Annotated in this window: 93 protein-coding genes and 1 tRNA gene (2 of these 94 only partly in view); 43 read left to right on the top strand and 51 right to left on the bottom strand. The window is 63.6% G+C overall.

The annotated features are described in order from the left end of the window. The 3 genes from gatB to J8F10_RS26015 form a co-directional block, all read right to left on the bottom strand. Positions 1 to 1,003, bottom strand: the 5' portion of a protein-coding gene (gene gatB, locus J8F10_RS26025; protein WP_210658964.1) for an Asp-tRNA(Asn)/Glu-tRNA(Gln) amidotransferase subunit GatB. It extends 500 nt beyond the left edge of the window; only the first 1,003 of its 1,503 coding nucleotides appear in the window; it begins with the start codon at positions 1,001 to 1,003; the stop codon falls past the left edge of the window. Between the two features lie 174 nt (positions 1,004 to 1,177). After that, complete coding sequence (locus J8F10_RS26020; protein WP_210658961.1) at positions 1,178 to 1,534, bottom strand: hypothetical protein; 357 nt, start codon at positions 1,532 to 1,534, stop codon at positions 1,178 to 1,180. Further along, positions 1,531 to 2,484: a pseudouridine-5'-phosphate glycosidase gene (locus tag J8F10_RS26015; RefSeq protein WP_246523590.1), complete on the bottom strand. Its 954-nt coding sequence runs from the start codon at positions 2,482 to 2,484 to the stop codon at positions 1,531 to 1,533. The genes J8F10_RS26020 and J8F10_RS26015 overlap by 4 nt, the downstream gene beginning before the upstream one ends. Before the next feature lie 62 nt (positions 2,485 to 2,546). On the opposite strand from J8F10_RS26015, the gene J8F10_RS26010 reads away from it, so the two are divergent. After that, positions 2,547 to 4,220, top strand: a complete 1,674-nt coding sequence (locus tag J8F10_RS26010; RefSeq protein WP_210658957.1) for a rhomboid family intramembrane serine protease — start codon at positions 2,547 to 2,549, stop codon at positions 4,218 to 4,220. 43 nt (positions 4,221 to 4,263) lie between these two features. On the opposite strand, the gene J8F10_RS26005 is transcribed toward J8F10_RS26010, so the two are convergent. The 3 genes from J8F10_RS26005 to J8F10_RS25995 all read right to left on the bottom strand — a co-directional run bounded on the left by J8F10_RS26005 (position 4,264) and on the right by J8F10_RS25995 (position 7,909). Next, positions 4,264 to 5,106: a DUF1559 family PulG-like putative transporter gene (locus tag J8F10_RS26005; protein WP_210658955.1), complete on the bottom strand. Its 843-nt coding sequence runs from the start codon at positions 5,104 to 5,106 to the stop codon at positions 4,264 to 4,266. A gap of 123 nt (positions 5,107 to 5,229) precedes the next feature. Continuing rightward, on the bottom strand, positions 5,230 to 6,162 hold the full coding sequence (locus J8F10_RS26000) for a serine/threonine-protein kinase (protein ID WP_210658953.1): 933 nt from the start codon (positions 6,160 to 6,162) through the stop codon (positions 5,230 to 5,232). A 229-nt stretch (positions 6,163 to 6,391) separates the two neighbouring features. Continuing rightward, positions 6,392 to 7,909, bottom strand: a complete 1,518-nt coding sequence (locus J8F10_RS25995) for a carboxypeptidase M32 (RefSeq protein WP_210658951.1) — start codon at positions 7,907 to 7,909, stop codon at positions 6,392 to 6,394. A gap of 79 nt (positions 7,910 to 7,988) precedes the next feature. On the opposite strand from J8F10_RS25995, the gene J8F10_RS25990 reads away from it, so the two are divergent. After that, complete coding sequence (locus J8F10_RS25990) at positions 7,989 to 8,573, top strand: putative signal transducing protein (protein ID WP_210658949.1); 585 nt, start codon at positions 7,989 to 7,991, stop codon at positions 8,571 to 8,573. A 359-nt stretch (positions 8,574 to 8,932) separates the two neighbouring features. Further along, complete coding sequence (locus J8F10_RS25985) at positions 8,933 to 10,087, top strand: tRNA modification GTPase (protein WP_210658947.1); 1,155 nt, start codon at positions 8,933 to 8,935, stop codon at positions 10,085 to 10,087. Between the two features lie 96 nt (positions 10,088 to 10,183). Here J8F10_RS25985 and J8F10_RS25980 read toward each other — a convergent pair. Continuing rightward, positions 10,184 to 10,257 (bottom strand) — tRNA-Arg (locus J8F10_RS25980). 112 nt (positions 10,258 to 10,369) lie between these two features. On the opposite strand from J8F10_RS25980, the gene J8F10_RS40405 reads away from it, so the two are divergent. The 5 genes from J8F10_RS40405 to J8F10_RS25955 all read left to right on the top strand — a co-directional run bounded on the left by J8F10_RS40405 (position 10,370) and on the right by J8F10_RS25955 (position 15,348). After that, a complete protein-coding gene (locus tag J8F10_RS40405; protein WP_210658945.1) occupies positions 10,370 to 11,572 on the top strand; it encodes a tyrosine-type recombinase/integrase in 1,203 nt (400 codons plus the stop codon). Between the two features lie 85 nt (positions 11,573 to 11,657). Next, complete coding sequence (locus J8F10_RS25970) at positions 11,658 to 12,587, top strand: hypothetical protein (RefSeq protein WP_210658942.1); 930 nt, start codon at positions 11,658 to 11,660, stop codon at positions 12,585 to 12,587. Between the two features lie 302 nt (positions 12,588 to 12,889). Beyond that, positions 12,890 to 13,141 carry a helix-turn-helix domain-containing protein gene (locus J8F10_RS40950; RefSeq protein WP_210658940.1) on the top strand — a complete coding sequence of 84 codons (252 nt, stop codon included), beginning with the start codon at positions 12,890 to 12,892 and terminating at the stop codon, positions 13,139 to 13,141. A gap of 85 nt (positions 13,142 to 13,226) precedes the next feature. Next, positions 13,227 to 14,588 carry an AAA family ATPase gene (locus J8F10_RS25960; protein ID WP_210658937.1) on the top strand — a complete coding sequence of 454 codons (1,362 nt, stop codon included), beginning with the start codon at positions 13,227 to 13,229 and terminating at the stop codon, positions 14,586 to 14,588. 235 nt (positions 14,589 to 14,823) lie between these two features. Beyond that, entirely contained in the window at positions 14,824 to 15,348 is a 525-nt protein-coding gene (locus J8F10_RS25955; protein WP_210658935.1) for a phage terminase small subunit P27 family, read from the top strand. A 609-nt stretch (positions 15,349 to 15,957) separates the two neighbouring features. On the opposite strand, the gene J8F10_RS25950 is transcribed toward J8F10_RS25955, so the two are convergent. Continuing rightward, positions 15,958 to 16,971 carry a trypsin-like peptidase domain-containing protein gene (locus tag J8F10_RS25950; protein ID WP_246524471.1) on the bottom strand — a complete coding sequence of 338 codons (1,014 nt, stop codon included), beginning with the start codon at positions 16,969 to 16,971 and terminating at the stop codon, positions 15,958 to 15,960. Between the two features lie 601 nt (positions 16,972 to 17,572). Between J8F10_RS25950 and J8F10_RS25945 the strand changes: the two genes are divergently transcribed. From J8F10_RS25945 to J8F10_RS25930, 4 genes are all read left to right on the top strand, one after another. Further along, entirely contained in the window at positions 17,573 to 19,153 is a 1,581-nt protein-coding gene (locus J8F10_RS25945; protein WP_210658931.1) for a S8/S53 family peptidase, read from the top strand. 68 nt (positions 19,154 to 19,221) lie between these two features. Then, positions 19,222 to 20,391: a VMAP-C domain-containing protein gene (locus J8F10_RS25940; protein ID WP_210658929.1), complete on the top strand. Its 1,170-nt coding sequence runs from the start codon at positions 19,222 to 19,224 to the stop codon at positions 20,389 to 20,391. A gap of 95 nt (positions 20,392 to 20,486) precedes the next feature. Further along, positions 20,487 to 21,398: an AAA family ATPase gene (locus J8F10_RS25935; protein WP_210658926.1), complete on the top strand. Its 912-nt coding sequence runs from the start codon at positions 20,487 to 20,489 to the stop codon at positions 21,396 to 21,398. Further along, positions 21,391 to 24,468: an SAV_2336 N-terminal domain-related protein gene (locus J8F10_RS25930; RefSeq protein WP_210658924.1), complete on the top strand. Its 3,078-nt coding sequence runs from the start codon at positions 21,391 to 21,393 to the stop codon at positions 24,466 to 24,468. The genes J8F10_RS25935 and J8F10_RS25930 overlap by 8 nt, the downstream gene beginning before the upstream one ends. Before the next feature lie 215 nt (positions 24,469 to 24,683). Here the strand turns inward: J8F10_RS25930 and J8F10_RS25925 are convergent, their stop codons facing one another. From J8F10_RS25925 to J8F10_RS25910, 4 genes are all read right to left on the bottom strand, one after another. Next, complete coding sequence (locus J8F10_RS25925; protein WP_210658922.1) at positions 24,684 to 25,109, bottom strand: hypothetical protein; 426 nt, start codon at positions 25,107 to 25,109, stop codon at positions 24,684 to 24,686. A gap of 861 nt (positions 25,110 to 25,970) precedes the next feature. Further along, entirely contained in the window at positions 25,971 to 26,330 is a 360-nt protein-coding gene (locus J8F10_RS25920; protein WP_390891153.1) for an FKBP-type peptidyl-prolyl cis-trans isomerase, read from the bottom strand. 198 nt (positions 26,331 to 26,528) lie between these two features. Then, the gene (locus J8F10_RS25915; protein WP_390891152.1) at positions 26,529 to 26,960 is read right to left on the bottom strand and encodes an FKBP-type peptidyl-prolyl cis-trans isomerase; all 432 of its coding nucleotides are present in this window, start codon (positions 26,958 to 26,960) and stop codon (positions 26,529 to 26,531) included. Positions 26,961 to 26,993: 33 nt separating this feature from the next. Continuing rightward, positions 26,994 to 28,241, bottom strand: a complete 1,248-nt coding sequence (locus J8F10_RS25910; RefSeq protein ID WP_210658917.1) for a TIGR02996 domain-containing protein — start codon at positions 28,239 to 28,241, stop codon at positions 26,994 to 26,996. A 489-nt stretch (positions 28,242 to 28,730) separates the two neighbouring features. Here J8F10_RS25910 and J8F10_RS25905 point away from each other — a divergent pair, with 489 nt between their 5' ends. Continuing rightward, entirely contained in the window at positions 28,731 to 29,792 is a 1,062-nt protein-coding gene (locus tag J8F10_RS25905; protein ID WP_210658915.1) for a hypothetical protein, read from the top strand. Positions 29,793 to 29,907: 115 nt separating this feature from the next. Here J8F10_RS25905 and J8F10_RS25900 read toward each other — a convergent pair whose 3' ends face one another. After that, complete coding sequence (locus J8F10_RS25900) at positions 29,908 to 30,900, bottom strand: alpha/beta hydrolase family protein (protein ID WP_210658913.1); 993 nt, start codon at positions 30,898 to 30,900, stop codon at positions 29,908 to 29,910. A gap of 23 nt (positions 30,901 to 30,923) precedes the next feature. Further along, positions 30,924 to 31,796 (bottom strand): DUF6585 family protein, encoded by an 873-nt coding sequence (locus J8F10_RS25895; RefSeq protein WP_210658911.1) that lies wholly within the window; start codon positions 31,794 to 31,796, stop codon positions 30,924 to 30,926. A 96-nt stretch (positions 31,797 to 31,892) separates the two neighbouring features. Between J8F10_RS25895 and J8F10_RS25890 the strand changes: the two genes are divergently transcribed. From J8F10_RS25890 to J8F10_RS25875, 4 genes are all read left to right on the top strand, one after another. Further along, complete coding sequence (locus tag J8F10_RS25890) at positions 31,893 to 32,750, top strand: OB-fold protein (RefSeq protein ID WP_210658909.1); 858 nt, start codon at positions 31,893 to 31,895, stop codon at positions 32,748 to 32,750. Positions 32,751 to 32,812: 62 nt separating this feature from the next. After that, positions 32,813 to 33,826 carry a 3-deoxy-7-phosphoheptulonate synthase gene (gene aroF / locus J8F10_RS25885; RefSeq protein ID WP_210658907.1) on the top strand — a complete coding sequence of 338 codons (1,014 nt, stop codon included), beginning with the start codon at positions 32,813 to 32,815 and terminating at the stop codon, positions 33,824 to 33,826. A gap of 163 nt (positions 33,827 to 33,989) precedes the next feature. Next, on the top strand, positions 33,990 to 34,760 hold the full coding sequence (locus tag J8F10_RS25880; protein WP_210658905.1) for a 3-keto-disaccharide hydrolase: 771 nt from the start codon (positions 33,990 to 33,992) through the stop codon (positions 34,758 to 34,760). A 227-nt stretch (positions 34,761 to 34,987) separates the two neighbouring features. Next, positions 34,988 to 35,752 carry a TraR/DksA family transcriptional regulator gene (locus J8F10_RS25875; protein WP_210658902.1) on the top strand — a complete coding sequence of 255 codons (765 nt, stop codon included), beginning with the start codon at positions 34,988 to 34,990 and terminating at the stop codon, positions 35,750 to 35,752. A 152-nt stretch (positions 35,753 to 35,904) separates the two neighbouring features. Here the strand turns inward: J8F10_RS25875 and J8F10_RS39275 are convergent, their stop codons facing one another. Further along, positions 35,905 to 39,768 carry a PAS domain S-box protein gene (locus J8F10_RS39275; RefSeq protein WP_246523586.1) on the bottom strand — a complete coding sequence of 1,288 codons (3,864 nt, stop codon included), beginning with the start codon at positions 39,766 to 39,768 and terminating at the stop codon, positions 35,905 to 35,907. 191 nt (positions 39,769 to 39,959) lie between these two features. After that, entirely contained in the window at positions 39,960 to 40,448 is a 489-nt protein-coding gene (locus J8F10_RS25855) for a gluconokinase (protein ID WP_210658899.1), read from the bottom strand. A gap of 461 nt (positions 40,449 to 40,909) precedes the next feature. Here J8F10_RS25855 and nusA point away from each other — a divergent pair, with 461 nt between their 5' ends. The 8 genes from nusA (at position 40,910) to J8F10_RS25820 (ending at position 50,477) form a co-directional block, all read left to right on the top strand. Further along, positions 40,910 to 42,400, top strand: coding sequence for a transcription termination factor NusA (nusA, locus tag J8F10_RS25850; protein WP_210658897.1), 1,491 nt, complete (start codon positions 40,910 to 40,912; stop codon positions 42,398 to 42,400). 241 nt (positions 42,401 to 42,641) lie between these two features. After that, positions 42,642 to 44,306, top strand: a complete 1,665-nt coding sequence (locus tag J8F10_RS39270; protein ID WP_246523585.1) for a hypothetical protein — start codon at positions 42,642 to 42,644, stop codon at positions 44,304 to 44,306. Further along, complete coding sequence (gene infB, locus J8F10_RS25845; RefSeq protein ID WP_246524470.1) at positions 44,222 to 46,153, top strand: translation initiation factor IF-2; 1,932 nt, start codon at positions 44,222 to 44,224, stop codon at positions 46,151 to 46,153. Before J8F10_RS39270 ends, infB begins: the two co-directional genes overlap by 85 nt. 89 nt (positions 46,154 to 46,242) lie before the next feature. Continuing rightward, positions 46,243 to 46,536: a DUF503 domain-containing protein gene (locus J8F10_RS25840; RefSeq protein WP_210658895.1), complete on the top strand. Its 294-nt coding sequence runs from the start codon at positions 46,243 to 46,245 to the stop codon at positions 46,534 to 46,536. Positions 46,537 to 46,649: 113 nt separating this feature from the next. Further along, positions 46,650 to 47,162, top strand: coding sequence for a 30S ribosome-binding factor RbfA (gene rbfA, locus J8F10_RS25835; protein ID WP_246523583.1), 513 nt, complete (start codon positions 46,650 to 46,652; stop codon positions 47,160 to 47,162). 40 nt (positions 47,163 to 47,202) lie between these two features. Continuing rightward, entirely contained in the window at positions 47,203 to 48,006 is an 804-nt protein-coding gene (locus tag J8F10_RS25830) for an endonuclease III domain-containing protein (protein ID WP_210658891.1), read from the top strand. Between the two features lie 435 nt (positions 48,007 to 48,441). Further along, positions 48,442 to 49,704, top strand: coding sequence for an aminotransferase class I/II-fold pyridoxal phosphate-dependent enzyme (locus J8F10_RS25825; RefSeq protein WP_210658889.1), 1,263 nt, complete (start codon positions 48,442 to 48,444; stop codon positions 49,702 to 49,704). A 446-nt stretch (positions 49,705 to 50,150) separates the two neighbouring features. Beyond that, positions 50,151 to 50,477 (top strand): DMT family transporter, encoded by a 327-nt coding sequence (locus tag J8F10_RS25820; protein ID WP_210658886.1) that lies wholly within the window; start codon positions 50,151 to 50,153, stop codon positions 50,475 to 50,477. Between the two features lie 42 nt (positions 50,478 to 50,519). On the opposite strand, the gene J8F10_RS25815 is transcribed toward J8F10_RS25820, so the two are convergent. From J8F10_RS25815 to J8F10_RS25790, 6 genes are all read right to left on the bottom strand, one after another. Further along, entirely contained in the window at positions 50,520 to 51,371 is an 852-nt protein-coding gene (locus J8F10_RS25815) for an ABC transporter permease (protein ID WP_210658884.1), read from the bottom strand. After that, a complete protein-coding gene (locus tag J8F10_RS25810; RefSeq protein WP_210658882.1) occupies positions 51,368 to 52,294 on the bottom strand; it encodes an ABC transporter ATP-binding protein in 927 nt (308 codons plus the stop codon). The genes J8F10_RS25815 and J8F10_RS25810 overlap by 4 nt, the downstream gene beginning before the upstream one ends. Then, positions 52,291 to 53,580 (bottom strand): ABC transporter permease, encoded by a 1,290-nt coding sequence (locus J8F10_RS25805; protein ID WP_210658880.1) that lies wholly within the window; start codon positions 53,578 to 53,580, stop codon positions 52,291 to 52,293. Before J8F10_RS25805 ends, J8F10_RS25810 begins: the two co-directional genes overlap by 4 nt. A gap of 2 nt (positions 53,581 to 53,582) precedes the next feature. Next, positions 53,583 to 54,488 carry an ABC transporter ATP-binding protein gene (locus J8F10_RS25800; protein WP_210658878.1) on the bottom strand — a complete coding sequence of 302 codons (906 nt, stop codon included), beginning with the start codon at positions 54,486 to 54,488 and terminating at the stop codon, positions 53,583 to 53,585. A 237-nt stretch (positions 54,489 to 54,725) separates the two neighbouring features. After that, the gene (locus J8F10_RS25795; RefSeq protein WP_210658876.1) at positions 54,726 to 55,382 is read right to left on the bottom strand and encodes a methyltransferase family protein; all 657 of its coding nucleotides are present in this window, start codon (positions 55,380 to 55,382) and stop codon (positions 54,726 to 54,728) included. 37 nt (positions 55,383 to 55,419) lie between these two features. Next, complete coding sequence (locus J8F10_RS25790) at positions 55,420 to 56,853, bottom strand: Nramp family divalent metal transporter (protein WP_210658874.1); 1,434 nt, start codon at positions 56,851 to 56,853, stop codon at positions 55,420 to 55,422. 183 nt (positions 56,854 to 57,036) lie between these two features. Between J8F10_RS25790 and purD the strand changes: the two genes are divergently transcribed. Continuing rightward, a complete protein-coding gene (gene purD, locus J8F10_RS25785) occupies positions 57,037 to 58,416 on the top strand; it encodes a phosphoribosylamine--glycine ligase (RefSeq protein ID WP_246523580.1) in 1,380 nt (459 codons plus the stop codon). 144 nt (positions 58,417 to 58,560) lie between these two features. On the opposite strand, the gene purN is transcribed toward purD, so the two are convergent. Further along, on the bottom strand, positions 58,561 to 59,181 hold the full coding sequence (gene purN / locus J8F10_RS25780; RefSeq protein WP_210658872.1) for a phosphoribosylglycinamide formyltransferase: 621 nt from the start codon (positions 59,179 to 59,181) through the stop codon (positions 58,561 to 58,563). Between the two features lie 92 nt (positions 59,182 to 59,273). Between purN and J8F10_RS25775 the strand changes: the two genes are divergently transcribed. Continuing rightward, on the top strand, positions 59,274 to 61,019 hold the full coding sequence (locus J8F10_RS25775) for an arylsulfatase (RefSeq protein ID WP_210658870.1): 1,746 nt from the start codon (positions 59,274 to 59,276) through the stop codon (positions 61,017 to 61,019). 432 nt (positions 61,020 to 61,451) lie between these two features. Here the strand turns inward: J8F10_RS25775 and J8F10_RS40400 are convergent, their stop codons facing one another. Beyond that, positions 61,452 to 61,940: a PH domain-containing protein gene (locus tag J8F10_RS40400; RefSeq protein WP_210658868.1), complete on the bottom strand. Its 489-nt coding sequence runs from the start codon at positions 61,938 to 61,940 to the stop codon at positions 61,452 to 61,454. Between the two features lie 273 nt (positions 61,941 to 62,213). Between J8F10_RS40400 and J8F10_RS25765 the strand changes: the two genes are divergently transcribed. The 4 genes from J8F10_RS25765 to J8F10_RS25750 all read left to right on the top strand — a co-directional run bounded on the left by J8F10_RS25765 (position 62,214) and on the right by J8F10_RS25750 (position 66,239). Further along, on the top strand, positions 62,214 to 63,362 hold the full coding sequence (locus J8F10_RS25765; RefSeq protein WP_210658867.1) for a M24 family metallopeptidase: 1,149 nt from the start codon (positions 62,214 to 62,216) through the stop codon (positions 63,360 to 63,362). Between the two features lie 180 nt (positions 63,363 to 63,542). After that, on the top strand, positions 63,543 to 64,067 hold the full coding sequence (gene accB, locus J8F10_RS25760; RefSeq protein WP_315854164.1) for an acetyl-CoA carboxylase biotin carboxyl carrier protein: 525 nt from the start codon (positions 63,543 to 63,545) through the stop codon (positions 64,065 to 64,067). Between the two features lie 89 nt (positions 64,068 to 64,156). Further along, a complete protein-coding gene (gene accC, locus J8F10_RS25755; protein WP_210658863.1) occupies positions 64,157 to 65,509 on the top strand; it encodes an acetyl-CoA carboxylase biotin carboxylase subunit in 1,353 nt (450 codons plus the stop codon). 211 nt (positions 65,510 to 65,720) lie between these two features. Next, on the top strand, positions 65,721 to 66,239 hold the full coding sequence (locus tag J8F10_RS25750) for a general stress protein (RefSeq protein ID WP_210658861.1): 519 nt from the start codon (positions 65,721 to 65,723) through the stop codon (positions 66,237 to 66,239). An 82-nt stretch (positions 66,240 to 66,321) separates the two neighbouring features. Here the strand turns inward: J8F10_RS25750 and J8F10_RS25745 are convergent, their stop codons facing one another. The 9 genes from J8F10_RS25745 to J8F10_RS25705 all read right to left on the bottom strand — a co-directional run bounded on the left by J8F10_RS25745 (position 66,322) and on the right by J8F10_RS25705 (position 75,931). Further along, the gene (locus J8F10_RS25745) at positions 66,322 to 67,518 is read right to left on the bottom strand and encodes a M20/M25/M40 family metallo-hydrolase (protein WP_390891151.1); all 1,197 of its coding nucleotides are present in this window, start codon (positions 67,516 to 67,518) and stop codon (positions 66,322 to 66,324) included. A gap of 241 nt (positions 67,519 to 67,759) precedes the next feature. Then, the gene (locus tag J8F10_RS25740) at positions 67,760 to 69,454 is read right to left on the bottom strand and encodes a GH3 auxin-responsive promoter family protein (protein WP_210658859.1); all 1,695 of its coding nucleotides are present in this window, start codon (positions 69,452 to 69,454) and stop codon (positions 67,760 to 67,762) included. 135 nt (positions 69,455 to 69,589) lie between these two features. Next, complete coding sequence (locus tag J8F10_RS25735) at positions 69,590 to 70,585, bottom strand: alpha/beta hydrolase (protein ID WP_210658857.1); 996 nt, start codon at positions 70,583 to 70,585, stop codon at positions 69,590 to 69,592. A 116-nt stretch (positions 70,586 to 70,701) separates the two neighbouring features. Further along, positions 70,702 to 71,991, bottom strand: a complete 1,290-nt coding sequence (locus J8F10_RS25730; RefSeq protein ID WP_210658854.1) for a beta-ketoacyl-[acyl-carrier-protein] synthase family protein — start codon at positions 71,989 to 71,991, stop codon at positions 70,702 to 70,704. Between the two features lie 122 nt (positions 71,992 to 72,113). Beyond that, complete coding sequence (locus tag J8F10_RS25725; RefSeq protein WP_210658852.1) at positions 72,114 to 73,385, bottom strand: beta-ketoacyl-[acyl-carrier-protein] synthase family protein; 1,272 nt, start codon at positions 73,383 to 73,385, stop codon at positions 72,114 to 72,116. 228 nt (positions 73,386 to 73,613) lie between these two features. Further along, positions 73,614 to 74,102 carry a beta-hydroxyacyl-ACP dehydratase gene (locus J8F10_RS25720; protein WP_210658850.1) on the bottom strand — a complete coding sequence of 163 codons (489 nt, stop codon included), beginning with the start codon at positions 74,100 to 74,102 and terminating at the stop codon, positions 73,614 to 73,616. Positions 74,103 to 74,191: 89 nt separating this feature from the next. Then, positions 74,192 to 74,584: an acyl carrier protein gene (locus tag J8F10_RS25715; protein WP_210658848.1), complete on the bottom strand. Its 393-nt coding sequence runs from the start codon at positions 74,582 to 74,584 to the stop codon at positions 74,192 to 74,194. Positions 74,585 to 74,607: 23 nt separating this feature from the next. Next, on the bottom strand, positions 74,608 to 75,372 hold the full coding sequence (locus J8F10_RS25710; protein WP_210658845.1) for a 3-oxoacyl-ACP reductase family protein: 765 nt from the start codon (positions 75,370 to 75,372) through the stop codon (positions 74,608 to 74,610). A gap of 67 nt (positions 75,373 to 75,439) precedes the next feature. Beyond that, positions 75,440 to 75,931: a hydroxymyristoyl-ACP dehydratase gene (locus tag J8F10_RS25705; protein WP_210658843.1), complete on the bottom strand. Its 492-nt coding sequence runs from the start codon at positions 75,929 to 75,931 to the stop codon at positions 75,440 to 75,442. Positions 75,932 to 76,506: 575 nt separating this feature from the next. Here J8F10_RS25705 and J8F10_RS25700 point away from each other — a divergent pair. Further along, positions 76,507 to 77,856 carry a patatin-like phospholipase family protein gene (locus J8F10_RS25700; RefSeq protein WP_210658842.1) on the top strand — a complete coding sequence of 450 codons (1,350 nt, stop codon included), beginning with the start codon at positions 76,507 to 76,509 and terminating at the stop codon, positions 77,854 to 77,856. 140 nt (positions 77,857 to 77,996) lie between these two features. Next, positions 77,997 to 78,158 carry a hypothetical protein gene (locus tag J8F10_RS25695; protein WP_210658840.1) on the top strand — a complete coding sequence of 54 codons (162 nt, stop codon included), beginning with the start codon at positions 77,997 to 77,999 and terminating at the stop codon, positions 78,156 to 78,158. Positions 78,159 to 78,161: 3 nt separating this feature from the next. Here J8F10_RS25695 and J8F10_RS25690 read toward each other — a convergent pair whose 3' ends face one another. Continuing rightward, complete coding sequence (locus J8F10_RS25690; protein ID WP_210658838.1) at positions 78,162 to 78,902, bottom strand: SDR family NAD(P)-dependent oxidoreductase; 741 nt, start codon at positions 78,900 to 78,902, stop codon at positions 78,162 to 78,164. A gap of 123 nt (positions 78,903 to 79,025) precedes the next feature. Between J8F10_RS25690 and J8F10_RS25685 the strand changes: the two genes are divergently transcribed. The 4 genes from J8F10_RS25685 to J8F10_RS25670 all read left to right on the top strand — a co-directional run bounded on the left by J8F10_RS25685 (position 79,026) and on the right by J8F10_RS25670 (position 81,024). Further along, positions 79,026 to 79,403, top strand: a complete 378-nt coding sequence (locus tag J8F10_RS25685) for a hypothetical protein (protein WP_210658836.1) — start codon at positions 79,026 to 79,028, stop codon at positions 79,401 to 79,403. Between the two features lie 61 nt (positions 79,404 to 79,464). Then, complete coding sequence (locus tag J8F10_RS25680) at positions 79,465 to 80,037, top strand: CDP-alcohol phosphatidyltransferase family protein (RefSeq protein WP_210658835.1); 573 nt, start codon at positions 79,465 to 79,467, stop codon at positions 80,035 to 80,037. A gap of 30 nt (positions 80,038 to 80,067) precedes the next feature. Further along, positions 80,068 to 80,595, top strand: a complete 528-nt coding sequence (locus J8F10_RS25675) for a DUF6428 family protein (protein WP_246523576.1) — start codon at positions 80,068 to 80,070, stop codon at positions 80,593 to 80,595. Positions 80,596 to 80,643: 48 nt separating this feature from the next. Next, complete coding sequence (locus J8F10_RS25670; RefSeq protein ID WP_210658833.1) at positions 80,644 to 81,024, top strand: hypothetical protein; 381 nt, start codon at positions 80,644 to 80,646, stop codon at positions 81,022 to 81,024. A 5-nt stretch (positions 81,025 to 81,029) separates the two neighbouring features. Here J8F10_RS25670 and hemF read toward each other — a convergent pair whose 3' ends face one another. Continuing rightward, complete coding sequence (gene hemF / locus J8F10_RS25665; RefSeq protein WP_210658831.1) at positions 81,030 to 81,914, bottom strand: oxygen-dependent coproporphyrinogen oxidase; 885 nt, start codon at positions 81,912 to 81,914, stop codon at positions 81,030 to 81,032. A gap of 151 nt (positions 81,915 to 82,065) precedes the next feature. On the opposite strand from hemF, the gene J8F10_RS25660 reads away from it, so the two are divergent. Together J8F10_RS25660 and J8F10_RS25655 are read left to right on the top strand one after the other, a co-directional pair. Then, positions 82,066 to 83,715, top strand: a complete 1,650-nt coding sequence (locus J8F10_RS25660; protein ID WP_210658830.1) for a hypothetical protein — start codon at positions 82,066 to 82,068, stop codon at positions 83,713 to 83,715. A gap of 147 nt (positions 83,716 to 83,862) precedes the next feature. Continuing rightward, positions 83,863 to 84,339 (top strand): hypothetical protein, encoded by a 477-nt coding sequence (locus J8F10_RS25655; protein WP_210658827.1) that lies wholly within the window; start codon positions 83,863 to 83,865, stop codon positions 84,337 to 84,339. 42 nt (positions 84,340 to 84,381) lie between these two features. Here J8F10_RS25655 and J8F10_RS25650 read toward each other — a convergent pair whose 3' ends face one another. From J8F10_RS25650 to J8F10_RS25585, 14 genes are all read right to left on the bottom strand, one after another. Then, the gene (locus J8F10_RS25650) at positions 84,382 to 84,846 is read right to left on the bottom strand and encodes a hypothetical protein (protein ID WP_210658825.1); all 465 of its coding nucleotides are present in this window, start codon (positions 84,844 to 84,846) and stop codon (positions 84,382 to 84,384) included. A gap of 169 nt (positions 84,847 to 85,015) precedes the next feature. Further along, positions 85,016 to 85,465: a hypothetical protein gene (locus J8F10_RS25645; protein WP_210658823.1), complete on the bottom strand. Its 450-nt coding sequence runs from the start codon at positions 85,463 to 85,465 to the stop codon at positions 85,016 to 85,018. Next, positions 85,462 to 87,816, bottom strand: a complete 2,355-nt coding sequence (locus tag J8F10_RS25640) for a carbon starvation CstA family protein (RefSeq protein ID WP_210658821.1) — start codon at positions 87,814 to 87,816, stop codon at positions 85,462 to 85,464. The genes J8F10_RS25645 and J8F10_RS25640 overlap by 4 nt, the downstream gene beginning before the upstream one ends. Positions 87,817 to 87,976: 160 nt before the next feature. Beyond that, a complete protein-coding gene (locus J8F10_RS25635; protein ID WP_210658819.1) occupies positions 87,977 to 90,922 on the bottom strand; it encodes a proton/sodium-translocating pyrophosphatase in 2,946 nt (981 codons plus the stop codon). Between the two features lie 247 nt (positions 90,923 to 91,169). Continuing rightward, positions 91,170 to 92,132 carry a hypothetical protein gene (locus tag J8F10_RS25630; protein ID WP_210658817.1) on the bottom strand — a complete coding sequence of 321 codons (963 nt, stop codon included), beginning with the start codon at positions 92,130 to 92,132 and terminating at the stop codon, positions 91,170 to 91,172. Beyond that, positions 92,132 to 93,100 (bottom strand): aminotransferase class IV, encoded by a 969-nt coding sequence (locus tag J8F10_RS25625; RefSeq protein ID WP_210658815.1) that lies wholly within the window; start codon positions 93,098 to 93,100, stop codon positions 92,132 to 92,134. Before J8F10_RS25625 ends, J8F10_RS25630 begins: the two co-directional genes overlap by 1 nt. Beyond that, positions 93,097 to 93,669 (bottom strand): hypothetical protein, encoded by a 573-nt coding sequence (locus J8F10_RS25620; RefSeq protein ID WP_210658813.1) that lies wholly within the window; start codon positions 93,667 to 93,669, stop codon positions 93,097 to 93,099. Before J8F10_RS25620 ends, J8F10_RS25625 begins: the two co-directional genes overlap by 4 nt. Next, a complete protein-coding gene (locus J8F10_RS25615; protein WP_210658811.1) occupies positions 93,666 to 94,445 on the bottom strand; it encodes a hypothetical protein in 780 nt (259 codons plus the stop codon). The genes J8F10_RS25620 and J8F10_RS25615 overlap by 4 nt, the downstream gene beginning before the upstream one ends. 3 nt (positions 94,446 to 94,448) lie before the next feature. Further along, positions 94,449 to 94,946 (bottom strand): protein-tyrosine phosphatase family protein, encoded by a 498-nt coding sequence (locus J8F10_RS25610; protein WP_210658810.1) that lies wholly within the window; start codon positions 94,944 to 94,946, stop codon positions 94,449 to 94,451. A gap of 3 nt (positions 94,947 to 94,949) precedes the next feature. Next, entirely contained in the window at positions 94,950 to 95,576 is a 627-nt protein-coding gene (locus J8F10_RS25605) for a PP2C family serine/threonine-protein phosphatase (protein WP_210658807.1), read from the bottom strand. 42 nt (positions 95,577 to 95,618) lie between these two features. After that, a complete protein-coding gene (locus J8F10_RS39260; protein WP_246523574.1) occupies positions 95,619 to 97,163 on the bottom strand; it encodes a 3-deoxy-D-manno-octulosonic acid transferase in 1,545 nt (514 codons plus the stop codon). Positions 97,164 to 97,255: 92 nt separating this feature from the next. Further along, complete coding sequence (secA, locus tag J8F10_RS25595; RefSeq protein ID WP_210658805.1) at positions 97,256 to 101,158, bottom strand: preprotein translocase subunit SecA; 3,903 nt, start codon at positions 101,156 to 101,158, stop codon at positions 97,256 to 97,258. Positions 101,159 to 101,385: 227 nt separating this feature from the next. Beyond that, a complete protein-coding gene (locus J8F10_RS25590) occupies positions 101,386 to 101,643 on the bottom strand; it encodes a hypothetical protein (RefSeq protein ID WP_210658803.1) in 258 nt (85 codons plus the stop codon). A 496-nt stretch (positions 101,644 to 102,139) separates the two neighbouring features. Next, entirely contained in the window at positions 102,140 to 103,366 is a 1,227-nt protein-coding gene (locus J8F10_RS25585; RefSeq protein ID WP_246523572.1) for a serine hydrolase domain-containing protein, read from the bottom strand. 684 nt (positions 103,367 to 104,050) lie between these two features. Between J8F10_RS25585 and rho the strand changes: the two genes are divergently transcribed. From rho to J8F10_RS25570, 3 genes are all read left to right on the top strand, one after another. Then, positions 104,051 to 105,208, top strand: a complete 1,158-nt coding sequence (gene rho, locus J8F10_RS25580; protein ID WP_210658798.1) for a transcription termination factor Rho — start codon at positions 104,051 to 104,053, stop codon at positions 105,206 to 105,208. Positions 105,209 to 105,885: 677 nt separating this feature from the next. Next, positions 105,886 to 110,043, top strand: coding sequence for a serine/threonine-protein kinase (locus J8F10_RS25575; protein ID WP_210658796.1), 4,158 nt, complete (start codon positions 105,886 to 105,888; stop codon positions 110,041 to 110,043). A 597-nt stretch (positions 110,044 to 110,640) separates the two neighbouring features. Further along, positions 110,641 to 111,078 (top strand): acyl-CoA thioesterase, encoded by a 438-nt coding sequence (locus tag J8F10_RS25570; RefSeq protein WP_210658794.1) that lies wholly within the window; start codon positions 110,641 to 110,643, stop codon positions 111,076 to 111,078. Between the two features lie 6 nt (positions 111,079 to 111,084). On the opposite strand, the gene J8F10_RS25565 is transcribed toward J8F10_RS25570, so the two are convergent. Continuing rightward, positions 111,085 to 112,020, bottom strand: coding sequence for a UDP-glucuronic acid decarboxylase family protein (locus J8F10_RS25565; protein ID WP_210658791.1), 936 nt, complete (start codon positions 112,018 to 112,020; stop codon positions 111,085 to 111,087). A gap of 220 nt (positions 112,021 to 112,240) precedes the next feature. Between J8F10_RS25565 and J8F10_RS25560 the strand changes: the two genes are divergently transcribed. Beyond that, positions 112,241 to 114,655: a WD40 repeat domain-containing protein gene (locus J8F10_RS25560; protein WP_210658789.1), complete on the top strand. Its 2,415-nt coding sequence runs from the start codon at positions 112,241 to 112,243 to the stop codon at positions 114,653 to 114,655. A gap of 8 nt (positions 114,656 to 114,663) precedes the next feature. On the opposite strand, the gene J8F10_RS25555 is transcribed toward J8F10_RS25560, so the two are convergent. Then, positions 114,664 to 115,343, bottom strand: the final stretch of a protein-coding gene (locus tag J8F10_RS25555; RefSeq protein ID WP_315854163.1) for a chromosomal replication initiator protein DnaA. It continues 922 nt past the right edge of the window; the window shows 680 of its 1,602 coding nt (coding positions 923–1,602); the start codon falls outside the window, past its right edge; it ends in the stop codon at positions 114,664 to 114,666.

The raw sequence follows: 115,343 nt of genomic DNA, 5'->3' as shown, positions 1-115,343 counted from the left end.
GATCGGCGAGGCGCTTGCGCTGGGCTTGCGGGAGCTCCCCCATCGCGGCCCGCGCTTCGGCGATTTGAGCTTCGTTCACCACGACGGGAACGAGGTCCGGTTCCGGGAAGTACCGGTAGTCCGCGGCTTCTTCCTTGTGGCGCTGGACGACGGTGACGCCCTTCGCGTCGTCCCAGCCCGCGGTCGTCTTCAGCATCCGGCCGAAGCGGAACCTTCCCTGCGTGTCCTTCTGGTACTCCTCGTAGTGCCGCTTCGCTTCGTAATCGATGGCCTTACCCACAGCGCGGAAGCTGTTCAGGTTCTTGATCTCGACGAGCTGGGTCGCGTGGTAGTCCTGGCCGGTCTCGGCGTGCTCCTTACCGATCACGGGAACGTGGATGTTCACGTTCGCGTCGCACCGCAGCGAGCCCTCTTGCATCTCGCAATCGGAAGCGCCGATCTCGCGGAGCATGAGCCGGATTTCTTCGAGGAACGCGATCGCTTCCTGGGCCGAAGTCATGTCGGGGTGCGACACGATTTCGAGCAGCGGCGTACCGGTGCGGTTGAGGTCCACGAGCGTGTCCGCGCCCTTGCCGCTTTCGTCGTGCAGGTTCTTCCCCGCGTCCTCTTCGAGGTGCGCCCGGATGATGCCGATCTTCTTCGCGACGAACTCCTTCTTGGTGTCCTTCGCGATGTTAATTTCGAGCCATCCGTCGTGGCTGAACGGCAGGTCGTACTGCGAGATCTGGTAGTTCTTCGGCAGGTCGGGGTAGTAGTAGTTCTTGCGGTCCCACTTGGTGAACCCGGCGATCTGGCAATTGAGCGCCAGCGCCGCACGCATCGCGAGCTTGAACGCGCGTTCGTTCATGACGGGCAGCGACCCCGGCAGCCCGAGACACACGGGGCACGTCGCGGTGTTCGGCGCCTGCCCGAACTTGTTGAGGCACCCGCAGAACAGCTTGGTTTTGGTGAGGAGCTGGACGTGAACTTCCAGCCCGATGACGATCTTGTACGGCTCGGCCATGAACTGCTCCAACGGTCTCGGTTCGCGGTGACTCGCAGTTGAGCGCGAAGCATATGCGAGAAGAATAGCAATTCTACGGGGGTGCTACGAATAGGAGAACAGACCGCACTCGTGGGTTCACGGCTGACCGGGCGGCGAAAACGAGGACCGCGCTTCATTCACGAGCGACACAGTTCACTCGTTCTCGCGGTCGCGGAGCTTCTGGCCGACCCAGTTGAGCGCCCGCTCGCCGAAGACCGCCCCCGCGACCAGCCCGGCCAGTGTCGCGAAGATGACCGGCGTGAAATCGCGTGCGAAGAACGGCAATCGCGTGACGATGACGAACGACAAGCCGAACGCGAACACCGCGCACGCTCCGCCGTAAATGAGCGTTTCGAGCAGCCAGTCCGTCAGCGAACGACTTTTGCTCGATCCGCCCGAGCGGTACGGTACCCGCGCCCGCCGACCGCACCCGCACTCGAAGCGCTCGCCCGCCTGCTCGTTTGGTTTCCAATAGCCGCGGTTGCAGAACCAGCACCGAAATTGAATCATGACGTCGTTGTAGGGTCGGCTCTAAAGCCCGCGAGAGCCCCGGCGACTTCCGCCGCGAGTCGCGCATTCGCCACGATGAGCGCGCGATTCGCTGCGAGCGTGCGGCCAGCGCTCAACTCCGCGATTCGCGCGAGCAAGAACGGCGTCACCTTCGCGCCGGTGACGTTCGCGGCAATTGCGGCCTTCTCCGCTTCGCTCCGCCACGCATCGAACTCCGCGGCCGGTACCGCGACATCAACCGGGCACGGTTGCGCGAGCACCGCACCGGCCCCGCCCATTCGCACGTGTGCAGCAAACAGTGCTGCGGTTTCGTGTGGGGATTCGACTCGCACGGAGACGGGGAGCGGCGGAACGTGATCTCGCACGTAGAAGGTCGAGAACGCATCCGTGCGGTACCCCACGACCGGCACACCGAACGTTTCAAGGATTTCCAGCGTTCGCGGAAGGTGCAAGATGCTCTTCGCGCCCGCACACACCACCAACACCGGCGTGCGAGCGAGTTCGGCGAGATCAGCAGAAATGTCGAACGGTTCCCCTTCGCGGTGCGCGCCACCGAGTCCTCCCGTCGCGAACACGCGGATGCCGGCCGCGTGCGCGAGGGTCATCGTTGCCGAAACCGTCGTTGCCGCGTGTTGCTTCAGCGCGACCACCGCACCGAGATCGCGCCGACTCGCCTTCCGCACGTTCGGCAGCCGCGCGAGGTCTTCGAGCTGCGCGTCCGAAAGACCCACGAGCGGCACACCGTTCAGGACCGCGATTGTTGCCGGGACCGCACCGGCAGAACGCACCGCGGTTTCCGATTCGCGCGCGGTCTCCACGTTCACCGGCCACGGCAAGCCGTGTGCGATGAGCGTCGATTCCAGTGCAACGACCGGGCGCCCCGCGGCCAGCGCGGTTCGCACTTCCTCGGAGATCACTAACCATTCAGGCTTCTCTTGTGTCGTGTTCAACTTTTGTCCACCTGAACGAAAACAAAACGTCCGCATCGACAGGTCGCACGCAGACATCCATAATGCCAGTTATGGAACCGGGACACGAAACTGAATCACCCGCGTGCGCGGACGAAACACCCCTACCCATTCAGGTCAATGGTTTGGAGCTCTCATCCGCCCCCGCAGCGCCTCCCGCTCCGGTCCCGAGCGCGCCGACGGCCGCGTCGGTGCTGCTCTGGATCGCCGCTTCGGAAGGTGCCTGGTTCCCGTCGCGCTTCGCGACCGAGAGTGGAACCTCTCGGGATAGTTTAGACGACCCACTGGCCGAACTGCGTCTCGCGGGCCTAATAGCGGCCACGGACTGGCTCCGGGGGGAGGGACAGGGCTACACCCTAACGCCCGCGGGCACGAGCGCAACCACAACGCCCGCCGTGCTCGAATTGCTAAAACAAGGCCGCCCCGCGGCCCACATCGCCGCGCTCATCGCACCCCCGGAACAGGACGCCCCCCCCGCGGGATCGCGAGCGAGCGAAACCGAAGACGAAAGTGATGCCGACCGCGACGTGGCGCGTTCGCTCCGCCCGCCCCTGGTCGTGCCCATCCTTTTGATGGCGAACGCGCTCTGGTTCTTCATCTGTGTCGTTTGGGGCATCCGCTGGGGGCTGCCCCTCTCACGGAGCCTCTGGGCCGGGCACTCGGAAATCCTGCACCGCTTCGGCGCGGTGACCGGCCTCGATCTGATTCACGGAGAGTGGTGGCGCCTGATTACGTGCTGCTTCGTCCACATCGGTGCGGTTCACCTGATTCTGAATATGTTCGCGCTGGCCATGATGGGACCACTGGCGGAGCTGCTCTGGGGGCGCCGGCGGCTACTAATTATCTATCTCGTTTCCGGCCTCGGAGGGAGCGCGCTGGCGATGGCCTTGCGCCCCGATGTGCTCCTCGCCGGAGCGTCGGGAGCCATCTGGGGCATCCAGATGTCCCTGTTCGCGTGGCTGTTCACGTTCCGCCGACAACTGCCCCCGCACGTCGCGGCCGACTGGCTCCGGCGCCTCACCATCGTGTTCCTGTTGAACGCGGGCGGGAGCTTCCTACCGAACGTGAGTTGGGAAGGGCACCTCGGGGGCGGCGTGGTCGGGTTCGCTGCGGCAGGTCTCCTGAACGCGGTGCGCTTCGGTGACCGCCAACGGCGCTTGGCGGCACGGGTGCTCCTGGTACTGTTGCCCCTGTTCTGTTTGGCCGGACTCGCGAGCGCGATGGGCGCGCGGGGGACACCCAAGTGGCAGCAAATCCACCAGCGCCTCGCCGCGATCGAGCAACAGAACCGGGTGCGCGCGCTGGTGCAACAATTCGACGACGAGGTCGCCCCTCGACTCGTCCGCCTCACCGGTGAGGGCGGACCGAAGAGAGAGGCTCGCATCAACGTGACGCCGGGCGAATTGAACGCACTGTTGATTCTGAAAGACACCAAACGGGTGCCGGAAAAGCTCGCGCGAACAAGGGAGAAGGTTGAGGAACTCAAGAAGACGGCCGAGGAGGTGGCGGAGCTAACCGCGGGCACCTCGACCGGTGTACTCCCGCTCGACCAGCACCGGGGCCGCGTTCACCAATTCGCGCTCGCCCGTGCGAAGTCGCTCGAGTTATTGCTCGCACTGCTCGATTCCGCGACCCCGCCGCCGCGCGCCGCGTGGGACGCCTGGCAAGCCGCCCGACTCGATGCCGACCGCCTTTGGGAAGAAACCAAGACGAGGTGAGCGCGCGGGCGAGCGCATCACGATGCACTCGCCCCTGAGTGTTTCAGTTGTCGAGATCGAGGATTTGACCGTCGTTGATCTGAATCGCCAGTGCGAGCTTCTGCGGGCTCATGCCACTACGAACAAATTTCACCGAAGCGTCGGCCAAACCCACCACAATTCCGCTCTCGAACACACCACCGAGTTTCGGCACGTTGTTCGGCGCAAACAACATCTCGTCCGGCTTGGTCCAGATCACCGCGTTGCCCGCGTCGGCTACCAGGAACGTGTTCGAGGTACCGTCTGAGAATTGCGAGAGTTTGGTTCCGTACAGCAGTTGACCCGGCGCTCCCGTACCCTGCTGTGGCGGGAGCCATGTGTTCATCCCGGTGAACCCGCGCGCGAATGTGTACCCGTTCGTGCTCGTGTTCGGCGGAGCGAACATCGTCGGCATCTTGTCGATGAGCTTCTTGTTGTGATCGCTGTCCCAGGGCTCGTCGAGTTTGAACTGCCTGAACAAGCCGTCTTGCTCGATGAACGGCAAGATCGCGACGCGCCAGCTCAGTCCCGGCTTACCGGTCTTGTCCGCGTACCCGGCGGGGAGCGCCCCGTGGGCGCTCTCAAAATTGTGTACCCCCAGGACGATCTGCTTCATGTTCCGCTCGGCCGCGAGGCGCGCCGCGGCGGTCAGCGGGCTTTGCGTGCGGAAGATCGGCCCCTTCGGTGCTGCCGGGTCGCCTCCACCGGCGCTCGGGCCGGGTGAGGGGATGCCGGGGCCGGGGGGCGGAGTTGGCGTGGACGAATCGGGTACGGTGGGCTTGCTCTTCTTACACGCGGGCAGGCCGACGAGACCGACCGACAGCGCGAGCGCGAGGGCCGGCGCCGAACGGGTGAAATGAAAGGGCATCCGTGTTCGCTCCTGTGTGGGGAAGTGGTACCCGACAAGGTACACACTCGCTGCTGGTGCGAACAGCAAAAGCGAACCGGCCGGGAACTTACTCCCGGCCGGTTCGCGCGTTCGATTCTTCGCTCAGCGTGCGACGCCGATCACGGTGTCGAGTGCCTGGCGCAGTTCCTGGTAATTCTGCGGCCGGTCGTCGGGGTTCTTCGAGAGCATCCACAGGCACAAATCGGACACGAGCGGCGGTAACCCGTCGACGCGCTCCGATGGCGGCACGGGGGTCGCATTGAGGTGTTGGAAAATCACCTGTACGCGGTTCCGTCCCTCGAACGGGAGCCGCCCGACGAGAGCTTCGTAAAGCGTTACACCGAGAGAATAGATGTCGGCCCGGTGGTCCACCGTGCTCGCGTCCTTCGCTTGCTCCGGGGCGAGGTACGCCGCGGTGCCGGCCAGTTCCGGGCCGGTGCGTGCGCGCGCGGCCAGCACATCGGCTTTCGCCAACCCGAAGTCGATTAACTTCGCGTTGCCGTTCGGACCCACCAGAATGTTGTCCGGCTTGATGTCGCGGTGAACCACCCCGGCCTGCCAGACCGCGCCCAGCGCGTCGGCCATTTGCGAGATGAGGAACAAGCACCACTCCGGCGGAAGTGATCCGCCGGCGCGGAGCAATTCGCCGAGCGGCCGGCCCTCGAAGAACTCGGTAACCAGGTACGGCCAGCGCGGATCGAAGCCGAAATCGATGAACCGGACGACCTTCGGGTGCTTGACGCGGGCCAGCGTCGCCGCTTCCATCCGAAGCTGCTTCATGGCAGCGGCGCGGTCGTACACGTTGGCCCAGTTGAGGATCTTCAGTGCAACCGGCGCCGAGCGGGTTTGGTCCCACCCCCGGAACACGTGACACGACACCCCTTCGCCGAGCTTTTCTTTCAGCTCGAACGGCCCGACGATGGTGCCCACGTCGGGAGGTGGAGTGGACTGCGAGAACGTGTCCGCGGGTGCCTCCCGGCGCGGGTACGGGTGCGCGTGCGTGTCCCCAGCGTTCGTGGCCGCTGTTTCGGTCACGGATGCGGGAGAAATCGGTTCAGCGCTGTTCGAGGGAGGCATTTTCGCAGGCGTTTCGGCGTTCGAGTTTGGGGCGAACGAGGGGCGGCGAATCCGTACCTCGTTCACATTGGCACATTTCGTGCCGCCGGCACAGCCCGACATTGAGGCGCGAGCCGAAGCTTCGCGCGAGGGTGGAACGAATGTACCGAAAGGGGCTGAGTGTGCCGGCGCTGTGAGGTAGAGAACTCTAGCACACCCCATAGAACGCCCCGAACTTTTCGCTCAGGTACGACAGGAATGGTTTGGGCGAAAGCGGCGCACCGGTCGCGCGCTGACACAATTCCCCGGCCCGGTAGCGCTGTCCGTGGCGGTGAATGTGCTGGTTCAGCCAGCCTTTGAGTCGCGTGAAGTCACCGTGACGGAAATCGTCTTCGATCCCGGCTCCAAATTCGCGCCGAACCGCATCCATCAGTTGAGCCGCGTACAGGTTGCCGAGCGTGTACGTGGGGAAATATCCGATGCCACCAAAACTCCAGTGGATGTCCTGGAGGCATCCGCGGGCGTCATCAGGAATTTTTAATCCCAACAGCGCTTCAACCCGCTCGGCCCACGCGCCCGGAAGGTCGCCAGTTGTCAGATCGCCGGACAGGAGCGCGAGCTCCAACTCGAACCGGAGCGCAATGTGCAAGTTGTAAGTCGCCTCGTCCGCCTCAACGCGAATAAGTGACGGCCGAACGTCGTTGATTGCGAAGTAGAACGCATCTTTCGACACGTCCGTGAGAGCCGCGGGGAACGTCTGTTGAAGTCGCGGGTAAAAATGCTCCCAGAATGGGCGCCCGCGGCCGACCTGGTTCTCCCACAAGCGCGACTGTGATTCGTGGATACCGAACGAACACGCGACGCCGAGTGGCGTGCCGAAATGTTCGGCCGGGAGGTTCTGTTCATACATGGCGTGCCCGGTTTCGTGGAGCACGCCGAAGAAGGCTTCGTTGAAGAACCGCGGATTGTATCGCGTCGTGATGCGGCAATCTCCGGGACCGAAGCCGGAGCAAAAGGGGTGCGCGGTGGTGTCGAGGCGCCCGGAATGGAAGTCGAACCCGATGGCGACCGCGGCGGCCTCTGCGAACACCTTCTGCCGATCGATGGGGAACTCGCGCTCCAGCACGCTCTTATCGGGCTGCTTCGGAGATGCGACGATCTTCCGTACTAGCGGCGCGAGTTCGGCCGTTAACCCCGCGAACAGTGTTTTCAGTTCCGCAACCGTTGTTCCCGGTTCGTATTCTTCGATGAGCGCGTTGTACGGGTGCTCCTTGAAGCCGACCGCGTTCGCCTCTTCGCGCTTGAGTTTGACGACCTGCTCCAACAGCGGGCGGAAGCTCGCGTAATCGTTTTTCTTCCTGGCCTGTTCCCAAACCTGTTGCGCCTGCGTGGTGACGCGCGCGAGTTCTTCGACGAGGGCTTGCGGGATCTTGGTCGCGCGATCGTACCCGCGCCGCAACTCGCGCACGTTCGCGCCGGCATCGGATTCGGGATCGCGCACGAGGTCTGACGCTTCGACCGCACCGAGAAGGTCGCCGACCTTGGGGTCCGTAAACTTCTGGTGCGAGAGACTGGCGAGAAACGCCATCTGTTCGCCGCGCAGCGCGCCGCCGTTGCGCGGCATGTACGTCTGGTGGTCCCAGTTCAGCACGGCGGCACACGAATTGAGCACGCCGAGTTCTTTGGACCGGCGGACCAATTCGGCATAGGCTTCAGAGGCGGTCATTTATCGGCTCCTGTACGAACCTCGATCGTTCGGCTATTGTCGGTGTACGAAGCGAAACGAGAAGAACAGGGGACACACAATGGCGGGACGCCTCGTCACGATCGCGACGTTCGATGAGTTGATAGATGCCCACACCGCGAAAGGTGCTCTGGAAGCGGCCGGCATTCAAATGCACCTCGACAATGAACAAGCCTCGTCACTATTTGGGCAGGTAATGCTGCCGATCGGTATCCGGTTGGTCGTGCGCGAAGAAGATGAGCCGCAGGCCGTAAAGGTGTTGGACGAAACGTTCGGAACCCACGAACCCGTTGACGAAGCGGACTTGGCGGTGCAAGCCGAAGCGACACTTGCGGAAGACGCCGCTGATGCGGCCGAGCCAGCATCTGCTGCCAATCCAACTGCGGACTCTGTTGCCCGCGAAAAGGATGCGCGGTTGGCGTTTCAAGCGGCCGTGATCGGGAATCTCATGCCGCTCGTTGCGCTATTCGCTCTTCGGATGATCCGGCGAGCGTCTACTGGACCCGGCGAACTGAGTCCGCGCGGAAGGTGGAATCTTCGCGCCGCGATCTTGCTTTCGATCTGGCCGCTCTTCTTGGTGGGTATTGGCGGCCTCTCTGTGTTGGTTGTGGCAATTTTCATGCTTCTCTCTCCGTTGTTGGGCTAATGAGCCTTACTGCGACTACTGCGCCTCACCCAGAAGACACCATCGTAGCCGTATCGTCGGCGAACGGGTTCGCTGCACGCGCGATCGTTCGCGTCAGCGGGCCGAATACGCGCACGGTAATTGAGGCGGTGTTCGCGGCGGGGGAACCTACCCCCCCGTCCCCCCTCCCTGAAGGGAAGGGGGAGCTGGCGCGCGAGCCCGCAGTGCTTGAGACAACGTTTGCCGACAATTCTTTCTCCCCCTTCCCTTCAGGGAGGGGGGCGGGGGGGGTAGGTTCGGCCAGCCACCTCACTCCTTTAGGAAGGAGGGCAGGCTCCTCTCTCCGCCGCATCATTTCCGGCTCCCTTCGGCTCAGCGGCGTGCATTCACCGCTTCCCGCGTCACTGTACTTCTTTGCCGGCCCCAAGTCGTACACCGGGCAAGACCTCGCGGAACTGCACACGATTGGCTCCCTGCCCCTCGTCGAGCGCCTCGTTGCGGACCTACTGGCAGCCGGCGCGCGGCCGGCGCGCCCGGGCGAGTTCACAATGCGAGCGTTCCTCGCGGGCAAGAAGGATCTGCCACAAGCGGAAGCGGTGCAAGCCGTAATCGAGGCCGGTACCGACGCGGACCTGACCGCGGCCCTCGCGCAGCTCGCCGGGGGCGTGTCGCAACCCCTCAACATGCTCCGCGACGACCTGCTGAACCTGCTTGCTGACATCGAAGCTGCACTCGACTTCGCGGACGAAGACATTGAATTCGTTGGAAGAGCGGAAATACTCACCCGCGTTCAAAGTGCGATCGACCAGCTCGAAATGGTGCGGAAGCAACTCGACGACCGAACCGTATCCGGGCGCCCGGTTCGCGTGGCGCTCGTGGGGCTACCGAACGCGGGAAAGAGCAGCCTATTCAACGCACTTGCGGGCGGGGCCGCCCTCGTCAGCCCGACTCCAGGAACCACACGCGACTACCTCACGAAGTCAGTCACCCTTACGGGCATAACAATCGAGTTGATCGACACCGCGGGCTGGCAAGGCTCATCCGACACGATCGAAGAACAGGCACAGCGACTCGGGAGCGAGCAAACGACGCGCGCGGACGTCATCGTTTGGTGCGACGAACACGGCACTTTCAGCACCGCGGACGAATCGCGATTGCTCGCGGTCGGCGCCACCGTCCTGAAGGTGCGAACGAAAAGCGACTTGCGAACTGAGCAACCCGCGAAAGGAAGTCACATCAGTGCATCCGCGCTCGCTCCCAATGGCCTCGACGACCTCCGCACGGCACTGAGTGACACAGTTACGTCACTCACGCGCCCGGCCCTGGCGCCGAGCCAAAGTCGGTGCCGGCACCACGTCCTCGCGTGCCTCGAGCACCTGCGCGAAGCCCGCGCGCTGGCTGCAAGCAACAACGCACCGGAACTACTCGCACTCGCGCTGCGTGGCGCAATCGAACCGCTCGGTGAGATGACGGGTGCGGTATATACCAACGATTTGCTCGATCGCATCTTTTCGCGCTTTTGCATCGGGAAGTAGAGCGCCTTCATCTCATCGACGGCACCTACCCGAAATTTGAGTCCGAGAGGGCTTACGGCACGACAGGCAGCACTGACCGGAGGTGCTACAGAAAAGTACGCCCGGTGGGAATCGAACCCACACGCTTCCGCTTAGAAGGCGGATGCTCTATCCAGTTGAGCTACGGGCGCAGAGCGCTCATTTTCGAGCCTTTTTTAACCGATCTCCCGAAACCGTTATCATGACACTACACCCGAAGCTACACCCGACAAGCCCGAACCGTCACCAAAACCGAGGGCCGCCGTGAAGAAGAAGCCCAAACCGAAGAAGCCCTACCCCGACTTCCCCCTCTTCTTACACCAGACCGGTCAGTGGGCCAAGAAGGTTCGCGGCAAGCTGCACTACTTCGGCACCGATCCCGATGCGGCTCTGTCCAAGTACCTCGACCAGCGCGACGACCTGCAAGCCGGGCGCACCCCTCGCGCGTCCAACGACGGTCTCACGGTCCGCGACCTCGCGAACCGCTTCCTCACGTCCAAGAAGACCCTTCTCGATTCGGGTGAACTGTCGCCGCGCACTTGGGCGCACTACTTCCTCACTTGCGAAAACCTCGTCGGCGCGTTCGGAAAGACCCGACTCGTACTCGACCTCACCAGCGAGGATTTCGAGAAGCTCCGCGCGACCCTGTCGAAGACGCGCGGGGCGCATGCCCTGTCGGGTGAGGTCCAGCGCGTGCGGACGCTTTTCAAGTACGCATGGGACGAGGGGCTCATCGAAAAGCCGGTTCGGTTCGGAACACTGTTCAAGAAGCCGTCGAAGAAGGCCATGCGGAAGGCGCGCCACGAGGCCGGTCCCAAAATGATCGAAGCCGACGAACTGAGGACGTTACTCGGCGCGGCAGCACAACCGATGAGGGCCATGATCCTTCTCGCGATCAACTGCGGGTACGGGCAGACCGACGTTGCGAACCTACCGCTCAAAGCCATTGACTTTAAGGGCGGGTGGATCGATTACCCGCGTCCGAAAACCGAGGTCATGCGCCGGTGCCCACTCTGGCCCGAAACGATTGCGGCGCTCCGCGAGGTCATCCCCGAGCGCCCCAAAGCCAAGAGCGCGGCCGATGCGGGATTGATGTTCGTCACCAAGTACGGGGCTCGCTGGGTGAGAACACGGGACCGCGGGGACAAACCGGCGACGACCGTTGACGCGGTGCAACTGGAGTTCGGGAAGTTACTCGTGGCGTCAGAACTGAAACGTCCCGGCGTCGGCTTCTACGCCCTGCGGCATACGTTCCGCACCGTGGCCGACGGCGCGAAGGATCAGCCCGCGATCGACCACATCATGGGCCACGCGCGTGACGACATGGCCAGTTTGTACCGCGAGCGCATCGGGGACGATCGGTTGAGAGCCATCACCGATCACGTTCGCGCGTGGCTCTGGCCTCCGTCTGAGATTGCTCACGACGGACAGACAAGCAATAATTCATTCGATCGGCCGCGGGAGTAGCTATCCGCGGGCCGGGCGGGTGTGCGGTTCTCCTCTTGTGATCGCGCATCCGCCCGGCCAACCGATTCAACAAGAGGCACATCACATGTCCGACTACGAATACATCACATCAGCATGTTCTCAACTTACTGATTTGTACAATATCGCTACCGACCGTGACATTCGCTTTCAAGAACGGCTCGAATCGCTCCCACTAAACGAAGCTGACCAAGAAGTTCGCCACACGCAAAAACTGCGCGATATCGCGGCGTCGAAGAATCGAGTTTGCAGTTTAGAAACGTTGCTGGCGGGCGGGCGCTTGCTTCGGCTGGCACGCGACTCTGGTTGCGCCGATCCCCACCGTTTTGGTGAGCCACTGTTTGAAGTTCTGGAACATATCAGAAGCCATAACTCCAAAATAGCTTGCCGTAGCCTAACGTGTTTGCCCACGATCATTGGTACGTTGATTCGGGTTCAGAAATTCTTCGCCCCGCCTATGCGAGCCATCGGAGAGGTAGGGGCCGCAAGTGAGCCTCACCAAGAGGCAAATAACGAGGCGAATAGCTCGGGCGCCGCATCACCTGAAACGAGAACAAATGTAAAGAGCGCGGATCTTGCACCCGTCTCGACCCCAGGCGTTCCCAAAGCGAAGAAGCGGAGAATACCAAAGGATGAGGCAGAAGAACTTGTAAGCGACTATCTCAAGCAGCACGCCAAAGGCCGCCCCGACGAAGTAGCGATCAGGGAAGTGTCGAAGGCAACCGGTGTGTCGCAAGGAGGTGTTTTCAACACCGCGGCATGGAAAGTATTTAATAAGAAGCGTAACTCGCTCCGCGACACACGCCGCGAGCCACGGCAGTTACCGGATAAGGTGACTGCTACTGTTCCAAACCGAGCCGCTGCGGACCCCGCCGAGATCGCCGCGCAAAACGAGCTGAAGAAACTGGAGCAAGAGCAGGCACAGGATCAGAGAGATGAGAGACGCGGCAACAAGGGACGTAGTTCACGAACGATGACAGCCGTTCATGAACGCTAAACCACGATTTTTCCCTAGTAATTCTAGCATTCCATCACTTTTTTTTGTGAACGGGCGACATGGGTAAGGGCGCAACTGTGACGCCCGATCCGTGCGGGCCTTTACCGTGTCACCGACCCCACCGCTTCACGACAGCCCGACTGTGCTGCTCGCCACGCTCTTTGCCGCGCGGCGTAGTGGCGACAGCGTGCTCGAACGACTAATGATCCGTCGCCTTAGTGTGATGGGTGTGGTTGTCCAATTCGGCTCCGACCTGACCACGGTTCCGCTGAGGCGCGCCGCGGATAGGAAGGTGCGGCACAGTGCATGATCCCGCACCACTTACCGTAAGCCAAGCGGCCGAGTGGCTCGGCATATCGGTAGCGGCCCTTCTCGCCCTCATTCACGCGGGCCGCCTCACCGCGAGCAACGTCGGACTCGGTTCCCGGCGTCCGCGCTGGCGCGTCACCCGTGATGCGCTCGAAACGTTCCTCGCCGCACATGCGACGAGCCCGAAACGAGTCGCAGTGAAGCGCCGTCGGAAGGCACTGGGGCGAACGATCGAGTTCTTCTAACCGACCCGATTTTATTCACGTTGAACAAAATCGAGCGATTCCTGCGAATGAAAGGCCCGGTCGCGATCGGGTAACGGCAAGGAACATGGTCGGGCCTAACCCAAGCACGAACGGGCACGCGATCGGGTCCACGAGGGACGAGCCGAAGCTCATTGTCGAGTCCCTCGAAGGGTTGCGCCCCAAACCGCTGAGGTGGCTCGTTCCCGGGCGCATACCCGCCGGGTTGGTAGGGTTGCTCGCGGGCGACGGGGGGCACGGAAAGTCGATGACCACACTCGAACTCGCCGCGGCGGTCACGACCGGGCGGTGCGCGTTCGGTTTGAAATACCCTGACCCGGTAAAGGGGAAGGCCCTGCTCGTGAGTTGCGAGGACGATTGGGAGCGGACCATAATCCCGCGACTCGCCGCGCTCGGTGCAGACCTGACTCGCGTCCTGCGGGTCAAGGGGGTGAAACTGAAGAGTGACGGACAAACACTCGATTTTCACTTGGGACATTACCGGGAACTGGAACGACTCTTGAAGTCGGACCCCGAAATCAAATTGGTCTCGATCGACCCGGCCGGCGCGTACATCGGCCGGAGCGGGATTAATGAGCATAAGGACGCCGAACTCCGCACCATCCTGGACCCGCTGAACGGGACCGCGAACGATACCGGCGCTACAGTCCTCCTGGTCAAGCATCTGAACAAGTCGGCGAGCGTCTCGGCCGTTCAGCGCGTGGGCGGGTCGGTGGGGTATGTAAACGCGGTCCGGTTCGCGTACCTAATCGCGCCCGATCCAGAAGACCCGGACCGAAAACTAATGATGCCGATCAAGGCGAACGTGCTCCCGGCCGGGACGCATGGGCTTGCTTTCCGAATGGAAGCGATCGAGCCGGACGAGGCCCGCGAGATGCTTACGGCCGTATGGCCGGACCTGGACCCCAACGAGACGACCGAACTCGCCAAACAGATGTTTCGGCAGCGCTGGGAGGACGGGGTAACGAACGACCCGAACGAAGTGACGGGGGCCGTTGGGAAGCGGAACGACAAGAGCAGGGTCGAGAAGTGCGCCGAATGGCTGTGCGGGTTGCTAAGGGCACGCGCGCGCCCTTCCAAAGAGATTGAGGCCGCTGCAAAGAAAGCAGGCTTCACATTTGACAATTTAAAGGAGGCAAAGGTGAAGCTGAAGGATCAAGGATTGGTAAGTTCTAACCGAAGCTGTTTTCGCGGTGTATGGTGGTCGGGGTTCGGAGACCCGGATGAGTGGAACTCTCAGCCCGAATCGTCTTCGGCTCCCTTTACTCCCTTTACCCCCCAGTCTCCCTTCTCTCCCCCCTCTCCCCACACTGGAAAAACAAGGGGAATCCAGAGTGGGGAGTCTGGGGAGAGAAGGGAGACTGGGGAGAGAGTGGAGGGTGGAGGGAGGCTCTTCGACAACCCACCAATGCCGCTACTTCCGGACTGAGGCCCAAAGAGAAGACAGCCTCGAGGAGGAAGAGAAGAAAAACTGCTCCCAGAAAAGACCAAAGCAACGGCGGCCCGCCGTCACCGCACCCGGGGCAGGACACCGGGCAGGGGGGTTATTTTGATAGGGCCGCGCGGCTGGAGACCTACCGAGCGTCCTTCGTGAATTTTTTGCCACCGGACAGACGGTTTTTGTTTCAACAGACCTGATTTTCACTTTTACAGGAGGATCAGTCATGCCACGCGGCGGCAACAACAGAATCCCGCCCTCACAGCACCTCGCGCGCGGGACGTACCGCAAGGACCGGCACAGTGAACTGCCGACCGACCCCATTACGCCCCCGCCCCTCGCCCCCGACCCGCCCACGGCACTAACTGATCGGGGCCGCGTGGTCTGGGACCGGCTCTACCCGCTCGTGACCTCGCAGGGCATCGTGACCGAATTGGATCGCTACATCTTCGCGGCTTACTGTCAGTTCGAGGCCTTCTATACCGAGGCGGCCGAACACGTCAGGGATGAGGGGTGTTTCAAGAAGCCCAAACGGGGCGAGAGCGCGGAGGGTGTGCAGCACTCGAAGTGGTACCGCCTCATGCGAGATTCACTGGCGCAGGTGAAAAGCCTTGCGGCAATGCTCGGCCTGACGCCCGTCGATCGGCACCGCGTCACAAAGGCGAAGATCGAGGGGCAGACCGAGGACGTGACCAACAAGAAGCCAGTGAGCGATCTCGATCGGATCGCGGACGTTCGCTTGCTCCGCTGAATCCGTACAAGTTGTACGGCCGTTCTGAGGCTGGCCCGTACAAGTTGTACGCTCTCACCTGGTCTTTTCTGGGGGGCGATTTTCTCTCTTCTTTCCTTCGAGGCAATCTTAATTTTGCCCCTCCCCTGTTCGGAGTTTCGCATGCGTGGTCTGGAAAATAATAACGGCACCCGGTCGGTTCCTGCCTCTGTCGCGCTACCGTAACTAACGGACGACCCAGGGTACAAGGAAGCACTGGCCATCTGTAACAAAGTGGCCGCCAACCTCAAAGCCATTCGGGGTGAGCGGGCCGATGTCGAGAAATCCCTAGCCGCGTTTGGGGGCACTCGCCCTCTCACGGACGTTCAGATCGAGGCGATGCTGATCATGTCGGACGCGCGAACACGAAACAGTAAGAGCGCCGGCACTTGGCCGAACGCGCCCGCGACTCGCGCACCGAGAGGACGTTCTCTCCGTAGCCTCCGGGTTGGCGGAAACGGTGTGCAAACGGGCCTGGTTCCAGCAACGGGACCACGCTGCCGAAGTTGAACGACGACGCAGAATAAAAAGAGCGTTCTGGAGAAAAGTAACAAAGTGACCGTGGCACTTGCCGTGTATGGGGACGCGCGCTCACTGACCTGGCCGAGGATTGAGGAGTGCCAGAACCTCGGGCTTGAGGTCATCGCGGATCGCTCGAATCGAGACACCGCGGTTGACCGCCTCGTGCCCTGCCCTCGAATGCAATGCAATGAGTTGCCAGCCACTATCGAGAACCGGCGACCCGGACGACCCTTTCTCGGTATCGACCTCATAATTCAGCCACCCCGTCTTCTCGCTCGACTTCAGCGTCCCTCCGGCCACTTTCAGTGTGCCTCCCTTTGGATGCTGGAGGATGAACAGCGCCTGATTATCGACGGGCCGGTTCGCGTCGGTCGACAGCCACCGGCGGATCGGTGCATCCTTGAAACTACCAATCGGTTCGTCACCGGTTCTAATCGCGAGGCGAACGAGCGAGTAGTCGAGGTTCGCGACCTCGCTTGACGCGACTTCCCACGGGTTAGCGAGGGCGTGCGATGTCCCGTCGTCCGTAGTGTTGTTTTCGCAAATATGGTACCCGAACCTACAGCGGATGCCCTGCGCCGGGCCGGCGTCGAGTGCTTCGAGCATGACGTGTTTGTTCGTCAGCACCAAGTCGGGCCCCAGCAGGAACCCCGTGCCGATTGGTTCGCTCTCTGGGTTCTCGATCCTGCAAATGACCGACTCGGCCCGCACCATTGCAGCCCGCCACTCCGCCGGGTCCTTGAACGGGAACTGATTTCGGGAGATTAATTTCTCAAGCAACTTCTCGATACCGGAGTCAGCCCCGATAGACATGGCGAAGGCTTTCAGGGCGAGGTTGGTGTCGTTCCCGAAGTTCGGATCGCGGAGAGCGGTGATCAATTCCTTCACCTGACTCCGGGACTCTGCCCACTCTACTACCTGCCGCAGTTGTTGTGTCCGCGGCATGGTTGTGACGATGTCGTTCAGGTTCACCTCGAGGTTCACCATCAGGGGCGTTCGCAGATCATCTGTGTTCGGGAACGCACTCTGAAGTGCGCTTAGGAGTTCACCAAACTGTTTGCCGGTCAGTCCGCGCCGGGGCATGAAGATGCTCCAAAGACGATTCTGCACTGTCCGTTGTCGGGGTAACTGAGGTGTGGATTGTCCACACACCGGCGACTGAATCAAGCCCCTCGGTGCGAAACCGTGGGTCCGCCTAGTTGGAGAGCGCTTTTGCCGATCCTTCTCACCCGATGATGAAAAACAGACGGATTGTCGTGGCAACTCCCCCAAACGTGTCATACGCTCTGACTCACCCCACGGTAACAACAGTCCGTCTTATGCAGTGTTTCGAGGGCGTTCCGAATCGCGATCCCGACGAGTGTGCATTAATCGAGCGGCCCGAGTCGGCGGGACAAGTCTTCACGGGAATGATGCACACCGCACCAACGAAGCGCAGCAAAACCGCGTCGCTTTGCGGATTCCTGTGAAAACTTGTCCGACCTAATTAGTGCCCGTTTACAGGCGCGGGGCCGTTAATCCAGTAGTGGTCCGCCGAAAAGTCGGGGAGATTTCCGGTCTGGATCAGTGCTCGCTTCGGTCTCTCAATTTCGTTAAGCAACCTCAGTCACTGCACGACGCGGAATACGGTGAGCCGACTTCAAACAACTCCGACCGAGATCTCCTTTCCCGTCTAGGGGTAATCATGTCCTTCGTTGCCTCGCGCTGGCTGCTGATCGAGCGTCCGTCACCGTCCGCATCTCCCGATCTTGAATCCCTCACCTCGTCGATACCGACGGCATGGTCTGCGGTCGCCCCCTTGTCGGGCGGGTCCATCCACCCGTGGGACCAGGCGCACCATGCGGTCCTAGCCCCGTCGGCCCTCGGGCTGGAATCCCTGGGAGCGATGTACGCGGAGCCGGACTTCGTCCAGGCGTTCCCGTTCCCGCGGCCAGAGGGCGGCGGGTTAGAGTCGCTCCGCTCATCCCCGTGTGAGGACCGAAGCCCTAACTTTTTCTGGCCGGTCGGCGTGCCCGCTCATGGGTGGCACCTGGACAAAGAACACTCCCTGTTGAAGGCCGCCCGCGACCGGGTCGGGGACCCCGGCGACGGGCGGCGGGTGCGGGTCGGCATTCTGGACACTGGGTACGACCCGCACCACATTACCCGCCCGATAAACCTGCTAACCGAACTGCAGCGGAACTTCGCCGACGGGGACGAAGGGGACGCGACCGACCCCGGCCGACACTTTCCCGGCAACCAGCCCGGACACGGGACCGCGACCCTCGCCCTCCTCGCCGGCGGGCGGGTCCAAATCCCGGACGCCGGGTTCGACGATTTCGTCGGTGGCGCGCCGTTCGCCGAAGTCGTGCCCGTCCGCATCGCCAACTCGGTGATCCATATATCGTCGAACGCGATGGCTGCCGGGATCCGGTACGCTACGCAGTTGAAGTGCCAGGTGGTGTCGATCAGCATGGGTGGGGTGCCGGCCCGGGCATGGGCGACGGCGGTGAACGAGGCGTATGAGGCGGGGGTTGCGATCTTCGCGGCGGCCGGGAACCGTTTCGGTCTGTCGCCCCCCGCGTCGATCATTTGGCCAGCCCGGTTCGGCCGAGTGGTTGCGGTGTGTGGGGTGACGGCCGACGGGACACCGTACCACAAATCGGGTTTGCATAGCAACATGCAGGGGTGCTTTGGCCCGCCGGCGAAAATGAACACGGCGATAGCGGCGTACACCCCGAACACACCGTGGGCGATCATGGGGTGCCAGGGGGCGATTGGGTTCGGGGGCGGCACGTCGTCTGCGACCCCGCAGGCCGCGGCCGCCGCGGCCCTGTGGATCCAGGCTAACCCGGCTCCTCCTGGAGTAGCCACATGGCAGCGGGTCGAGGCCGTCCGGCACGCATTGTTCTCGTCCGCTGACCGCTCGTTTGGCGAAGTCGATAAGTTCTACGGCCGAGGGGTACTGAAAGCGACGGCGGCGCTCGACCAGCCGTTCCGCACCGACCTCCCGAAGACCGCGCCGGATTCGGTCTCGTTTCCGTGGCTGAGGCTCCTTAACGTCCTCGAATCGATGCCACGCGGCCGGGAGTTGATGTTCGAGGTGGAGGCGCTGCAACTATTCCTCCAGTCGCAACGGTTACAGGAACTGGCTGGCGGCGCGGACCCGATCTCCGATAACCCGTCGCGGGCCGAGATCAAGGCCGTGTTAGATGCTATGTGGCAGTCCCCGGCGGTCTCACAGGCACTCCGCACGCACCTGTCGGGCCTTTTCAAACTAATGTGATTCTCAGGCCGCTGGGGGAACTCGAACAGCCGAGAGCGTCCCCAGACTCACTCATCGGAATTCCTGCTATGGGTATTCTGACTGGACGTCAGATTGGCTTGCTGCGTGATTGCATTGCTAAACACTTCACACTGGAAGACGTTATTGAGCTCGTGCGCGTCGAACTGAATGAGCAGCTGCGCGGGATGGTGGCCCTTGAAGGTCGCAATTTGAAATCCGTTGCGTTCGACATGATCGAGTGGCTTGAGGCACGGGAGCGGATACCAGACCTTCTCCGCGCGATCCGTCAGGATCGCGCGGGAGTATCTGATGTCGTTGAGTTTTGCGACGACCTCCTTCTCTCGCCGGGAGGGAAAAAGAGTGCATCGGGCGGGCAACAGGTAAGAGGGGAAACGTCTGAAATAGCAACCAAGTTGACGAGGCCAACAAAGAATGTCGACAAACTGCCAAAGTTCGATGCTTGGCTAACTGTTTCGATTAGCCGACCCGACCCCGCTGCGGTGGCGTACCTCATGAGGGCATGGGCCTTTCATGCCGGCGACAACCTCGGGGCGCCACTTCCCTATACGGTACCTGAATACCTCCTGAAGGGACAGATCGCCGATTGTCTTCCGACCTTTCGAGAAGCTACCACGAGGTTACTTGGTCACACTCAGTTTAACATTGAACTTGTCGTTCCTCGCGAGCTCCGTGATATCGACTTCAATTCGGCGCTCGTCGACGAGCATCCAATCACTGTCCGTTGCGTCCATCGCATCGCGAGATATGACCTCCGAAATCGACTCGAAGAGCGCTGGAAGCATGCCACAAAAAACGGCACAATACACCATGTCGCCGAACCGTCCGAGAGAGCCGGCGAGACGATTATCTGGCTGCCCGAGCGAAGCCGATGGGAAGCAGCCCTGAAGGTGGTGAACGCAGCGATTGACATCGCTGGGGTAATTTTTCCTACCGCCAGTGAAGCGACGCCTCGACGAATTGAGGAAGTGATCGCTGCCGGTGTGCCACTGCTCGTGTGGCCACGACGGGGTGATCTGCGAGTCATTCGCGCTGAACTCACCTCGATCTTCAGCACAACTCCTTGGGTCGAGTTGCCCTCGGCACTTTGGGCACGACGACACTCTACTGACTCTATAATCTGGCGTGAATTGGTGATGTTGTTCGATAACCCAAACCGGATCCCCGTCGACAGGAACCCGCTCTTCCGTTTCCAGTCTCCGACAGGTAGCCCCAAATGACGACGCCGACTGACCAGCCCACCGCACCCCCGCCGTGGTACGTCTTCCGTGGTTCGGGAGACCACAGAGAACGGCTGAAACGGCTGAGTTCTTCCGTGCCACCCTGGCGGGACTTCTCGGAATCTCTGCCAGCTTTCGATTCGCAATACCATTGCGACGATAAAGTCGCCGAAGTCGTGAATGCTGCCATCCTGCTTCGACGACCGCTGTTGGTCACAGGGCGACCAGGATCGGGCAAATCGTCTCTGGCTCGAGCGATTGCGGATGACCTACGACTCGGAGAGGTACTCACTTGGCCGATCAACTCCCGCTCGACCCTGACCGAAGGACTTTACACCTACGACGCGATCGCCCGGTTGCGGGATGCACAACTCCCGCTGAAGAAAGGGGAGGCTCACAAACCAATCGGTGAATATATCCGACTCAATGCACTCGGAACAGCTCTCTATGGCCACCCCAAAAAGGCGGCGGGGAACCCGCGGGTGTTGCTGATCGACGAGATCGACAAGAGCGACATCGACCTGCCGAATGACCTGCTCCACGTCTTTGAGCGGGGCGAATTCGAGATCCCAGAACTCGTGCGCCTCGCCGATCGGCTGGCAAGTGAGGTAGTGGAAACCGCAGATCCGCCTCCACGTGGTTCATCCCGGAGTCGCGTTCCAATTGAGGGCGGGGTGGTGAGGTGTACGAGCTTCCCGATCGTGATCATGACAAGTAACGGCGAACGGGATTTCCCTCCCGCATTCTTCCGGCGCTGCCTTCGCGTCAAACTCCCTGATCCAACGCTGGAGCACTTGACGGCAATTATCCACGCCCACTTCAGGCAGTGCAACTCAGAGGCCAAGGAATTGATCAATGAATTCCTGAAATCGCTGAGTCAGAACCGAGAATTGGCAAACGACCAACTGATGAACGCCGTGCATCTGTTGACCGTGGCGCGAATACCCGATGCCGAGCAACGAGTCAGTTTGCGCGAATTGCTCTTCAAAGGACTCACCAGTGAGTAAGCCGGCCACCAGTAACACGCTGAACGGCGTCGTTGAGCAATGCAAACTGCTTGACGGAATGAATGTCGAATACACCGCTGAAGACGTGGCCGACGCGGTGTGGCTCGCCGCACGGATGTGTGAGGTGCGTGTTCCGGAAGAGCAGGAAATTCGTGCCCCCTCAGCTGCCGAGCAAGCAGATTCGCCGCCAAGACCGGACGATTCCGTCGCGCCTGTCCGAACGTCGGTCGGCGAGAGTGCAGTCCCGATGGAGGAACGCGCCCCCGTCTACCTGCCACGAAGCGAGTCAAAGATCGGTGGCACATCTCTGCGAATCCCGCTCCCAACACCGGCGCCAGACATACCAAAGTTGGCTCACGCGCTTCGCGCGTTGATGGCTCGCCAACCGTCACGCGCCCGGAATATTCTCAACATCGACGCGACGGCGCGGAGGTTCTCAGAGGAACAGTTCCTCGATCCCGTCTACACGCCAGACTCAGTACGTGGTGTAGATCTTTCGGTCGTTCTCGATATCGGACCTTCGATGGCTGTCTGGGCACACACGCAAGCTGAGCTTCTGCAAGAGCTCGAGCGCCTGCGAGGATTCCGGCAGGTGCGGGTCGGGACGTTAGAAAGTGGAGGGGCTGCTCCAGTTGTCCGGTTCACCTCTTCCGTGTCGAATTCTCAGAAAGGGAACCCTGGTTCCAACGAAGGTTTGGGGTTGATCAGATCTTCGTATCGGAACGTGGTGCTAGTCGTCACCGATGCCGTGTCGGCAGCATGGCACAGCGCGGGAATTGGAAAGATGTTGGCCGAGTGGTCGCGGCGCGGGAGAGTCGCGATCGTCCAGGTGCTGCCGCCCCGGTTGTGGTCACGTACTGCCCTAGGGCCCCTCCCCGAGGTCGTCCTGCGGTCGCTAGGTGACATCCACGAGTTGATGCGGGACATTCACTGTCAGGGTGAACAAAACCGGCGAGACGAGCCTCTGATCCCAGTTGTCCCGCTCAGTCAGGAAGGGTTGCGGAACCTGTCGCTCCTGATTGTTGGGCGCAGAAAGGTTAGTGTCGCGGGACGGGTGTTCGTGAACAGCACGTCTGGTAGGGGGCAACTTAACTCCGGCATTGCGGATCGAGACGTTCTTAGTCACTTCCGGCGGGCGGCCTCTCCACAAGCCCGCCGTCTTGCGGCGTTACTCACATCCACGAACCGAGTCAATCTGCAGGTCCTCCGATTACTCGCTGCTGTCGGCGATGAAGCTGGGAACCGACTCAGCATGGAACATGTCGCCGAAGTATGGTTGGGTAATTTGTTGACCCCACTTTCGCCCGATGTTTACACTTTCCGCGCTGGCGTTCGAGACGGTCTAGGGAACGAACTCTCGTCAACCGAAGGGCGTGAACTCGTCAAGCGCACCGCAGACACGATTAAAGCGAACCTCCACCGTCACTCGAGGTTGAGCGGGGTAGTGAGAGGAAACGACTCAGTTGGACGCTGGAGTGAATCACTCACTCAACTATCCGGAGATATCCTCCGCGAACTCTGTGAGGAATGGGCACGACAACTGCCGTTCGAAGCCGGTGATTCATTGAGAGAGCCATCTTCGCGGTGTGACTCGCTCACTGCGGGAGAGGAGTCTCATTTTGAAGAGCAGATGTTACTCGGCATGGAATCCGGTCCTCTTGATCCTCGTGCCTTGCCGAAGGTTGTAACGGGGATACTCGACTTGCATCAAACAGTTCGCGAGTGGGTCGAGAAGTCGGCCAAAGTGCAGGAGCATGAGCACATAAAGCAGAACCTCGCTTATGTCGATCTGTTGTTCTCGTTCGCGCTGGGGAAACTCGGCGAATCGACACAGGCGAAAAAATTACTCGAAGATGTTTGGATGTCGCTAGATACCCCGGTCTCGATGATCAATGAATCAGCGATTATAAAGACGGAGGTGCGAAAAATTTTATTCATGGCATTCAAGTACCGAATCGAGCAGGCGATCATTGGGGGGACACATGCTGGGCCGATGTCACCGGAGGTGACGAAGGCAAGGGAGATAATCGCTGTCAAAAGCAGAAATGAGGGGATCAACAATCCGTATAAGACTATTGTGTACGCCATCGACCGGATGTTTGAAGTGTCGATGGTCTTGGAACCACATGAAAGAATCGACTCAAGTCAAGAATATTACAATCGCGCAATTAAGCTAAGAGAGGTATTCCGCGAGCTATCCGCTATGCACGATGCGCAGACGCTGGCCGATCGAATCCGTCGTTTGTACCGAGAGGGTGCGAGTGGCGAGAAGTCAACTAAGGATGAGCAGTCCTGGATATTGCGCCACACAATCCCGCTAACTCTACGAGTGAGCGCTGATTTCGCCGCCGAAATGCTCGAATACGTTGTCGAAGGCAGGCCTTTTGATTGGTCAGCAGAATACAGAGAATGGAAAGTATCACCTTGGAGGGCTGAAGGCCAACTGCTGACCCGGTCTCTTTTTGTGGCAGCTCACTTCGGCTATGACAAGATCGCTAAGAAACTGGTTACGCATTTTGCCGACCTCGTCCACAGCAGCAAGGCGGAGTCGCGTTTCAAGTTGATTTGCGAAGGTGCGGGCCAACTATTTCGAAGTCTTCAAAGACTCGGCCTAATGGACGAGGCTAAGCAGTTCCTGACGCAGTTGCAGGTCAAGGTATTGGAGGGAGCAAAGCTGGAGAAACTCCGGAAGAAGTACGCACATGAGCCTCGATCGTGGAATCGAGTGTTGCAGACATTACTGAGCCTCGCCGCAGGCTGGATGAGGTTTGGTATGAAGGACCAAGCCTTGCCAATCCTGAACGAGGCGCGGAACAATCTGCTCAACCAAAATGGTTCCGATTTGCAGTCGCTTGATTACACAAATTTAGCCACAATGTATGTGGGCGCGCTGGCTCAGGCCCCACTGGAGGTGGCGCAAGCGCAGATCACGGAATTGTTCGAAGCAATGGACCCAAGGCGGATCAGCAACACATTTACGACTGCGCCGTATTACTCGCGACTGCACTTCGTCCTCGTTGAAGCTACTATCTTATCCCTGTGCCGTATGGCATACCGCGTTGATCTGTAGCTAACCTGCCTGTACTAATTCTAATGGATCGGCAACTGCTATCCAACGTTACCCACGCGAACAGGACCTCGTGTGAGTTTCAGAGGCCGACAGTTCGCGCCCCTCTAACGGCGACGGCTTCACGATCGCCACTTCTCAAAGTTTATCGAAACCCCTTGGTACGCGCCCGGCGCATCACGTCATTGACGAGTGAGTTACCTTCGGGGTTGGTTTTCTCAACCCGAGGGCGTTTCGATGAACGAGTCCGTTTTCCCGGTCGATCCGACGAGCGCGCCCAACCGCCGGTCCGGCCACTCGATGTCTATATCTCTGACCTGACGCTCCACCCGTTCAAATTGCCTGCAGTTGAGTTCCGCAAGCAGAGTCGTGAGGTAAGCTAACTCGGTAGCCGTCAATAGTCGGGCAGCGGTAACTCCGTTAGCTACAGGCGCTCCACCAGTGAGGACCGATTCGGCTCGCGCTCCCACGCCGAACGTTGGCGACTCGGCGATCCACATAGCCCGCTCTAAGTCCTCGCTACCCGCCTGACTATCGGCGTAACGCTCAGTGATCTCGACAGCTTCGAGGCTACGAAGATCGTAGAACAGATGGCTGATTTTCCGGCACCCGGCGACGAGATAGAGGTGATATTTTCGGTCCATTCGGTCGGCACCTAAGTATCGAAGGAGTGCCATCGGGTCGGCACACGCCCCCGAATTCCGCTTCGGTCACTGGTCGCCCCCTGGAACCACTCCCGGCGTGACCGATCGTGGTCCCGGTGCCAAGTCCGCACCGAGTCGCTTCCGAAGACGGCCCCGAGAGGAAGAAGACGAGAAGACCGCTCCCAGAACAGACCCGAATTTGTTCAAGTTGAATAAAATGCTCCCCGGCCGATCAATAGCCATTGCCGATGGTTACGATCGCAATCGATAGGCAATGTCAGTCCGCTCTTGGTTTTAGGGGTGCCTTTGCTGCCTTTTCTTTCCCTTCGGAGCCGTCTTACCACGAACCCCACCAGATCGCATTAGCGTGCAACGGCGGGCCGGACGCCGCTCCAAACGAGTTGGGACCGGTTCGCGGTCGAACAGCGTTTTAGGGCACCGAATTTGGCGCGTGCCTCAAGAATTTTTGGAGCAGGTGTACTACACCCGGTGGGATCTACAATTTGGGGTTATTCGAGGTTATCACAGGTCAGCAAGAAGGCGTCTCAAACGCTGGAAAATGAAGCATATTCTGCGATTTGATGGGAATGTAAAGAAATGTCAAATATCATTTAGAAGGCGGATGCTCTATCCAGTTGAGCTACGGGCGCAGAGCGCTCATTTTCGAGCCATTCTGAGTGGTTCTGGAAATCGGTCGCGGGGCGCCACCCCAAACCTCACCTCACAAGTCCACGCCGACACCAAAACCGAGGGCCAGTAAGGGAAGTGGTGTCTCAACGCCTTTCATCTTTTTACATCAGACCGGTCGGCGGGCCAAGAAGGTTCATGGGCACTCGGCCGCAAAGATTGCGCAAACCACCGCTACTTTGACTCGAACAATTCGATCTCGAACACCAGTGTCGCGTTCGGCGGAATCGGTCCAGTGCCACGGGCACCGTATCCGAGTTCGGCCGGAACCTTGAGCCGGCGAACACCGCCCGGTTTCATACCCGGAACGCCCTCCTGCCAACCCTTGACAAGGCTGCCCAGCGGGAACTCGGCTTTCTCGCCGCGGTCCAGGCTACTATCGAATTTCGTGTTCTTCTCGTCAGTAAGCCAACCAGTGTAGTGAACCACCACGGTCGCACCGGGTTTCACTTCCTCGCCCTTACCCTCTTTCACGTCCCAGATTTCCAGGCCGGATTTCGTCTTCTTCCACTCCTTCGCGTCGAGCTTCGGCATCAGGTGTTTCGGCACCGGCGCCGCTGTGACGAACGGCGCAAGTACAAGCGCGGCAGCCAGTGTGCAGATCGTCACCGGACGCATTGGTGGTCCCTCGAAGTGGTAACGCGAAACCCATGTGACTTCGGATCGATCCAGTATCTCAGCAGCGGATCGAAGACTCAATACGCTCGGCCTTCGATCCGCAAGCAGTTCTCGTTACTTCGACTCGAACAGCTCGATCTCGAACACCAGCGTCGCGCCGCCGGGGATCTTCCCGCGCCCCTTCGGGCCGTAAGCCAGGTCCGCGGGGATCTTGAGCCGGCGCACGCCGCCCGGCTTCATGCCCGGGATGCCTTCCTGCCAGCCCTTGATGAGGTTGTCCAGCGGGAACTCGGCCTTCTCGCCGCGGTCCACGCTGCTGTCGAACTTCGTCGCGTCGTCGTCGGTGAGCCAGCCGGTGTAATGGATGACGACCGTGGCGCCCTCCTTCACCGCATCGCCTTTGCCTTCCTTCACGTCCCAGATTTCCAGGCCGGACTTCGTCTTCTTCCATTCCTTGGCGTCGAGCTTCGGGCGCTCGAGCTTCTTGTCCTCGCCCGTGGCGAACGGGGCGATCGTGAACGCGGCGGCCAGGGCGCAGATGGTCATCAGACGCATTTGACGGGTCTCCTGAAGTGAGTGTCACGCCAGAACCACGCGCGGGCCGAACCGACGGGTCAGCTCGTCGCGGCACGCGGTGCTGATCCGCGTTGCCGGCAGTTCCAGCCTTTCCAGCTTATCCGGGTCGAGGGCGTCGGCTACCGCGTGTACGCACTCGTCGGACAGGAACGGCTCGGCACCAGGTGCTTGCTGGCCCGCGTTCACGAGCATTTCGGCCACGCGCGCGACCCAGTTCGGGTCCGCGTCGAGTACCCGCAGCCGGCGCAATCGCGGGAGCACCGGCGAGCGCGAAAGAGCCACGAACGCGGGCCAGTAGTCCGGTCCGCGGATCGGTCCGGTCGGGCGCGGGTACATGTGAGCCATCTGCGCGAGAATCCCCGCGATGGCGTTACCGAGAACGCTCCAGAGGCCGCCGAGCGGTTGTGACTCCTCGACCTCGTGGACCCCGAACACCAGCTCTTCGAGATGCTCCAGGGTGCAGGATTCCGCCACCTCGCACAACGAATCGGGCGTGCTGATTCCGCTCAGCGTCAGGGATCGCAGCCCGGCCCATACTGGCTTGTGGACCAGTCCGCGAACGATGCTCGGTGACCCGAGCGGCATCACCTTGAGTGAAGTCAATCCGTTCAGGGGCGCGCGAAACAAAAGGTCCGCGATGTCCGCGGTGAGTCGATCAAGCACCAGTTCGGTGACCTTCGCGAGGTGCGGGCCGTCCAAACTGTTCCACTCGAACTCGCTCAGTTCGTTTGTGACGCGCAACCGGCAGAACGGGGCCTGGTCGAACCACAGGCCGAACTGTCCGGTGAGCGTGTCGATGGTGAACCTGTGGATCGCGAGCATCTCCGGGAAGCCGGCGTAAAACTGCGCGGTGAACTCGTGTTCGTCGGAGCGAATCGAGTACGCTTCGGGGTTCGCGATGTACGGTTCACCCGTCACACGCTTGTCGCTGCCAACGAAGCGCTTGAGCCGCGCGCGGAGCTTCGGGCTGGGCACATACGGTTCCGGTAACCCGAGTGCCACACACACCGGGCGCCACCACTCGATCCAGTGCGCCGCGAACAAACCCTGGCACTGGGCCACCAGCGCGGGGCGGCGGGGATCGTCGTCAGGCGTTCCTTCGAGGGTGACCTGCGCGCGGATGAATTCCGCCCGAGTTGCGTCACCCGGCTCACCGCTCTCGTCGAGCGCGTCCGCGAACACCAGCCGCACGGTGCGGTCGGATGGGTTGTCGACGATGGCCGCATACAGTGCGTCAAGCGTGCTCGACATTCGTGTTTATCTTTGTGCCTTGTGAATAGACATCACGATCGAATTGCCATCCATTAGGACATCGCGCGACACTAACATCTGCTAACAATTTGGGCCTTTAGGAGTGTGCGCCGAACGGAAATCGCACTATAAAGCTTGTTTTCAAGACAATTTGCATCCAAGCACGTTCGGAGAACCAGCACGGGCGACTAACATTCGCCAACATCCCCGCTGCTCTCGCCTCCATTGTCACCCTCGGAGCGGCACTCTCCAAAGCGCGTTCAGTCAGTCGGGTTCCATATTGTATCGTGGTCGCGATTGTGAACGAACGATGAGAAGGCATTTGATGGAGTAGGCCAAAACGCGAAACGCCCCCCACCTTTCTCCTTGCATCTTCATCACCGCGCCGGATGATACACTCTCACGGGGCCGACGATTAGCCCCGGTTCGCCTCCCCAATTTTGGCTCCGCTGAATGCAACTCGGCGGGGCACTCCAATCGAGGACTGTCATGCGCACCAAGCTGCTCGTGACCGCGCTGGTTTTGGCGTCGGCCGCCGTGGGGCGGGCCGACGACGGCCTGACCAAGGGCACCCCGGACGTGAAGTCGGTCACCGCTCTGGCGTTCGGCCCGAAGGGGCTGCTGTTCGTTGGCGATTCCGCCGGCGCCGCGGTCTTCGCGTTTGACACCGGAGACACCAAGCCAGCCGGCGATAAGCCGCTGAACGTCGAGAAGATCGACGCGAAAATCGCGTCCGCGCTGGGCGTGACCGAGAAGGACGTGAAGATCACGGACCTGAAGGTGAACCCGGCGTCGGGCAACGTGTACATCAGCGCGACCCGTGGAACCGGGGCCGGTGAGCCCGCGCTCCTTAAGATCGCCCGTGATGGTACCGTGAGTGCCGTTGCTCTCAAGGATCTGGCTTTCTCTAAGGTAACGCTCCCCAACCCGGCGACCGCTGCCAAGGACGCCCCGCTCGTTATCACTCAGTTGGGATTCGTGGACGGCAAGGTGATCGTGGCCGGGCTGTCGAACGAGGAATTCGCCAGCACGCTCCGCGTGATCCCGTTCCCGTTCAAGGACGCCGACAAGGGCGCCGGGATCAAGATCTTCCACGGGGCGCACGGCAAGTTGGAAACGAACGCCCCGATCCGCACGTTCGTCGCGTACAAGATCGGGCAGGACGACAACATCCTGGCCGCGTACACCTGCACCCCGCTCGTCAAGATCCCCGTTTCCGATCTGAAGGCCGGCGCGAAGGTGAACGGCACCACGATCGCGGAGCTCGGGAACCGCAACCGCCCGCTCGACATGATCGTTTACACGAAGGGTGGCAAGGACTACATCCTGATGGCAAACTCCGCCCGCGGGGTGATGAAGGTTCCGACGGAGGGCGTGGACAAGGCCGAAGCGATCACCGCGCGCCCGGCGGGCGACACGGCCGGCCTCAAGTACGAGAGCATCAAGGAACTCACGGACGTGATGCAGCTCGACAAGCTCGACGACGGCCACGCGCTGCTGCTCGTCAAGAACGGGACGCTGCACGACCTGAAGACCGTTCCGCTGCCGTAAACCGACTGGGCGAACGGCCGGCGTGAGCCGGCTGGTGAATCTGGATAGCGCTACCAAACAGGATGCTTCACCGGCCGGCTCACGCCGGCCGTTCGCCGTAATAGCTCGATCGTAATCACTTCTTCAACTCCGCCTCAATGAACTCATACGCGGTCTTGCGCGCGTCAGCGGGGAAGTCGTGTCCCGCGTCCGGGTAGAGCGCTTTTAACTTGTTCGCTGCTTTGAGCGCCTTGTACGCGGGCTCCGCGGCGGCAATCACGTCTCGCACGCCACTCACTTCAAAGTTATCGTCCTTTTCTGGCGCGACCGCGAGGAACGCACGCGGCGCGAAGCTGGTCACCACGTCCGAGAAGTCGAACGGCATTTTCTTCGGATCGTTACCGAACTCCCGCGCGATGAGCGGCATGTACCGCTCGCTCGTCCAGCCCTTCAGGTTGCCTTTGTAATACTTCGCGAAGCTGCAAAATCCGCAACTCGAAACGATCACCTTCAGCCGCTCGTCGAACGCGGCGGTGAACATGGAGTTGTGCCCGCCGAGCGAGTGCCCGATCACCCCGATGCGCTCGCCGTCCACTTCCGGTAACGATTGTAGGTAGTCCACCGCGCGCATGTTGTTCCAGACGGCCTTCATCGTGCCCGACTGGTAGTCGCCGCGCTTGAACGCCTCCTGGAAGTCGTACTTGTAGTCGCCGAAGCTCGGGTAATCGGGGGCAAGACATACGAACCCGCGCTTCACGAGGTGCAGTGCCTGAGCCTTGCTGTCCTGTTTGCCCAACCCAATGGGTTCGTCCTTCCCGATCGAGATCGTCTGGTGCAAGCAGAGCATCGCGGGGGCTTTTTTGTCGCGTGTGGCCGTGTTCGGGACCAGTAACCACGCGGGGACGCGATCGCCCTTCTCCACCGCGAACGTGATCTTCAGCCGCACGTAGCCGTCGAGCTTTTCTTCGCTGACAACTTTCGGGTCGAGCGGAACCTTGCGATCCGCGTCGGGGAGCGGCCCCATTGCGCGTTCCATTTTCTTGCGCAGGGCCGCACGATCCGGCTCATCGGCCGCACGGAGCAGCGTGGGTGCAAGCGCGAATGCGAGTGCGAGGACAAGGCGCGACATGATTGACTCCGGTGAGGAGGGGTTCACTCTTTGTCCTGTTGCCCCGCGCGGTCCGGTTTCGGTTCTCTTCGTGGCGGGGAGAACGTGTGCTGGACCTCCCCGACGAGCGCGAACAGCACGTGCGGGTTCGGCACGCTGGCCATGTCGATGAGCACCCACGGGAGCCACTTGCCGGTCTGCTTGATGGAGAGCTTGCCCTGCGCGATGACGAGTTCCTTCAGCTCGCGCCACGGGAGCAGTTTGCCGTTGTGCCGCAGCCCCGCGAAGCCGACTTCGAGTTCGCCGAACGCCAGGCGCTCGCCGGCGAAGAACTGCTCGCGGACCCGGGGCCAGAGCGCGGTGAACGTGCGCGTTTGGACCTGCTCCGCGAGCTGGTCGTAGTCCGTCAGGGCCGAGCCGAAGTGCGCTTCCACGCCGTCCTCGCGCAGCACTGTTAGCCCGGCGTCCCACAACTTGAACGTGGGCACATCGACCGGAATCCAGCACGCGGTCGGGGTGCCGTCGGTGCCGTGGGTGATTTCCGCCCCGGTCGCGCGCTGCACCTTCAGTTGAATGTGGGCGATCTCGGCCCACGGAAACGAGTCCACCTCGCCGCGCCGTAAACGCAACAGGCCCGTGGGGTAAATGAGGACGTACAGCCCGCGGTTGCGGTACATGTGCAACAGCAGCGTTGCCCCCGAGAGCGGCAAAAAGACCAGTAGCAGTAGCTCGAAGTGCCCGAACGTGGCAGGGCCGTGAACCCACCACAAATAGTTGGCCACGAGCCCGTACAGGAGCAGGAGGACGCCGAACAAGAGTTTGGTCAGGAACCGCGCCCGGCTGATGCGGAAGAACGCATCCGGCTCACCGAGCTCGGTGTGTGCCCACTGGAGGTGCTCATCGTCCGGCAAGTCCATGCGGCCCTCGGAATGGGAATGCCGTCATTCACTATAATACGGTTCCCCATTCGCGGTTGGGATCGGGAATGCCCGCATCAACTGGAGAAGTTGCCCATGTTCGCCGTAAACCACTGGCAACGGATCGCCATTCTGATTTTGTTCACGGTTGTACTTGCGGGCTGCGGCAAGAAGGACGAAGTGCCGAAGATAGAAGACAATCCAAAGTTAGCCGATCCGCCCAAAGTGGAGAAAAAGAACGGGGATATCACAACGGATGACTTGCGTCGCGCCGCGAAAGCCGCGGGCGGCGATCTGGACACCAAGAAGCCAGAGCCGACGAATGCACCCGAGTCACTCGCGAAAGTGAAACCGGACGTTGTCATCACGGCCGAAGAATGGGCCAAGCAGTCCGAGGATGCGGGTAAACCTAGCGCGCCATTCGATAAGAACGTGGGCAAAATCGTCGATCTAACGGGAGTCGTCAAAAACGTTGGTGTCTATCTCGCTTTGGAAACGACTCCCGATCGCCTGCCGCTCATTGTTCCGACAACAGAAAAAGAACCGTGGAAAAAGGTGTTTCCCGGACAGACCGTTCGACTCCGTGCGCGGATCAATGAACTCGTGCATTGGGAAATCATTGATGTGAAAGGGGCAATGCCCGACAAATTCACTGCTGAGCAGCTAGCCCGCGAAGTGGCCGCAGACAAGAAAGGGATGGAGAGCAAGTACAAAGATAAGTACATCATCGTAAGCGGGATCATCGAGAAGGCAGAAGTGAGTGAGTACGGTCACGCTTATGTAACATTGAAATCGCCGAGTGGCGGTGGCGTTGTGAAGTGCTTTTTTTCAGGTTCGCTAGGTAGTGAAAAGGCAAGGAACAAGAGCTTTCAGCCTGGTATGAAACTCGTTGCTGTGGGGGGGTATGATGGAACTTCCTTGGGCGTCTGCCAAGCAATGGAATTGGCTCCATAGAGTGTCTTGCGGCCCGTGAATTGGTGGGTTGCATCGCTTCCACTTACTTTCGGTACGTTTCTATGCTCGTTGTCATGCAGTCTCACGCCGCTCAGTCGCAGGTCGACAAAGTGGTGCAGGTGATCGAGGGCCAGGGGCTGACCCCGCACGTGATGCCCGGCGCCACCCGGACCGCGATCGGGATCACCGGGAACACCGGGGCGGTCGATAAGTCGCTCTTTGAAGTGCTGCCCGGGGTCGAGGAGGCGATTCGCGTTACCAAGCCGTACAAACTCGCCAGCCGCGAGATGAAGCGCGACGACACCACGATTCCGCTCGCGCAAGACACGATCGGCCCCAAGAACTTCACGATCATCGCCGGGCCGTGTTCGGTCGAGTCCGAAGCGATGATGATTAAGACCGCCGAATACCTCGTTTCGCGCGGGGTCAAGTTCCTGCGGGCCGGCGCGTTCAAGCCGCGGAGCAGCCCGTACAGCTTCCAAGGGTTGGGAATCGAGGGGCTGCGCATTCTCGAAAAGGCTCGTACTGAGACCGGGATCGGCATCGTCACCGAACTGATGGACACGGAGAACGCGAGCGCCGTCGAGGAGTCCGCCGACATCATTCAGATCGGCACGCGGAACATGCAGAACTTCTCGCTGCTCAAGCGCGTGGGCAAGTGCCGCAAGCCGGTGTTGCTGAAGCGCGGGATGAGCGCGACCCTCGAAGAGTGGCTGATGGCGGCCGAGTACATCATGGCCGGCGGGAACTACCAAGTTATTCTGTGCGAGCGCGGCGTTCGGACGTTCTCCGATCACAGCCGCAACACGCTCGACCTCTCGGTGATCCCGCCCGCGAAGGCTCTGTGCCATTTGCCGATCTTCGTGGACCCGAGCCACGGGACCGGCAAGCGCGCCTATGTACCGGCGATGTCACTCGCGTCACTGGCCGCAGGCGCTGACGGCCTGCTGATCGAGGTCCACCCCGAACCGGACCGCGCGATGTCCGACGGCGCCCAGTCGCTCGACTTCGCCGCCCTCGACGCGCTGCTCACACGCCTCAAGGCACTCGCGCCCGCGTTCGGCCGGACGGTGTAATTGTTCTAACCGCGCGCTGAAACTCCCGTTTCTCACAAGTGTCTGATGAACCGGGAGCATCAGCGCGCGAAGAAATCTCGTCTTGCTGTTCGCTTCTGGACAGCGCTACTCCCCGCGCGGATACTGACCCGGTCGCCCTCCACCCCTCCCCCGAGGCCCTCCGATGCGATCCGCTGCGCTCGCGCTCACGTCCCTGTTACTCGTTCCGCTCGTCGCCCTGATACCGGCCCGCGCCGAACCGCCGAAACCGGAAAAATTCGACGAAACCGGCTTCGTTTCCATCTTCGACGGCAAGTCGCTTGATGGGTGGAAGGTGTCCGCGAAGACCGGTCACAGCGGCACGACCAAGAACAAGAGCGGCGGTAAATGGGTGATCGAGAAGGGCGCCATCGTCGGCAGCCAGGACGTGCCCGGTAACGGCGGTATCGTCATCACCGAGAAGGAGTACGGAGACTTCGAGGTGGCGCTGGAGATGAACAACGATTTCGGGCCGGATAGCGGCCTCTTCCTCCGCAGCACGGATACGGGTAAGTGCTATCAGGCGATGATCGACTACCACTCCGGCGGTAACCTGATGGGGGTTTACGGCGAGGGCATTGGTGGGAAGCCGCACGTGCAGAACTTCAGCTTCAAAAAGGAAGTGACCGACATCGAGGTGAAGGAGTACAAGCCGTTTCCGAGCCCGGTGGGTGCCGAAGACTGGGCGAAGTTTTGGAAGCACGGCGAGTGGAACGAGGTGCGCGCCCGGGTCGAGGGGAACCCGCCGAAGATCACGACCTGGATCAAGGGGGTGAAGTTCATGGAGTTCCAGGACACCGAGAAGCGGCTCGCGGACAAGGGCGGCATCGCGCTCCAGGTTCACGGCGGCGGCGACTACACCAAGCAGTTCGTTCGCTACCGCAACATCCGCGTCAAGGAAATCACCAAAAAGTAAAATCGCACAAGTGCTAGATCGTGTATCGGGCGTGAATTCTTAAAAGCGCCTTTCTCAATCTGTGGCCCGGTGGAGCGCGTGTCGTTCCGCCGGGCTACAAGCATTTCTGCACCGGCGTCGGGATTCATAAGCAGCGGTTCGTACCCGGTGCGGCCCATTATTCTCGAAACGAGGCACGATTCCTGCTTCATCAAAGGCGCTCTGATGGACACCCGGTGGAGAAAGTCATGAATCAACAACAACTTGATCGATATCGGAAGGTCTTGGGAGAGTTGGTGGATCGCGTCGGGAAAACGGCGGCTTCGCTGGAAGCCGAGGTCCGCGTGCCCCTGGGCGGTGAATCCGGGGGCGGCGTGTCGAACGCCCCAATGCACCTGGCCGATCTGGGCACGGGGACGTTTTCCCAGGAACTCGATGCCACGCTCCTGGAGAACGAAACGTACATCCGCGACGAGGCCGTTGCCGCTCTGGAACGCATCGAGCGTGGCACCTACGGGCGGTGCGAGCAATGCAAGCGCGACATCGGAGCCGCGCGACTCGGCGCTCTGCCCTATGTGCGGCACTGTGTCGCGTGTGCGTCCGCGCTCCAGTCCGGGCGCGCGGTGAACGTTAACGACGGGCGCCCCGCCACGTGGCTCGGCGAACCGGGGCACGAGTCTTCCGCCGAAGCCCTTCAGCGCGTCGTCGGGCGCGATTTGGGTGCCGATCCCAGCGACACCCACGCGGCCGGCACGCCGGGCGGTGGATCGGCGATCGGTGGACTGGCTGGAACGACCGTCGGCAGCGGCGCTTTGAGCGGCGCGAACTTGCAGGCGGCGATGGGAAGTGGTCCCCTCGATGAGGACGACACTTCCGACGAGGACGAGTTCCCGGCAGAAGCTGGTCCCAGTGGCGGAGCGGTCGGCGGAACACCGGCTAACAAGCGAGCGGCCGCCAAGACGAGCAAGCAGAACTCGCCCAAGCCCAGTGCCCGGCGCCCGAAACGGGCCTAACTCGTTTCAGGATCGGTGTAGGGGATCGAATGAGCCGCGACCGCAAGGGAGCTGGGGGCCTCCCGCTCCCTTGCGGTCGCGGCTCGTTACAGGGATGCCGAAACGGGCCTGAAGTGTTGTGCCGCCGCTCGCGTTCACTGCGCGGGCGACGTTCACTTGTGCTCGTTGCGCAATGTACCGAGCAGCTTTTCGAGGTCGGACAAGTTCACGGGCTTGACCAAGTGTCCGTCGCACCCCGCATCGCGAGACCGTTCCCGGTCGCTTTCTTGCCCCCAACCAGTTAGCGCGACGATGGCCATCTCCCGCCCCCACGGGTGCGAGCGAATGCGCCTAGTGGCGTCCAGCCCGTTGAGTTTGGGCATCCCGACGTCCATTAAAATGATCTCGGGCCGGAACTCCTCGGCCGCTGTTACTGCTTCCAAGCCGTCGTGCGCGGTTCGGACTTCTCCTCCCAACAAGCCGAGCATTTCGGCCATCGATTCCGCGCCGTCGTGGTTGTCGTCCACGACGAGCACGCGCCGCGTGCGCTTCGTCGGTGCAGTGCCGGTCTCGTGGGTTTCGTGGGGCAGTTCCGTTTGGTCGACCGGGATCGGTAATCGAACGGTGAACGTGCTCCCTTTATTCGGTCCCGCGCTCTCGGCCGTCACCGTGCCGCCGTGCATCTCGACCAGCCCCTTAACCAGCGCCAGACCGATCCCGAGCCCGCCCCGGCTGCGCTCGGTCGAGCGGTCCACCTGCGAGAACATGTCGAATACGGCCGACAGCGCGTCGGCCGGGATGCCGATTCCCGTGTCCCGGACCGAGACCACCGCCTCCGCGCTATTTCGCTCGGCCGAAACGTGAATCTGCCCACCCCGCGGGGTGTATTTGGCACTGTTGGTCAGCAGGTTGCTGAAGACTTGCGCGAGGCGCGTCAGGTCCGCGTCGAGAGAAATTGGTTCGGCGGGGAGCGCGACACGCAGCTCGTGCCCCGCGTCGTCGAGGAGCGGGCGCGCCGTCTCGACCGCGCTCGCCATTACTTCGGACAGCGAGACGCGCGTCCGGCGCAGTTCCATCTTGTTGCGGCTGATCCGGGACGCATCGAGCAGATCGTCGACCAGGCGCACCATGTGCGAGAGCTGCCGGTCCATCATGACGCGGGTGCGGGCGAGGGCGCTGGTGTCGGTCCCCGCGAGGTGCAGCACTTGGAGCCCGTTGCGGATCGGGGCTAGTGGGTTGCGCAGTTCGTGGGCGAGGAGCGCGATGAACTCGTCCTTGCGCTGGTCCGCGTCCCGCAGTTCTTGCTCCATCGCTTGCCGCTCGGTCACGTCGCGGGTGGTCCCGGCGACCGCTTCGACCTCGCCCTGCGCGCCGATGACGGGGACGAAAATGTAGTCGTAGATCCGGCGCCCGTTGGTGCCGTTGAACGGCACCTCGCCGCGGATCGGTTTCTTGGTCGCTCGCACCTGGTCGATCTCGCGGTCGTGCATCTCCGCGTGCCACGGTTCGTAGCCGATCTCCAGGAACGTCTTGCCGAGCGCCCCGTCCCGGCCGCGCCCCCACATCTCGATCAGTGCGTCGTTGGCGTACAGCACCCGGTGGTCGAGGCTGAACACGTACACGAAGTCGGGCGTGTTCGACAGGACCGTTTCGTACAGGCGCCGGCGCCGTTCGGACGCGGCCGTGACGCGGGCGAGCTCGGCCTCGGCGCGCTTGTGGTCGGTCAGGTCGATGCCCTGAACGAGAACGCCGGACACGGCCCCGGTCGCGTCGCGCATCGCCTGGAAGACGAACTCCAGAACCCGCTCTTCCAGCTCCCCGTTTCCGGTTCGGAGCATCACCCGCGCGTCCTTCCCGACATACGCCTCGCCGGTCCGGTAGACCCGGTCGAGGATCTCGAAGAACCCCTGCCCGTCCACCTCGGGAACGGCCTCGCGCACCGGCCGGCCGATAAGTTCGCGCCCGCCGAGCAGTTCGGCGCAGCGGTCGTTGGCGCGCTCGAACACGAGGGCCGGCCCGCGCAGAACGGCCACGAACGAGAGCGCGTGCTGAAAGACTTCTTCCAACTGCACCCGTTCCGCAGCGACCTCCGCGTAGAGCCGCCGTTCGGCCTCCGCCGCCCGCGCGCGTTCCAGGGCCTCCCAGCACCGGTCGACCACGGTCGTAACGAGCTGAATTTCCTCGGGCGCCCAGTGCCGGGGGGTCTGTGTGTGTACGGCCATCGCTGCCGTGAACCGCCCGCCCTTGTGAAGCGGGACGCAGATCACGGCCCGAATCGCGGTGGCCTCATACGTGGGCCGGTCGTTGAACCCGATCCGCGGATCGGTGCGCGCGTCGTTAACGATGTAGGGTTCGTTCGCGCGCATCAGGCGCTCGCACTCGGGGCCGAAGGCCGCAACCGGCCAGCGCCCGACGATGCTCGGAACGCCGCGCGGGTGGTCGCCCGTGATGACGAACACCGACTCGTTTTCGATTTCTGCGTAAGCACAGCGGTCCGCGTCCAGGTACTCGGCCAGCAGCCGGGCGGTGGCCGCCATTACTTCAGCGGCCCCGGACATCGATTGGGTGGTGACGGCCAACTCCGCCAAAAACCGCTGCCGATTTTCACTCTCACGCAGCGCGGACTCGGCCGCCTTTCGCGCGGTCACGTCCTGCACCACCCCGAGCATCCGAACCAGTTCCCCGGCCTCGTCGTACACGCCGCGCCCCCGGGCCGAGACCCAAACCGGCTCCGGGCGGTCGAGCGGGTACTCGATGTCGTAATCGGCCCGCGCAGCGACGGCCCGCGCGGCCTCGTCGCGCGCCCGGTCCCGGTGGTCCGGGTGAATGACCCGGCGCATCCACTCCCGGGTGTGAGTCGGTCCCGGGTCCGTGCCGTAGATCGCGACGGCGCGGTCCGAGAGGGAGATCCGATCCGTTTTGGGGTTCCACTCCCACGTTCCGAAATCCGCGGCGCCGACGGCGAGCCGAAGGGTCTCGGCCAGGCGCTCGCGCTCGTGCTCTTCGTGCTTCCGTTCGGTGATGTCGCGGAACACGAGGACGGCCCCGCCCACGCGCCCGTCGGGGTCGCGGATCGGGGCCGCGGAATCGTCGATCGGGTACTCGGTTCCGTCTTTGGCGATCAGGATCGTGTGGTTCGCCAGCCCGACGATCGCACCGAACTTGAGCGCCCGAAGGGCCGGGTTATCGACCGGCTCGCGCGTCGATTCGTTGACGATTCGGAACACTTCGGTGAGCGGGCGCCCGACCGCGTCGTCGTTCTGCCACCCGGTGAGTGCCTCGGCGACCGAGTTGAGAAGCGTGACGTTCCCCGCGAGATCGGTCGCGATGACCGCGTCCCCGATGCTCGCGAGCGTGGTCCGCAGCCACTCGCGCTGCTCCCACACGCGGGTGGTCGCGGCGGCCCGCGCCCGGTTACTGCGCCGGAGCAGCCAGACGAACATCCCGACCGCGGTCAGCCCGAACCCGGCGGACGCGGCGCCGAAGAGCCGGGCGCTGAAGTACGCCCGCTCGGTATCGATCCCGCGCGTGTGGAGGAGCGCCCGCTCCGTGGCCTCGATCTCGTCGACGGCGCGGTCCACATCGTCCAGCAATTGCCGGCCCGTGTCCCCCGCGACGAGCTTGCGGGCCGCTTCGAGCCCGCTCGATTCGCGCACGGCGACCGTCGCGTTCAGGTGTTCGATTACCCGGTCCACGCGGGCACCGAGGGCCGCGATTCGGGACTGCTGTTCGGGGTTGTCGGTGGTGAGTTCGGCCAGTCGGGTGAGCTTCGCGCGCGTTTGGGCCTCCGCGCTCCGAAATGATGTGCGGTCCCGGTCCGCGCCGGTGAGGATGAACGTTCGCTGGGTCGCTTCGAGGTCGCGCGCGCTGGCCCGAACGGTGCCGAGCGCGGCCAGCGCTTCCTGGGTGTGCGCGACCCATCGCGCGTCGTTGCGGACCTTGCGCGTGTTCCAGTACGAGACGCCGGCGTTGACGACGACGAGGGCGGCGAGGAGCCAGATACCGGTGAGCACGCCGCGGTCGAGTTCCTTGGCCATACTGCCCTCGTGCCTCACCGGGTTCGCGCGGCCGAGCGTGTGCGGTGGACCGGGCGACGAGGCAAAACCTCAATTGAGTAAACGGAATACGACCAAACTCGAGTCTCGCGGCATCTTACGCAGTTCGCCGCGCACCGTCCGGGAGCGCGCTCGCGCAAACTCGGTACTCGCGGGGTTCGATTCCGTTGGGGTCACAAACCGAGTTTCTTTTTGACTTCGGCCGCGATCACTTCGGGCGCGGGGGTGATATCGACGCGGATCGCATCGGCGGGCGGCTCCAGTGTCTCGAACTGACTGTGGAGCAAGTTCGGGTTCATGAAGTGCCCCGTGCGGGCCGCGAGGCGCTGGCGGATGACTTCTTCCGAACCGTGGAGGTACACGTACTGTACGCACTCCGGTTCGTTGCGTTCCAGATAGTCCTGGTAGGCGTGCTTCAACGCGGAACAGGCCAGCACGACATTTTCGCCCCGCGCGCACGCCTCATCGATCCGGTTCCTGAGCACGTTGAGCCACGGGCGCCGATCCTCATCCGTTAGCGGCTCTCCCCGGCGCATCTTTTCGACGTTCGCCGCCGGGTGGTGGTCGTCGGCCTCAACGAAAGTCCACCCGAGTTGCTCGGCCAGGATCTTGCCGACGGTCGATTTACCCGAGCCCGACACGCCCATGAGGACAACGATCATAACTGGCCCCGTCCCGAGAATTCCGGTTTCGTCACCGGTGCTTGCAAACAACGAGCCGAGAACACGCTCGCGCCGTTCTTCCCTCGAACGTAGGTCTCAATGGGGTTCGGGCGAGTTGTGGGCAGCGGTTCGATCCGAAGGGCGAACGGCCGGTGCGTCCGGTCGATCACAGATGTTGGTTCTGGCGTTTGCTCGCTCTCACCGGCCGTTTGCCACAACGTATTGCAGTTCTTCCACCATTTTTTCTCAACTGCCCCTCTTGCTTCCGCGCTGTACGGGCGCAACAATACGGGTGACAACCACACCAACGATGCACCGGCTTCGGGCCGCCCGCGTCGGGGTGTCGGGCGTCGGTCCCCGTGGCTCTCGGCCGCCGGACCGCACCCGGCAACCGCGGCGTGGAGCGTAATCCCAGCCGGTTTCGGCGTTTTTTCGCCGGCACCCCGCCGAGGGCCAAGAGCATGGCGATCAAGAAAGAAAAAGAAAAGGTCGAGGACACGGGTGCCAAGATCCTCGAACTCGTGGACAAGCTCCACGAAGAGCGGAAAATCGCCAAGGACGTGATCTTCAAGGGCATTGCGTCCGCGATCCAGGTGGCCGCCGAACGGCACTTCCAGGTGGAAGAGGGCGTGTTCGTCAGCATCGACGAGGCGACCGGCCACATCGTCGCCAAGTACGGCGACCAGGAACTCGACCCGATCACGCTCGGGCGCATCGCGGCGCAGTCGGCCAAGCAGATGATTATTCAGAAGATCCGCGAGGCCGAATCGGACACGGTGTTCAACGAGTTCACCGGTAAGAAGTACGAACTGCTGGTCGGCACCGTGACCCGCGTGGACGCCGGCACCGCCATTGTCTCTCTCGGAAAGAGCGAGGCCCTGCTGCCGCGGAGCGAGCAGATCCCCGGCGAAACGCACCACGTCGGTGAGCGCGTCAAAGCGATCATCATGGAGGTCCGCAAGCAGGGCAACCGCGTGAAGATCGTGCTGTCCCGCGCGCACCCGGAGTTCGTGAAGGCGCTGTTCGAGGAAGAGATCCCCGAGATCGACGAGCGCATCATCGACATCCGCGCGGTCGCCCGCGAAGCCGGGTACCGGTCCAAAGTGGCGGTGACCTCGATCGACATGAAGGTGGACGCGGTCGGCGCGTGCGTCGGCGTTCGCGGGAGCCGCATCAAGAACGTGATCGAGGAACTGAACGGCGAGCGCATCGACATCGTGCGCTGGAACGACGCGCTCCAGGTACTCATCCCCAACGCGCTACAGCCGGCGCAGATCTCGGACGTGTTCACCTACCCGCGCCTCGGCCGGGCCATCGTGCTCGTCACCGACGACCAGTTGTCGCTGGCCATCGGGCGCCGCGGGCAGAACGTGCGGCTCGCGTCCAAGCTCGTGGGCTGGGACATCGAGATCATGACGCACGACGAGCTGGCGGAATCGCTGGAGCGTGCCGAGCGCTGGTTCGGGCAGCTCCCGAATGCGTCGCTCGAACTCACGAACGTTCTCATTGAGGAAGGGTTCCTCTCTTATAATGACATCACCATGATCGACGCGGCCGGGCTCGCCGAGTTCTCGGGGCTCCCCGAGGACCAGGCCGACGAGGTCGTCATGTACGCGGAAGAGTACGCGGACGTGATGGAGCAGAGCGTCGAGGAAGAACGGCGCCAGGCCGAGCAAGCTGCCGCGGAGCAAGCGCGGGCGGACGCGGAACAGGCCCGGGCCGATGCGGAAGCACAGTCGGCCGAAACCGCCGAGGGCGCAGAGGGTGTCGCGGCTCTGGAAGCCGGGGAAGTTTCCGGGGTTTCCGAAGTCGGTGAGGGTGCCGCGGGTTCTGAGATTGGGGAAACTTCCGAACTCTCCGAACCCGAAGAGCCTACGATCGTCTCTAATTCCAGTGAGGAGACCGGTACACCGGCGCCCGCGCCTTCCGACGCGGACAAGCCGGCCGAATGAGTCAAAAACGCGGGATTTGGTACGCGGATCGCAGAATTCGGAACGCCCAACGGCCCGGGGCCGGGCTTTCCGAATTCGCGCTCTTTCTGCCGTATTCCGCGCTCCTGCCCAGAGTCCCCTTTTCAGCGGGGGCGGCTTGATTAGAATATAACTCGTTCGGGGCGCGATCGGTCGATCCGGCATGCCCGCTGCGTGCGGGCCGGTTCGGGGGTTGTTCGGAGCACCCCCAGAGGAGTTCCGCTTGTCGAATACGACGTCGAAAGACACGAAGGATGCCAAAGAAAAGAAGGTCCGGGTTTTTACCCTGGCTAAGGAGCTGAACGTCGAGAGCAAACTGCTCCTCGACTATTGCAAGGAACTCGGTTACGCCGATATCACGAACCAGTTGAGCGGCTTGTTAACGGAACAAGCCGACGCGCTGAAGGAACGGGCCAAAAAAGGTCCGAAGCCCGGAGCCGGTCACGCCCCTACCCCCCCACCCGGCGTTCCGCCGAAGAACGTCATTCCTCCACTCGCTAAACCCATTCACGCTATTCCCAAAGCCATCCCGAAGCCGGCTCCCAAGCCCGCTGAACCGGTCGCACCCGTTGTCGCGCAGCCCGTAGCGGCTCCGCCCGTTGTCCCCGCGCCCGCGGTCGTAACTCCGCCCGCTGCGCCGGTCGCACCGGCCCCCGTACCTGTTGTTGTTGCCGAGGCCCCGGCGAAGCCGGTTGTGTCCGCGACCCCCGTGGCGCGGCCCGTTGCCCCACCCGCGCCGCCGAAGAACGTCATCCCCGCGCTCGGGGCCGGCGGGATGCGGAACCTGAACACGGGCGGGCGCCCCGCGCCCGTTGCGCCGCCGCGGTCCAACGCGCCCGTTGCCCCGACGCCGGCCGTGCCGCCGGAACCCGTGGCTCCTGCTGTGGCCGCGCCTGCCCCGGTTCCGGTCGTGACCCCTGCCGCGTCGGTCGAAGCGAAGCCGGCCGCACCCGAAACACCAACTCCGGTCGTGACGGCCGCAACTGTGGCCCCGACCCCAACTCCGGTTGTGACTCCTGTTGCGCCGGTCGAAGCGAAGCCGGCCGCACCCGCGGCTCCGGTCGTGACCGCGTCGGCTCCTGCTGCCCCTGTTACTCCGGCGCCCGCGCCGAAGCCAGCAGCGCCGACGATGCAGGCCCCGCTCCCACCGCCGGGTTCGCCGCGAAACATTATTCCGCAGAACATGGGCATGTCCTCGACGCCGTCGGTGCTGAGCCGCCGTCCAGCGCCGCCACCGCCCAAGCACATCGCCGCTCCTCGTACCGGTGGCGGGGCACCGCCGCCCGGATCGCAACGATCGTCCGGCGTCACGGGCGCGCCCGGTCAGCGTCCGTCCGGTCCCGGCGGCCCCGGTCCGGGTGGTAATTCTCCCGGTGGTCCGCGCGGTCCCGGTGGTCCCGGTGGCCGCCCCGGACCCGGTGGTCCGCCCAAGCCGGCCGGCTCGGGTCAGGCGGCATCGTCGGTCAAACTCACGCCCGAAATGATCGACCGGCTGCGCCAAGCCAGTGCGCGCGGCCAGCGGGTGTCGCTGAACGAAATCACTCGTACCCCGTCGCCGCTCCGGCGCGCCCCGCCAAACCGGGCGCACCGGCGGGTCCTGGCGGCCCGCCGCGCCCCGGCGCGGCACCGGGCTTCCCGCCCCGCCCCGGCGAGGTCGTGGACGACGAGGAAGAGAAGAAGAAGGCCGGCGTCATCGGGCGCGACGCGCGGCAGAAGGGGCGCACCGCGGGCGACCGCGGGCGCTCGACCGGCGGGCCGCGCGTCGACCGCGGATCGGTCGTCATCGGGTCCGGCGGCGTCGAGATGGTCGAGCAGCAGTGGGGGTCGCGCCGCGGCCCGCGCCAGGCGCTGCTCCGCAAGGCCATCCGCCGCGGGCAGCAGGTGGTGACGATCAAGGAAGGGAAGATCGAGATCACGCTGCCGATCACGGTCCGCAGCCTGTCCGAAGCGATCGGCATGAAGACGGGCGAGCTGTCCAAGCGGCTCCTTAAGGAAACGAGCCAGCTCTACGGCAACAACTCGCCTGTTGATTTTGAAACGGCCGCGCTGATCGCCGTCGAGAAGAACATCGAGCTGATCGTTAAGCGGCAGAAGACCGCCGAGGAACTGCTGATCGAGGACTTCGAGCGGCTGACGCGCGAAGTGGACTCCGAGAAGCTCCGCCCGCGGCCCCCGGTCGTCACGATCATGGGCCACGTGGACCACGGCAAAACGTCGCTGCTGGACAAGATCCGGCGGTCGAACGTCGCGGCCGGCGAGGTCGGCGGCATCACGCAGGTCATCCGCGCGTGGTCCGTGACGCACAAGATCGAGGACCCGGAGACCGGCGAAAAGGTCATCGAGCGGCCGATCACGTTCCTCGACACCCCGGGCCACGAAGCGTTCACCAAGATGCGCGCCCGTGGGGCCAACGTCACGGACATCGCGGTCATCGTGGTCGCGGCGACCGACGGCGTGATGCCCCAGACGGAAGAGGCCGTGGCCCACGCCCGCGCCGCGGACGTCCGCATCATCGTCGCCATCAACAAGGTGGACGCGCCGAACGCCAACGTCGATCGCACCCGGCGCCAGCTCTACAACCTGGAACTGCTCCCCGACGACATGGGCGGCGACATCCAGTTCGTCGAGACCTCCGCGCTCACCGGGCAGGGCATCGACGACCTGCTCAACGCGATCCTGATCGAAGCGGAAATCAACCTCGCCGACGACCTCCAGGCCGACCCGGACCGCCCGGCGTTCGGTACCTGCCTCGAGGCCTACATGACCTCGGACGAGGGCGTGATGGCGACCGTGCTCGTCCAACAGGGCACGCTGAAACTGGGCGACATCGTCCTGTGCGGTGCGAACTTCGGGCGCGTCCGGTCCATGCAGAACGACCTGGGCCTGTCGATCGAGGAGGCCGGGCCGAGCACCCCGGTGCTCATCACCGGGCTGGGCGGCGTACCCAACGCCGACGACCCGTTCTACGCGGTCGACGAACTGACCACCGCGGCGAAGATCGCCGAGGCCCGCGAAAAGAAGGACCGCGAGGCGTCGCTCAACCGGTTCACCGCGGTCAAAGACATCGACATGCTCTCGGCCGCCAAGAGCAAGCTCAAGATCACCGAGCTGAAGATCATCCTGAAGGCCGAGGCCCGCGGGTCGGTCGAGGCCATCCGCAAGGAACTGGAGAAGCTGACGCACGAGGAGGTGACCACCCGCGTGCTGCACGCCGGCATCGGGGCCATCACCGAGTCCGACGTGCAACTGGCGCTCACCAGCCCGCAGGACACGCTCATCGTCGGGTTCAACGTGACAGCCGACGACGCGGCCCTGAAACTGGCCGAGGGGCGCGAGATCAGCCTCCGCGAGTACCAGATCATCTACAACCTCGTCGACGACGTGAAGGCGGCCCTCGAGGGCCGGCTCAAGCCGATCGAGGAAGTGGTTCACCTGGGCCGCGCGGTGGTCCGGCAGACGTTCAAGCACGGCAAGGTGGGCACCATCGCCGGGTGCTACGTCACCAGCGGCGTGCTGGAGCGCTCGGCCCGGGTCCGCGTCATCCGCGGCGGCGTCGTGGTCTTCCCGCCGGCCGAGAAGGTGGTCGGGCTCGACTCGCTCAAGCGGTTCAAGGACGACGCCAAGGACGTCCGCGAGGGCTTCGAGTGCGGTCTGAAGATCACCGGCTTCGACGACATCAAGGTCGACGACGTGATCGAGGCGTTCAAGATCGAGATCCGGCACCGGACGCTGTAACGGGTGCGCGCGGCCGGGGGCACCCGGCCGCGTTTACAACACGTGAGTTCTTACCGGCCGGTTCACACCGGCCGTTCGCCAAAACGACTATGGTCATCGGCTCCCTGGCGGTTCGGTTGTTGGTGCGCGAGAGCCGCACGTTGAAAGACAAGCGGCAGGTCGTGCGGAGCATTCTCGACCGCATTCGCAACGGGTTCAACGTGTCCGCGACGGAAGTGGACACCCACGACGACGTAAAATTGGTGACGCTCGGCTTCGCGGCGGTCGGTTTCGAGACCGCCGCTGTTCAGGGCGTGTTGCAGAAGATCACCGAAGCGCTCCGCGGGCACCCGGTCGCGGAGTACCTGGGGGGTGAAGTGACGGTCGGCCGCGAGGTCGTTTAGCGGATTTTAACTGGGGCGCGAGCTCCAATCCAAAGGGCAGGGGTCAGAAGCCAGAGATCAAAACACTCGACGGTCTTCGGTTCTTTCCCCGGTCCTCTGTACTCTGGAACCTGATGAAATCTCACCGGATAGCGCGCGTGTCGGAAGTGATCCGCGAAACCGCGGCCAACGCCATTTTGTTCGAGCTGAAAGACCCGCGCGTTAAGAACGTTACGGTCACGCGCGCCGAGGTGTCGGGCGACCTCCAGCACGCGAAGGTGTTCGTCTCGGTCATGGGGACCGTGAAGGAACAGCAGCTCACCATGCACGGGCTGAAGAGCGCGGCCGGGTTCGTACAGACGAAGCTCGCGGACCGGCTCACGTCGCGGTACGTCCCGCACGTCACGTTCGTGATCGACGAGGGCGTGAAGAAGAGCATCGAAATCGCCCGCCTGATTCGCGAAGAAAACGACCGGCTCACCGGGGGCGCGCCGGCGCCCGAAGCCGGAGCCGAACCCGACGGCGCGGACGAACCGGACACCGGGGCCGACGAACCCGAGGCCCCGAGCGCCGCACCGAACGAGAGCGCACCCGACCACGGACCGCGAGCCGAAGCCGCCGAAGGACCGACGGACCGCCCGAACTAGCGCCAGCGGGCGAACGCCTACGGAACCGGAGTCCCACTGAATGCCGGCCATCACCAACAAACAACAGCTCCTGACCCAGGCGCAAGCGGCCCTCAAGAAGAGGTTCCCGCTCCCCGCCCTGGAGCCAGAAGTCCCGCGCCCGCTCCTGGAAGAACTGCTCTTCGCGATCTGCCGCGAGGGCAGCACCACCGAGGACGCGGAAGCCGGGTACGCGCGCCTGCGGAAAGTATTCGTGGACTGGAACGAGGTCCGCGTCAGCACGGTGCAAGAGGTCGCGGACGCGCTCCGGCCGCTCCCGAACTCCGGCCCGCGCGCCGGGTGGATCATCGGCGTCCTGCACGCGGTCTTCGAGTTGAACTATTCCTACGACCTCGGCGACATGGAGAAGAAGGGGCTGAAGCAGGCCGCCAAGCAGGTGTCGCGGTACTTCAACGACAGCGAGTTGAAGAAGCTCAACCTGAAGCAAGCGGCCAAACAGATCGGCCGGTTCAAGCAGGTGAACGACTTCGCGGTGGCCTGGGTGGTGCAACGGTCACTCGGCGGCCACGCGATCCCGCTCGACGGCCCGACGTTCCGGGTGCTTCGGCGCCTCGGCGTGGTCGAAGAGGCCGAGACCGACGATATGGAGTCGCTCCGCGGCGGCATCGAGCACGTGATCCCGAAGGCCCGCGGCCCGGAATTCACCGAGCTAATGAGCGTTCACGCGAAGGAAATCTGCGTCGAGAAGAACCCGCTCTGCGCCTCGTGCCCGCTCAAGACTGACTGCCCCACCGGGATCGAGAACCTGTCGAAGAAGGCCGACAAAGACAAGTCCGAGCCCAACAAACCAAAAAAGTCGCGGTAACGCGCCGACCCGAAACGAACACGAGCGGCCGGGCAATTGTCTCGGCCGCTCGCGTTGTTGACCGGGCTTCACCTGCCCCAATTCTCGTCTCCCAAAAATCGACTGTAAACGTTCGCCTTTTCTCACCGCGGTTGTCACCCCGAGACACCCCGAGTGACGTAAAATAGTTTGCCATGCCACATCCGGGGTGATAACTGAAACACGGCTCAGCCGATTACCGGGTTGCTTAAGTCTGTACTTTCGGCACAGCCGATTCGTTCAGTATTTGCCACTCGGTTTATCCTGCCCAAATTACCCATTCCGCAGGCGCAAGATCGCGCCATTTGCTCATACGTCTTGTGAGCCGCATCGCCCGCGGAATCGTCAACATCGACCAAACTTCTCAGCGCGCACGTCCGATATATTCGGGTGCCTGCCGCTCGACGATGAGGCTTAATGATGTCCGCGCCCCTGGACCGACTGATTGACGCGCTCGCGGATACTGGAATGACCCGGTTCTTCCGCCGCATGTTCGACGAGTACCCTGACCTGCTGATGAAGGACCAGACCGTCGAAGCGGTCCGGCCCGATCGGACGTTCAAGCTCGGCGGGCGGTGGGTCACCAACTTCGGGTCCGACAGCTTCCTCGGGCTCGACCAGGATCCGCGTGTGACGAGCGCGATCGAGCGCGGGGTGCGGGCGTGGGGGTCGCACAACGGCAGTTCGCGGGCGTTCGCGTCTGTCGAACCGAACGTGCGCGCCGAGCGGAAGATCGCCGAATGGCTCGGCACCGAGGCCGCGCTGATTTACCCGTCGGTCACGCTCGCGAACGTCGGCGCGCTGCCGGGGCTGGTCACGCGGCGCGACGTGCTCGTGGCCGACCAGTTCGCGCACAACTCGATCGACGAGGGGCTGAAACTCGCCAAGGCGCGCGGGGTGCGCACCGCGAAGTTCGCGCACAACTCGCCCGAAGCGCTCGAAGAAACGCTGCGCTCCCTGCACCCGTTCCGGCACGCGGTGATCGCCGTGGACGGTGTGTACAGCATGAGCGGCCATCTGCCGCCGCTGGCCGAATTTCAGCGCATCGCGCGCCAGCACAATGCCTGCTTGTACGTGGATGATGCGCACGCGAGCGGGGTGCTCGGGGAGCACGGGCGCGGGACCGTGCGCGAGGCACTCGGCGGCTACGACAACGTGCTGACCATCGGCTCGCTCTCGAAGGGGTTTTCGTGCCTCGGCGGGTTCGTCGGGGGTTCACAGGCCGCGATCGACGTGCTGAAATTGAAGTCGAACTCGCTCATCTTCGGCGGACCGGTTCCGCCCCCGTACCTCGAGGCCGTCTGTGCGGTGGTGGACATCCTGATGTCTGCCGAGTACCCGGTGCTGCGGGCGAAGCTCGACGCGAACGTCCGCCAACTCACCCGCGGCGCGGCCCAATTGGGTTTGGCCGTGATGGGCGGCCGGGTGCCGATCGTCTCGGTATTGGTCGGGGGAGAAGAGGCGACGCTGAAGGCCGGGAAGTTCCTGTACGACCACGGCTACTACGTGCAATCGGTGGTGTTCCCCGCGGTGCCGCACGGTGCTGGCGTGTTGCGGATGCAGGTGAACGCGAACCACGCGCCGACACAAATCGACGGCCTGCTCGACGCACTGGCGGCGCTCAAGGACGCGACCCCGATGCCGGAAGCGTCCGCCGTCGCGTCCCTGGTCGCGGCCTGATCTGTAGTAGGGTGGGTCGAGCCGGCTTTGCGGCGAAGGCCCACCACAGCCGGCGACTCCGGCCCGGTTATCGACCTCCAAACGCTGTAGTAGGGTGGGTCTGTAGTAGTAGGGTGGGTCGAGCCGGCTTTGCGGCGAAGGCCCACCACAGCCGGCGACTCCGGCCCGGTTATCGACCTCCAAACGCTGTAGTAGGGTGGGTCGAGCCGGCTTTGCGGCGAAGGCCCACCACAGCCGGCGACTCCGGCCCGGTTATCGACCTCCAAACGCCGTTGACGTGCCTTCGATGTCAACGGCTTCAGGCCAGCTTCAGTTTCCTTTAAGCGAGCTGCGACCGCAAGGGCGTGGTGGCGCCTCCCGCTCCCTTGCGGTCGCGGCTCGTGCGGTCGTAACACTGATCTCAAAACGGATTCGACCCGCGAAAGCGGTCTCAATCGCGAACACACATGCACTGGCTCTACCTCATCGCCGCGGGCTTTTTCGAGTGCGGGTTCACGACCTGCCTGAAGCTCTCCGAAGGGCTGACCAAAATCGGTTGGTCGATCGCCTTCGTGCTCCTGTCGATCATCAGCTTCGGGTTGCTCACGCTCGCGGCCCAGAAAATCTCGCTGGGTACCGCCTACGCGGTGTGGACCGGGATCGGCGCGGCGGGAACCGCGCTCATCGGGATCATCTGGTTCAAAGACCCGGCGACGTTCTGGCGGCTGTTCTTCTTGGCGGGAATCATTGGCTGTCTGATCGGACTCAAACTCGTGTCACCGGAAAAAGAGTAGCCTCGTCGCTTACTCTATTTTCTCGCGCACACCTACAGTGCCTCAATCGCTGCCCGGCGTCTTCACGCGGAACTCGCTGCGAGCGAACAACAGGGCCGACACCAGCGCAAGCACGGCGCCGAAGCCGAGAAGCCCGAGGGCACAGCCGCTCGACGACGGCAGCTTGTCCAGTTCCGTCATGCCCCAAGCGTCCTGGCACCGGCGCAACTGTTCCGCGGGCAGATCCAACCACCGGAGCGACAGCGTGCGAACGTAGTACACCACCGTCAGCGAGCGCCCCACGAAGTCGAGGTTCGCCAACACTCCCTCGATCGCCACGATGTAAGCGATTCCGCCGATCAGTGCCCGGCGCGTGACCAGGCCCAGGAACCCGAACAGCACGCAGTACCCGACTTGGGCCAGAGCCGATACCGCGATTACGCCGCCCGCGCGTGGGAGCGCTTCACTCCAGAACTGTGGCGTGCCCGCGTAGATGGACGTGTACAGCGCGAGGACCGCCGTTGTGACCAGCAACGTGGTCACACAGAGCGTCGCCAGGAGCTTCGTGAGGTACAGCTCCCAGCGCGGAATCGACCGCAACAGTAGGTACGTCAGCGTTTGTTCTTCGACCTCGTCCGACACCACCCCGGCAGCGTACAGCAGGGCCGTGAGCGGCGCCAAACCGTGCGGCAGAAGGGTGAGGACGAGTGCGAATTCCAGCGCCTCCGCCTCCGCTGGGTGCGGCAGGGAGCGGAGTAGGATCGCCAGCGCGCACGGAACCAGATACAAGAGGACGAGCACCAGCAACCGCCGGCCGTGCGTGTGCTGGCGTACTGTCAAATCGAACAGGGCCACCAGCGCAGACGCCTCGGTGGACAGTGAGCGGCGCGGGGGCCGAACTTCCGCTACGGTCATCGGTTCACCAGGTACTTGAACACGGCTTCCAGGTTGTCGTCTTCCGAGTACACTTCGCGGAGGGACAGTCCGCCGGTCGCGGCCAACTCGGGCAACCGCGCGTAGAAGGCGTCGGGCTGGCGCGTCTCGACCAATAGGCTCGATTCGCGCTCGATGAACTTGATCCCGTCCACATCGGCGCACGTGGCTAACTTGGCCGCCAGTTCGCGGTACTGTTCGCTCACCAGGACGATGCGGTGCGGGTGCTTGTCGATAAGATCGCGGATCTCGCGGACGTGCCCCTGCGCGACGAGGCGCCCCCGGTGCAGGAGCACGATGCGCGGGGTAAGAGCTTGAATCTCGTGCAGGACGTGGCTCGACACCACCACACTACACCCACTCGCGCCGAGCCCGCGCACCACGTCAATTAGGTCGCGCCGGGCCACGGGATCGGTCCCCGTGAGCGGTTCGTCGAGGAACAGCACGCGCGGGTTGTGGACCATCGCCTGGGCCAGCTTCGTGCGCTGGCGCATTCCCTTCGAGTACCCGCGCACCGCCCGGTACATGTGCTCCGTCATCCCGACGAGTTCCATTGCCCGGTTCGCGGCCTTGGTCGCCTCGCGCCGGTTCATACCACTCAGTCGGGCGCAGGTGCGAACGAAGTCGTGCCCCGTCATCCACTCGTAGAACGCATCCTGTTCCGGGCACAGTCCGATGAGGTGATTCAGACCCGGGTTGTCCCAGACGTCCTGGCCGAAGACGCGGACAGTGCCCTGGCTCGGGCGTAGTTGACCAGTAGCCAACTGCAACAGCGTCGATTTGCCGGCACCGTTGGGGCCGAGCAGCCCCGTAACGCCCGCCGGGACGTGCAGCGTCAGCTTGTTCAGACCGATGACGTTCCCGTACCACTTGGAAACGCCGTCGAACTCGATGATCGGGGTCATTTGAGCCGGTCCAGGGACTTCACGCGGCGCGACATTACGAACGCGGACACCAAGCACAAGCCGGTCAGCGTGCCGGCCGACCAGTACCAGGGGAACTGCCAGACCATGCGCTCGGCCAAGCGCCGGTCGTTGGGCGGGCCGCTCGGAATCGGCACGTTGCGGCCCTTCGCCAGTGGGCCGACCATTTGCCGCGGGCGCTCGAGCGTGCGACCCAGCAGTTCCCACGCGCCGTCCGTATCAAGCAGCCAGTCGCCCATGCGATCGAGGTTGTTGGCGAACGAGAGCGTGGGGCGCCAGTCGGTGTAGCTGCGGGCGGCACGGGCGCTTTCGGCCCGTGAGCCGGCTTCACTCATGGCGCCCGACCAGTCGCGCATCCACTGCTCTTGGGCACGTTCTTCCGGACTTAGGTCCGGGAGTTTTGGCATATCCGGGGCGACCACGCGCCGCGTCGTGGTGGACCGCGAAATCGGGTACATCCCGCGCATCTCGATGCCCGGGGGCGGCGGGTGGGCCTTGACCCACGCTTCGACGTCCTCGCGGACGATTTCGCGCCGCTCGGTGTCGTTGCGGATGCCCACGAGCGCCGAACTCAGCATGTGGCTCAGGAAGATGATCCCGGCCCAGGCGATCCCGACGTAAATCGAGCGCCGAGACAGCGACGACAGGGCCAGCATCAGCGTGCCGGACGCGACCGTGATGACCAGACCGTACAGGGCGCCCGCCCACAGCAGCCGGTGCGTGTCGCGGACAACGCCCAAATCGAGGCTGAAGGCTACTCCCATCAGGTACGCGCCGATCGCGGGGATCACGACGGTCATGGCCAGGAAGAAGCCGATGACGCCGAGCTTCCCCAGGAAGTAATCGACGCGCCGCAGCGGGCGCGAGAGGTACAGCGGGAGTGCGTTGAACCGCAGATCGCGGCTCACCAAGTTCGGCCCGACGATCAGCACCAGAAACAGTGAGCAGAGGAGTTCGGCCTTGAAGAAGTAGGAGTACGCGACCGTCCACATCGCGCCCCGGAAATCGCGCGGGCGCGCCACCATTTCCGGCGGAAGCAACCTCTGAAGGAAGCTAATGACGGACTCGGCCTGCTGTTCGAGTAGGCCCCAGAGCGTGAGCGTCGCGACCAGCGCCAGCGCCGGCATCCACGCGACAAACAGCAAGAGCCGGACGAACCGGTTTTGGAGCTGGGCGCGGACACCGTGGCGGGCCACCGCGAGCCAGCGCCAGCGGTGCCCCGAGAGTTGCCCCTGCCAGTGTTGATAGCCCTGGTCGAAGATCGGCACAGTTACCCTCCGACCGCTTCAAGGAACACGTCTTCGAGCGAGCTGCGGTGCGGGCGCAGGTGCCGAATTTGTTCACCCGTTTCCGCCGCGATCCGCCAGAGTAGATCCGGCGTTTGCCCTTCGGGTAACTCCACCCGCAGGGCGTCTTCGTAGGGCTTGGCGTCACCACCCGCGGCACGCAACCGCGCCAAGAATGCGTCCCGATCGCCCTTCACGCGCACGTCGAACGAACGCGGGTGCGCCTGCTTCATTTCCTGAATGTTGCCCTGAGCCAAGAGCGCGCCGCGCCCCATCACGATGACGTGATCGCACACGGCCTCGACGTCCGGCAGCAGGTGGCTCGAAAAGATCAGGCTCATTCCCTTGCCGTGGGAGAGGTCGCGGGCCAGCTCGATCATTTCCTGTCGGCCGGCCGGGTCCATTCCGTTCGTTGGTTCGTCGAGGATGAGCAACTTCGGATCGTGAACAATCGCGGCCGCGAGTTTGAGCCGCTGTTTCATGCCGGTGGAGTAAGACTCGACCGGTCGGTAGCGGGCTTCGTCGAGCCCGATGTAGTTGAGGACTTCGTGTGCCCGCTGCATCGCGTCGGCCGGGGCCATGCCGCACAACTCACCGGCGTAAGACACGAACCCGACTCCGGGCACGGCCGGGAACAGGCACTCGTCCTCGGGCATGAACCCGACTTGCTGGCGGATGTCCAGGCGCTGCGTGTGGATGTTCAGGCCCAGGACTTCGCCCGCACCGGAGTCGATGTTGATGAGACCGAGCAGGGTCCGGATGAGGGTGGTTTTGCCCGCACCGTTGGGACCGAGTAGTCCCACCGCGCCGGGGGCGGCCTCGACCGTCAGCCCGCGCAGCGCGGTGACCGGGCCGTAGGTTTTGGTGACGTTGCTCAACCGAAAGAGCATCGCCTCTCCTGAATGGAACAGTGGGGCACACCGGGAATACGCCCGCGACCGGGAACCATTTTGCCGCGAAGACGTTTTTCGCCCGGAAATTTCAGATCGGCGCTCCGTGCGGTCGCCAAAGTGGTGCAGGTGTGAGAATTCAAGACGTGATCCGGGCAAACAGCCGGGCCGGCTGGTGGAATCGCGCTCGCAGTAGCGCCTCGATCTCACCAACCGGCTCACGACGTTCGTTCGGCTTTAAAACACTCCGGCCACTAACCGCGATCGCACCCGCTGTGCGTACTCCGCGTAGCCCGGGAGTTTGAGTTGGAGCATGCGGTCCTCCAACAGCGTGCGGCGGAGGAACAAACCGCCCAGAACCGCGAGCGGTACCAGCGCGATCAAGGAACCGAGCGCCAGCGCGCCGGCGAACACACCGAAGAGGGTCGCGGCGTAACCGGGGTGGCGCACGAACCGGTACGGGCCGGTTTCTACCGTTCGGTGCCCGCGGTCCGCCTGCACGCGAACCACCGAGGAGTAGAACGGGTTGGTGCGCACCACCCAGAGCAGGATCACCATCGCGCCCGCGTAGCCGATTACACCCGCGAACTGCACTTCCCGCGGAACCGCACTCCACCCGAATCGCGCGTCCAACCCGGCCAGAACCCAGTGCGTGGGAAGAAGTAGCGCGCTGATGGGCCGCGTGAAGCAGTCGCAGTTACCCGGGCCGGGCTTTTGCCGCTCGTGCATCAGCCCGGAATCGGTGAACAGGGCCATTGCCAGCATCAGGGCTGCCAGCACACCGAGCACGCCCCAGACACCGGGCAGATCCACGCGCCCGGCCGATGTGAAGATGATCGCGCCCACCACCACGGGCATGATGAGCAACCGAACAGCGACTCGAAACCTGGACATTGGAACTCCTTGAAACAAAGAGCGTTCAGAAACAGCGTTATTGTTCCCCCGGTTTCCCCACGATTACCACCCACGCCTTTTGCATCGTGTCCGGCAACCCGTAAAAGTCCAGGGCGGTGATGAGCAGGCAGGACGTCCACCCAACGGTGAGCAGGAACCAGCCGTTGCGGAACTGCCCCATGCGCTTCTTCGAGCTGGTGAAGTACAAGAGCGGGAACAGCGCCAGTGGCAGTTGCATCGCCAGCACGACCTGGCTCAGCACCAGCAGATCCGTGACGCTCCCGCTCCCGCGAATTCCGATGATGATGACCGCCGGGAGGATGGCGATCAGGCGCGTGATGAGGCGCCGGACCCACGGGCGCATGCGCCAGTGCATAAACCCTTCCATTACCACTTGCCCCGCCAGTGTTCCCGTGATCGTGCTGCTTTGACCGCTGGCGAGCAGTGCCACCGCGAACAGGACGCTCGCCGACGTCGCTCCTAATAAGGGAGCGAGCGTCAGGTAGGCGACGCGAATCCAGTCCGCGTCGTCGCTGAACGGGATGATTTCTCCACTGGGCAACGCGACGCTTTCCCGACCGTAAAACGTGGTGGCCGCGAGTACCAGGATGGATGCGTTCACGAAGAACGCGAGCGACAGGGCTGCGACCGTGTCGATGGTGTTGAACTTGATTGCTCTGCGAATCGCCGATTCATCGAACCCGATTCGTCTCGTGCGTACCAGGGCCGAGTGCAGGTACAAGTTGTGGGGCATGACCGTTGCCCCAATGATGCCGATCGCCCCCACGATCATCCCTTCTTGGCGGAACCCGGGAGTGAGGAGCGCGGCCCCCATTTCCAGGAAATCGGGTGTCGTGTGCGGCAGCACGAAGATTTCGACGAAGTAGCAGCCGCCGATGGTGGCGACGAGCGTCAGGATGACGGCTTCGATGAACCGTACTCCGAACCCCTGGAGTGCGAGGATCAGTAGTACGTCGAACGCGGTAATGAGGACGGCCCAGAACAGCGGGACGTGAAAGAGGAGATTGAGCGCCACCGCGCTCCCGAGCACTTCGGCCAAATCGCACGCGCCGATCGCGATCTCGCACGCCAACCAGTTCGGCCACCGGGTCCACGCCGGGAAATAGTCGCGGCACGCTTGTGCCAAGTCCTTCCCGGTGACGATCCCCAGGCGCGCGGAGCACACCTGCATGATGATCGCCATGAAGCTCGATAGTGCAACAATCCAAAGTAAATCGAAGCGGTAGCTCGCACCCGCCTGGAGGTCCGTTCCCCAGTTTCCGGGGTCCATGTAACCGACACTCACAAGGAACGCCGGGCCGACGAACGCGCGGTACTGGCGCCAAAAACTCGCGTTCTCGGGGGGGATCTCGACCGTGCTGTTCAACCCTTCCAGAGAAAGGGTTCCCACTTCCGGTTGGGCAGGAAGTGGATTGCTCGATCCACCCTCGGGGGCACTCTCGGTACTCACTCGGACCTCCGAACGACTGACTTCGCTGTGGTAAATAGCTGAGGCTAATTACTTAATTAGGTTACACGAATTGATGCTCGAAGTCGAGAGGAAAGTGCGCTGTGCTACTCGCGCGTGGCTTTCGGGCCGGACACGGATAAAATGACTTGACGACACGAAACACGAAAACACGAAGCGCGAATCATGAACGTGATGGTGATTGGTAAGGGCGGTCGCGAGCACGCGCTGGCGTGGCGGCTGAAACAATCGCCGCGCGCGGGCACGATTTTCTGTGCTCCCGGGAACGCGGGCACGGCGAGCGACGGCATCACGAACGTGGCCATCGAGTACACCGAGACAGACAAGCTCCAGAGGTTCTGCCTGCGCGAGAAGATCGGGCTGGTGGTGATCGGCCCCGAAGACCCGCTCGCGGCCGGGCTCGCGGACTTCCTGCGCGGGAAAGGGCTCAAGGTCTTCGGACCGTCCAAGGACGCGGCGCGGATCGAGTCGAGCAAGGTGTTCGCGAAGGAGCTGATGCGCCACGCGGACGTGCCCACCGCGGAGTTCCGCGTGTTCGACCACCCGCAGCCCGCGCGCGACTACATCGAGACGCGCGACTACCCCGTGGTGGTGAAGGCCGACGGCTTGGCCGCGGGTAAGGGTGTGATGGTGTGCAAGACCGGCCCGGAAGCGGTCTCGGCCGTGCGCCGGATCATGACGGACGCGGAGTTCGGGTCGAAGGCGGGCCGGAATGTCGTGGTGGAGAAGCGGCTCGACGGTGAGGAGGTTTCCGTTCTCGCGCTCGTGAGCGGGCGCACCTTTTTGCCGCTCCCCGCGTGCCAGGACCACAAGGCGGTGGGCGACGGTGACACCGGACCGAATACCGGCGGCATGGGCGCGTACTGCCCGGCCCCGGTCGCGACCCCGGAATTGATGAAGGAATGGGAACGCACCGTCTTCTTCCCAACCATTCACGCGATGAAGCGCGGGCGCTACCCGTTCCAGGGCGTGCTGTTCGGTGGCTTCATTCTGACCAACCAGGGCACGCGGGTGCTGGAGTTCAACTGCCGCTTCGGTGACCCCGAAACGCAGGTGCTCATCATGCGCTTGAAGACGGACCTGCTCGACTTGCTCGAAGCGGTCGCCGACGAGCGCCTTCAGGAGTTCGAGGAGAAGATCGTGTGGGACACGCGCCCGGCGGTGTGCGTGGTGCTGTGCTCGGGCGGGTACCCGGGCAAGTACGACAACGGCAAACCGATCACCGGGATCGCGGACGCGGACCGGCTCCCGGACGTGAAGGTGTTCCACGCGGGCACGAAGATCGACGAGCGCGACCGCCTCGTGACGGACGGCGGGCGCGTGCTGGGTGTGACCGCACTCGGTGACACGCTCGCGGACGCGAAGGCCCGCGCCTACGAAGCGGTGAAGCTCATTAGTTTTACGGGAATGCACTACCGGTCTGACATCGCGGACAAGGCGCTGAAGGTGAAGCCGGTCGCGGCCCCGACCGAAGCGCCGAAGCTGCCGGCGAAGTTCCGCAAACCGGGCGGGCAAGACACGAACAGCGAGAAGCCGGCGAACTAGGGCAGGTTTGACGAGCCGCGACCGCAAGGGAGTGGTGCTGCGGCTCCCCGATGTGTTTCGTAACCACTGAAAGCGTGTCGTGCCTCCCGCGCCCTTGCGGTCGCGGCTCATTACGAGATTCCGCGACCGGACTTCTCGTCCACTTCAACCCGAAATCACCACTCGTCGTCCCTGCACCGTAACCCGGCCGTCCGCGATCAAGCGGATGGCCTCCGGGTACGCTTCGCACTCGGCCTGGAAGACGCGCGCGGCGAGCGTATCGGGCGTGTCACCGTCTTTGACGGGTACACACTTCTGCACCAAAATCGGACCGGTGTCATAGGTGTCGTCGGCAAAGTGAACCGTGCAGCCCGACACCCTCGCGCCGTACTTCAACACCGCTTCGTGAACGTGGTGCCCGTACATCCCCTTACCGCCGAACGCGGGCAACAGCGACGGGTGGATGTTCAGCACCTTGTGCCGGAAGTCCGCCGCGATCGGCAGTAGGTGCAGCCACCCCGCGAGGCACACGAGATCGGGCGCGAACCCGCGCACGGCATCCCACACGCGATCCGCGAACGCGGGCGACCGGCCGGGTGCCTTCTCCACGACGCTAACCGGAACCCCCGCTCGCTCCGCGCGCGTCACACCGAACACATCCGTGCGACTGGACACTACGCCCACAATCTGGGCGTTCAGCGCCCCTCGTGCGATCAGGTCGATGAGGTTCTGGAGCGTGGTGCCGCCTCCACTCACGAGGGCCGCAATTCGGATCGGGTCGGGCATGAGAGTCTGTTTCCGTGTTGATCTTGAACACCTGCTGTGTTCAGTTTAGCGGTGGCTCCGCCGGGGCCACCGCTAAACGGGAGACACAACTCATGCGCTGGCTCCTCTCCGCTCTCCTTCTTGCACTCCCTGCCTCCCTGTTCGCGACCGACACTCCACCGAACGTTCTCATCGTCATCACCGACGATCAGGGGTTCGGTGACTTCGGCGCGCACGGCAACCCGGTTCTGAAAACGCCGAACCTGGACACGTTCGCGAAGGAATCGGTGTGGCTCAAAAACTTCTACGTGTCGCCGGTGTGTTCGCCCACGCGGGCGAGCCTCCTGACCGGACTTTACAACTACCGAACTGGAGTGGTGGACACGTACCTCGGGCGCTCACTGATGCGGCCCGACGTAAAAACACTCGCACAGCATCTCAGCGCTACCGGGTACCGCACGGGGCTGTTCGGGAAATGGCACCTCGGCGACAACTATCCGCTGCGCCCGGAGGACCGCGGGTTCCAGCAAACGTTGTGGAGCGCGGGTGGCGGACTTGCGCAGCCGAGCGACCCGCCGGACGCGGACCCGAAGACCGCGTACTTCGACCCGGCGCTGAAACAGAACGGTTCGGTGGTGAAGACAAAGGGTTACTGCACCGACGTGTTCACCAGCGCCGCGTTGAAGTTCATCACGACCGAAAGCAACAAGCCGTTCTTCGCGTTCGTGGCGTTCAACGCGCCGCACGCACCGTATCAGGTACCGGAAACGTTCGCCGCGAAGTACGCGAAACTCGACCTCACCGAGAAGAGCTTCCCGAAGACCGGTCAGCCGTGGACCGTGCCAAAGCTGAACACCGACGAGATCGCGAAGGCTTACGGCATGATCGAGAACATCGACACCAACTTTGCCGCACTCATGCGGGCACTGGAGGACAAGAAACTCAAGGACAACACGATTGTCGTCTTCCTGACGGACAACGGTCCTGGTGGCGTGCGCTGGAACGCCGGGTTGCGGAATCGCAAAGGTACCGTGTACGAGGGCGGTATTCGGGTGCCGTGCTACGTCCGCTATCCGGCGAAAGTGAGAGGCGGGCAGGCCATCGATACGCCTCTCGCGCACATCGACATCACGCCGACGCTACTAGAACTGTGTGGCGCGAACTCGGGTGCTACGTTCGACGGCCGGAGCTTCGCCCGGTTGCTCACACAGGCGCCGGGGAACTGGCCGGGGCGCACGCTGTTCTTCCAGTGGCATCGCGGCGACGAACCGGAGAAGTACCGCGCGTTCGCGGCCCGCGGGCCGAAGTACAAGCTCGTGCAGTCCGCGGGCGTGGCGCCGAACGCAAAGTGGACACCGAAATACGAACTCTTCGACATTGCGGCCGACCCGTTCGAGGAGAAAGACCTCGCGGCGGACAAGCCGGAGGAAGTCGCACAGCTCAAACGTGAGTACGAGGCGTGGTTCACGGACGTGACGAAAAAGGGTTTTGAACCCGCGCGCGTCGTGATCGGTTCGGAGAAAGAGAATCCCGTTCGCTTGAGCCGTCAGGACTGGCGCGGGCCAAAGGCCGGATGGAACGCGGACAGCGAGGGCCACTGGGAAGTCGAGATCGCCCGCGCCGGTCGGTACAAGGTGACGTTTCATTCCCCCGGCAAACTGGAACGCGGAACCATGACCGTGACCGTGAGTGCGACGGAAGAATTCATCGGCCTCAACGCGGAGGGAACGGATTCGCTTTCGAGGGAAGCGAACCTGTCGGCGGGGCCGACGCGCCTCTCGGCGAACGTGACCTCCGACAAAGGCCGCCGTGCCGTGACTCACTTGACACTGGAGTACCTCGGCCCGGTGAAGAAGTGAATAGATACCCGCGCAGCAGGATGTACAATGTGCCCGACGAGCCGAATTGGTTTAGCTCGCTGTTTTACAGCAGGCTGATGTTGCGTCAGCCGAGCGCATACCGTTGCACTCGCCTCGGGGAAGGCTGTTCCAGCACCGCTTTCGCGGCGCGCCGGTTCTGGCGCCAGGCGGTCTGGATCAACCCCGCAGTTCGTGGTTCCGCCTGGCGCCAGAACCGGCGCGCCGCGGCGGTGCCGTGAGCCTTCCGCGAACCAGGACCAGAAGTAGACCGGTCCGGCTCGTCAAAGTCCCGAGCCCCACTCGCAGAAGTGAGTGGGGCTCGTTTCATTTCCGCACCCAACTATCCCCGAGCGGTTCACGGCACCCGCTCCTTGAACCACACGGTCGCGAGCGTGGTGACCACGGATCGGCGCTCGCCCCGGCGCGGGTCGATTATTTGTTTGTTGTGGTCGCGGCGCGGATGCGCTCGGCCATCTCTTCGGGTTTGCGAACGCCCGTCAGTCGCAAGAGGCGTCCCGCAGTACGAACTTCGATCCACCCCACCCCTAACGCGCGGCGGAGTACCGTTGAACCGGTGCGCACACCGGTAATTTCGGCCAGAAGCACGGGCGGAACGGGGCGGTGCCAGAAGCCGAAATCGACGATCAGCGCGCGGTCCGTGAGGCGGTACGAGTAGGTCACGGTGCGGTACAGGAACACCGCTCCCAGCACGGGCCACGGCCCCCACGCGATCGCGAACAGGGCCAGCACCCCTAATCGGTTCGCGAGTTCCGACAGGTGGTCCAGGTACCACCGCCCGGTCCACGTTATAAACGATACCACTGCGACAATCGCGATAGTCGGTGCCAGCGTTCGCGGGTGGTAGCCGAACCATATTCGGTCCGCCTGCGCGGGGTCGCTCGTTTGCTGATGTGCCGTCACGCGCTCGAACCTCCGGGCTTAACTCGAAAGCGCCCCAAAACGTCGCATGAGGGTAATTGGGACCGAGTTCAACGCCTGTATTTGTCCTACGATTCGGCTCCCGCGTGACATGCGGTAATTAATTCAGTTGGCTGTTGAATTCTCGCGCCAAACGCGATAATAACTGTCTCCAACTCTTTATTTTCCTGACACGCTGAGTTAGAGTGCCAATACGGTGGCACATCACCCAAATTTCACTTGCCCCTGTTGCCCCAGCGCAGAACCACACGTCGTATGAACTACATCCAACAACGCCGAGCTACTCTGAATCAAACACTCAAGGCGCGGGGGTTCGACGGATTCCTCGTCACCGGTGCGGCAAACGTGACGTACATGAGCGGGTTCACGGGGGAGGACAGCTTCTACGCCGTCCTGCCGAAGACCCACGTCATTATTAGTGACACGCGCTTCGAGGAGCAGATCAAGGAAGAGTGCTCGGACCTGGACGTGGTGATCCGTTCGCACAACAAAACGACGCTCGAAGCCGCCGCCGAGACGCTGACCAAGTCCGGCGCGAAAACGGTCGGCGTCGAGGGGAACCGGATCACGCTCGGCGACCTGGAGGCACTCAAGCAGTTCGCTCCGAAGATCACGTTCGTCCCGGTCGAAGGCACCGTCGAAGTGCAGCGCGCGGTAAAAGACCCGGGCGAAGTGGAAAAGATCCGCGAGGCCGTGCGCGTGGCCGAACGCGGGTTCCGCATGTTCGTCGCGACGCTCCGCGAGGCCGACACCGAAAAGGACATGGTGGACGCGCTCGAGGGCTACGTGCGGCGCGCCGGCGCCCGGAGCACGTCGTTCCCGCCGATCGTGGCCGTGGGCGAGCGCGGCGCGCTGCCCCACGCTCCCCCCACCGCCCGGCAACTCGGTGAGGGCAGCAAGTTGCTCGTCGATTGGGGCGCGGACCTGCTGTACAAGTCCGACATCACGCGGACGCTGAAGAGCCCGTTCGGTACCTCGCCGAGCCGCCGCAACAAGATGGAGCGCGTGGGCTACGACTTCGAGAAACTGTACGCGGTGGTGCTCGCGGCCCAAAACGCGGCGATGGCGACGATCCGGCACGGCGTCAAGGCGAAGGACGTGGACGCGGCCGCTCGCAAGGTGATCGCGAACGCCAAGTTCGACAAGTACCCGGACCTCAAGCTCGGCGACTTCTTCACCCACGGCCTCGGCCACGGGATCGGCCTGGAAATTCACGAAGCGCCCCGCATCCGGGCCAACTCGGAAGACGTGCTCGAGGCCGGCATGGTCGTCACCATCGAGCCGGGCATTTACCTCCCCGGTTGGGGCGGCATCCGCATCGAAGACGACGTTCTCATCACCCACGACGGGTGCAAGCTCCTCACCACGCTTTCCCGCGAACCCGTGACCCTGAACGTGGGCTGAGAGCCCCGCGTCTCCGTTGTCCTCGGACGCACGTCTGAGTCACCTGCCGTGCCCCAAATTCAGGGCCGGCAGGATATGGCCGCGGCTCAAAACATCCCCGCGCCACTGCGCCCCTCAACTCATACACTACTCCTCTCTATTCCCCGGTCTCGCCGGGGTTTCGTTATTGAGGGTTTCGTGGTGGCCGACGACAAACGGGATGCGCCCCGGCCGTTCGATGTCAAGACGGTCGAGTACCTCCTGAAGCTCATGACCGAGCACGACCTCGGTGAAGTCGATTTGACGGAGGGGGAACAGCGCATCCGGCTCCGCAAGCGCGCCGCGATGGTCGCCCCACCGGTCGCTTACGCCCCGGCTCCGGTCGCGCCCGTGGCCCCGGCGGTGGCTTATGCTCCCGCCCCCAGTGCCCCGGCCGCAGCTCCCGCGGGAACTGCGGCCCCGGCCCCATCTGCGGCGTCCAAGAACTACCTCGAGATCAAGTCGCCGATGGTCGGCACGTTCTACATCAAGCCCGACCCGAAGAAGCCCGACTTCGTGACGGTCGGCGCGAAGGTGAACGCCAAGACCGTCGTCTGCACGATCGAGGCGATGAAGACGTACAACCCCGTGACTGCCGACTGTGCCGGCACCATTGCCGAGATCTGCGTTCAGGGCGGGGATTTCGTCGAGTACGGCACCGTTCTGTTCCGGGTCGACCCTTCCTAAACACGAGTCGAAAGTCGTAAGGTCGAACGTCGTAAGTTGAAGACCTGAGCGGCTGACACCACGACTTTCGACCTTACGACTTTACGAATATGTTCAACCGGATTCTTGTCGCCAACCGCGGGGAGATCGCGCTGCGGGTGATCCGCGCGTGTCACGATCTCAACATCGAGGCGGTCGCGGTCTATTCGGAAGCCGATCGCGGCGCGCCGTGGTTGGACCACGCCGACCAGACCGTGTGCATCGGCCCGGCCGTTTCCGCCGAGAGCTACCTCAAGATCCCGCGGATCATCGCCGCGGCTGAAAAAACCGGCTCGCAGGCTATTCACCCCGGTTACGGGTTCCTCTCCGAGAACAGCCGGTTCGCGGAGCAGTGCCGCGCGTCCGGCATCGATTTCATCGGGCCGTCCGTGGACGCGATGGACCGGCTCGGGAACAAAGACAAATCAAAGACGGTGGCGAGAGCCGCGAAGGTACCCACCGTCCCCGGGAGCGACGGGTTAATCGAGTCCGAGGAGGAGGCGAAGCGGTTCGCCCGGAACGTCGGGTACCCGGTGCTGGTCAAAGCGTCCGCCGGGGGCGGGGGGCGCGGGATGCGCGTCGCCCGTGACGAGGCGGAACTCGTGACCGGGTTGGCCGCGGCGCGGGCCGAGGCCGAGGCCGCGTTCAAAGACGGCAGCGTGTTCCTGGAAAAGTACCTCGACCGCCCGCGGCACGTCGAGGTGCAACTCATCGGCGACCAGCACGGGAACGTGATTCACCTGTTCGAGCGCGACTGCTCGCTCCAGCGCCGGCACCAAAAGCTGGTGGAGGAATCACCGTCGCCGAACTTGCCGGACAAGGTGCGCCAGGAGATGTGTGCGGCGGCCGTGCGGCTCGCGAAGGAGGCCAACTATTACAACGCGGGCACCTGCGAGTTCCTCGTGGACCAGCAGAACAACTTCTACTTCATCGAGGTGAACGCCCGCGTGCAGGTGGAGCACCCGGTCACGGAACTGGTGACCGGGGTGGACATCATCCGCGAGCAGATCCGGGTGGCCGCCGGCGAGAAACTGCGCTTTACTCAGAAGGACATCCAGCAGCGCGGGTGCGCGATCGAGGTGCGCATCAACGCGGAAGACCCGGCCAACGACTTCCGCGGGAGCCCCGGCGTGGTGAAGACCTGGCGCCCGCCCGGCGGACCGGGCGTGCGGCTCGACTCTCACGTGTGCGCCGGGTACCGCGTGCCGTCCAACTACGACAGCATGGTGGCGAAGTTGCTCGTTCACCAGCCGACGCGGGCCGAGGCGTTCGCGGTGATGCGGCGCTGTCTGCGCGAGTTCGTGGTCGAGGGCATTCACACCACGATCCCGATTCTGAAGACCATTTTTGACAACCCGCAGTTCATCGAAGGGAAGGTGGACACCACCTTCATCGAGCGCGTGTTGCTCCCTCGCACCGAGTAACTGAAAGTAACCGGCGCGCACAAAGCGTGACGAGCAACGGGACGCGCACGTGTGCGCGTCCCGTTGCGTTTTCGTTTCATTTCTTCACACAAATGTCTGGTCCGCGGTTCCACAATGATTCGGCATCGCGTGTGCATCCAGCCTATCGTCTGAATCGGATCGGGGCCGCCCGACACATCGAAGCCGGCCCGGTTAAGTCAGGAGAATCATCATGAAGAAGGCAACAGCGAACGCCGTGGTCGGCGTCTTTTACACTCGTTCGGAAGCCGAGTCCGCGATCCGCGACCTGCGCGCTGCGGGGTTCGCCGACGACAGCATCGGTATGATCGCGCGCGACGCTGAAGGCAACATGGTAAACGAGCGGAACAATGAAACCCTCGCCGGCGAAGGGGCTGCGGCCGGTGCGGTTGTCGGTGCCGGGGCCGGGGCTCTCGTGGGCCTGGGCGTCCTGGCGGGCACGATTCCGGTGATCGGGCCGGTACTGGCGATCGGTACGCTGGGCACCGTGCTGCTCAACGCGGCCGGTGGCGCGGCCATTCTGGGTCTGGTCGGTGCGCTGATCGGCGTGGGCATCCCGGAAGATGATGCTCGGTACTACGAGTCCGAAGTTCACGGGGGCCGGTTCCTCGTGACCGTGGAAGCCGGGAACCGTCAGGCCGAAGCGTGGACGACACTGCACCGCGCGGGCGGTTACAACCGCACCACGCCGGCGCTCAACGCCTCGGTGTAATCGCGAAGTGAGAGCTTGGAAACGCACGAACCCGGCCTTTGGCCGGGTTCGCGTCGTTTAAGGTGGCCCCTACCCGGGTGCTTCACTCCGCAGTCGCGAGCGCCAGTGCCACGCGGCAGCCGCTCTCGAACTCGGTCAGGTCCACGAACTCTTTCACGGTGTGAATCTCGTTCTGGCCCGCGCCGAAGGTCACGGTCGGGATACCGTGTTTCACCATCCAGTTCGCGTCGAGCCCGCCATTGGTCACGCGCAAGTTCGGCTCGCGGCCCAAAGTGCGGACCGCGGACTCGGCCAACTTAATTACCGGTGCATCGGACTTCAGCCGGAACGGGACGTAATCCAGGCGGGAGGTAAACTTCAGCTTCGCGGTGCGGCCCTCGTGGTCCTTCACCTTCGACGCGGCGTTGGTGAACGCGGCCTTGAACGCGGCCGTGATCTCGCGCACGAACTTCGCGTCGTGGCTGCGGCTCTCGCCCTTCACGTGAACGAAGTCGGTGACTACGTTGGTCGCGTCGCCCGCGCTCTTGCCATCAAGCGTACCGACCGAACCCACGTTGCTCGTCCCCTCGCGCCCGTCCTTCACGACCTTGCCGAACCACCCGCCCTCGTAAACCTCGGCCATCGCCAGTGCCAGCACCATCGTCGCGGAGATGCCTTTTTCGGGGGCCACGCCCGCGTGCGCGGCCTTCCCGCGAATGTCCACGGTCCAGCGGTCCGCACCGATGGCGCCGATGATGACGTCCGCGGCGCTGCGCCCGTCGAAGTTGAAGCCCACGACCGGGCCGCCGAGGTCGGTCGGGTTCAGGTGCTTCGCGCCGAACAGCCCGCTCTCCTCGCGGACCGTGAACAGCATCGTGATCGGCGGGTGCGGGAGGTTCTGCTTGATGAGTTCGGCCGCGAGTGTAACCAGCACCGCGCACCCGGTGCGGTTGTCGCCGCCGAGGGCGGTGGTGCCTTCGAGTTCGTTCACGACGCGCTTGCCGACTACTTTCGGCTTCGCCCCGGCGCACAGCGGAACGGTGTCCATGTGCGTCATGAACAGAATCGGCTTCGCGCTCTTCTTGCCGGTGCCGGGCAACTTCACGATGAGGTTGCCGATCGGCGTCGGCTCCGGGATGCGCGTGTGGGCGTCGTCGAAGCTGATGGCCTTCGCCGGCACGCCGACTTCCTTGAGTGCCGCGACCAGCTCTTTTCCGATGGGCGCTTCGTGCCCGGTGATTGCGTTGATTCCGAGGAACCGCACGAGCCGCTGAACCGCGGCGGCGGTATCGAACTGAATCGCGGGCGGGGTGGCCGTGATGGGTGGCATGGGTTTGGCTCGGATGGGGAGCGTGAATTGAGATAAAGTATAGCGACTGCTGTGCGCGTGTCAGAAATGACAGAAAAGAGCCGCGGGCACCAGCGACCGGAAAGAGCCACGGATGACGCGGATAACACGGATCAAAACCAAGAGCGACCAAAAATTCAGTTCCCGGTCTTTATCCGTGTTATCCGCGTCATCTGCGGCTCTTCGTTCTCGCCTACACGACCTCGCGCAGCACAGTCATTGTGTCGCGGAACTTCAGGTCACCGATCAGACACGGGTGCTTGTACTGCTCCGGCGACCCGCCGGTTTGTGATAGCCGGTCGCGGTCCCACTTCGCCCACGTGCCCGCGGCAATCACCATCGCGCGCAGAGGACCGAGGCGCCCGCTCTCGCGCTTCGCCGCGTACTCCACGTTCTCGACACCGAGTTGCTTGTCGAACTCGGCCAAGAAGTGTTTGAGCACGGGCTCGTTGGCGACGTCCGGTTCTTCGAGGAAGATCGCGTAGTAGGGCTGCTTCTCGTCCCACACGGGGCTCACACTGTACGCCGTGATCGGCTGATTGATGCGCTGTGCGACCGCGTCCATCGCCTTTGTGACGTGGTACTCGCTCAGTTTCTCGCCGGTCAGGTTCGCGAACCGGTTCCCCTTGCCCAGAAACTCGACGAGCGGCGTTTTGCCCTGGAAGCCCGTCACGCGAACAAGGTCCGAAATGTGGTAGCGGTACAGCCCGTATGCGGTGGTCGGCAGGATAAAGTAGCTGCCGCCTTCTCGGAGTTCGTGCGCGCCGAGCACCGTCGGTTGGGGGGAGTCGATCTCGCCTTCGGGAATGAACTCGAAGTAGTGCGACCAGATATCGAGTACGCCACTCGCGGTGCCGCCCGAAAGCGGGATCGTGAACCGCCCCTCACTCGCGAGTAACCCCAGGTCGTGAACCGGCGGCTCGCCGTAGTATTGCGGCAGTTGCCGCAGGTACGGCCCCATGCTCCCGCCGGTCCACGTGTTGATAACGGTCGCCTCTGTGGGCCACACGTCCATCGGGTACAAGCGGCCCAGTTTCCCCGCAATCGTGCTCAGTTCATTCGCGCGGGCCGGGTTCTTCTTCGCGCGCGGAGCGAGATAGGCGCGAATCTCCGGGCTGATATCGAGATCGTCGCGGAGCGTGCCGTTGTGGAGGTCGCGCAGGAGCGATTCTTTCTCCGCGTCGAGCGTGCGGGCCAGTTGAACCAACGTGCTCGGGTTGGCGGCCATCAGTTGCGACACGTTCCGACCGATCGAGAATCGCAGGGCGACGTAATAGCGCGCCTTCGCGTCCTTGATTTTGCCGGTCACGTGCGGCACCGTGTACATCCACTTGATGAGTCGGCGCTGCACCATCGCGGTGTAGCCGGAGAGATTCCCGCACGGGATGCCCGACGGCGTGCGGAACTCTTCCGGGTCGCCGCCGAGTTGCACGATGGGGCGCATCGCGATCCGCCGACCGCGGTTGTCGCGGTACATCTTCACGCCCCACATGTTCCACCCGCGCCGGTACGCCGCGAGGTAGGCGTCCGTGACGGGAATGAGTTTGCGGCTGGCGGTGGTGCCGCTGGTGAGCGCGAACATCAACACGCGCGGGTCCGCCAGTAGCGCCCTCGTGTCACCCGTTTGGACCTTCTCGATGTAAGGCGCAACGTACTCGTAGGGGGCAACCGGGACGTTGTTGCGGTACTCGGCGACGGACGTGATCGCGCCGAACTTGTGGTCGTGCCCGAACTGCGTGTCGGCTTGGGTGCGGAGGATGTTGAAGAGGAGCGCGGCCTGGACCGCTTCGGGGTTCTCGCACGCGATTTCAAACTGCCGCAACTGCTTCCGCACCGGGTACGTCAGCAACCGGCCGAGGCGAACGAGCAAAAAGCGTTTCACTGACATGACTCACCCGCGCGCGACGAAGCCCACGGCGGACCGTGGGCTTCGGTAGGATGGCCGCGATTCGCAGGTACGAATTACGGCCCACAATCAACCGTAACAGGGTGGTCAACTTCCGGTTGGGGAAGTCTCGCCCCCTCACCCCACTGGCACCAGTTCTTGGCTCTCTTCGGCCAGGTGGCGGTCGAAGAACTCCACCACCGTGCGGTTGTACTCGTCCCCGGCAATGTGCAGTGCCTGGTTGTGTTTCGCCTTGGGTACCAACCACAGTTTCTTCGTGCCCGACGCCCGCGCGAAGAGCGACGCGGCCATTTCGGGCTTGATGTACGTGTCGCCCTCGCCGTGAATCATCAGGAGGGGCCGGTTCAACTTGGTCGCGGCCTTTTCCACGCTCGGGTACGTCACCCCGCGGTTCCGCGCCACGCGCTTCACGCCCACGGTGCCGACCATGCCGTAGAACCAGCCCGGCAGAACCTTCTGGATGCGGCGGTTGCCGCTGTAGATCTGAATCCAGCGCTGCATGTACGGCACCATCGTGGTGTGCGTCCCGTACATGCCGTCGGTCGCGACGCACTTCACCCACGGGTCGGACGCCGCGATCAGTAGACCGGTGCTCCCGCCCTTGCTGATGCCGAAGATGCCGATGCCGTTCGGGTCCGCGTCGGGGCGCGAGCGGAGGTACGAGACCGCGACCCGCATGTCGGCCACGTCCCGGTCGGTCACCCACTGGAGCGGTTCGTAGTTCGGGTCGCGCTCGCTATCGCCCTGGTTCCGTGGTTCGACCGCGAACACGTCGTAGCCCGCTCCGATGAGGGCCTGGCAGTATTGCCGGCACGCCCACCGGTTCGACCCGAATTCCAGGCCGAACAGGATCACCCCGCGGCGCTGCGATGCGGTCGTGCGGAAGTAGCAGCCGCGGAGGGCCAGTCCGTCAATGGTCGGAAGGGTGGCTTCTTCGGCGTGCGGGTCCGGCTCGCCCCGGGGAACGACGAACAGGGGCTTTTCCTGAAAGATGCGCGTCAGGAACCCCATGTACTTCCAGCGGACGTACAGATACGCCATCGCCAGTCCCAACCCCACCGCAATGAAGGGGAAGGAAAACAACGCAATGCCGATCCAGAACCAAACAACCACCCTGGACCTCCGGGTAGAATGATGCCGCATCCAATTTGCAAAGCGCTCGTCTCGACGACGAGGAACGTCCTGTTACAATTACCAACCTTTCATTATCAGAATACCGGTCCCGGTCTTCAACCCCGGAACGCGCTGGCAATCAGGGCGACGTTCTGCCCGCCGAAACCGAAACTGTTGGACAGCACGTGCTTGAATCGCACCTCGCGGGCGTGGTGCGGGACGTAATCCAGATCGCAGGCGGGATCGGGCGTTTCGAGGTTGATCGTCGGCGGGACCACGCCCTTCTGCAGTGCCATCATCGAAATAATCAGTTCGACCACGCCCGCGGCGGCGATCAGGTGGCCGAGCATGCTCTTACTGCTCGAGACCGGCAATTTATAAGCGTAATCACCGAACACCGACTTGATCGCGGCGGTTTCGGCCGAGTCGTTGGCCTGCGTGCTGGTGCCGTGTGCGTTGATGTAACCAATGTCGGTGGGGTTCAACCCGGCGTCGGTCAGCGCCTCGGCCATGCACCGAATCGCCCCGCGCCCCTCCGGGTGCGGGTCGGTCATTCGGAAGGCATCGGCCGTCGAGCCGTAACCCGTTAGCTCGGCAACAATGTTCGCACCCCGCGCCTTCGCGTGCTCCAACTCTTCGAGCACGATCAGGCCCGCGCCTTCGCCGATCACGAACCCGTCGCGCGTGAGGTCGAACGGGCGGCTCGCCGTTTTGGGGCTGTCGTTGCGCTGCGACAGCGCCGTGAGCCGGTTAAATCCGCTGATACCCGTGGGGGTAATCATGCTGTGCGAACCGCCCGCGAGCATGACATCCGCTTCGTTCGTGCGGATCATCTCCGTCGCTTCGCCGATGGCCTGTGAACTTGCCGCACACGCAGTCTGGCAGGACGCGAACGGCCCATCAAGGCCGAACGTGTCGGCGAGGTAGCCGGACGGGGCGTACATCTCGGCTTCGGCTTCCTGCGGGCCGTTGAGTCGCTTAAACAGCAGGGCCGCGGCTTCACGCAGGTTCGCAGTACGTTCGCCTTGCGGGGTCGCCTTCGACGTGCTGGTGGTGAGCGCCTCGAAGTTCTCCTGACCCTCCCCGGAGCCGAGATAAACGCCTATCCGTGAGCGATCGCCGCTCATTTCGAGAAGCCCGGCGTCCAGGAGTGCTTGTCGGCCGGCCGCGAGTGCGTACTTGGTGTTCACGCCGCAGTTGCGGAACTGGTCCGCGTTCGGCAGAAACTTCGCAAGGTCGAAGTCCGTCACTTCCGAAGCGAACGTGGTCGGGAACGTGCGGGCGTCGAAGTGCGCGATCGGCCCAACTGCTGTTCGGCCCGCAACTTGGGCCGCGAACAACTCAGCCACGCTGTGTCCCAGCGGGCTGATGACCCCCATCCCGGTGATTACCACTCGTCTGCGCATCTCTCCACCTCTTGGCGACCGGCCGATCCGTGCCGACTGGAGAGCTTCACGCAATCCGCGTCTCGCTCTCAATCTCGCTCGTGGGACCGTAAGGTATTGGGCCAGAACCTTTTACTGGTCGCCTAGTCCCACTTCTTCACAACTGCCACGGCGCACTGACCGAGGCCCGTGTAGGTCACTTTCACCACATACGGTTTGGTTACGGGGCGCGGCGCGCCGGCGTGAACCGCAATCGGACAGTCCGCGGCCGGTTTCTCGTGGTTGAGTGTGCCGGGCAACAGCCCGTGACGGAGAGCGAGCACGCTGCACGCCAGTTCCATCAATCCGGAGGCCGCGCCGAGGTTCCCGAACCGACTCAACGGCGCAAAAACCGGCACATCCCGTCCAAACACTTCACTGATACCGCGTGCCTCGAACGAATCGCCAATGGTTGTGCCGGTGCCGTGCGCGTTAACGTGGTCCACGTCTTGCGGTTGGATACCCGCCGCGGTCAAAGCGTTTCGGATGACGCGAGCCAGTCCCGGACCTTTCTTGCCGCGATCGACCCCGGCCGCCCAGCCCACCAGTTCACCCAGGATGGTCGCGTTCCGGTTGCGGGCGTGATTCAGTTCTTCGAGTGCGAAGACTGCCGAACCTTCGCCGAGCACGGTGCCGTCGCGGTCCGCGTCGAAGGGACGAACTGCGTGGCCCGGATCGTCATTTCGGCGCGACAACTGGACGAACAGGTTGTGCCGGCTCAGGGTGATCGGGTTAATGCGGGCTTCGCTCCCGCCCACCACCATTACATCGGCCGTGTTACGGCGGATGATCCGGGCGGCCTCGAACAGCGCGACCAGCCCCGATGTGTCGCCGGGGATCTGCGTGTTGCTCGGTCCCTGGATGTCGTAAAGGATCGTGGCGTGGCACGCCGGCATGTTCGGCAGGTACTTCAGCATCCACAGCGGCGTGATTTCGGGCAGCCCGGCGGAACCCCAAAGGGCGTGGCTGATCGTTTCGCCGTCCGGGGACGATACCTTGCTCGCGGCGGCCATGTCGTTCAGGTCTGTCGCGCCCATCAGCGACGCGAACTCGATGCCGATCCGGTGCGCGGGGACCGTGCCCTTCGCGATACCGGCGTTCTGGAGCCCGAGTTGTGCGCCGATGACGCCGAGTTCGACCGTCCGGGCCATCGCGTTGAGCGACCGGCGGTAGCTCTTGTCGATTAGTGCCTTCGCGGAGAACCCCTGCACCTCGCCCGCAATGTGGCAGGGGAGTTCGGAGGCGTCGAAGAGCGAAACCGTGCGCACGCCGCGGGCGCCCGAGACGAGTGCGTCCCAGAACGCTTCGGGCGTGGACCCGATCGGGTTGAGTACGCCGAACCCGGTCAGCACGGTGCGGCGAGAGTTGCTTACCATGTTGCCACTCGGTGCTGAACTCCGTGGATACTAAGCGCGAGTTACTGCGCTATATTTCAAGAGGTAGTGTATTCGCTCGGATTACTTGCGTCCGATTCGCTTCTGCCGCAAGAGTTTTTGGTTTGAAAGGTTCAGTAGCGCGGGTAAATTGGGTTATTTGGACCGTAAGGAAAAAGCTGGAAGCCCCAATTGGGGCTTCTTGCGGCCGTCAGCGGTGTTCAGTGACCCTTATTCGCTTGGCGGAGCAGGTTTACTCACCGCGGCCGCCATACGGAGCAAATGCGTGATCTGCCCACTGAAGACGAACTTGGTGTCGGGTAGTCCCGGGGGGAGCTGAGAAGGGTTCGCGTGGGCGAACATGATCTCGGCTTCGACCACGAGGTCCGCGCCGCTGTGCGCGGTGGCCGATACCCGTGCGCCCGTGTCGTTCAAATCCAACAGTGTGGTCGTGTACGTTAACTGTTCGCCGGCCATCGCGTCGTGGTGAAACTTCGCGGTCATTTTCGCGAGCACCACGTTTTCGCGGTACTGGCGCGCCTCACCCACGAGGATACCGCCGGTTTGAGCTAAACCTTCCAGGATGAGTGGGGCCGGCATCACCGGGAAGCCGGGGAAGTGATCGGCGAAGTGGTCTTCGGCCAGGCTCAGGTTCTTCACCGCCGTGGCCGACTTGCCGGACTCGAACGTCACGAACCGGTCGATCCACGTCCAGCGCATGTTGGGAGTGCTTTTATCGGACTGTACGGAGGAAACGGTGGGCCTGCGCGAGCCGGAACCCACCCCACAAAACCGCCGGGGCGGTCACTTCACTTCTTGGCGGCGACCTTCGATTCCAGGTAGCGCACGATCAGATCGACGGTGAACAGGTCTTCGACCTTGTCGATCCGCGGGTCTTTCTTGAACTCGGTGAGGTCGGCGTAGGGCATTTGCTTTTCGAGCTCGACCAGCCCGACCGGGGTCACCTTCCCGTTCGCGACGAACGTCGAGTCGCCCTGGAAGATGGATTCCGGGAACAGCTCTTCGCGCGGGATCGTGACGCCGAACTGTTTTTCCAGCCGGAACACGATGTCCAGGAAGTCGATGGACTCGGCGCCCAGGTCGCCCTTGAGTCGTGCGGTCGGCGTCACCTGATCGTCGTCGACACTGAGCGCGTCGATGAGCGTGGTACGGACCTTGCCAAAAATATCTTCGCGCGTCATGTCTCGCTTCTCCAACCGGCCGGTCAGCCGGACACCGCCCCGAGGCTGAGGCCGCCGTCCACAGTAATCACCTGCCCGGTGATGTACGCAGCGCCGGGACCGCAGAGGAAGAGAATCACGTTGGCGATGTCGTCCGGTGTGCCGAGCCGCCGCACCGGAATGAGCTTTTTAAGGTTGTCTTCGCCGGCCATGTTCCGCACGGCCTGGCTCATGTCGGTCGCAATGAAACCGGGGGCAACAGCGTTCACAAGTACGTTTCGGGCGGCCAGTTCCGCCGCGAGCACCCGCGTGAAACTGTTGATCGCGCCCTTGCTCGCCGCGTAGTTCGCCTGGCCCTTGTTCACGTGTTCGGCGGCGATGCTCGACAGGTTAATAATGCGCCCGGACCGCTGCTTGAACGCCATCGGTTGGGCAACCGCCCGGCAGAACGCGAACGTTCCGGTCAGGTTGGTGTTGATGACCGTGTTCCAGTCCTCAGCGTCCATCTTGAGGAACAATTTGTCGCGAATGACACCGGCGTTGTTCACCAGAATATCAATTCGCCCGTGTTCCGCCAGAATTGCGCCGACGACGGCCTCGGCCGCCGCGGGATCGGCCACGTCCGCCTGCACCGCTTGCGCGACGCCACCGGCCGCGGCCACTTCCTGAACGAGTTGCTGCGCCGCTTCCGCGTTCCCGCGGTAGACAAAGGAAACTTTCGCGCCTTCGCGGGCCAGGGCGAGCACGATCCCGCGCCCGATTCCCCGGCTCCCGCCCGTCACCAGCGCGATTTGATCCTTCAAAATCATTGCTTCGTCCTGTCGGTCCGCACGCTTGTCATCAATTCGGTATCGGGCGCCGGCCACTTGACCCGTCTTATTTCTTCCGCAATTCGCCGGTGAGCAGTGCCCAGCGGGTCTTCCAGTGCTCGATCAAGCGGGAGTCGGTTGCGGCCCCCGTGGACCCACGATTCGCAAGAGAGTACCCGTGAAGAACGAAGATCGCATTAACGGTCGATTCACCCGCGTCGTTGATTCCCTTGGTCTTAAACGTCGCGGTGCCGGCCGTCGCGTCGACTTTCGTCATTTCTGTAGTCACGTCCATCCGTCGCCCGGGGAGCATAAACGTGCCGTACTTCACACTCTTGAGTTCCCGGAGCACGATCACCGGGTGTGCGAAGTCGGTCGTCACGCGCCACAACCACGCCGCCGATTCCACGCACGCCTGCAGCATGAGCACGCCGGGCATGACCGGGAACTGCGGGAAGTGGTCGGCGAGGTACTCTTCCCCCAGCGCGAGGTACTTCGTCGCCGCCAGCGTTTTGCCCGGTTCCCAGCGGTCGATTCGATCGATCAGGTGGAACCGCATCCGCAGCGAACTCCGTCAGCGCCCGCAGGCCGCCCGTCTTTATAAGAGTAGAAAGTATATGGCCGCAACGGAAGGCGGACAACCCTTCCCGCCTTCTCGGATCGCGCGGAGTCCCGCAACCGCGCTCGCGTAACGCGCGGCCCGCGTTGATTGTGGGTATCGTGCCCATATGTTCGCGAGAGCGCAACTCACAGATTCCGGGTCGGCGCCAGAAGATGAGGATCGGTGCCTGGGTTGTGCTGGGGAAGTGGTGTGCAACTCTCGGTCCGATTCTGACGGCGGGGGCGATTGGGGCGAGCGGCGGGTTGGTATCGCGATCGCTACTTGTCGCTTGCCCGCTCGCGGCTTAGAATCACGACTTCCCAACGAAATACAAACTTCACTGACAATTTCTGACGGTAGGAGCGAATCATGGGTCGGCGTCGCGGCACCGGTCGGCGGAAGGTGGGTCGGAAGAAGCGCCGGATGCGCGCCCGGATTCGGCACCGCAAATAAGCCGCTTCGCGAAACCCGAAAGTACCCTCTTGCGGGTTTCGCTCTCCCACGATATCCCCCTCAAATTCTTGGGGGGAAGAATGGTCCGCACGTTCACGCGACCGGTGTCGGCTCTCGGGCTGGCACTGCTCTTGGGTGCTGTCGTGCTCGGGTGCGCTGGTCCGAGTGCCGTGGGCGATCGCCTCACGCCGCTCAAACGCTTGCGCTCACGGGACGAACGCACACCGGACGAGCTGAAGGCGTCCGTGGGGTGGCTCGACATTGAGGCTCAGGGAGCCGGCCGAAGCACCATCCGCACGGAAGACCTGCTCGCGTTCGCTGAGAAGGCGCGCACATCGACCAAGCCCCCCGTTCCGTTCCCCAAAAAGCACATTCTGGTTGTCACCGGAGGGGGCTCTTACGGAGCGTACCCCGCGGGCGTCCTCGTCGGTTGGACCGCGACCGGTACGCGCCCCGAATTTGATGTGGTGACCGGTATTAGTACCGGTGCGCTGCTCGGTGCGTTCGCGTTCCTGGGATCGTCCGAAGACGGCGAACTCCAGCGGTGCTACACCACGCTCCGCAGTTCGGATATTTACCGCAAGAACCGACTCATCCCGGCGCTGCTATCAGAATCACTCGCGGACAGTTCCCCTCTGAACAAAGTCATTCACCAAGTTGCGACGGATGCGCGCATCGCCCGGTTCGCGGAGGAGCACCGCAAGGGCCGCCGGTTCTACGTCGGCACCACCGATCTCGACGCGCGCCGGGCGGTCGTGTGGGACATGGGCGCGATCGCGGCACGCGACACGCCGGAGAGCCGCGAGTTGTTCCGCAAAGTGCTCCTCGCGTCGGCCTCGATTCCGGGATTCTTCCCGCCGGTGCGCATTCCGGTCACGGTGGAGGGCAAGCGGTTCGTCGAGCGCCACATTGACGGCGGCACCACGTCGTCGATGTTCTTCGCCCCGCCGTGGGTTCCGCACGCCGAGCACGAGAAGCTGCCGGTGGGTTGGCTCTACGGTTCCGAGGTGTACGTCCTTGTTGCGGGGAAAATGTACCCGGACCCGACGCCGGTGAAGCCGCGCACGTTCGCCATCGCGAGCAACGCCATCTCCACCATCGTCTACGACCAGACGCGCAGCGACCTGCACAAGCTTTTCTTGCTTACAACGATGACCGGGATGAACTACAACGTGTCGGTGATCCCGACGGAAGTGCAGTCCCCGCTGGCCAGCACCGATTTCGATCCGCACGAAATGTCGCGCCTGTTCAGCGCGGGCACGCAGTGGGCTGCCTCCGGTCCGAAATGGCGCATCACACCGCCGGGTTACGAACCGGGTGAGGGTGCGAAATACCGCGCTGGTACAGTTCTCACTGACATCGGCCGATCGACCGGCGGCCAACTCGGTCCGCCGAGTAGTCCGATCCCGGTAATCATCCCGGAGAAGTGACCCGCGCGCGTATTCGTGCGACCGGGGCGCACCTTGCGCTGCCGGGCTTCTGGCGCACCTTCGGTTCTCACAGATTTTTCGTTGCACGCCGCCCCCTCCAGCGGTATTCGCGCGGCTCGCCGTGCCGAGGGAACAAAATCATGCGTCGGATTTTCGCGCTCATCGTGCTCGTGGGGCTGGTCACGATGACCGGTTGCATCACGCCCGACGACAAGCGCCAGTGGCAGGAAGCGCTGAAGGATCTCCGGGGCGAAAATACGGAGATGAAGACCATCGCGCCCATCTCGAGGAAGACCGAATAGCCGTTACATCGTTCGGCCGCCATCGACGACCAAAACTTGCCCGGTCGTCAGTGTGGTGCCGGTCGCGAGGTAGACGACCGCGTCGGCGATGTCGTCGGGGTTGGCGGCGCGCCCGAGCGGAGCGTGTTCCAAGAACTTGGCGATGTGCGCCTCACGCCCTTCGAGCCAGCGTGTGAGGATCGGTCCGGGGGCGACCGCGTTCACCCGCACGTCCGGCCCGAAGGCGCGGGCGAGGGACTGCGTCATACAGTTCAGCGCGGCCTTGCTCGCGCAGTACGGGATCGAGCTTCCCAAGCCCGTCAACCCCGCGACGCTCGTCACGTTGACCACATTTCCCTGGCTCGCCTTCAGGAGCGGCATCGCGGCCCGGGTGCAGTAGAACGTGCCCATCACGTTCACTTTGAAGATGTCGTCCCACACCTGATCGGTCAGCGCATCGAGATCGGTGTGCGGGACGAAGTGCGTGGTGCCCGCGTTGTTCACGAGTACGTCGAGCCGGTCAAAGCTCGCTTCCGTGGCGGCGATCATCTCGTTCACCGCGCCCGCGTCCGCGACCGTCGTTTTGCATAACAGAGCCGGCACGCCTTCGGCCTCGACGAGAGCGAGCGTTTCCTGCGCTTCGGTTTCGGACTTCGAGTAGTTCACGACGACCGCGTAGCCGAGTTTGGCGAACCGGACGGCGCACGCGCGCCCGACGCCGGTGGCACTGCCCGTAACGAGCGCGACTTTGCGAGACGTGGACATGCGAGACTCCGGGGGTGATGGTGTCCGTTGTGGGCGAGGCGCCAACGCGGTGCCAACTTGCATACGAGTGCCGACCCCGATAGGCTTCATCAACTGCCCGCGCCCGGACCTTCGGAGAGTGAAATGACCGCCGCCGTGAGCGGACCCGAGTTCGTGGACGTGCTCTTGTTCATTGCGGTCGCGGGGCTCTTTCTCCTCTTCGCACGCGACTGGACGGTGCGCCTGGCCGGAGTCGTTCTCATGCTCCCGCGGCTGCTCGTCGCGCCGCTCACGCTGGGCGAAGTGCTCCTATTCGGTTGTACGGTCGTGGCGGCGATCAGCCGGGTCGTATACGGCTGGAGTTTCGGCCCGAGCGAACCGGAGCGTGAAGCGCCAGAAGCTCCCGATGTGCCGGAACCGGATGACGTGTCCGAACCAGCCGTGTGTGTCGCGTGCCGCGGATCGATCCCCGCCGGCGCGAACAAGTGCCCGCAGTGCGGGTGGTCGTATGCGGCCGGTTGAGCAAGTGTTTCGCACCAGCCCGTTGTTCGCCCTTACGTGAACCGCACGATCGGAATGCGACGTGATCCGAACCTTGTCGCACCTTGTTCCCAATGGCCTTTCGGGGGCGCGCCTGGTGCTCGGAGTGGCGTTCCCGTTCATTCCCGCGGAGTGGCGGCTGTGGGCCGTGATCGGCGCAGCGCTTTCGGACCTGCTCGATGGTCTCACGGCGAGGTGGATGCACGCGGAATCAAACGCCGGTCGGTTGCTCGATCCCGTCGCGGACAAGGTGTTCGTGCTGGCGCTCGTCGCTACGCTCCTGGCGGAAGGGGCGCTTCACCCGCTCTGGGCGCTGGGGCTCGCGATTCGTGACGTCACCGTGCTCGTCGGGCTGGTCTACGTCATCGCGCGCCGGCAATGGGGTGTGGGCCGGCGGATGCGCCCGTCGTTACTTGGTAAGGCGACCACTGCGGCGCAGTTCGTGGTGCTGGCGCTGCTGGTCATGTCCACCGGGGCGCCGATGTGGGTGCTCGCGGCGGTCACCTTTCTGAGCGCGCTTGCCGCCTGGGATTACGCGCGTTGGTTCTGGGGCGAACCTTCGGTCGGGTCCGCGGCACACTCCGCGCGAGAACTGACACACGAGCGGAGTCCGTGATCGTGACCCCCTCGGTGAACCGATGGTCCGATGGAACTTGGAACCCGGCGCGGCGCCGGTATCGTGAAAGAGCGCGACACCCTCACCGGAGATACGCGGATGAACGTGGCCCAATTTCGAGCCGTGCTGCTGGCCGACCCGGACGCAGCGCTGCACCTGATGCTCCCCGACGGCGACTTCGTGCCCGCGCACTTCCACGTCACCGAGATCGGGCGCGTGCAGAAGGACTTCATGGATTGCGGCGGAACGACCCGCTCCGCGGTTTCGTGTGTGCTTCAGGTGTGGGTCGCGAACGACACCGCGCACCGCCTGACCGCGGGCAAACTGGCCGGCATTCTGCGGCTCGCGGCCCCGCTGCTCGGTTCGGACGATTTGCCGGTCGAAGTGGAGTACGAGCGCGACGCGGTCTCGCAGTTCCCGGTCGCGTTCGCGGAGGCGACGCCCGCCGGCGCGCTGTTCCACCTCGGCCGCAAGCACACCGATTGTCTCGCGCCGGACAAGTGCGGCGTCAGCGGGTGCGCTCCCGCACCGAATGGCTCGGCACAGGGGTGTTGCTAATCGGGTGGTTGCACGCAGAAAACACGGCCCGGAGCGGACGCCGACGCAATGACGCACTTTGTTAGCGGCCACCTCGACCTCACTGCGGCCGAGTTCGATGAGCACTATCGCCCGGCCCTCGATGCGGCACTGGCACGCGGTGATTCGTTTGTTGTGGGCGACGCGCGCGGCGCGGGCACTCTGGCTCAGAACTATCTGTCTGGGAAGACCAGGGCTGTTGTGGTTTACCACATGTTTACCAGTCCGCGCAACAACGCGGGCTTCAAAGCGATCGGCGGCTTTGAAACCGATGACACCCGCGACGTGCAAATGACCGCGGATTCCGATGAGGATATCGCGTGGGTGCGCCCCGGGCGCGAGAAGTCCGGGACGCAGAAGAACATCGATCGCAGAAATCGGCCGCGCCTGACAGCGAAATTGACGGATTGAGGCGCTTACCCCTCCATCGCGGCCCAGTCGTTCGGCTTGAGCCAGTATTCCGTCAGTTCCGCCTCCGGCGATCCGGGCGCGGGGCGGTAGTCGTAAATGTACCGCACCACCGGCGGGAGGCTCATCAGGATGCTCTCGGTGCGGCCGTCCGTCTTCAAGCCGAACACCGTGCCGCGGTCGTACACCAGGTTGAACTCCACGTACCGCCCGCGCCGGTACTCCTGAAAGAACCGCTGATCCGGCGAGTAGCTCAACCCCTTTCGGCGCTCCACGATCGGCAAGTACGCATCGAGGAATGCGTTCCCCGCGTCGCGCACGAACGCGAACGCATCTTCGGTGGCGTCCATGTAGTCGAAGAAGATGCCGCCGACCCCGCGGGCCTCGTTGCGGTGCTTGAGGTGGAAGTAATCGTCGCAGTCCTTCTTCATCTTCGCGTGGTCCGCGACCGCCACGTGGGTGCCACACGCCTGTTTCCAGATGCGGTGGAAATGGACCACGTCTTCCCTGAGCGGGTAGTACGGCGTGAGGTCGCCGCCGCCGCCGAACCACGCCTTCGCGCCGTGCGTCAGGTAGCGGAAGTTCGCGTGTACGGTCGGGATCAGCGGGCTGCGCGGGTGCAACACGAGCGACACGCCGACGGCCGTGAACGCCAGCCCGTCGCCGGGCATTTGTTTCGCGAATTCCGGCGTGAACGCGCCGAACACTTCGGAGAAGTTCACCCCGCCCTTCTCGAACACGGTGCCGTTCTCGATCACGCGCGAGCGCCCGCCGCCGCCCCCGGGCCGCGTCCACGTGTCCTCGCGAAACGTGGCCCCGCCGTCGGCGCTTTCGAGCGCCGCACAGATGCGGTCCTGTAGTTCTCGGAAATAGGTCGAAGCGCGTTCGTGCATGTGAGGCTCTGCCGGTACCCGGAGCGCGAGCCCCGGTGTTGAATACACTCCGTTGGGCGTTCTAATTGATCGTGCCCCGGATGGCAAACGACATCTGGGGCACGTATTCTGAGGGAGCCGGTTCGGTCACATCACACGTTTGGAGAACCCCATGCGGTACGCACTGGTTCTGACCGCCGCAGCGCTCGTCGCGCCGGTCGCCCTCCCCGCAGATCCCCCGGCCCCGCCGATCACGTTCCAAACGCAGCCGGCCAATCGCGTACTCGACGACTTGCGCGCCGCGGCCGATCTCATCGGGGGTGAAAAAGCGGTCAAAGCTCTGAACGACTCGATCAAGGACCGATTCGGCGAAAAGGGGTTCAACGGGTTAGACTTAACGCGCCCGGTCGTGGGGTACGTCACGCTGGCTCCGAAGCCGGAAGACATTACGGCGGTCATCGCGTTCCCGGTCACCAACGAGAAAGATTTCCTCGCGCTGTGTGAGCGCTTCAATAGTGGGAAGCCCGAAGACTTGGGCAAGGGAATGTACCAGCTCCCGCCGCTCGACCCGCGGTACAAGGCCCGAATGCGGTTCAGTGAACGGTACGCCTATATCTCCTACGGGCTGAAACCGGAGCCTGCCCTTGATGCCAAGGTTCTCGTCCCGGCCAACACACTCTACGATCCGGCGGACCAGGCGCTCTTCGCCGGGAAATTTCACTTCGATCGGCTCACGCCCGAAGTGAAATTGGCTCTGCCGAAGTACGTCGAGGAGATCAAAAAGGAGTTCGGCGGGGGCGGTTTCGGGAACGGTCGGGGGGCCTTCGGCATCGGCGCGCAAGAGGCGATGATTTTCAAGCCGCTGGTCGAAGAATTCGAGAAGATGGTCGGGCGCTACGTCCTCCTTCTCGGTGGCGGGGACACGGCCGCGGTGCGACTCAACGTCGACGTAACGACCGCAGATCTGAGCGTTGAAGCCACACTCAACGGGAAGCCCGATTCCGCCCTATCGAAAGCAATCGCGGGCTTCAAACCGACCGGCAACAAGTTCGGCGATCTGCTCACACCGGACACGGTTGTGGGGTTCAAAACGCGCCTGCCGTTTTTCAACGACGAACTGAAGGCCGGTGCTGTGAAATCGCTCGAAGAGGGGCAGAAGTTGGTACCCGCCAACGACTCAGTCAAGGCGTTCGCGGACGAAATATTTAAGGGGCTGATTCGTACCGTGAAGACGGGCGAGGTGGACATCGTTGGCGCCGTGCGCGGGCCGGACAAGAACGGGGACTTCAGCGCGGTTGTGGCGGGCGCGTTCGAGGACACCGCGGCGCTGGAAAAGGAGTTCAAGAAGTTCGTCGAGAAGGACGCGCCGGGGAACGAACAGGAGCGGTTCAAGTGGAACGCGGCGAAGGCCGGCACCACCAACATCCACACGTATAAGGTGCCCGGGGGCGGGTTCGTCGAGTTCGACAAGCCGTTCGGCGGCGACAAGTGCCTCATCGCGTTCGCGTTCGCACCGAAGGGCGTGTTCGTGGTCGTCGGCCCGGACGCGATCACGGTGATGAAGGACGCGCTCGCGGTGAAGGCGGCCGAGGCGCCGGTGCTCGATATCGTGGTGAACCCGGCCCGCATAATGAAACTGGTGGAGAAGGCCGGCGGCCCCCCGGGTCAAGTGGAGCAACTGATCGGTAAGGAAGACAAACTCATTTCCGCGATGTCACTCGCGGTGAGCGGCGGGAAAGAGCTGAAGGTGCGGTCCACGATCAATTTGCGGATGCTCCCCAAAGCGTTCCTTTCGTCGGTCGAGAGAGTCGAGATGCCCTAGGTCGATCCGGTGGAAAAGAATTAGGCGCGTGAGGTGACGCCGACCTGTAGTTGGTGTGGGGCGTTTATGGTGCCCCGGCGCATCGTTCACCGCACGGGGGCGAATACCGTGTTCGCAATTCGGTTGCACCTTGGGATTATCGCTACCGTGTTGCTGGCCGCGGGTTGCCAGCAGCACCCGCCCGCGTTCGTCTCAAAGGGCGACAAATTCCAGGCACAGTTCGCCGGCGAACCGAAGGTCGTTGAGAAGACGGTCGGTGGGAGGCGCTCCGTCGTTTACTCCGTCGTAACGACAGACGGGGCGCGCACGGTCGCGGTAACGGAACTCCCGCTGAAGGGCGACGAGCCACCGGAACTGATTCCGCGCTACTTGGATTCGGCAAAGGACGACATGATCCGAGCTGTGGGCGGGAAACTCGCGTCAGAGACGAACACCACACTCGCGGGCAAATACCCCGGGCGCGACTTCTCGGCGGACGTCACGGAGCCGAATGTCGGAACACTTCGCGCCCGGATCTACCTTGTCGGTGCGCGATTGTACCAAGTAACGGTACTCGGCACCGACAGTTACGCGGCCTCAAACGAATCGACCGCGTTCTTGGACTCGTTCCAGTTAACGGAGTGAGTGCAAAGGAATCAGCGCACTTCGCGCCAACAACCTCGGAACTCAATCCCGGCGCCACATCTGGGACGCGCGTTCTTTCGCCCGGCGGGTGATGCCGGGCGTGTAGGGCGGGCGCGGCGGCGGCGGGTTCTTAATGAAGAACGCCTTGATTCGTTCCGAGAGTTTGTCCAGGGCGTCCGGCGTGGCGATGGGTTTCCCGTCCGCGCCGACGAGCGGTGCGAGCACGTCCTTTGGGTCAATGCCCGTGCCCTTCAGCGCGTCGTAGGGCCGGTTCGGGTCGTAGGGCCGCTGCATCGCGTTCGCGGTGATCGGTTGACCCACTTGCGGCGCGGCTTGCGGGTTCTGTTGACCCACCGGCAGCACCTGACCGCGGTACCCGCCGACGACTTGGCCCGGCATCGTGGTTCCGCCGCTGCTGGGCGCGGCCGTTGTGTTAAATTGCGCCGTGCTGCGCCCGGTCACCCCGACCGCGCACAGCACCCCCACCGCGAGCACGACTCGCCGCATGACACGCCCCCCAACGCGGATTGTTCCCACGGAATGAGTCGCGTGATATGCCATCGCGCGCGGTCCACGTCAAGCGTTTTGCGCGAAAGAAACAAAAACCAGAGACCCAAGACCAAGACACAGGGCTTCCGCCCTGTGCTACGAACGCCGGCCCCTCCGGGGCGAAGAGTTAGAGGTGTTTTGTCTTCACTTCAGAGGGGCCGGCGTTCGTAGTGACCCTATTCGCGTTTCTTTTTTCCCGACTCTCCTGGATCACTAGTCCTAGCCAGATTGCCAGAATGACGATCCACTGAACGATGGGCACCACCAGGCCGTGCATGTTGGGCGTTCGGCGGAACTGCGCGTCCGTGCTGTAGCGGTAGAGATCGAATCCGAGGACGCCCAAACCACCGACCGCGACCGCGACCGCTACCAAGAAGAGGAGCCGCGATCGGGCCGGGTGCGTGCGCCGGCGCCACGCGGTCATGGCAAGAAAGAGGGGCGGTCCTGCGAGGAACGCAAACAGCATCGCGTTCGCCCCGACCGCCGACCAGTCAGTGGTCACGAACGCGACGAGCGCGGCTTCGCCCAGTGCGGCCGCGACCGCGAGCGAAATGGTTTCTCGCGCGTGTCGCGTCACGCTGCACCGTTCGGGTTCGGGGAACTGGCTTTCGGGGCGTTCCCGGGTTTACCCCAACCCAGCCACACCGTCAGCCAGCGCGCCGCGGACCAAAACAGCAGCGTGACGACGCACGTGACGACGAAGATGGTGAGTGCCGTGTTGAGGTAGCCCGTCAGGATCATTTTCTGCCCCACCTCGGGCGCCCCGGCAGCCACCTTTGCGCGCCCGGTTTCGATCAACTGCGCGAACCGGCCCGTGACCAATTGCACGCTAGCCGTGAGCGTGGTGCTGGTCACGAACAGCATCGGGACGATCGTGACGGCCGCGTACTTTCCGCGCCCGTTGTTCACCATCCACGTTGTTACCAGGGCGAGCGCCAGCACCGCGAGCAACTGGTTGGCAACGCCGAACATGGGCCAGATGGTATCGACGCTGCCGGTCCACACGAGCCAGCACCACCCGCCGGTAACCGCGGCGCTGGCGAAGAGCGCCCCGGGCAACCAGTTCTGTTTGGCCATCGGAGCGTAAACGCGCCCCACACTTTCTTGGAGCAAGAACCGCGCGATGCGCGTCCCGGCATCAATCGTCGTGAGAATAAAGAGCGCCTCGAACATGATCGCGAAGTGGTACCAGTATTTCAGGAGCCACTCGCCCGTAACACCGAACCAGTTGAACGCCTGCTCGAAGATGACGGACATCCCCACGGCGAGCGTGACCGCGCCGCCCGTCCGCCCACGCAGTGACTCGCCGCCGACCTTTTCTTCCACCTGACCCAAATCGAGGTGCTGCGGTGAATCCACATTGGTCGCGTGCGCCGGGTCTTTTCCTTCCGGGGGCACCTTCACGCCGTACTTGTCGTACACCTCGTCGAGTTGCTTCTGGTACTCGGGCGCGCGGTCGATGGGCACGTTGATCGCGTAGTACAACTCCGATGGCAGCGCCGCAGCAGCGATTAGCGCGGTGACGCCGACCAACCCTTCGATCAACATCGAGCCGTATCCGATCGTGCGGATGTGCGATTCCTTCTCGACCATTTTCGGCGTCGTGCCGCTGGAAACCAGCGAGTGGAAGCCGCTAATCGAGCCGCACATGATGCAGATGAACACGAACGGGAAGATCTGCCCCGGGAACGTCGGCCCGCCGTTGAGGAACACTTCGTTGATCGGCGGGGCCTGAAGTGCCGGGTTCGCGACACACACGCTCACGATGAGCAACCCGACGGTGCCGATCTTCAGGAAGCTGGAGAGGTAGTCGCGCGGTCCGAGCAGCAGCCACACCGGGAGCACTGCGGCGATGAACCCGTAGACGCCCAGGGTAACGATGGTCTGATCGCGTGTGAGAGAGAAGAAGCGTTCGAGCGGCGACCCGGGAACCCAGTTCCCGGCCACAACTGCCGCGAGTGTAAGGAACCCGCCGATGAGCGACGCCTCGACCACGCGCCCCGGTCGGATGCGGTACATCCACAGCCCGACCAGCAGCGCGATCGGGATCGTACACGCGATGGTGAACGTGCCCCACGATGAGCCGGGCACGAGTTGAGTTGAACCCGCGGGGAGTGTATACACCGCGGGAATTTCGTTACGAAATATCGTTTTGCGGTCCCCAAAAGGCTCGATCATCAATCGACCTTCATGAACTCGGTTCACGGAAGGTGGTTGAGGGCAGCGCACGCGGAATGCTTCTGAGCGCACGGTTCGTTGTGCATTCGCCGGCTCGTAAAGTAGTGTGCAACCCGGCGGGAATTGCAGCGTTACGCTGGTTCCAGTTGTTTCAATTTCCTTTGCGGATTCACCAATTTGCGGTAGTATCACCCGAGTTTCGGCGGGTAACTTCACCTCTTCGCCGCCGAGTGCCTTCACCACCACAATGCCCAAACCGGCGAGCGCAATCACCACGATGAACAGGATCGCGACCGATGCGATGATCGCGGCCGGGTACCCGAGTTCGTGGCGCGCGATTTCGGCAATCGATTTCCCGTCGCGCCGAACGCTCGCGGCCAGCACGAGCATGTCCTGAACGGCCCCCGCGAGGCACACGCCGATCACCAGCCACACCAACCCGGGCGCGAAGCCGTACTGGATGGCGAGTACGGGACCGATCAGTGGTCCGGCCCCGGAGATAGCCGCGAAGTGGTGGCCGAACAGCACCCATTTGTTTGTAGGGTGGTAGTTCTGGCCGTCGTTGAGCCGGTTCGCGGGCGTGACGCGCGAATCGTCGAGTACCGCGACCTTCGCCGCGAGGAACGCGGAGTAATAGCGGTAAGCAATGGCGAGACAGCAAAGCACGACGACCATCACCGGCATCGCGTGCAGGAGCAGGCGCCCGGAACCGGGGTCGCGCGAGTACAGCGTAATAGCGAACAGGTCCATGTGGTGCCGCGTGTGGGAGTGGGAGACGCGAATAGCCTATCACGCGGCGGTTTGACCGGAAACACGAAGAGTTCGGACCGGCTAACGGGCCAAACAAGATCGGTGCCCGATCCTGTCGCATCCCATTAGCCGGTCCGAACTCGTTCGGGCGCTTCGCGTATCACTTTCCGTCGCCGGTCGGCGCTGGGGGCGCTTGGTCCATCGCGTTCATTGCGGTGGTGTCTTTCTTCGACTGCCACCACGCCCACGCGACGGCCAAACCCGCCACAACCGCGACCGTAAGACCGATGACCACGTTGCCGGTCCCGTCCTTCACGTTGTGCAGGATCACCAGGGGCAGTGCCAACAGGCTCACCATGTTCATCACTTTGATGAGCGGGTTGATCGCGGGACCGGACGTGTCCTTGAGCGGGTCGCCCACCGTGTCGCCGGTCACGCTCGCCTTGTGCTTCTCGCTGCCCTTACCGGTGTTCCGCTCCTTGTCCTTCGGTTCGTCCTCGATCATTTTCTTGGCGTTGTCCCACGAGCCGCCGGCGTTCGACATGAACACCGCCATGAGCTGGCCGCTGAGAATCATCCCGGCCAGGAACCCGCCGAGCGCGAACGGCCCGAGCAGGAACCCGACCACGAGCGGCGTGCCGATCGCGAGCAGGCCGGGGCCGATCAGCTCGTGCTGAGCCGTGCTCGTGCAGATGTCTACCACGCGCCCGTAGTCGGGCGTCTTCGTGCCCGCCATGATTTCCGGGTCGCGGAACTGTTTGCGGCACTCGAACACGATGAGGTACGCGGCCCGACCAACGGCGCGAATCGTCATGGCACTGAACAAGAACGGCACCGCGCCGCCGATCAGCATGCCGATGAACACGAGCGGCTCGGCGACGGTCAGTTTTGATGCGCCCGCGGTGAAGTCGCCGATGAGTAACTGGCCGATCTTCTCTTCACTGCCGGTCACGAGCACTGCGATGAAACTGGCGAACAGCGACACGGCCGCGATGACCGCCGAGCCGATCGCGACGCCCTTCGTGATGGCCTTCGTGGTGTTGCCGACCGCATCGAGGTCCGCGAGGATTTTCCGCGCCGCGGTGTTTTCGGCTTCGGTCATGTAGCCGGCGTCGCCGGGCTTCAGGTCTTTGCCGTCCGCGTTGCGGTTGAACGCCATTTCGCCGATGCCGTTCGCGTTGTCCGCGATCGGCCCGAATACGTCCATGCTGATCGTGTCGCCGGTGAGCGTGAGCATCCCGATGCCGCACATCGCGACCCCGAACGCCATGTAGAGGAGGTTCTGCGCATCGTTGCAGACCGCGACGGCGCCGAGGATCGCGCCCGAAATGATGAGGACCGCCCACACCGAGCTTTCGAGTCCGAGCGCCAGACCGGAAATGATGTTGGTCGCGTGGCCGGTGCTGCTCGCCCGCACGACTTCGCGCACCGGGCTGTACTCGGTGCTGGTCCAGTATTCGGTGCATTTGTTGAGCGCGACCGCGAGCACGATACCGATGAGGCAGCACCACGCGATCGACAGGTTCAGCCCCGGCTTGAGTGGTACGTGGTAGCGCGATTGCGATAGTTCGAGCAGCGTGGCTGTGCCCCGGTTCTCGCCGTCTTGGTTCACGCCGCGGTTCTTGAGTTCCGCAACGAGTGTCTTCTCGTGATCTCGGCTGGCCGCAGCGATGTGGACCTTTCGGTCGGCGAATTCGGCTTTCTTCGCGGCGTCGAGTTTGCGCCACGCCTCCAGTGCCGCGGCCCGGTATTTTTCGACCTCCTCTTCCAACTTCACCGTCTTCTCGGAGTTCCGCTCCGGTCCGTTCCGCAGGTCGCGCAGTTCCTTCACCTGGTCCGCAACGGTGTGCTGACCGGTGTGCGTCAGGTTCATTTCCTTGCGCACGTCCAGGTTGTCGTACAGTTCCTGGTACATGCCCTTGTCGATGCCGCGCTCGACGATGTAGGCCGCATCGAATCGGAGGTAGATGAGGCCGAAGAGCATGAAACCGATGGTGCTGATGATGGCGCTGCGCCAGAACCCGCGGTTGATGGAACCCATCGCGATGGAACTGTTACCGGTCGTGATTCCGGCCCCGACCATCGACGTGCTGATGATGCTCGCGACCACGCCGACGGCCTGGACCAGAATCGGGAAGATCATCCCCTTGTAACCGAATGCCGCGTACCCGAGCATGACCGACGCGACCAGCGTGACCGAGTAGCTCTCGAACACGTCCGACGCCATCCCCGCGCAGTCGCCGACGTTATCGCCCACGTTATCGGCGATGGTAGCCGCGTTCCGCGGGTCGTCTTCCGCGATGGCCTGTTCCACCTTCCCGACGAGGTCGGCCCCCACGTCCGCGGCCTTCGTGTAGATGCCGCCGCCGACGCGCATGAACAGCGCCAGCAGCGACCCACCGAAGCCGTAGCCGATGAGGATCTCGTAGGCGAGTTCGCCGAACACGAGCAGGATGATCGCGCCGCCGAGCAGCCCCAACCCGCAGGTGAACATGCCGGTGATGGTACCGGTCTTGTACGCCATTCGCATCGCGCTGCCGAAGTTCGTGCGGGCCGCCGCCGCAACGCGCAGGTTGCCCGCGGTCGCGAGCCGCATACCCGTGAAGCCCACCGCCGCGGAAAACAGGGCGCCTATCAGGAACGCGATCCCGCGCCCGACCGCGATCGTCTTTAGTTCACCCGCGGAGTGCGCCCCGGGCTCGACGTGCCACGGCCACTTCGACACGATGATGACACCAGTGAGCAGCACAATGAGCACGCCGACGACGGTGAATTGCCGTCGCAGATAGGCGTTCGCACCCTCGCGCACGGCCTGCGCGACTTTCTGCATCGCGGGGGTACCGGTGTCGGCCGCGTACACCTGTTTCATGAGCCACGCGGCGTAGCCCAGGCCGCACACGGCGACGACAAGGCAGCCGAGTAATCCGAGCTTTTCGCCCAGCCCGTAAGTATCGGAGGTGAGAAACAAAAACGGTTCCCACCCCGCGCCAAAGAGCACGAACGGGCTCGTGGGGGCCGCGCCGAGGAGCCCGATCGGGAGGGCACAAATGAGTGCGAGTAGCCACGGGAACCGCGGCCTTCGGGCGCGAGAGCGAGAGAGGGACATGTGGCAATCCTGGCGCTTGAGCGGGCGGCAATAAACCCAATCGGCCGCGAGTCGGCGGGGGTGGGGAGAGACAAGCGCGTCACCACCGCCAGCGGCCCGGCTGGGACCGAGACCGTAGCTTGTGACAAATGTCACAAGCTGTCAAGGGTGTAAAGAAGAGCCCGTGAAGAACGCGCCGTCTACCCTCGGGATCGGGTAACGCGAGCTGCGGTGAATGTGCCTCGAGACCATTGGCGTGCCAGAAAGGTCACAGCCCGGCGGTGGTCCGGAACTCGTCGAACGCCGCAGTCTTTGCGGCCTGAGTCACCCAGGTTTGCAATTGCGCGAGGTCTGAGCACCCGCGAATCGCCGCTTCGACCTCGGGAGGAACGTTCCCAAATTTGGCCTCCAACACGGCAATCACGAGAGCAACCGCTTCCTCGGTGCGCCCTTCGGTGCGCCCTTCGGTGCGCCCTTCAGCACGCCCTTCGGTACGCCCCTTTGCGCTACCTTCGGCGATCCACTTATTCACCACGGTGGATTCAATCACGTTCCAGCCCTCCAGAGCTTTTTCCCAGATTTCTTCTCGCCCAACGGCGCTCGCAAAGACAAGAGCAAGGGCGGCGAAGTCCGCTTTCCGTCGGCGATCGGGTTCCGTATTCGCGAGTACCTTCCACCGATCGATGATACCCGGGTCGGCACCGTTAGTCATCAACGGTAGCCACGGCAACAGTGCGCGCGACCACAGCCCGCTCTCAACGCCGGTGAGAATTGTGTCGGCGTTTTCGGTCCCGAGGTTGCGTTCTACAACCCCGAGGTGCGTGACGAAACCCGTACCGGGCCAGCGCATGTCGCGGGACGCGGCGCCGCTTCCGGTCAGATTGATCACGACGGCCCCGATGTTGAACCGGCTCCCGCGCTCGGCATCGGGCTTGATCGCCTGCCAGAGGTGCCCCAAGTACACCATCAGGCGGCCGAACATGAGTGCGTCGGGTTCGATCTGGAACTCGATCGCGATGGCCCACGGCGATTCGACGACGTCCGGGTTGGTCACCCGGGCGATCGTGTCGCCGGTGCGGTCCGCGGCTCCGGGTAGCGCCACCGCACGTGTATCGAGCCAATCGTGGAACTCGATGCGCTCGGGCGCAAGCCCGGTCGCCCACGCGAGGAACGCAGACGGGTCGAGCTTGACCGCGTAGCGCGAAGCCTTATCGAACGGGTTTTGTGTCATCAATCACCCGCCCCGGTGAACTGCTTCGCGATGTCCATGTCGACCAAATCGCTCCACGCCGCGAGCAACTTTCCGCACACCGGGCCGGGCCACGTGTAGTCGCGCGCGTGCCCCGCACAGGCAACGCGCTTCACTCCGGCTACGCAGAAGCCGGTACCGGCTAACAGCAGTTCGGACACGCGAGGAACGATCGCGCTTCCCCCGTTCTGGCTCGGCTCGCACAACTGGCGGAAGTCGAGCGCGTCGGTTCGGTAGTTCAGCCCGGTGACAGCACACAAATCGGCGATCACCTTTGCGCTGATGCTGTCTTGAACGCGATCCGCCGCCGGGTGGACAACCGTATCGTCGATTACGGCCAGAACGCACCCGATTGCCGTATCTGCAGTGCCCGCGTGATCGAGGACGACCGGTACCGCGCCCGGTGCGTGAAATCGGTTCGTGGGGTCGTTCAGCGTCTTGTCGGCGATGTGCCAGAACAGCCGACTGCGGTGCTTCACGCGCGGGGGTAGAAGGTCGGCCGGATCGGACGATTGCGTCCCTGCTACCGCGAGTGTCACGCCTTCTGTGAAGAATCGCCGGTAGCGCGCGAACGGCAGCGAGTACGTCACCATGCCGAGCGTCGGCGGGCCGCTGTTCGCTTCACCCAGGTAGAACCCGAGCGGTCCGGGGGTGGCGAACGTGACCAACTGCAACTCGCTCCCTGGCGGGAGCAATTTCGCGTTGTGTGCGACGAGTTCTTCTGCGGTTGCAGTGAGGTGCTCGTCGGTCGCGTCGAGCGGGACGAAGCACGCGGCGCAGTCGCGTCGGAAGCGTGCGAGGTGGTCCGGCCAGCGGAACAGTTTGTGTCGGAACGTGCGCGCGTTATCCACGATCGTCGCGCCGGACACGAACCCGGCGTCGTGCAGCGGTAGAGCGGCTTCCGTGAACGGTAGGAGCCGACCGTTGAGGTAAGCGAGTGATGCAATCACGACTGCGCCCCCAATAACGCTTCGGCAGCGAGTAAAGGCTTTACCAATCGCGTGTTGATTTCCTGTTCAGAGGTCAATTCGCACAAAGGAAAGGCGATCGCCGCGACCGCAGATGCGTGCGGGCTGAAGTCCGCGTACTCAGAGGTAGTGAGAATAGAAATGTCTGGACGTTCGAGCGCGGCACGGCATACGGATAAGGTCGAGTTCCACGAGTTATATATTTCGTCGAAATTGGTCGGCTGGGGGAATCGAACAGCCGCTGCGAGAAGTGTGGCGTAGTCATGTTCCGCACCTTCGGGCGGGCCAAGGTTACAGACGATGGCAACGAGTCGGTCAAAACTCTCGCCGGCATCCATTGGTGCGTAGAATCGGTAACACCACCATAAGAGCCATTCCCCTTGCAGTGTGGAGTTCAGGTTAGCAGTGGCAATCTTCTTTGTTACCGATCGCCAACCCGCCTGCTCCATTGCCGCTTCCAGTGACAAAAGCATCGCGCGCACGTCCGCGAGGATGCCGTAAAGAAAATCCGTGGCAGATGCCACGGATTTGCTGAGATTTGTTTCGTTCACGATATCCCTCTCAATGAGGTCCAAAAGCGCGCACTGTTTGGGAAAACTCGAACTGGTTGCGCGAACCAAATTGCCGAGGGCGCTGACCAGTAGCGTCGTGGTGAATGAGGCAAAATCCAAGGCTGGGAGTGAAAGCCGTCAAAGCACTTCAGGCCCTTTGCTGCGAGGATGTCGGCCAAATCGCGCGCTGGGAGCAACTCACTGGCCCGCACCACGGACCAGACGGTGCGCCACGAGAGCCATCCTAACCAGTCACCCGGTTCGCGCGCGACCGACACAGTCAAGTCGTCGACCGGTGGAATCGGGTGCGATGTCAGATACACAACACCGAGTGCCGGGGCATCGGATGTGGTACGCAGCCCTTGCCAGTATCGCCGCAACTGATCCGGGTCGGGGGCATCTGCGGTCTCAGTATCTTCTTTCGCTTCCCCGCTCTTTCCTGCATCCAACTTCACCTCGATCACCAAGCGACCAACGGTGACTCCACTCGCCGATAACGTGACGACAACATCGGGTTCGCCGAACCCCGCCCAGCGCGGCCAAAAAGTATAGTCGGCGGCCGTCACGGTATTGAGCATCAGCCATGCGGGTGCTTCGGTTGCGACGTGACCGTCGGAGCCGACGGCGCGCATGCGACGTAACACCGCCAGCAACCCGACCTCCAGTGGCAGATATCGCAGCAGTTGGAACGCGGTGGACGTGAGCAGGTCTTCTGCCCGATCGTGCGCGCGTGAACCGTTGCGGCCGAGTTTCCCGTGACGTTCGGCGAATAGCACCAGTTATTCTTCCATTAGTGGAAACGGCACGATGACTTCCCTACGCGGGTGGGGAAGAAAGCGAGCGAGTCCGTGCTTCTGCGCGAGCAGCACGTGTTCGTGGTCGACCATACGGAAGTGGCCTGCGGTGGCGTTGGGCGACCGCGTTTCGATGGTGTCGCGTGCGAATTTTGGTGGGAGGCCGCACGCAACTAGGTACAGCCACAGGATCGTTGGCGAGCGGACCAAGCCCGCGACACAGTGAACGTAGACGTGCGCGTCCGGTGCTGAGGCGAGTTCGTGAAGCGCGTCGATCGCCCGCACCGCGGTTGAGAGCATCAGTCGGCGGCTATCGGACATGGGCACCCATACGACGTCCGCGAACGAACCTTCGCCGGCCGACACGTGACTCGGCCCGTCGGACACGTTCAGCACGTGCGTGACACCGGCCGCGAGCAGTTTCTCCGCGCGCTCCGTAGACGCGAACGGCCCGACCGAGAAGCACTGCGTGATGCGGTACATGCTCTACTCGCTTTCAAGCAACACAACGGTGAAGTCGTCCTGAAACTCGCCGGTGAGGACAAGTTGGGCCGCACTCTGAAGTTCCGCGATCAACTCCGTGCCCGAGAGTCGTGCGGCGCAGTCCCATACGCGCTCCCATCCTGCGTACTTCCACACGCCGTCTGTGATTGCGAGTAGCTTCCAGGGGCGCGTGAGCTTCATCTCGAACGGGACGAAGGTCGCGGCGCCACAACCGACCGGCGGGTTTTTGAACTGTCGAGAGGTCAACACGCGCGGCGCCTGTTCGCCGCAGACTACGGCGGCCGCGCTGTCACCGCATGAAGCACCGACAACGCGGTCGGCGCAAACGCGCAGCCCGACCAGAGTCGTGAACCCGGCCTCGTGATCTTGTGCGACCGTGACATCTGCGCGGGTCAGGATCTCGACCCAGCCGAGTGATTCATCCCAGGTAGCGTGTTGCCCGGCAATTTCACACGCGAGCCGGGCGGCTCGCGCTCCGCCGGCGCGCCCGCCTTGCCCGTCGGCGAGCGCAACGACCCGCCCTTCTTTGTTGGCGTCGGGGCGCAGCACGAATGCGTCTTCGTTGGCGGCGTGGCCACCCGCGGCACTAAAGGTGTAGGTCTGGATCATCGCGCCCGAACCGTGAATTGGGGTGCGCCAATTCTAGCCGATTCAGGCGGCGCGAGTGAGCGCCCGAGAAGTGATTACGGAGCCGAGTACATCGAGCGTGCGTGCGGTCGCGCCCTGTTGCCGGCGCACGAGTTCGCGTGCTGCATTACCCATTTGCGACCGGAGTTCGGTATCGGCAATGAGCTTCGCGAGTTCGGCTTCCAACTCGGTCGCGTCCTTCACCATTGCGGCCCCGCCGACCTCCACTAACCGCCGGGCGGCGTCGCGGAAATTCCAAATATGCGGGCCGAACACGCACGGCACACCATACCCGGCCGGCTCGATCATGCTCTGCCCGCCGCGCTTGCCATCGAGACTTCCGCCGGTGAACCCCACGTCTGCCAGTCCCCACGCGGCCCCGAGTTCGCCCACCGTGTCGAGCACCACCACCGCGGGCATTTCGGCTAGCGGTGCGGTGATTCGGCTCCGGCGCACGAACGGCAATTGCGACGCTTCGACCAAACGGGCGACTTCTTCAAAGCGGTCCGGGTGGCGCGGAACGAGGATGAGTCGCAGAGACGGGAAACGAGTGCGCAGGCGCGCGAAGGCGTCGAGGACGAGTGACTCTTCAGGTGCGTGCGTGCTGCCCGCGAGGAGGACGAGAGAAGAACCTACCCCCCCGTCCCCCCTCCCTGAAGGGAAGGGGGTGCTGACGTGCGAAATCTCTGCGTCTCGCGCACCATCTGTGGATCGCGAAGGGCCTGCCCCCTTCCCTGACAGGAGGGGGTTACAGGGGGAACCCGCAGGGGGTTCCCCTTCACAAGGAGCGAGGGGGGACGGGGGGGTAGGTTGTCTTTGCTCCTCCCGTTTCTCTGACCGAAGGGGGGCACTGGGGAAACCCGTGGGGAAAGGTTCCCCAAGCCCGATCTCGCGCCCCAGCGCGCGCGTTTTGGGCGTGTCGCGCTCGCCCGCGGCACCGTCGTACTTGATCGATCCCGTGGTGACGAGTTTCGCGAGCGGTACGCCGAGTTGCTGAAGGCGGTCGGTGTACTCGGCCTCTTGCACCGCGAACCGCGTGACGTGGCGGAACAGTAGTCGCCGCGCGAGGCCCGCGACGCGCTTCAGGCGCCGGAAGCTCCGCGGGCTGAGGCGCGCGTTCACCACGACCACGGGAACATTGCGCGCGTTCGCGGCGGCGAGGAAGTTCGGCCAGAGTTCGCTCTCGGTGAGAACGACGAGCGAGGGGTTCACCGCGTCGAGCGCGGTCGCGACGGCCCAGGTGAAGTCGAACGGCCACGCGATCACATCGAGTTCGGCGAACCGCTTGCGCGCTTCCGCGAGACCGGTGTCGGTGGTGGACGAGACGACGACGAGCCAGTCCGGGTGGCGCTTGCGGAATTGGGGCACGAGTGTGTCGAGTAGGTTCACTTCGCCCACGCTGACCGCGTGGAACCACGCGACGCGCTTTTTCGTGGGGTTATGTACGCTCACCCGACCGAGGAACTTGGCAACGAGTTCACGGCGGTACCGGCCGGTGGCGAATGCGCGCCACACTAACCACGGTGAGAGGGTCGCGAGCGCGAGCAGGTAGACGAGATTGAGGAGCATTGGGAATCCGTTCCCGGCGAGGTGCAACAGCGGCCGGGGTGGAACCCGGCCGCTGTTTTCGAGCTTCACGTTGCGCAGCTAAAACTCGCGCCTTACTTCTTGCCGGCTTCCATCTTCATGTGGCAGTTCTTGTACTTCTTGCCGCTCCCGCACGGGCACGGATCGTTGCGCCCCACTTTCTTTCCTTCGTTGCGGATCGGCTCCACCTTCTTGCCCTCGCCGCCCGCGTTCGTTTGCTGCTCGCTCGAATCGATTTGCGCTTGGCGGGCCTGGGTCGCGGAGATCGCGGCCGCGTGGGTGGCTCGGGCGCCGGCCCACAGCGCGGCCTGCGCTTCTTCGTCGCCCATTTCTTCCATGCGGAACACCGACTCCGTCGCGCGGTCGCGGATGCCGGCCCACATCTTGTCGAACTCCTGCATCCCCTCGCGCTTGTACACGATCTTCGGGTCTTCTTGCGCGTACCCGGCCAGGCCGACGCCGCTGCGCAGGTTGTCCATCACCAGAAGGTGCGTCTTCCACGCGCTGTCGATCTGTTCCAGGACCAGTGTGCGCTCCACGGAGTGCATTTCCGGGCGGTACTTCTCGTCGTAGGCGTTCAGGATGCCGTGGCGCGCTTCGTCCGGCGTCTTGCCGACGATCCGTGCCGAGTCGAGCGTGAGCCCGAGTTCCCGCTGCGCCCACTCGACCAGTTCCTTCGCGTCCTCCTGTTCGGCCACCTTCGCCCCGGTGAAGATCGATTCGAGCTGCTTGTCGATCTCGCTGACGTCGCCCGCCGGCATTGCCTTCGGCGCGATCTCCGTGAGCTTCTCGCGAAGCTTCGAGCGCGGTTCCGTGCGGATCAGCTCCTCCGTCCAGCCCTCCTCGTCGAGCGCCTTGAACGCGACCGTGAAGAACCCCGCCGGGTCCGCGAGGGCTTCTGGGCCGTGCTTGCGCGCGGCCATCACCGTACCGAGGCGCTGGGCCGACCACCGGTACAGGCCGTCTCGGTCGTACCGCTGCTGCCCGGCGGCGGGCTTGTCCGACATAAAGTTCTGCATCGCGACGCGGACCGGGAACTCCACGTCCTTCTGGCGGTAGGTCGCCAGAACCTTGCGGTACAGGTACTCGGTCAGTTCGGCGCCGCCCCGCGTTTGGATCTCCTCGACGGCGACCTTCATACCGAACTTCTGCCGGCACCACTCGGCCAGGGCCTCCGCCCCGTAGGTCCGCGTGAGGAACCGTTCGCCGTCGGCGAGGTTCACGGCCTTCACCGCGGTCTCGGCCTTGTGAACGAGCACCTCCGCGAGTTTATCGGCTCCGATCTTTCGGAGGTCCTTTTCGGTGAGCTTCAGGTCGTACTTCGCGTTGATCGCCCGCGTCAGTTCGGACCACTTCCAGTCCTTTTCGTCCTCGTCGGAGTTGAGGTTCTCTTCCAACCGCTCCTGCATGAAGGTCGGCACGTTCGCGATGGCCTGTTCGAGCGCCTGGCGCGAAGCGTCCTCGTAGGAAGAGGTGCGGAAGTCGCTCGCCTCGAACTCCATACCGAGCCGATTGCTGGCGAACTCGGCGAAACTGGCCGCGCCGTAGTTGTCCGCGAGGAACCGCTCGTTCGCCGACTCGATCTGGAGCCGGATCATTTCCAGGATCATCAGGCGCGGGTTCTTGCCGTCCAGAACTTCCTGGCGCGCGCCGTAAACGCGCTTCCGCTGGAGGTCCATGACCTCGTCGTACTCGAGCAGGTTCTTGCGCTGGTCGAAGTGCATCTCCTCGCGCTTCTTCTGTGCCCCCTCGATGCGCCGGCTCACCATCCCGGACTCGATCGCCTCGCCCTCTTCCATGCCCAGGCGCGTGAGCACCTTGCCGACCCACTCGCCCCCGAAGTGGCGCATCAGTTCGTCCTGGAGCGACAGGTAGAACCGGCTCGAGCCCGGGTCGCCCTGGCGCCCGGCGCGCCCGCGCAACTGGTTGTCGATGCGCCGCGAGTCGTGGCGCTCGGTGCCGAGGATGTGCATGCCGCCCATCTCCGCGACCTTGCGGCCCTCTTCTTTCATTTTCTCCTTGGACTCGATCTCGTTGACCGTTGCGGTCCACACGTCGTTGGGCACCTCGAGCCGGGTCGGGTACAGCGGGCGGTTGTCGGAGTCCTTGAGCTGCTTGAGGCGCGCCCACGCCAGGGTTTCGGCGTTCCCGCCGAGGATGATGTCCGTTCCGCGGCCGGCCATGTTCGTGGAGATGGTCACCGCGCCGATGCGCCCGGCCTGCGCGACGATCTCGGCCTCGCGCCCCACGTTCTCCGGCTTCGCGTTGAGGAGCTCGTGCTTCACGCCCTGGCGCTTGAGCATGTGCGAGAGTTTCTCGCTGCGGTCCACGTCCTTGGTGCCGATCAGGATCGGGCGCCCGGTCTTACACAGCTCCACCACTTCCTTCACCACCGCGTCCCACTTCTCCTTGTCGGTGCGGTACACGAGGTCCTTGTGCTCGATCCGGCGCATCGGCTTGTTGGTCGGGACCGCGACCACGTCGAGCTTGTAGATCTTCCAGAACTCGGTTTCCTCGGTCTTCGCGGTCCCGGTCATCCCGGCGAGCTTCGCGTAGAGCTTGAAGAAGTTTTGCAGCGTGACCGTGGCCATCGTCTGCGTTTCTTGCTTGATCTGCACCCCCTCTTTCGGGTGCTTCGCTTCCACGGCCTGGTGCAGCCCGTCGGACCACTGGCGCCCGTACATCGCGCGGCCGGTGTGCTCGTCGATGATGACGATGCTGAGCTCGTTGTTCTCCCGCTGGTCGCGGTCGATCATGTAGTGGCGGTCGAGCTGATAGAGGTGGTGCGCCTTCAGCGCGTTGTCCATCAGGTGCGGCCACTCCATGTTGCCGGCGGTGTAGAAGCTCTCGACCCCGGCGAGCTCTTCCGCCTTGCGCACGCCCACGTCCGTCAGGTGGCAGGTGCGCTCCTTCTCCTTGATCTCGAAGTACACGCCCTTGGGGGGCGGGTTCTGGGGGTCGACCTTGGCGGGGTCGATCGGCGCGAGGATCGTGAGGTTGTCGCCCTCGGTCCCGCCGGCCTTGACCGTGCCCGCGGCGATCAGCTCCTTGCGCGCCTTGCGCTCGAGTTCCGCCAGCGCGCGGGCCACCTTGTCGGCCTCGGCGAACCGCTTGGCGTCGGAGAACGCCGGGCCGCTGATGATGAGGGGGGTGCGGGCCTCGTCGATGAGGATGTTGTCCACCTCGTCGATGATGGCGTAGTGGTGCGCCCGCTGGACCTGGCGGTAGTACGGGTGGTACTGCTCGTCGTCGTGGCGCGCGATCTTCATGTTGTCGCGCAGGTAGTCGAAGCCGAACTCGGACGCGGTGCCGTAGGTGATGTCGCACTCGTAGGCCCGGCGCCGGGCTTCCGGGTCCATGTCGGACTGGATGTACGCGGCCGAGACGCCCAGCGCGTTGTAAATGGGGAGCATCCACTCGCAGTCGCGTCGCGCCAGGTAGTCGTTCACGGTGACGACGTGGACGCCCTGGCCGTCGAGCGCGTTGAGGTGCGCGGCGAGCGTGGCGACGAGCGTCTTGCCCTCGCCCGTTTTCATTTCCGCGATGCTGCCGAGCCCGGTGTTGTACCCGTGGAGCACCGCGCCGCCGAGGATCTGCACGTCGTAGTGCCGCATGCTCTTGGTGCGGCGCGCGGCCTCGCGGCACGCCGCGAACGCTTCGGGGAGCAGGGCGTCGAGCGTCGCGCCCTGCTTCAGCCGCTCCCGGTACTCCGTGCTCAGTGCCTTCAACTCGTCGTCGGTTAGGCCCTGCATCTTCGGTTCGAGTTCGTTCACCCGCGCGAGTGCCGAGCCGGCGAGGACGGTGTGCGCCTCCGCGTTCCGGGGCCGGATGTAGCCGATGCTCTTGATCCGGCGCTCGTCGGTCGAACCGCCCAGCATCCGGGAGATGACGCGCACGCACCCCTCGACGAAGGCGTTGAACCGGTCGCCCAGGCGCTCGAAAATGGTCGGTTCGAGGCCCGCTTGCGCTGTCGCCATTGTCTGACTCCCTGCGTGAACGTCTACGCGCCGTGGCTCGCGGCGCTTCGTGCGCGCGGACCCCACCAGAGTCCCAATCTAAGGAGCGTGGAAAAGTGGGTCAATACGGACCGCTCGCGCGGTCGGTAGAACCGGCACAGTTGGCGCGGGCGGAACTAACCCTAACGGGACGAGAAAGCCGCCGGAAATCGCCGGCGGCAGTTTTCGTGGGCTTCGTGAAGTGACGATCAGAAAAGCGGGTCGGGGTAGTGAACTTCGACCAACGGGTGCCCGGGCTGTGTGGCGTCGAATTCCAACGTGACCAGCGTGCGAGCCGGTGCGGGGCCGATCACCTTCGTGTGACGGATCGGGCGCACGGTGGCCGGCGGTTCGAGATCGGCCTCGTAAGCCGTGTGGTACGTAACCTTTCCTCCCGTGATCGTCGCGGGGTGGATGTCGCTGGGTACGGGCGCGCCGACGAGCCCTTCGACTTCCGTGCGCGTCATTCCCGGCTTGAGCTTCGGCAAGGTTTGGGCTGTTCCTTGCGGTGTGAACTTTGGTCGTTCAAAATTGGGGGGAATCTGCCTAATATCAAGAACAACGACGTCGTCCGACAGTTGGGGTGGGCTGGTCAGTCCAAACCCACGAAATACATCCTGACCGATCCAGACCACGAACGCCGTGCCGAGAACGCCGAGAACGGCGATCGGGTGTCGTGTGAGAAATTGGAGAGGCTTCATGTCCGGCCCTCGGGCTGGAGGTTACGGGGGCGTTCGCAGCGCCAGTTAATGCTCTCTTGTTCGTTGGTTGTGCAGTGCCATTTGTTCGCACCGCACAATTTCGCGCCACGGTCAACTACCAACTACTTGTCTCGAATGCCTCTGTTGGTCGGGAAAAAATCCCGGTTTTAGTTGATTCAAGGTTACCAGATAGAGCACACGAGCGACAGCCGAGTTGTTTTTGCTCGTGCGAATGGTGTGAATCTTGTTGCCGCGGATGAACTTACTTCACTTCCTGTGCGGGGAATTTCTCGAACAAGTCACCCGCGGGCCACTGTTTAATGGTTCCGGCGGTGGCGTGCATCGCTTCGTCGATGAGTGCGGACGGGTGGTGACCGCCGGCTGTCGCATCGGTGTTGAACAGTACCGCCCAGTTCAGCCCGTCCCACCGGCGCACCAGAAGCGCGCCCGTACCGGGGATCGAACCGTCGTGCCACGTGTTCGCCTTTCCCGCTTTCCCGACGGGGCGCACGCTCCACCCACAACCGTAATACGTAACCCTGGGGTGCTTCTCGGGGTCGAATCCGGCCTCGCCATCGGGCCGCGCCCACATTTCGGTGATCCCGGTCGCGGAGAGCAGCGGGGATTTTTTGTCGTAATCGAACGCGGACGCGAACCGCACCAGATCGATGGCCGACCCGACCCAGCCGCCGTGCGCCTCGAAGCCCTCGATGTTGTCCGCCCCGTCCGGGCGCGGCACCTGGTCCCCGGCCCGCGGCGCGTACAGGCAGCGCCCGGTGCGCTTCTTCGAGTCGTAGTAACAGACTTCGCCCTTCGCGCGCTTTTCCGGCACCCCGCGCCCCAACGACATGCCCCCGGCGCCCGCCGGCGCGAGCACGTTCTTCCGGACCCACGGCTCGTACTTCTGGCCCGTGACCGATTCGATCACGCGCCCGAGGACGAGGTACCCGAGGTTCGAGTACGCCATTTTCGAGCCCGGGGCGAAATCGAGTGGGCGGCCCATCATGTACCGCACGACGTCGCACGGGGTCGGCGCGTCGCTCGCGAGTTTCATCTCGCGGGCGATCCGGCACGGGACCGCGATCGGGTCGAACCCGCCCTTCTTGTCGCGGTCCCAGCCGCCGGTGTGCTGAAGGCACTGGCGAACGGTGATTTTCGCCCACTGCTCGTCGACCTTCGCCCCACCGGTCAGAAAGGGATCGAGTTTCACGTACTTGAGAACCGGGTCGTCGAGCTTCACCTTGCCCCGTTCGGCGAGGGCCACGACCGCGGCGCCGGTGATCGGCTTGGAGACGCTCGCAATACGAAAGGGCGCATCCGGCTGAACGTCCACCTTCTTCGCGACTTTGGCGTAGCCGAACCCGCGCGCGTAAACGAGCTTCCCGGCGCGCGTGATCGCGACCGCGGCGCCGGGAATCTTGTGGTCGGTAATGAAGTCGGTGAACAGCGTATCGAACGGTGCGAGGTTCTCGTTTGCTGTTCCCGTCATGGGGACATCGGGGGTCCAGGCGTGGGCGCGGGTGATGCCTCCTGTTGCGAGAATTGCGGCAGAAGCGAGAAGCGAACGGCGCGAGAAATGAGGCATAGTGCTCCGGAATCCCAGTTCGAGAATGTGATTGGGCCGAGAACTAAAGACCTGGTCGAAACAGAGGGCGATCGCGAATGTAAGGGCTACTCGTCGAGTCTTCGAGTGCGTTCTTACGCGCGTCGGATCTGAGGGTGTCAAAGATACGTGGCGACGCGCTCATGGCCACGTTATTGTAAGAACATCTCCGAGTATTCACCGATGAAGAATGGAATCATCACCTTACGTAGTGTGGGGTGGTCCCTCGGGGGCGCGGGTGCGGAACCGCCCGGAGGTCCGCACCTGGAAGCGCTGCGCCCGGGAGTCGGAGCGCGTGACGTTCGGTGACCCTATTTTGTTTGCCCGAGTACCCCGGGGCCGTGACTCTAACAGCCCCGGCCCGTTGGTGCGAGTCGCTATCTGCAAACTCCCGTTGTTTCTCTCTCGCGTTTGTCCACAATGGGGGTTAGAATCTCTCCCACTTGCCGAGAAAACGCTCGCACCCGTCCCGCGGTCGATGACTGCCGTTTTTCCTCTTGGCTTTCTGTTTCCGCTGCACTCGGTTTTCGCACCGGGCGCCAGGTTCCTGTACGAGAGTAGAGTTCCCGCATGTCTGATCCTCGCAACAGCGCGCTGGGCGTGCTGGAGATGCACCCACGGGGGCACGGGTTCCTTCGTAACCCCGCCAGGAACTATGCCCCCACGCCGAACGACGCCTATGTTCCCGGGCCGCTCATTCACAAGCTGAATCTCGCGGAGGGCGTGATGCTCGGCGGCGCGCTTGAGCCGCCGCGCCGCGGCTCGGGTCCGCGGCTCGCGTCCGTCACCGAGATCGAGGGGGCGGACCCGAAGTTATTCCGCCGCCGCGCCTGGGACGAACTCACGCCGGTCGACCCCACGAAGTGGCTGCGGCTCGAAACCGGCCCCGAGCCGCTCACCACGCGCGTGATGGACATGTTCACGCCCATCGGGATGGGCCAGCGCGGGCTGATCGTGGCCCCGCCGCGCTCGGGTAAGACGGTCCTGCTCACACACATCGCGCAGGCCGTCATCACCAACCACCCGAACGTTCACCTCATGATCTTGCTCGTGGACGAACGGCCCGAAGAGGTCACGGATATCAAGCGGAACATCGTGCGCAAGGCGGCCGAGGCCGGCTCCACGACCCCGCCGCCGGTCGAGGTGATCGCGTCCAGTTCCGACCAGAACACCGCGAACCACACCCGGCTCGCGGAACTCGTGGTGGAGCGCGCCAAGCGCCTGACCGAGCAGGGCAAGGACTCCGTCGTGCTGCTCGACAGCCTGACGCGCCTCGCCCGCGCGTACAACAAAACGTCCGGCAGCGGGCGCACGATGAGCGGCGGCGTGGACAGCAAGGCGCTCGACGTGCCGAAGCGCCTGTTCGGCGCGGCCCGCGCGTTCGAGGAGGGCGGCACCCTCACCATCTTGGGCACCGCGCTCATCGAAACCGGTAGCCGCATGGACGAGGTGATCTTTCAGGAGTTCAAGGGCACCGGGAACATGGAACTGGTGCTGAACCGGGCGCTGGCCGAGCGCCGCGTGTACCCCGCGATCGACCTCGGCGCGTCCGGGACGCGGAAGGAAGAGCGGCTCCTGCCGGCGGAAACGTTGGAGCAGATCACGCTCCTGCGCCGGAGCCTCATGCAGCAGAAGCCGGTCGAGGCGATGGAGGGCTTGGTCGCGCGGCTGGCGAAGACCAAATCCAACGCCGAGTTCCTCGCGCTCATGGGCAAAATGGGGCGCTGAGTCGGGAGCGATCGTTAGCAGTTTTTAAATGTAAATGCGTTTGTAAATTCGATCTTGTCTAATTATTATTGTTCCGGGCGGGTTAGCGCTTTTGGCTAACCCGCACTAACATTTGCTGCTCGCTTTGCCCGTGCTGCTGACGTTTTGTAGTGCGGGGAATCCTTGGTTTTTCAGCATTTCAGCGCCGACGGCTAACAATTGCTAACATTTGGGCCGTTGGAGGCTACGCCCGGCGCACCGTCGTCTTAAATTGGCCCTTTGCTCTCGTTAGCGGGCGTTTTATTGAGACCTCGCGAACGGCGCGGCGCGAGTTTTCCGGCGCTTTTGGCCACTACCGGTGGGCGCACGCCGCGCCGTCGCACCAAGATTTCAACGCAGCCGCTCGCATGTTGATTACGCTGTCGGTTATTTTCACATCTATTTTTGGTATACGCGATGTCAGTTACGCGGTAACGGCGCGTTTTTTGTATGTGGCTTGTTTTGTGCGTGAAGTGGCCCAAATGCACGATCCCAACAGAGATAAACGGGGGTCGACCGCGTCCGCTGATCGCGTCCTGCCGCGCCCATCCAGACTTCCCATTTCCCCACTCTTTCTATCCCGTTGCCGTTCCCGATCGGCACGCGAAAGGTTACGCTAACAGTTCCCGTAATCACCTCCACCCGGAGGACCGTCGATCATGGCTTCGCCAAGCGACCCGGACGAGGTCGAGCCAACACTGTTGCCGGGCGCCGCGCCGGAAATTGGTTCCGCCGGAGCACCGGTGGCGGCCATCACCCCGCCACCGGTCGCCCCGGACGCGACACTCGCTTACCCCGTAGCGGTCGACGACGGTGCCACACTGGTTTCCGCCACGGCTCCGGCCGCGCAGGGGGAGACGAACGACGCCGCCGATGTGACCCGGATCTCGGCCGCGCACTCGGCCCCGGACGCTGGAACGGTTGTCGGTTCTAACGTCGCCGAGCCCGGCGCGACCCTGCCGTCGCCCGCGGGCCGCACCGCCGCCTCGGGCGCGATGTCGGGCGGCATCTCCGGCGACCTGTCGCACGACACCTCCCCTATTTCCGTGTCCGCCGGGCCGGGCGTGTCGGTTTCCGCGCCGCAAACCAGCGGCACGATGGTCGGCCGGTTCGCGCTCAAGGGGCTGCACGCGAGCGGCGGGTTGGGCGAAGTGTTCACTGCGCGCGACACCGAACTGAACCGCGAGGTCGCGGTCAAGCGCATCAAGTCGCGGTACGCGGACGATCCCGGCAGTCGTCGGCGCTTCCTGACGGAAGCCGAACTCACGGCCCGGCTCGACCACCCCGGCGTGGTGCCCGTCTTCGGTCTCGTGAACGACGCGCGCGGCCGGCCCGTCTACGCGATGCGGTTCATTCGCGGCGAAACGCTCAAAGACGAAATCGATCGTTACCACGGTCCGACGGCCGCGGGCCGGGCGCTGGGGGCCGAAAAGACCGAGAAAGTCGAAAAGGCCGAACCGAAGCCGACCGAACCCGGCGCGGACCCGGTGCCCGCTTCGGGCGAAAAAGAGACCCCGCGCACGGTCGCGTTCCGGAACCTGCTGTCGCGCTTCGTCTACGTGTGTAAGGCTATTGCCTACGCACACGACAAGGGCATCATTCACCGCGACATCAAGCCGGCGAACGTGATGGTCGGCAAGTTCGGCGAAGTACTCGTCGTGGACTGGGGGCTCGCGAAATCGTTGTCGGACGGCCCCGACTTCGACCGCATCATGCGGGCCACGGCCGAAGCCGGGTTCCGCCACGATCCGGAGGCGACCGATCTGCCGTCGCACATGACGATGGCCGGGACCGCGGTCGGCACGCCGTCGTACATGCCGCCCGAGCAGGCGGCCGGGGAGATCGACAAAGTCGGTCCGCGGGCCGACGTGTACTCGCTCGGTGCCACGCTGTTCGCCATCCTCACCGGCCGCGCCCCGTTCGTCGGGAAGAGCGCGGTGGAGACGCTCAATCAGGTGCGGCGCGGCGCGTTCGAGCCGCCGGCCGCGGTGAACGCCGATTGCCCGAAGCCGCTCGACGCGATTTGCCGCAAGGCGATGGCGCTGAACCAAAACGACCGCTACGCGACCGCGCTGGACCTGGCGACCGATGTGGAGCGGTGGCTCTCCGACGAGCCGGTGAGCGCGTACCGCGATCCACTGACAGCCCGCCTCGCGCGCTGGGCGCGCCGGCACCCGGCCCGGATCGCGACCGGCGCGTCGCTGCTCCTGGCGGGCGTGCTCGCGGCCGGGGGCATCGCGTGGGCCATTAACGAGGGCCGAAAGAGCACGCAGACGGCCCTCGACCTCGTGACCGAGAAGGAAAAGGAAACGGCCGCGGAACGCGACAAGGTGGCCGCACAGGAGAAGGAAACGGCCAAGGCGCTCGTGCAAGTGACGAAGGAGAAGGAGCGGACGGAGGCCGAGAAGGTCCGGGTCGGACTCGCACGCGACGTGGCGCGCTCGCGCTACGAGAAGGCGGTCGAAGCGTACAACACGCTCGTCCACGACCTCGACAAGAAGCTCGCCGACCGCGCCGGGATGCAGGCGATTCGGAAAACGCTGCTGCTGAACGCCACCGACGGCCTCAAGAAGCTCATCGAGGGCAAGGTCGAGGGCGACATCGGGGCCGACCGGACGCTGGTTTCGGCACACCGGCAAATGGGCGAGGTGTACCAACTCGTCGGCGAAACGACGCGGGCGCGCGAGCAGTTCCTCGAAGCGGTCAAGGTGGCCCGGGACGTCAAGAGACTGGCCGCGGATGGCGACGCGCGGACCCCCGAAGAGCGTGCGGCCGATCTCCGCGGCGCGGACCGCGACCTGGCCCGGGCGCTCGACAAGCTCGCGGGCATCCACGTTCAAGCGGGCGACACGACGTCCGCGCTCACCGCGATCAACGAAGCCGTCACAATTTTCGAGGCCCTCGCCGCGGACAAGACCGATGTGGTCGCGCAGCAAGACCTCGCCGCGGCGCGGGCGCGGCGGTCCCTGATTCGCATGGAGCGCGGCGAAACCGGCAAAGCCGTTGACGACTGCAAGCTCGCCCTGGCCGCGCGCCAGAAGCTTTCCGAAGACGCGCTCGGTAACCTCGACCGCACGCGCGACTTTGCGGACAGCCTCGACGCACTCGCGGGCCTGCAACTCCGCACGGGGGACACGAACGGCGCGAGCGAGAGCGCCGGGAAGTGCTTGAAACTGCGAACCGAACTGGCCCCGAAGTTCCCGCGCGATCGGGCCGACGTTCAGCGCGAACGCGCGGACGCGCACGCTCGATTGGGCGAGGTCCACTTCGATCGCGCGCTAATGGGTGCGGCCGCCAGGGATTACGAGGACGGGATTCGGGTGCTCGATGAATTGATGGTGGTCGACCCTCAGAACGCGGGCGCGGGCGCCGATCGCGCGCTCCTGTACGGCCGACTCGGGCTGGTTCAGATCCGCACCGGCGACATCGTGCGCGCGCTCGATAACGGCAAAAAGAGCAAGGAGGGGTGCCAGGCCCTCGAAACGATCGACCCCAAATCGGCGAAGGCCCAGCGCGACCTCGCGCTCGCCCGGCGGTGCTACGGCGACGCGCTCCTCGCCGGGGGTTACGCGAAAGACGCCCTTGTGGAGTACGAGGCGTCGTTCGCGCTGCTGACGGCGCTTCAAGAACTCGATCAAGAGAGCGCGGCGGCCAAGCTCGAACGCGCGCACGGGTGGCAGCACATCGGCGACTGTAAACTCGCCCTCAAAGACCCGAAAGGGGCCGTGAGCGCGTTTCAAGCGTGTGTGGAGATTTTCGCGAAGGCGGAGGCCAAGGACGGTGAATCGGCGAGTTTAAAGCGCGATCTCGCGGTGGGGCTGTACAAGCAGGCGGACGCGCACTGCGCCGAGGGGAAGCCCGCGCCGGCCAACCAGCTCGCGAGCCGCGCCACGAAGATGCTCGTGGCCCTGGCCGCTGCCAACAAGGGCAGCGCACAGGCCCAGCGCGACATCGCCCTGGCTTACGGCAAGTGGGGCCAGGTGCTCGCGAACGACGGGCACCCCACCGGCGCCCTGATCGTGTGGCAGAACTCGCTCGACCGGTTCCAGAAACTCGCGCGACTCGACAAGGAGAACGTCCAGGCAAAGGAAGAAGAGGCCAGCGCGTGGGAGCGGCTCGCCGGGTTCTACGCGACCCTCGGTAACAGCACCCAGGCGCTTGCGTCCGCGCGGCACGCGATCGCGCTGTGGGTCGCGCTCAAGAACAACGCGGACTCGCGCACCAAAGCGGGCCAGCGCCGACTCGCTCTCGCACTGATCCGGTGCGGCGACATCAACACCGAGGTTCGGCAACTGTCTGCCGCGAAGGACTGGTACGAGCAAGCACGGGACGAGGTGAAGCGGATGAAGGACGATCCGCTACTCGGGCCGGTCGTCGAACTCGCGAACGAAAAGCTGGTGTTCCTCGAAGCCGTGAAGGTCGGTCTGAGCAACCCCAAGAACTTGGCCGACAAGAAGTACGACGCCACGCGGGTCGCCGCGCTGCGGATGGTCGCCTCGCTCGAAATTCGTGCGGACCACCCGCCCGAAGCGGCCAACGTTGCCTATGAACTGGAGCGCGTCGCGAAGACCCCCGAGGATCTGTTCGCGGTCGCCCACACGTTCGCCGGGTGCGCGGCCGCGACGCGGGGAACGGACTCGGCCAAGATCAGCGACGCGAAGAAAGCCGTCGCCGCGCTGCGTAAGGCGATCGACGCGGGCTTCCGTGACGCGGACGCGCTGACCACTCCGGAATGGGACGCCGTGAACCGCCGCGATCCGGACTTCTCCAAAGTGCGAAGCGAGCTCATCCAGCGCCGGAGCGCCTCGAACAACTGACCGTGCGACATTTCTTGGAACCGCGGGCGCCGTGCCCGCATTCTTCTTTCGACGCGAAGAACGGTTCCCAGGAGAGCGGGTACGCCCTCCTGGGAACCGGAAATCCGTTGCGCAGGTGCCCTTGTTTCGCCGCCGGCGCGTCGGTAAAAGGGCGCTGCCGGGTGAAAGATACGCGCGGACGGTGTGTACGATTTGTGTGCCCGGTGGCGCCGGTGTTGACCGGTTCCGTTGCATCGCCTCCGAACGCAGTGCGGTATCCGCCGCGTGGGAATTGAACGTTCCACTCGCTCCGTCACGTGCGGCACGGTTGAAACTGCCCGTGAGCGCGCTGCGAACAATTGCCGGGTCCGCTTCGCGTGTCGAACTTCCGCCGCTCGAAGGTGAACCGCTGTTTTGTGTCACGTCGATGGGTACGAGGGAGCGACAGTGGAAACCGAACCGGTCGTTCACGGGGTGGCACTCGTTCGGGCAGAAGTAGCACGGTCGGGTGGACCCGCAGTTACCACTGGCGCGGTCCGCGAACCGCGGCGCAGTGGTGAACCCGTTCATCGAGTAGGCGATTCCACCGGACCCGAGCCGGTCAACCGATTGCCCGTCATGGCCATCACACACAGCCACAAACTCGTTCTCCCCGCCGACGCGAACCACCACGGCACGCTGTACGCGGGCGCGATGCTCCGGCTCGTGCTCGAAGCGGGCTACGCGACCGCGTGGAAGCACATTGGCCCGGAAGCGAACCTCGTGCTGCGGCGCGTGCTGAACATGGAGTGCCTGCGCCCGGTGCCGGTGGGCATCGTGGTGGAGATCCAGGGTGCCGTACTGCACCGAACGGCAGCCTATTTGGTGTGCGGACTGGTGGGCGCCCCGTGGGACGATAACGGCCCGTGGGCGGAAGCGCTCTTCGGCTTCGCCCAGGTGAACCCGGACGGTAAACTCACGCACTTTCCCGAACGGCTCCCGGCCGTGAGCACGCCCACGGGCGCGGTCTGGGAGCGCCTGGAGCGCCGCATGAACAAGTTCCTGCGGCTCCGGTGAGAAGACTCACTTCCCCAACTTGTTGCGGAAGAAGTCCATCGTCCGCTTCAACCCCTCGTCGCGGCCGACCTTCGGTTCCCAGCCCAGAAGATGCCGCGCGCGGGTGATGTCCGGCTGACGCACCTTCGGGTCGTCCTGTGGCAGCGGTTTGAACACAATTTCGCTCTTGCTGCCCGCGAGCTTCCGAATCTCCTCTGCGAACTCCAAAATGGTGATTTCGGCCGGGTTGCCGAGGTTCACCGGGTCGTGGAAGTCCGTGAACAGCAACCGCCAGATCCCCTCGACCAAGTCGGACACGTACTGAAAGCTCCGCGTCTGTCCCCCGGCGCCGTACACGGTGATCGGCTCGCCCATCAGCGCCTGGTACATGAAGTTCGGCAGCACGCGCCCGTCGTTGAGCCGCATGCGCTCGCCATACGTGTTGAAGATGCGAATGATGTGCGTGTTCACGCCGTGGGCGCGGTGGTAGGCCATCGTGATGGATTCGGCGAACCGCTTCGCTTCGTCGTAGCACCCGCGCACGCCGATCGGGTTCACGTTGCCCCAATAGCTCTCCTTCTGCGGGTGCTCGAGCGGGTCGCCGTACACCTCGCTGGTGCTGGCGAGCAGGTAGCGCGCGCCGTGCGTCTTGGCGAGACCGAGCGTGTTGTGCGTGCCCAGCGAGCCGACCTTCAGCGTCGGGATCGGGTGCTCGAGGTAATCGACCGGGCTGGCGGGGCTGGCGAAGTGCAGAACGTTATCGAGCTTCTGCTTCACTTTCAGCGGCGCGGAGATGTCGTGCCCGATGAACCGGAACCGCGGGTTCGTGCGGAACGGGTCGAGGTTCGCGAGGTCGCCGGTAATCATGTTGTCCACGGCGATGACTTCGTGCCCCTCGGCGAGGAACCGTTCGCACAGGTGAGACCCGATGAACCCGGCTCCGCCGGTGATGAGCGTGCGCACGCGCGCCTCCGTTGTGATGCGTGATGGGCGGTCGGTCGGGGTTGGGATACCGACGCACAACACGCGCCGCAAGGGGCCGGCGGACTGCGGCCGAAATGGGGTAAAGCAGAACTAGTGCCGGACTCGCCAACGTGCGGCACCCACAGCACATTCCACCGGTAACAGGTTCGTCTCGCGGCGAACTGCGTCGTTCGGCTACCATGCGGCCGGAGGGTTCCCGATGTCGCGTGCCGCGCTGTCGATCGCTCTGCTGTTTCTCGCACAAATCGCGTCCGCGGCCGACCTGCCGCCGGGCGCCGTCGCGCGCCTGGGCGACGACCGCTTCCGCGCCGGTGGGGTGGTTACGCACCTCGCCCTTTCGCCCGATGGTAAGCAGTTTGTTACGGTGAGAGAGGCCGGAATCGGGTTACTGGCAGTGACAACGTGGGACGCGAGCACCGGAAAGCCGATCCGCGAACAGAAAGTGAACAGCGAATTGTTCCGGGGGTTGGTGTGGGGAAAAGGCGGCGCGTTCGCTGTTGTGTGCCGCGCCGAACCGGGGCCGAAAAATGGGACCGGCGAGCTGTTCCCGGACGATTTCCGCGTGTGGGACTTCACTGATCCGAAAATTGTTCCGCCGCCCGTAATATCGGTCACTCCTTATTTTGAATTGGGTGATTGGCTCAACGTGGTGCGTCCGAAACACGGCCCCGAGTACACCGACTTCGAGTTCAGCGCCGACGGCACGCGGGGTGCGGCGCGGTGGAAGTCCGCAGACGGGCGGCACGCGGTTCACGTGTTTGAACTGAAATCGGCGCCCACTGCAGCCAAACTCACACGAATTGGCGCGATCGATCTCGGTGCAGAAGGAGCCGACGCGGTACACCTCTCTGCGGACGGCAAGAAGATCGTCACGTTCCGCGCGCTTGCGAACCCCGGTACCCGGGAATGCACCGCGACCGTGTGGGACGTGGCCACGGGCAGGCCGGGGAAGCCGGTACGAGCGCCGGGCGCAAATCGCCTCATGCTCGCGCCCGACGCCAGCGCGATCGTCGTGTATACGGCTGAACAAGAAGAATGGGGCTTCGATCTGTTCGATTTTGCGACCGGCAAGCGCCGCGCGCTGACCCGGTGGCGGTACACGGCAGCTCAACTTGACGGCGGGCCGGACGACAGGGGCGCGTTCGTGTTCGCTCCGAGCGGGTGCGAGGTGTTCGTCGCCATCGACCGCCAGACGTTCGTCATCGACCTGAAAACCGGGAAGGAACTCGGCCGGCTCGAAGGGCACGCCGATGCGCCGCGCGCGGTTGCGGTGTCGGCCGATGGCGCCACGATTGCGACCGCGGATTGTTACGGGTTGGTCCGGCTGTGGGGCGCGAATACACTGCGCCCCTTTGAAGAAGTAACCGGGCACCGGGCGCCGGTCGAGCACGCGGAACTGTCGCCCGATGGCAAACGCCTTCTGACGTGGGCCGAAGACGAAACCGTGCGGCTGTGGGACGTTGCGACAGGAAAGGAACTGCGCGCGTTTGCCGGCGCACCGGGACTATTCGATACGAACCGTTACCTCAACCGACCGACGTTTACGCCGGACGGGACGACGGTGCTTTACAGCACGAAAACCCACTTGGTCGCGCGCGATTTGCTCGCCAGTTTGGAAGTGCCGCTGCCCGGCGGCATGGCGGAACTAGAACCGCACTTCGTCGTGTTCGCTCCCGACGGCAAAGCAGCGCTGACATGGACCGGGAACCCGAAATACCTCACAGTATGGGACTGGCCGAGTGGCAAGAAGCGGTTTGCCTTGGAAGGGCTATTAAGTGAGGGTACGCCCGGGTTCACATTCGACGGCGCTGCAGTATTTGCGGACGGCTGTTCGCCGCAGTGCTGGGACGCGAAAACTGGCAAGGAGCTAACTACCGCATGGAAGGACGCCCCCAACCGACCCCTCACGTTGCTCTCACTGCGCCCGAACCCGCGGTTATTAATCGATCGGTCCCTCAAGGGGTTGCGCACCCTGGAAGCCGGAACCGGCCGGCTAATGTCGGAGGTACATACTGTTCGGGACGAGTATGACGGGAGCCAAGGCGATCCGCGCGGTGTCGCGCTGGCACCAAGTACCGGTCAATACGCCTGGTTATGGAACCTGGATGAGCCGGACGTCCTTCATTTGAGCGAAACCGTCACTAGCGAACTTCGCCGCACGTTGCAGGGACACCGCGGCGAAGTTCGCGTACTCGGGTTCACCCCCGACGGGACGAAGCTCCTCACCGCGGGCGGGGATCACACCGTTCTCGTGTGGGACGTGCGGCTCCAGTCCGTGCCGTTGCCGGACGCGCTCAAGAAAGAAACGAGCGCAGCGAAGTTATGGGACACGCTCACAGCCCCCAACGCAAAAGATGCGTACCTCGCGATGGCGCGCCTCGCCCGCGAACCGGAGGCGGCGGTTAAGATCGTGAGGATGCGCCTCAAACCGGCCGCAAGGGGGGAGCGCGAAACCGATGAGAGCAAGGTCACCGATTGCCGCGCGATCGAGTTACTCGAAGCGCTTGGCACTGACAGTTCGCGCACGCTGTTGAAGGAGTTGGCCGCCGGTCACGCGGGAGCGTTCCGCACTCAGGAAGCAAAGCGCGCGATCGGGCGATGGGAGAAAAAGTAGCGGGCCGCTCAGCGCTGCAGTTCGCGCTCGATGCGGTCGACCAGTTCCTTCACCGACCATTCGCGGTCGCCGATGGCCACGCTCGCGTTCTTGTCGAGCCAGGCCCGCACCTTCTTCTCCGCCGCCACCGCCGTGCTGTGCGTCTTCGCGCCGAAGTGCTTGCTCACTTCGCCATAGGTCGCGGCCGTGTGCTTGCGGGACAGGTAAATCGCGATCATGCGCGGGTGACTGACGGCCCAGGTGCGGGCCTTTGATTGCAGCGTACCCGCGGCGAGCCGGAGCGTCGTACACACGGCCGCGTCCACGTCCGCAACGGTAACCACCCGCACCGCGTGCCGGAGCAGGTCGCCGAGCGCTTCACGGGCCGTCGCCATGTCTGCCGGGCGCCCGGTCACCTTCGCATAGTGGCGCACGCTGTTCACCGCGCCCTCGAGTTCCCGCACGTTCCCGCGGAGCGTGTTCGCGAGCGCCTTCAGCACGGCGTCGGGAATCATCGGCCCGGGGCCGCACGACTTCTTGCGGAGGATTTCGAGCCGCGTCTCCGGGTCCGGGGGCATCAGGCCCCACACCGCGCCGCCGAGGAGCCGGTCGAGCAACTCCGGCATCAGTTCGTCGGCCAGGCGCGGGTGGCAATCCATTGTCACCACGACCTGCCGACCATCGGCCACGAGCGCATCGAACGTGTGGA

This window comes from Gemmata palustris, from assembly GCF_017939745.1.
Lineage (GTDB): Bacteria > Planctomycetota > Planctomycetia > Gemmatales > Gemmataceae > Gemmata > Gemmata palustris.
This window is presented reverse-complemented; position numbering and strand designations above follow the sequence as displayed.

Excerpts from the sequence above, each read along its gene's own strand:
- J8F10_RS26020 (WP_210658961.1), bottom strand. The coding sequence starts at position 1,534 with ATGATTCAATTTCGGTGCTGGTTCTGCAACCGCGGCTATTGGAAACCA.
- J8F10_RS26010 (WP_210658957.1), top strand. The coding sequence starts at position 2,547 with ATGCCAGTTATGGAACCGGGACACGAAACTGAATCACCCGCGTGCGCG.
- J8F10_RS26005 (WP_210658955.1), bottom strand. The coding sequence starts at position 5,106 with ATGCCCTTTCATTTCACCCGTTCGGCGCCGGCCCTCGCGCTCGCGCTG.
- J8F10_RS25995 (WP_210658951.1), bottom strand. The coding sequence starts at position 7,909 with ATGACCGCCTCTGAAGCCTATGCCGAATTGGTCCGCCGGTCCAAAGAA.
- J8F10_RS25990 (WP_210658949.1), top strand. The coding sequence starts at position 7,989 with ATGGCGGGACGCCTCGTCACGATCGCGACGTTCGATGAGTTGATAGAT.
- J8F10_RS25970 (WP_210658942.1), top strand. The coding sequence starts at position 11,658 with ATGTCCGACTACGAATACATCACATCAGCATGTTCTCAACTTACTGAT.
- J8F10_RS25960 (WP_210658937.1), top strand. The coding sequence starts at position 13,227 with ATGGTCGGGCCTAACCCAAGCACGAACGGGCACGCGATCGGGTCCACG.
- J8F10_RS25955 (WP_210658935.1), top strand. The coding sequence starts at position 14,824 with ATGCCACGCGGCGGCAACAACAGAATCCCGCCCTCACAGCACCTCGCG.
- J8F10_RS25950 (WP_246524471.1), bottom strand. The coding sequence starts at position 16,971 with ATGCCCCGGCGCGGACTGACCGGCAAACAGTTTGGTGAACTCCTAAGC.
- J8F10_RS25945 (WP_210658931.1), top strand. The coding sequence starts at position 17,573 with ATGTCCTTCGTTGCCTCGCGCTGGCTGCTGATCGAGCGTCCGTCACCG.
- J8F10_RS25940 (WP_210658929.1), top strand. The coding sequence starts at position 19,222 with ATGGGTATTCTGACTGGACGTCAGATTGGCTTGCTGCGTGATTGCATT.
- J8F10_RS25925 (WP_210658922.1), bottom strand. The coding sequence starts at position 25,109 with ATGGACCGAAAATATCACCTCTATCTCGTCGCCGGGTGCCGGAAAATC.
- J8F10_RS25920 (WP_390891153.1), bottom strand. The coding sequence starts at position 26,330 with ATGCCGAAGCTCGACGCGAAGGAGTGGAAGAAGACGAAATCCGGCCTG.
- J8F10_RS25915 (WP_390891152.1), bottom strand. The coding sequence starts at position 26,960 with ATGACCATCTGCGCCCTGGCCGCCGCGTTCACGATCGCCCCGTTCGCC.
- J8F10_RS25910 (WP_210658917.1), bottom strand. The coding sequence starts at position 28,241 with ATGTCGAGCACGCTTGACGCACTGTATGCGGCCATCGTCGACAACCCA.
- J8F10_RS25905 (WP_210658915.1), top strand. The coding sequence starts at position 28,731 with ATGCGCACCAAGCTGCTCGTGACCGCGCTGGTTTTGGCGTCGGCCGCC.
- J8F10_RS25900 (WP_210658913.1), bottom strand. The coding sequence starts at position 30,900 with ATGTCGCGCCTTGTCCTCGCACTCGCATTCGCGCTTGCACCCACGCTG.
- J8F10_RS25895 (WP_210658911.1), bottom strand. The coding sequence starts at position 31,796 with ATGGACTTGCCGGACGATGAGCACCTCCAGTGGGCACACACCGAGCTC.
- J8F10_RS25890 (WP_210658909.1), top strand. The coding sequence starts at position 31,893 with ATGTTCGCCGTAAACCACTGGCAACGGATCGCCATTCTGATTTTGTTC.
- aroF (WP_210658907.1), top strand. The coding sequence starts at position 32,813 with ATGCTCGTTGTCATGCAGTCTCACGCCGCTCAGTCGCAGGTCGACAAA.
- J8F10_RS25880 (WP_210658905.1), top strand. The coding sequence starts at position 33,990 with ATGCGATCCGCTGCGCTCGCGCTCACGTCCCTGTTACTCGTTCCGCTC.
- J8F10_RS25875 (WP_210658902.1), top strand. The coding sequence starts at position 34,988 with ATGAATCAACAACAACTTGATCGATATCGGAAGGTCTTGGGAGAGTTG.
- J8F10_RS39275 (WP_246523586.1), bottom strand. The coding sequence starts at position 39,768 with ATGGCCAAGGAACTCGACCGCGGCGTGCTCACCGGTATCTGGCTCCTC.
- J8F10_RS25855 (WP_210658899.1), bottom strand. The coding sequence starts at position 40,448 with ATGATCGTTGTCCTCATGGGCGTGTCGGGCTCGGGTAAATCGACCGTC.
- nusA (WP_210658897.1), top strand. The coding sequence starts at position 40,910 with ATGGCGATCAAGAAAGAAAAAGAAAAGGTCGAGGACACGGGTGCCAAG.
- infB (WP_246524470.1), top strand. The coding sequence starts at position 44,222 with ATGGTCGAGCAGCAGTGGGGGTCGCGCCGCGGCCCGCGCCAGGCGCTG.
- J8F10_RS25840 (WP_210658895.1), top strand. The coding sequence starts at position 46,243 with ATGGTCATCGGCTCCCTGGCGGTTCGGTTGTTGGTGCGCGAGAGCCGC.
- rbfA (WP_246523583.1), top strand. The coding sequence starts at position 46,650 with ATGAAATCTCACCGGATAGCGCGCGTGTCGGAAGTGATCCGCGAAACC.
- J8F10_RS25830 (WP_210658891.1), top strand. The coding sequence starts at position 47,203 with ATGCCGGCCATCACCAACAAACAACAGCTCCTGACCCAGGCGCAAGCG.
- J8F10_RS25825 (WP_210658889.1), top strand. The coding sequence starts at position 48,442 with ATGATGTCCGCGCCCCTGGACCGACTGATTGACGCGCTCGCGGATACT.
- J8F10_RS25820 (WP_210658886.1), top strand. The coding sequence starts at position 50,151 with ATGCACTGGCTCTACCTCATCGCCGCGGGCTTTTTCGAGTGCGGGTTC.
- J8F10_RS25815 (WP_210658884.1), bottom strand. The coding sequence starts at position 51,371 with ATGACCGTAGCGGAAGTTCGGCCCCCGCGCCGCTCACTGTCCACCGAG.
- J8F10_RS25810 (WP_210658882.1), bottom strand. The coding sequence starts at position 52,294 with ATGACCCCGATCATCGAGTTCGACGGCGTTTCCAAGTGGTACGGGAAC.
- J8F10_RS25800 (WP_210658878.1), bottom strand. The coding sequence starts at position 54,488 with ATGCTCTTTCGGTTGAGCAACGTCACCAAAACCTACGGCCCGGTCACC.
- J8F10_RS25795 (WP_210658876.1), bottom strand. The coding sequence starts at position 55,382 with ATGTCCAGGTTTCGAGTCGCTGTTCGGTTGCTCATCATGCCCGTGGTG.
- purD (WP_246523580.1), top strand. The coding sequence starts at position 57,037 with ATGAACGTGATGGTGATTGGTAAGGGCGGTCGCGAGCACGCGCTGGCG.
- purN (WP_210658872.1), bottom strand. The coding sequence starts at position 59,181 with ATGCCCGACCCGATCCGAATTGCGGCCCTCGTGAGTGGAGGCGGCACC.
- J8F10_RS25775 (WP_210658870.1), top strand. The coding sequence starts at position 59,274 with ATGCGCTGGCTCCTCTCCGCTCTCCTTCTTGCACTCCCTGCCTCCCTG.
- J8F10_RS25765 (WP_210658867.1), top strand. The coding sequence starts at position 62,214 with ATGAACTACATCCAACAACGCCGAGCTACTCTGAATCAAACACTCAAG.
- accC (WP_210658863.1), top strand. The coding sequence starts at position 64,157 with ATGTTCAACCGGATTCTTGTCGCCAACCGCGGGGAGATCGCGCTGCGG.
- J8F10_RS25750 (WP_210658861.1), top strand. The coding sequence starts at position 65,721 with ATGAAGAAGGCAACAGCGAACGCCGTGGTCGGCGTCTTTTACACTCGT.
- J8F10_RS25740 (WP_210658859.1), bottom strand. The coding sequence starts at position 69,454 with ATGTCAGTGAAACGCTTTTTGCTCGTTCGCCTCGGCCGGTTGCTGACG.
- J8F10_RS25730 (WP_210658854.1), bottom strand. The coding sequence starts at position 71,991 with ATGCGCAGACGAGTGGTAATCACCGGGATGGGGGTCATCAGCCCGCTG.
- J8F10_RS25725 (WP_210658852.1), bottom strand. The coding sequence starts at position 73,385 with ATGGTAAGCAACTCTCGCCGCACCGTGCTGACCGGGTTCGGCGTACTC.
- J8F10_RS25720 (WP_210658850.1), bottom strand. The coding sequence starts at position 74,102 with ATGCGCTGGACGTGGATCGACCGGTTCGTGACGTTCGAGTCCGGCAAG.
- J8F10_RS25715 (WP_210658848.1), bottom strand. The coding sequence starts at position 74,584 with ATGACGCGCGAAGATATTTTTGGCAAGGTCCGTACCACGCTCATCGAC.
- J8F10_RS25710 (WP_210658845.1), bottom strand. The coding sequence starts at position 75,372 with ATGATTTTGAAGGATCAAATCGCGCTGGTGACGGGCGGGAGCCGGGGA.
- J8F10_RS25705 (WP_210658843.1), bottom strand. The coding sequence starts at position 75,931 with ATGCGGTTCCACCTGATCGATCGAATCGACCGCTGGGAACCGGGCAAA.
- J8F10_RS25700 (WP_210658842.1), top strand. The coding sequence starts at position 76,507 with ATGGTCCGCACGTTCACGCGACCGGTGTCGGCTCTCGGGCTGGCACTG.
- J8F10_RS25695 (WP_210658840.1), top strand. The coding sequence starts at position 77,997 with ATGCGTCGGATTTTCGCGCTCATCGTGCTCGTGGGGCTGGTCACGATG.
- J8F10_RS25690 (WP_210658838.1), bottom strand. The coding sequence starts at position 78,902 with ATGTCCACGTCTCGCAAAGTCGCGCTCGTTACGGGCAGTGCCACCGGC.
- J8F10_RS25685 (WP_210658836.1), top strand. The coding sequence starts at position 79,026 with ATGACCGCCGCCGTGAGCGGACCCGAGTTCGTGGACGTGCTCTTGTTC.
- J8F10_RS25675 (WP_246523576.1), top strand. The coding sequence starts at position 80,068 with ATGGAACTTGGAACCCGGCGCGGCGCCGGTATCGTGAAAGAGCGCGAC.
- J8F10_RS25670 (WP_210658833.1), top strand. The coding sequence starts at position 80,644 with ATGACGCACTTTGTTAGCGGCCACCTCGACCTCACTGCGGCCGAGTTC.
- hemF (WP_210658831.1), bottom strand. The coding sequence starts at position 81,914 with ATGCACGAACGCGCTTCGACCTATTTCCGAGAACTACAGGACCGCATC.
- J8F10_RS25660 (WP_210658830.1), top strand. The coding sequence starts at position 82,066 with ATGCGGTACGCACTGGTTCTGACCGCCGCAGCGCTCGTCGCGCCGGTC.
- J8F10_RS25650 (WP_210658825.1), bottom strand. The coding sequence starts at position 84,846 with ATGCGGCGAGTCGTGCTCGCGGTGGGGGTGCTGTGCGCGGTCGGGGTG.
- J8F10_RS25640 (WP_210658821.1), bottom strand. The coding sequence starts at position 87,816 with ATGGACCTGTTCGCTATTACGCTGTACTCGCGCGACCCCGGTTCCGGG.
- J8F10_RS25635 (WP_210658819.1), bottom strand. The coding sequence starts at position 90,922 with ATGTCCCTCTCTCGCTCTCGCGCCCGAAGGCCGCGGTTCCCGTGGCTA.
- J8F10_RS25630 (WP_210658817.1), bottom strand. The coding sequence starts at position 92,132 with ATGACACAAAACCCGTTCGATAAGGCTTCGCGCTACGCGGTCAAGCTC.
- J8F10_RS25610 (WP_210658810.1), bottom strand. The coding sequence starts at position 94,946 with ATGTACCGCATCACGCAGTGCTTCTCGGTCGGGCCGTTCGCGTCTACG.
- J8F10_RS25605 (WP_210658807.1), bottom strand. The coding sequence starts at position 95,576 with ATGATCCAGACCTACACCTTTAGTGCCGCGGGTGGCCACGCCGCCAAC.
- J8F10_RS39260 (WP_246523574.1), bottom strand. The coding sequence starts at position 97,163 with ATGCTCCTCAATCTCGTCTACCTGCTCGCGCTCGCGACCCTCTCACCG.
- secA (WP_210658805.1), bottom strand. The coding sequence starts at position 101,158 with ATGGCGACAGCGCAAGCGGGCCTCGAACCGACCATTTTCGAGCGCCTG.
- J8F10_RS25590 (WP_210658803.1), bottom strand. The coding sequence starts at position 101,643 with ATGACGCGCACGGAAGTCGAAGGGCTCGTCGGCGCGCCCGTACCCAGC.
- J8F10_RS25585 (WP_246523572.1), bottom strand. The coding sequence starts at position 103,366 with ATGACGGGAACAGCAAACGAGAACCTCGCACCGTTCGATACGCTGTTC.
- rho (WP_210658798.1), top strand. The coding sequence starts at position 104,051 with ATGTCTGATCCTCGCAACAGCGCGCTGGGCGTGCTGGAGATGCACCCA.
- J8F10_RS25575 (WP_210658796.1), top strand. The coding sequence starts at position 105,886 with ATGGCTTCGCCAAGCGACCCGGACGAGGTCGAGCCAACACTGTTGCCG.
- J8F10_RS25570 (WP_210658794.1), top strand. The coding sequence starts at position 110,641 with ATGGCCATCACACACAGCCACAAACTCGTTCTCCCCGCCGACGCGAAC.
- J8F10_RS25560 (WP_210658789.1), top strand. The coding sequence starts at position 112,241 with ATGTCGCGTGCCGCGCTGTCGATCGCTCTGCTGTTTCTCGCACAAATC.